This is a genomic window from Phenylobacterium sp. (genome assembly GCF_035539035.1).
In the GTDB taxonomy this organism is placed as follows: Bacteria; Pseudomonadota; Alphaproteobacteria; order Caulobacterales; family Caulobacteraceae; genus Phenylobacterium.
Genome location: NZ_DATLJI010000013.1, coordinates 165,193 through 263,035 on the forward strand (window position 1 = coordinate 165,193; position 97,843 = coordinate 263,035).

A 97,843-nucleotide genomic window follows, 5' to 3' on the forward strand; every position below is an offset into this window, starting at 1 on the left:
GACGCCGAGGCGGTGGCCCGCGCCACGGGGCTCTACGAGGGCGGGGTGAAGCCGGTCTACATCGGCCACTCGTTCGGCGGCGGCCAGGTGTTCTTCGCCGCCGCGCGCAAGCCCGAGCAGATGCGCGCGGCGATCCTCGTGGACACCGGCTTCGGCGGACCGCCGCCGGAGGTGCTGGCCGAGCGGCAGAAGCGGATGGAGCAGGTCCGCAACATCCCCACCGTCGACCGGCCCAGCCGCGTCTATCCGACGATCGAGGCGGCCCTGGCGCGTTTCCGGCTGATGCCGCCGCAGCCGGCCGGCAACGCCTTCGTGGCCGACTTCATCGCCCGCCGCTCGCTGAAGCGCGCGCCGCTGCCGGACGGCTCGGGCGAGGGCTGGAGCTGGCGCTTCGATCCCAGCATGTGGGAGAAGCTCGACCGCACCGGGATGATGCCCGAGCAGGGGCTGCGGATCGTGACCCCGATGGTGCACATCTACGGGGCCCAGTCGGTGATCATCCAGCGCCGCAAGAGTGGCGAGGCCTCGTTCTTTCCCAAGGACATGCTGGAGGTGGAGATCCCCGATTCCCACCATCACATCATGATCGACCAGCCGCTGGCCCTGGTGGCGGCGATCCGCGCCCTGCTGGCGGCCTGGCCCGCGACCAGCCCAGCTTGAGCGGCGCGGCGGTCTCGTGTAGCAACCCGCCCGACTTCCCTTCACGCAAGAGAGACAGCCTTCGATGGCCGACGCCACCACCGACTACCACCGCGGCGCGATGGACATCAGCGAGCAGACGTCGACCTACAACCTGGTGATGGGCATCACCAAGTGGGGCTCGCTCGCCACCGCCGCCCTGGTCCTGTGGCTGACCGTGTGGTTCTGCACGGACGCCGGCTTCCTGGGCGCGGTCATCTCGGCGGTGGTGCTGATCGCCGCCGGGGTCTTCCTCCTGCGCGACAAGAAGGGCGGGGCTCACTAGCTCCGCTTTCAGCAAAGCTGAGGGCGCCGTTCAAACATCTGTTTGACGCGCCTCTCGGCTCGCTGGACAGACCCTGACTCGGCTGCCTATGGTCCCGCCCTACGACGAGGGGGGATGTGTATGGCCGTGATCGCCGTCACCACGGAACGCCGGGCCCAGGAGACCCGCGTGGCCGCGGTTCCCGAGACGGTGAAGAAGCTGATCGCCGCCGGCTTCGAGGTGACCATCGAGTCCGGCGCGGGCGTGGCCGCGGCCTATCCCGACAGCGAGTACCAGGCCGCCGGCGCGACGATCGCCAAGAGCGCAAAGGACGCGCTCGCCAAGGCCGACATCGTCTTCAAGGTGCGCGCTCCGGCCGATGAGGAGGTCGCGGCCCTGAAGAGCGGCGCCATCGTCGCCGCCCTGCTCAACCCCTACCAGGACAAGGCCGTCGTGGACGCCCTGGCGAAGAAGGGCGCGAGCGCCTTCGCCATGGAGTTCGTGCCGCGGATCACGCGCGCCCAGGTGATGGACGCGCTCTCGTCCCAGGCCAACCTGGCCGGCTACCGGGCGGTGATCGAGGCGGCCGAGGCCTACGGCAAGGCCCTGCCGATGATGATGACCGCCGCGGGCACGATCGCCGCCGCCAAGGTCTTCATCATGGGGGTGGGCGTGGCGGGGCTGCAGGCCATCGCCACCGCCCGGCGCCTCGGCGCGGTGGTCACCGCCACCGACGTGCGGCCGGCCACCAAGGAGCAGGTGGAGAGCCTGGGCGCCAAGTTCCTCGCTGTCGAGGACGAGGAGTTCAGGAACGCCCAGACAGCCGGCGGCTACGCCAAGGAGATGAGCAAGGAGTACCAGGCCAAGCAGGCCGAGCTGGTCTCCAGCCACATCGCCAAGCAGGACATCGTCATCACCACCGCCCTCATTCCCGGCCGCCCGGCGCCGAAGCTGGTCAGCGCCGCCCAGGTGGCGTCCATGAAGCCCGGCTCAGTGATCGTCGACCTGGCCGTGGAGCAGGGCGGCAACGTCGAGGGCGTGAAGCTGGGCGAGGTCGCCGAAACCGCCAACGGGGTGAAGATCCTCGGCCGGCCGAACCTGCCCGGCCGCATCGCCACCGACGCCTCGGCGCTCTACGCCCGCAACCTGCTCGCCTTCGCGGGCCTGCTCCTCGACAAGGAGGGCAAGCTCGCCCCCGACTACGAGGACGAGATCCTCAAGGCGGCCCTGGTCACCCAGGGCGGCAAGGTCGTCCACCCGCAACTCGCAAGCTGAGGTCCCATGGAAGCCGTCGATCCCACAGTCTTCCGGCTGGCCATCTTCGTGCTGGCGATCTTCGTGGGCTACTACGTGGTCTGGAGCGTGACCCCGGCCCTGCACACGCCGCTGATGGCCGTCACCAACGCCATCTCCTCGGTGATCATCGTGGGGGCCCTGGTCGCCGCCGCGGCCCGTCCCGAGGCGGGCGAGATCACCCGCAATGTCATGATCTCGAAGGGCGCCGGCGCGGTCGCGGCGGCCTTCGCCGCCGTCAACATCTTCGGCGGCTTCCTGGTCACGCAGCGGATGCTGGCCATGTACAAGAAGAAGGACAAGGCGAAGTGACCCGCGGCTACGAGCGGGAAGCCGAGCTTTCGCGGGCCGCCATACTGGTGGCGGCGGGCGGCGCCTTGGTGGCGGTCAGCCAGCGCGCGCCCGAGCTCTCCTACGGTTTCGTCGGCGACGCCCTTCTGGTGGTCGGCGGCGTGGTCATCGCGGGCGGCCTGATCGCTGCCCTGCGCAGCCTTTTCCGGCGCCGGGGGGGCGCTGATCAATGAACGCCAATCTCGCGGCCATCCTCTACCTCGTCTCGGGCGTCCTCTTCATCCTGGCGCTGCGCGGGCTGTCGTCGCCCACCTCCAGCCAGGCGGGCAACCGCAACGGCATGATCGGCATGGCCATCGCGGTGGTCACCGTGCTGGCGACGCTCGCCGACCAGGGCAAGCTCGACGGCTTCACCCTGGCGCTGATCGTGGGCGGCGTCGCCATCGGGGGCGCGATCGGCGCGGTGATCGCCAAGCGCGTGGCGATGACCTCGATGCCGCAGCTCGTGGCGGCCTTCCACAGCCTGGTCGGCATGGCGGCCTGCCTCGTGGCTGTGGCCGCCATCCACACGCCGGAGGCCTACGGGATCGCCGAGGCGGGCCGCGTCCACCTGACCTCGCTCATCGAGCTCTCCCTGGGCCTCGCCATCGGCGCGATCACCTTCACCGGCTCGGTGATCGCCTTCGCCAAGCTCAACGGCAACATGAGCGGCGCGCCGATCCTGCTGCCCGCCCGCCACCTGCTGAACATCGCCATCGGCCTCGGCATCGTCGCCCTGGTCGTCGTCCTGGTGATGAGCGGCGGCTCGGCGCTGTGGGCCTTCTGGGGCATCTTCGCGCTGGCGCTGCTGATCGGCGTCACCCTCATCATCCCGATCGGCGGGGCCGACATGCCGGTCGTGGTGTCGATGCTGAACAGCTACTCGGGCTGGGCGGCCGCGGCCCTGGGCTTCACGCTCGAGAACACCACCCTGATCATCACCGGGGCCCTGGTGGGCTCGTCGGGCGCGATCCTCAGCTACATCATGTGCAAGGGGATGAACCGCAGCTTCGTCTCGGTGATCCTTGGCGGTTTCGGCGCCGACGACAGCGCCGCAGCGGCCGGCGGCCGGGTCGAGACGCGGCCGGTGAAACAGGGCTCCGCCGACGACGCCGCCTTCATCATGAAGAACGCGTCCAAGGTGATCATCGTCCCCGGCTACGGCATGGCGGTCAGCCAGGCGCAGCACGCGCTGCGCGAGATGGCCGACAAGCTGAAGGAGGAGGGCGTGGAGGTGAAGTACGCCATCCACCCCGTGGCCGGACGGATGCCCGGGCACATGAACGTGCTGCTGGCCGAGGCCAACGTGCCCTACGACGAGGTGTTCGAACTGGAGGACATCAACTCGGAATTCTCCACCGCCGACGTGGCCTTCGTCATCGGGGCCAACGACGTCACAAACCCGGCGGCCAAGACCGACCCGACCTCGGCGATCTACGGCATGCCGATCCTGGACGTGGAGAAGGCGCGCACCGTGCTGTTCGTGAAGCGCGGCATGGCTTCGGGCTATGCGGGCGTGGAGAACGAGCTGTTCTTCCGCGACAACACCATGATGCTGTTCGCGGACGCCAAGAAGATGGTCGAGGGGATCCTGAAGGCCCTCTAGACCCTAGCCGATCTCCCAGGCGCCGATGGACTGGCCGGTGATCACCACCGGCGGCTCGTCCGCCGGGGGCGCCATCTTGGCGGCCGGCCGCAGCTCGCCCACCAGCACATAGCCATCGGCGAGCCCGTCTCCGTCGAGGTCGACCTCCACGCGCTGGCCGGGGCCGAGGCCGGGCAGCAGGGTGTCGGGCCGCGGCGGCGTCTGTTCCGCGCCGAACTCGCCCGTGGTCATCGGAGGCTCGGTCGCCGGCGGGCGGCCCGGGGAGGTCGGCAGGATGGTCACCTGGCCGCCGTCGCGCGCCTGAAGCCGGTCGCCCTGGTCGAAGCGCAGGTCGAGGATCATGCCCAGGAAGGTGTCCGCGTCGCCCATCTGGGCGGGGCCGGCGAGCACGAAGGTGTCGGCGCCTTCGCCCCCCTCCGCAACCGTGTCCGCGGCCACCTCCAGGCGGTCGTTCCCCGCGCCGCCCTGCAGCAGGTCGTAGCCGCCGTGGCCGGCGCCGCCCCCGGACAGGGTGTCATCGCCCGCACCGCCGACCAGCCGGTCGGAGCCCGCACCGCCGGTCAGCACGTCGTCGCCATCGCCGCCCTGCACGAGGTTGAAGGCGTCCGCACCGGCCTGGAGCGCGAGGCGGGCCGGCGGCGGCTCGACGCCCTCGCTCGCGACCGGCATGGGCTGGGGTGTCCCGGCGTCGGCCGCCTGGGACAGGGCGAGGCCGCCGCCGACCGCCGCCGCCGGCTCGGCGCGGACGCTCCAGGCGGTGGCGGGGGCCTCTGGGGCTGGCTCGGAGTTGATCACCGTGGCGTGGGCCGCCACCTCGCGCTTCTGGGTCAGGCCCACGTCGTCGGAGGCCGGCGGCGGCGCAGGAGGATCGCTCTCCAGGGCAAGCTCCTCGACCGGCTCGCCCATGTCCACGGCGGCGCTGGTCTCGTAGAAGAAGGCCGTCGCCACGATCAGCGCCATGAAGGTCTGGGCCTGGCGTCCGGCCAGGCTGAACGGGACCACCACATCGTCGTGGCCCTGTGCGGCCTCGGCCGGCGCAAGCCGCTCGGCCAGCGCGGTGTGCAGGTCCGCGCCCTCGGCCAGGGCGTCATCGACCGCATAGTGGACCACGAAGCGCCCGCCGATCCGGGCCACATGGACGATGATCTCCTCGTTCTGGTCCTTCACCACGCACCAGGGATCGCCGTCCTCGGTGGTGCCGAAGACCACCTCGACGCCCATGCCGGTTTCGGCGAACTGCCGCCCGAGCTCTTCCAGGCGCGCGCGCTCGGCCGCGGTCCAGTCGCCGCTGGCGCGAACCTTCGCGATGAAAGGGAGGACGTCGCCCATGGTGTTCCGGAATTCCTAGGCCTGGGCCGCCTGGCGGCCGGCGTCGTCGTCGAACAGGAGTCGATAAAGCTCAGGTTCGTAGTAGCGCAAGAGGGTCTGAGCGAATTCGCGGGGCTCGAGCCCCAAGGCCACGGCCCAGGCTCGCTGGGTTTCGATGGGCAGCCGGCCCAGCCCGCTCTCCACCTGGCTGACGAAGGTGTAGTAGCGCAGGCCGACCCGCTCGGCGAGTTCGGCCTGGGTCAGGCCCGCCGTCTCCCGCGCCGCCTTCAACCAGCGCCCGGCCTGCTGGCGCAGGACCTTGGTCTGGGCGGCCTTGGCGGGATCGGCTGCGGGTCTAGGCATCGGAGCTCCTCGGGACGCGGGGCTTCCCGCAGAACCATCTTGAAGGCCCGGCGGAAGCCGCGTACAGTTTTTACGAAACAATTACATACGTCACGCGTCGCCGCTTGTCACGACCTGCATGCCAGCCTACTAGAATGGCTCTGCTTTTCGGGGCGCGGGGGCGTCCGAGGGGATCTCCAAGAATGAAGCGTCTGTTCGTGTCCGCGGCCCTCTTGCCGCTGGCCTATGCCGCGTCCGCCGGCGCCGAGACCAAGATCACCACGGCAACGACGACGCCGGTCGCGACGGCCACGGCCGCGAACGGTCAACCTGACGACATCACCGTCGAGTCCAACGGGTCGGTGAAGCCCACCGCGCCGGGCGTGGCGGTGACGCTGAACTCGAACAACGTGGTCAAGAACGCCGGCACCATCGGCTTCGACGGCCAGAGCAACGCCACGGGCGTGCTGATCCTGGGCGGCCGCACGGGCTCGCTCACCAACACCGGCCTGATCGGCCTGCTCGAGGACTACACCGCCACCGACACGGACAGCGACGGGGACCTCGACGGGCCGTTCGCGCAGGGGAGCAACCGCATCGGCGTGCGGGTGACCGGCCCCGACCCGTTCAACGGCGACATCCGCAACGAGCCGGCGGGCGCGATCAACATCGAGGGCAACGATTCGGCCGGGATCCGCGCCGAGACCCGCATCAACGGCCACCTGGCGAACGGCGGCGCCGTCACGGTGACCGGCGACCGCGGGGTCGCCATCTACGCCACGGCCATCGTCGGCAACGCCCAGATCAACGGCACCGTGCAGGTGCAGGGCGAGGGCTCCGTCGGGGTGCAGCTTGGCGACGTCGGCGGGGGCGTGCGCCTGCAGGGCGTGGTCTCGTCCACCGGCTACCGTTCGGCGCAGCGCCTGGCGGACGCCGCGCGCGCCAAGCTCGACGTCGACGACCTGAAGCAGGGCGGCGGCGCCGTCCGGATCACCGGCAACGTGGGCGGCGGGGTGCTGCTGGACGTGCGCCCGGCGGACAACAGCACCACCGACACCGACGAGGACGACGACGGCATCGCCGATGCGCAGGAGGGGAACGGCTCCCTCACCTCCGTGGGCGCGGCCCCGGCGCTCGACATCGGCGCTGCCGACCGCGCCACCACCATCGGCGTCGTGGGTGCGGGCGACAACGCCTACGGCCTGGTGCTCAGGGGCGAGGTCGTGGGCGCTGGCCTGAACGACGGCGTGGCCGCCACCGGCGTCCGCGTCGGCCAGGCCGGCGGCGGCGCAACGACGGTGCAGGGCGGCATCCATGTGCTGGGCGGACGTGTGCAGGCCACCGCCTTCGGCGCGGACGTCACGGCCGAGGGCGGCTCCGCGACCGCCATCCTGCTGAACGCCGGCGCCGTGGCTCCGGCGCTCCGCAACTCCGGCTCCATCGAGGCCCTGCTCACCAACGGGTCGCAGGACGCCCGCGCGGTCGTGGACCTCTCCGGGACCCTGTCGCTCGTGGAGAACACCGGCGTCATCCGCGCGATCTCCACGCCGAAGAGCGGCTCCACCCGGATCGGCCAGGCGATTGCGCTGGACCTGCGGGCCAACACCTCCGGCGCCACCGTGCGCCAGACCAAGGCGACCAGCACCAGCGCCCCCTCGATCACCGGCGACGTGCTGTTCGGCTCGGGCGCCGACCGCCTGGAGATCGCTGGCGGGACGATGACCGGCGCCATGGCCTTCGGGGCCGGCGCCGACAGCCTGGTCGTCGACGCCGGCGGGGTGGTCACCGGCCGGCTGACCGACACGGACGGCCGGCTGACCGTCGCCGTGGGCGAGGGCCGCCTGGCGGTCACCAACACCGAGACCATCCAGCTCAGCGCGCTGTCGCTGGGCGCCAAGAGCGTGCTGGCGGTGACCATCGACGGCCAGGCGGGGACCGCCACCCGGTTCAACGTGGCCGGGGCGACCACCATCGCCTCGGGGGCGCAGTTCGACCTGAACCTCGCGTCGCTGCTGCGGGGCGCGCAGTCCTACGAGATCGTCCGCACGGGCGACCTGCAGGTCACCGGCGGGACCGCCGTGAGCGTCGTGGGCGCACCGTGGCTCTACCGGGCCGAGCTGCGGACAGATACGGCCACCGACACCGTGGCGGTGGACATCCGGCCGAAGACCGCCGCCGAGCTGGGCCTCAACCGCTCCCAGAGCCAGGCCTATGCCGGGGTGTTCGAGGCGCTCGACCGCAACGCCGGCATCGAGGCCGCCTTCCTGGCGCAGAAGGACCAGGCCGGCTTCGAGCGGCTCTACGATCAGCTGCTGCCGGATCACTCGGGCGGGGCGATCATGTCGGCCCAGGCCATCTCCATGGCCATCTCCGCGGCGATCGCGCACCGCAATCCCGACGACGCGGCCGGCGGCAGCGGCCTGTGGGCCCAGGAGATCATCTTCCAGATCGACCGCGACGCGGAGGACGCGCTGGGCTTCGAGTCCGAAGGCTTCGGCCTCGCCGCCGGGTTCGAACTGGTAGGCGTCAACCAGTCGGTCGGGATCAACGGCAGCTTCGTCAGCGCGGACTTCAACGACAAGGTCGCCTCGGCGGGCGAGCGCGTGGCGATGAACTTCGTCGAGGGGGGCCTCTACTGGCGCCTCCAGGCCGGCGGCCTGCAGGCGGACGTCCGGGGCGGCCTGGGCTATGTGTCGTTCGACAGCAAGCGGATCCTGGCGGCCACCGACCTCAACCTGCGCAGCGACGCCGACTGGAACGGCTGGCTGGCCGAGGCCCATGCCGGCGTCTCCTACCAGGCGAGCCTGGGCTGGCTCTACGCCCGGCCCGAGCTCTCCGTGGACTACCTGCGCCTTTCGGAGGACGGCTACACCGAGACCGGCGGCGGCGACGGCTTCGACCTGACGGTGGAGGACCGCAAGGGCGACCTGCTCACCGGCCAGGCCCTGCTCGCCATCGGCGCGCGGTTCGGCGACGAATTCTGGTGGTCGCCCGAGGTGAAGGTCGGCTGGCGGGCGAAGCTCTCCGGCGATCCCGGCCAGACCACCGCCCGCTTCGGGACCGGCACGCCCTTCACCCTCGACGCGGAGGACGTCTATTCGGGCGGCGCCGTGGCGCGGATCGGGGTGCGCGGCGGGACGAACCAGGTGCTCTACGCCATCGATGGCGGCGGCACGTTCGACGACGGCTACAGCGAATACGACCTGCGCGCGGTCGTGCGGTTCCTCTTCTAGGATAGCCCGCTACAGCCAAGCTTGGCGGGCGGGGCTTCGGCCCCGCCCAACAATTGTTGATGACCCACCGCCAAGTTTTTGCCTAGAAGGCCCCCCAGTTAACCAAACGCTTACGGCGGGAATTGCCGACGCCTGGCCGCCCTTGCTCCTGGGCGGCCCATGAACGGCGCGGCGGTGCTGGGAGACTATCGGCCTTGACTGAAGCGAGTTCGGCTTTCGAGGCGCGTGCGCGTCATTGGATCGTGGATGCGGCGGTGGGCGCCGCGGTTGCGCTGGGCGCCATCGGCATGGCCCATGCGGCCCTGCCCGAGCGGAGTGATGGCCCGGCCGACATGCGGATGACCAGCGCCCAGCGCAGCGTCCCGGTCGCCGCCCGCCCCGTCGAACCCACCCATCTGATCGCCTTCCAGCACCCGGTGCTGGGCGAGGAGATCGTTTCCCCGTTCGGGCTGCGCCAGCTGCCCTGGGAGGAGAACGGCCGGCTGCACGAGGGCGTGGACATCGCCGCCGACTTCAACGAGCCGGTGCTGGCCGTCGCCGACGGCGTCGTCAGGCGCGCCGGCCAGAGCTACAGCTACGGCCGCTTCGTGGAGATCGAGCATGCCGAGGGGCTGACGACCCTCTACGCCCACATGGGCGGCGTGGCGGCGCAGATGCGCCCGGGCCTGGCGGTGGCCGCCGGCACGGCGGTGGGCCGGGTGGGTTCGTCCGGCACGTCCACGGGGCCGCATCTGCACTTCGAGATCCGCGACGCCAAGGATCGCCCGCTGAACCCGGCGCTCTTCGTGGGCAAGACCTTCGCCACCGCCCAGGACCTGCCGCTGCGGGACGCCCGGCGTTTCCCGCGGCGCGTGCGCATCGCCTATGTCTCCCGCATACCGGAGAGCAAGAAGGCGCTGATGGAGGCGAAGCTGCAGGCCAAGCTCGACGCCAAGCTGGAACGCGCCGCGCTCTCCGCCGCGGACGCCGGACGGGACGCTTCGGTCACCGTCCGCTACGGCGAGGGCCGGCCACGGGCGACCATCCGCTTCAGCGCCGACCGCAACACCGTCGAGACGGCCCCGGCGCCCGCCCAGGCGGCGCCGCTCGCCCCGCCCACGCCGCCGGCGCCGGCCGCCGCGCCCGCGGAAGAGGCGATCGCCACCGCCGCCGGCTGACGGGCTCGACCTGGCGCCGAAGGTTCTCCATACCTGTGGGGCCCAGGAGATCGCCCGCATGAAGTACAACCAGCTCGGCCGGACCGGCCTCTACGTGTCCGAGATCTGCCTTGGGACGATGACCTTCGGCGGCACGGAGGCCGCGGGCATGTGGCGGGCGATCGGCGCCCTGCAGCAGGGCGAGGTGGACGCCATCGTGGGCCGGGCCCTCGAGGCCGGCGTCAATTTCATCGACACGGCGGACGTCTACTCCTTCGGAGAGTCCGAGCGGCTGACCGGCCAGGCCCTGAGGAACCTCGGCGTGAAGCGCAGCGACGTGGTGATCGCCACCAAGGTCTACGGCGAGATGGGGCCCGGTCCCAACGACCGCGGCGCCTCGCGCGGCCACATCATGGATTCGGTGCAGAAGAGCCTGGAGCGGCTGCAGACCGACCATATCGACCTCTACCAGATCCACGCCAACGACCCGGTGACCCCCATCGACGAGATGCTGCGGGCGCTGGACGACCTCACGCGGCAGGGGCTGGTCCGCTACGTGGGCGTCTCCAACTGGCAGGCCTGGAAGATCGCCAAGGCGCTGGGGATCAGCGAAGCCAAGGGCTACGCCCGGTTCGAGACCCTGCAGGCCTACTACTCCATCGCCGGCCGCGACCTGGAGCGCGAGCTCGTGCCGATGCTCACCTCGGAGAAGCTCGGCCTGATGGTCTGGTCGCCGCTGGCCGGCGGCCTGCTCTCGGGCAAGTTCGGCCCGGGCTCCAACAATCCGGAAGACGCCCGGCGCACCAACTTCGACTTCCCGCCCGTGGACAAGGACCGGGCCTGGAAGTGCGTGGAGGTGATGCGCGAGGTGGGCGAGGCGCACGGGGCCTCGGTCGCCCGCGTGGCGCTCGCCTGGCTGCTCGCCAAGCCGCACGTGATGAGCATCATCATCGGGGCCAAGACGCTGGAGCAGCTCGACGACAACCTGGCCGCCGCCGAGCTGCAGCTCACCGCCGAAGAGGTGTCGCGCCTGGACGAGGTGAGCGAGCTGGCGGCCGAGTACCCGGGCTGGATGCTGGCCCGCCAGGGCGCGGCCCGCGCCCCCAAGCCCTTCCAGAAGGGGTGACTGCGGCCGAGGCCATCGGTGGCGCCGCGGTGCGCGGCGAGCGCATCGATCTGGGCGGTCGATGCCTGCGCGCCGTCCGGGCCGGGCCGCCGGCCGCCAAGCCGCTCGTCCTCCTGGAGCACGGCGCCTTCGGGTGCGCTGCCGACTGGGCGGTGGTGCAGGAGCGGCTGGCGGCCAGGGGCCTGCGGAGCCTCGCCTACGACCGCGCGGGCCTCGGACTCTCGGATCCAGGCCCGCGCCCGCGCGACGGCCGCGCCATCGTCGCCGACGCCGAGCGGCTGCTGGCGCGGCTGGGGGAGGACGGGCCGCTGGTGCTGGTGGGTCACTCCATGGGCGGGCTGATGGTCCGGCTCTTCGCGCTCGTCCGGCCCGAGCGCGTGCTGGGCCTGGTGCTGGTGGACGCCATGACGCCGGACGTCATCCGGCTGCCGGCCGGTCGCGAGGCGATCGGCTCCTTCGCAGGCGTGCTGCGGCTGGCCGGCGTCGGCGCCGACCTCGGCCTGATGCGGCCGGTTTCGCTGATCACCGGCAACCTCATTGGCCTGACCGGCCAGGCGGCGGTGGAGAAGCGGCGCATCCACGCCTCGGCCCCGCACGCGCGTGGCGCGGCTGACGAGGTGGCGAGCTGGGCGTCGACCTCGGAGCAGGCGGGGGCCGCGGACCTGTCGCCCTCCCTGCCGGTCGCGGTGATCACCGCCGGCGGCGAGCGGCGCAGGCCCTGGCTGAAGAAGCTGCAGACGGTCCCGGCGCTGGCCTCGGAGCACGGCTATGTGGAGCACGTGGCCCGCGCCACCCACGCCAGCCTGCTCGGCCCCCGCTTCGCCGACCCCGTGGTCCGCGGCGTGGAGCACGTCCTGGCCCGCCGCTAGACCGGCTCGCGCTCCACCAACCCACAGGCCGCAAACAGCCGGTCCGGGACCAGCGGCCGCATCTCGATCCCCTCCACGCCGGTCAGAGCCGGGCAGACGATCCGGTCGCCCTCAACGACGACGGGCAGGCCCAGGCGAGCCTTGGGCGGCAGCAGGCGGAGCGCGTCCTGCTGCTGAGGCGGCAGGCGGCGCGACACGCCTTCCAGCCGATCCACGTGCAGCCCCGGTTGGGCGGCGGTGAACTCGAAGCGGCCGTCCCAGACCAGCGGGCGGCCGGGCGTCAGGTAGAGGGTGGGCAGGCCGCCGCGGCGGGCCTCGCCCGGCTCCCGCAGGACGCTCACCTCAGCGTCGTCGGCCTCGATCCGCGCGCCGGCCAGGGTGGTGGCGAGGGCCGCCGGGCCCGCCAGGATCTCCCGGACCCGGCGCAGGCGGTCGGTGGCGGGCCGTCGGTCGCCCCCGCCGACGCAGACGGCGGCGACGCCCAGGAAGGCCTGGGCGGCCGCCGGGGCGACGTCCCTGAGGGCCTGGCGCGGCAGGCGGAGCCCGCCGCCGGGATCGAAGCGGCAGCTCTCGCCCAGCGTGGCGAGCGCGCCGGGGTCGGGCGGCGGCGCGCCCGCCTCCGGAGCCGCGGCGCCCGCGGCCCGGACACGCGCCCGGGCCGAGGCCGTGCCGCTGTTGGCCGGATCCTCGATCCAGGTCTCGCCCCGCTCGAGCAGCCAGTGGCGGAGCTCCTCGCGTGAGGCGCCCAGCAGCGGACGCAGCAGGAACACCCCCCGGCCCTCCGGCCAGGCGGGGGAGGGGGCCCACTCACGGGCGTCGGGGACGGTGGAGCCTTCGGCCCGCATGGCCGCGGCCTCGGCCAGGTCACTGGCGGTGTGGCCCATCAGGATCACCCGCGCGCCGGCCTGCCGCGCGGCGTCCGCGAGCAGGCGGTGGCGGGCGGCCCGCGCCGCGGCGGACAGCCCCGAGGCGGGCTTCGGCCCGGTCCAGGCAAGCGCCCGGAAGTCGGCCCCGAGCCGCTCCGCAATGCGGGCGCACGCATGCGCCCAGGCTGCGCTTTGCGGCTGCAGCCGATGGTCGACGTTGAGGATCAGGAGGCGCCGCCCGGCGCCGTTGGCCCAGTCGGCGGCGATGAGGGCCAGTGCGAGACTGTCGCCGCCGCCGGAGAGCGCCACGGCGACCGGCGCGTCGGCGTCTCGCAGCAGGCGGCGGTCAAGGATCTGGCGGACGCGGTCGGCGAGGCTGTCCGCCGGGCCGACGTCTAGGCCGCGCACTTCGCCTGGGTGCGGGTGGCGGCGGCCCGGTTGGTCACCGTGGTCGGGGCCTTGGGATAGCGCTTGGGCAGCTCGGCGAGCGCCTGGCAGGCGTCGGTGGGCTTCTTCAGCGCCACCAGCGAGCGGGCCAGCTCCACCACCGCGTCGGGCGCCCAGCTGGTCTGGGGCCAGCCGCGGATCGCGCCGATGTAGGCCGTCGCGGCCTGGGCGTGGGCGTTGCGCACCGTGAGCGTCTTGCCCCACCAGTAGCGGGCTTCGGCGATCCGCGGCCCCTCGGGGTAGTCCTGGACATAGGCCGCGAAGGCCTGCTCGGCCGCGGCGTAGTCGCCGCTCAGCATGAGCTGGCGGGCGGCCGTGAAGGCCTCCTGCGGGGTGGCGGCGCGGGCGGGTTCCTCCGCGGGCGGCTCCGGGGGTTCGGGCGGGGCCACCGCCTTTTCCGCCACGGCCAGGCGGTCGGTGAGGTCCTTCACCTGGACCTTCAGCGCCTCGTTCTCCCGCTTGGCCAGCTCGAGTTCGTGCCCGGTGGTCTCCAGCGACCCGTTGATACGGGTCAGCGACTGCTCGAGGTCGGAGATCCGCGCGCCCAGCTCGGCCATCCGCGCGTCGGTGTCGGCCGGCTGGACCACCACCGGCGCGCCCGTCCGCTGGGCCTTGAAGACGATGTCGCGCAGCTCGCGCACCACCTTCTCCATCCGGTCGACGCGCCGGGCGTCCCGCGCATCCAGCGGATCCTCCATGGGCGTCTGGGCCACGGCCGGGAGGGCCGTGAGCGCCAGGGCGAGGAGGACGGCTGGAGCGCGGAGACGATGAAGCAGCATGGACCTTGAGCCTGCAGGGACGGGGCGGCGGTTTTGCGGCGGAACCCTAGCGGGCGCCGCTGACGATCGCCGTCTTGGCGTTCCGGTTCTGGGCGTGAGCCTCTTCGGTCGAGCCGGGATCGATCGGCTGCTCCTTGCCGTAGGAGACGGTGGCGATCCGGTCGGCGGTCACGCCGTTGGAGACCAGGAAGTCGCGCACCGCGTTGGCGCGGCGGGCGCCGAGCGCCAGGTTGTACTCGCGGGTGCCCATCTCGTCGGTGTTGCCTTCGATGCGGACGCGGACGCTGGGATAGCGGCGCAGCCACGCGGCCTGGGCCGACAGGATCGGCTGGGCGTCGGCGCGGATGTCGTAGCGGTCGAAGTCGAAGTAGACCCGCTCGCCGACGTTGACGACGAAGTCCTGCTGAGAGCCCGGCACGGCGCCGAGCGGCTGGCCGCTGACCGGCGGCGGCGTGGTTGCGCCGGGCTGGGTCGGCTGGGCGGGCGTCGTGGTCTGCGCGGGATAGGTCGGCTTCGGCCGCGACTGGCAGGCCGTGACCGTCAGGGCGGCGGCCGCGACGAGCGTCAGGCGCCAGGCGCTCTTGCTGCTGATGACCATGTGGTGCGTCTCCTTTTGGATGGGGTGAGCGCCGGAGCGCCGTCAGAGTCTACGGGGTGGCGACTGTATGCAACCCTAGTTCAGGAGGGGGGACCAGGCGGGGTCCGAGCCCGAGGTGGGGTAGGGCACCGGCTGCAGGATCCGGCCCGTGACGTCGACGCTCCAGAGCCTGGGCGCGCCGCCGCGGGTCTCCCGCGAGAACATCAGCACCCGGCCGTTCGGCGCCCAGGTCGGGCCCTCGTCCAGGTAGCCGGAGGTGAGCAGCCGCTCGTCCGAGCCGTCGGCGCGCATGACGCCGATGTGGAACTGGCCGCCGGACTGCTTGGTGAAGGCGATGAACTCGCCCGTGGGGCTCCACACCGGCGTGGTGTAGCGCCCGCCGCCGAAGGTGATCCGGCGCGGGTTCGAGCCGTCGGCGCCCATGACGTAGAGCTGGGGCGAGCCGGACCGGTCGGAGTTGAAGACGATCCGCGAGCCGTCGGGCGAGAACGACGCGGAGGTGTCGATCCCCGGATCGGCCGTGAGCCGCGCGGTCTGGCGGCTGCGCAGGTCCATGACGAAGATGTCGGAGTTGCCGCCGCGCTCGACGGAGAAGGCCACCTTGCCGCCGTCGGCCGAGAAGCGCGGGGCGAACACCATGCCACGGAAGTCGCCCAGGCTCTCGCGCCGGCCGGTCTCCAGGTTGAACAGGTAGATCGACGAGCCCTCGGGCCGCAGCGCCATGTAGGTGATCTCCTGGCTGTTGGAGGAGAACCTCGGCGTCATGACGATGTAGGAGCCGTCGGTCAGGTAGGAGGGGTTGGCGCCGTCCTGGTCCATGATCGCCAGCCGCTTGGTGCGCGCGCCGCGCCCGCCGCTCTCGGCGACGAAGACCACGCGGGTGTCGAAATAGCCCTTCTCCCCGGTCAGCCGCTCGTAGACGGCGTCGGAGATCTTGTGGGCCACGCGCCGCCAGTTTTCCGGGCTGGAGGTGAACTGCAGGCCGAGGAGCTGCTGCTCGGCGAACACGTCCCACAGGCGGAAGTCCACCCGCAGCCGGCCGCCCTCCACCGTCACCTGGCCGTTGACCAGGGCCTGGGCGTTGATCTGCTTCCAGTCGGCGAAGCGGGGCTGCACGGCAGCGGTCAGGTCGCGCTCGATGAAGCTCGCCGGATCCAGCGGCCGGAACAGGCCCGAGCGCTGCAGATTGCCGGAGATGACGCCGGCGATGTCGCCGCCCACCTGGCCGCCGCCGAAGGCGGGGATCGCCACGGGCAGGGGCTGGACGTCGCCGCGGTTGACGTTGACCTCGATCTCCGCGCGCGCGGCCGGGGCGGCGAGCCCCACGCCGAGCGCCGTCACGAGGACCAGCATCAGGGTCTTCAGCGGCATGGATAGGCTCCGGGGGATCATAGCTTGCAGGCCTCGCGGGCGTTGAAGTTCACCGCCACCCGCTGGCCGTAGAACTCGCGGGGCAGGTTGCGGAAGGGCGACGCGGCGTAGACGGCGCGCACCGCGCGGTCGGCGGCGGCCTGGGCCACCGCGTTGCGGGCGCCGCGGATCTCGGCGGCAGGCTCGCCCACCAGCTGGCCGCCGGCGCCGAGGGCGAAGGTGACGCGGACCACCACCTCGCGGCCGCCCTCCACCTCGCAGTTAGGATTCCAGCGGCGCTGCAGCTCGTCGGCGAGGCCGGTCATGGCCTGGGCGGCGGAGAGGCCGGAGCCGAGGTTCGGCCGGGCCTGCTGCGCGGTTTCGGGGCGTGAGGCGCCCTTGGGCGCCGAGGAGGGCTTGGCGGGCGCGCTCTTCGACTTCGGGATGCTGGCCAGCAGGGCGTCGAAGTCGAGGCCCTTCTCGGCGGGCTTGGTCTGCGCCTTCTGAGGCGCGGACTTCTCGGCGGGCTTCGCGGGCGCGGTCTGGGCGACCGGGGCGGGCGTGGGCGGAGCGGGCGTGGGCTCCGGCGGTGCGGACTCCAGGGGCGCATCCGGCACGGGCAGTTCGGTCTGGGCGGTCTGCTCCACCGGCGCCTGCTCGGCGGCGCGCAGGTCGGTCTGCGGGGCGTTGGCCACGATCGTCACGGGCACCACCGCGCCCACCTTCAGGTCCCGGGTCCAGGGCCAGGAGATGAGCAGGGCCGCGGCGACCCCTGCGTGCAGGAGGACGGAGCCCGCGGCGGCCGGTGACAGCTCCCTGCGGATCACGGCGCGGCCGCCTCCTCGGGGCTGGCGCCCGACGACGGGCCGCCGGTGTCGGTGATCAGGTTGATGGAGGTGAAGCCGGAGGTGGAGAGCGAGGCCATCACCTGGGCCACCACCTCATAGGACGCTTGGCCGTCGGCGCGGACGTAGATCGGCTTGGTGGTCGCGGGCCCGGCCATCTCCTTCAGTCGCGGGGCGAGGCGCGAGAAGGCCACCGGGTCCTCGCCCACGAAGATCGAGCCGTTGGCCTGGATGGAGACGGTGATCGGGTCCGACTGGTCCTGCATGGCGCCGGCCTCGGTCTTGGGTAGCTCCACGGGCACGCCGGCGGTCAGCAGCGGCGCGGAGATCATGAAGATGATCAGCAGCACCAGCATCACGTCGACCAGGGGGGTGACGTTGATCTCCGACAGCGTGCCGCGCCGGCCGCGGCCGTAGCGGCGGCGGTTGCGGCGGCCGCCGGCGGCGAAGGCGTCGTTGGCCGAAAGCCCCATCTCAGACCCGCTCCGCCAGGCGCCGCTGGATGGCGGTGGAGAGGTCGTCGGCGAAGCCCTCGAGCCTGGCCGTGTACTTCCCCGCCTTGGTCGAGAAGGCGTTGAAGGCGATGTAGGCCGGGATCGCCGCCACCAGGCCGATGGCGGTGGCGAACAGGGCCTCGGCGATCGATGGCGCGACGACGGCCAGAGACGTGTTCTTCTGGATCGCGATCGACTGGAAGGCGTGCATGATCCCCCAGACGGTGCCGAACAGCCCCACGAAGGGCGAGGCGGTGGCGACGATCGCCAGTGTGCCCAGGCCCTCCTCGATCCGCTGGCTCTCCCGGGCGATGATGGTGTCGAGCACCCGGTCGATGCGCTGGACCAGGAAGGCGGCCTGGCTGTCGGTCTGGCCCTTCTGACGGGCGTCGCGCCATTCCTTCAGCGCGCCCTGCAGCATGCGGGGGAGCGCATGGCGCGGCCGCTCGCCGGCCTCGGCGGCGATCTCCTCGAGGCTGCGGCCGGAGGCGACGGCGTCCTCGAAGCGGTTGGCCTCACGGTTGAGGGCGGCGAAGCGGAACAGCTTGTCGAGGATCACCGTCCACGACCAGAGCGAGGCGGCGGCAAGCCCGATCATCACCAGCTTCACGACCCAGTCGGCGCGCAGGAAGAGGGTGAGGGCGTCGAAGGTCTCGGGGCTGACGGCGGCGGCTGGATCCATGGGCGTTCCGGACGTTGGGCTTGAGTGTGTGGTTTGCGCGGTCCTGAGGCGAACTTAAGGCGCCGCGGGGAACAGCGGCTTCAGCGCGTCGATCAGCCCCGAGGGCGGCTTGCGGGGCCGGCCGGCCAGGTCGATGCAGGCCGCCTCCACCTCGGCCGAGGCGACCAGCTCGTCGCCGCGCATGATCCGCTGGCGGATGAAGAGCCGGGGCCCGCGGACGGACTCGTAGATCGTGCGGACCTGCAGGGCGTCGTCGATCCGCGCCGCGCGCCGGTACTCGATGCAGAGCTTCACCACGGTGAAGGCGGCCGGGTCCGGGCGTTCGAGGAGCGCGGCGTGGCTGATCCCGGCCACCCGCAGGAAGTCGCTCCGGCCGCGCTCGAAAAACCGCGCATAGTTGCCGTGGTACACCACCCCGGTGAAGTCGGTGTCCTCGTAGTAGACGCGCACGGGCAGGACGTGCTCGCGACCTTCGAGCCAGCCGGCGGAGGGTTGATTCGCATCCATCGGGCGGAGTCTAGCGGCTCCTTGCGGCGAGCGGTGAACATGCCGGCGTTATGCCGGGGCACTATTTGTCGAACAGGTCCGGGGGCGCCCCAGCTCCCTTCGGCGCGGCCAGGCCCAGGTGCTCGTAGGCCCGCGCCGTGGCCATCCGCCCGCGCGGCGTGCGCTGCAGGAAACCCTGCTGGAGGAGGAAGGGTTCGATCACGTCCTCCACCGCGTCGCGCGCCTCGGCGATGGCGTAGGCCAGGGTCTCCACGCCCGCCGGGCCGCCGGCGTAGTTCTCGATCAGGGCGCGAAGGTAGCGGCGGTCGAGCGCGTCCAGCCCGTGCTCGTCCACGTCGAGGCGAGCCAGGGCCGAGGCGGCCGCCTTCCGGTCGATCACCGTCGAGCCATCGGCGGCGGCGAAGTCGCGCACCCGGCGAAGCAGCCGGCCGGCCACCCGCGGGGTGCCGCGCGAGCGCCGGGCGATCTCGGCCGCGCCCTCCGGCGCCAGCGATAGGCCCATCTTGGCCGCGGCCCCGGCGAGCACCTGGGAGAGCTCCTCGTGGGTATAGAATTCGAGCCGGAGCGGGATGCCAAAGCGGTCGCGCAGCGGCGTGGCCAGCAGGCCCGCCCGGGTGGTCGCGGCCACGAGCGTGAAGGGCGCGAGGTCGATGCGGATCGAGCGCGCCGAGGGCCCCTCGCCGATCACCAGGTCGAGGACGTGGTCCTCCATGGCCGGGTAGAGGATCTCCTCGACGTTGGCCGCCAGCCGGTGGATCTCGTCGATGAACAGGACGTCGCGCGGCTCGAGGTTGGTCAGGATGGCCGCCAGGTCGCCCGCCTTGGCGAGCACCGGGCCGCTCGTGGCGCGGAAGTTCACGCCGAGCTCGCGGGCGACGATCTGGGCCAGCGTCGTCTTGCCCAGCCCCGGCGGGCCGAACAGCAGCACATGGTCCAGCGCCTCGCCGCGGCCGCGGGCGGCGTCGATGAACACCGAGAGGTTCGCCTTGGCCTGCTTCTGGCCCACGAACTCGGCCAGCGTCTGCGGCCTGAGCGCCCGGTCCTGCCCCTCGAAGGGCTGCGCGTCGCCGGAAACGAGACGGGTCATGTCCAACTGGCTACGCCCGGGTCGCGGCGATGTCCAAGGCTGTTCGGTTCTTCCACCCTACCGCCCCAGCTCCTGGAGGCCAGCCTTGATGAGGGCCTGGACCTCGGCGTCTTCGCCCAGGCGGAGCGAGGCCTGCTCGACCACGCGGCGGGCGGCGGGCTCGGCGACGCCGAGGCCCATCAGGGCGGCCACGGCCTCCCCGGAGGCCGAGGGCTTCACGGGCGCGGGCTGGGCGGCGGTGGCGTGGAAGGCGGCCACGGGGCCGTCGGTGATCGGCTTGCCCTTCAGCTCGAGCACGATGCGCTGGGCGAGCTTCGGGCCGACCCCTTGCGCCCGGGCCACGGCGGCCTTGTCGTCACGGGCGCAGGCGGCGGCGAGTTCGGGGGGCGTCAGCACGTCGAGGACCGCCAGCGCCGCCTTGGGCCCCACCCCCTGGATGGTCTTCAGGATGACGAAGGCCCGGCGCTCCTCGCGGCCGAGGAAGCCGTAGAGGGTCAGGCCGGTCTGCTCGCCCCACTGGCTCTCCACATGGACCACGGTCTCGCCGCCCACCTCCGGCAGGCGCGACAGGGTGCGGGCGCCGCAACGGACCACATAGCCGACCCCGGAGACGTCGATCAGGGCCTCCTCCTCGCCGACCTCGGCGACGATCCCGTGCAGGCGGCCGATCATCTAGGCGACCCTCGTCAGGTGCGCGCGGGCCGTGCGGGCGTGCGCATGGGCGATGGCGACGGCGAGCGCGTCGGCGGCGTCGGCGGTGGTCTTGCCGGCGGCGGGCAGCAGGCGGGTGATCATGAAGCCCACCTGAGCCTTGTCGGCCGAGCCCGTGCCGACCACGGCCTTCTTGACCACGGTTGCAGCGTATTCGGCGACCGGGAGCCCCGCGCGCGCCGGGGCCAGCAAGGCGCAGGCGCGGGCGTGGCCGAGCTTCAGGGCCGAGGCGGCGTTGTTGTTCATGAAGGTCTCCTCCACCGCGGCCTCGTCGGGCGCGTGCAGGGCGATCACCTCGCTGATCGCCTCGAAGAGGACGAGCAGGCGCTCGGCGAAGGGGGCCGCGGTGTCGGGCGTGATCACCCCGTGCGCCACGTGGCTGAGCCGCGCGCCCTCGCACGCCACCACTCCCCAGCCGGTGCGGCGGAGGCCGGGGTCGAGGCCCAGGATCCGGACGGACCCGGGGCCGGAAGAGCGAATCGCGTTCGTCATCTGTTCACCAGGGTGACCGATGCGGCCGACGTGGTGAAGGGGGCGTTAAGAGGGGCGGCCGGCTGCTGCTGGTGGACGGGCCGGCCTAGCGGCGGCGGTTGCGCAGGTAGACCGGCAGCAGGCCGGCGAAGAGGGCCAGGAGGATCGCGGCCCAGCTGGCGGGGGATATGTCGGTCATCGGCGGCGTCCTGGGTTTGCGGCCCCAGGTTGCGGGCTCGCGCGGCGGCGCGCAAGCGGAGCCCGCGCCGCTAGCCCTTCGGCTTGAGGTCCGGGCGGGCGGCGAGGAAGGCGGCGCGTTCGGCTGGGGTGAGGATCTTGGCCTTCTTCTGGCGGGAGACCTTCGGGGTGGGGCGGGCGTAGGCCTCCGGCTCACGGCTCTTGCCTGAGCCGCCCTTCAGGTCGGAGAGGCGGGTGGGGGGCGGTTTCATGGGAGCCTCGCGGGGACGCCGCCATTCCCTATCGATGCGCGGATCCTGACGTCTTCTTGGCAGATTCCCCCGTCGGGGCTCAGCGTTTCCTGAAGCGCGCGGCCTCGGCGGCCAGGTTCGCAGCCCAGGGCGCGGGGGCGTCATCCTCGGGCTGGAAGGGCAACTCGCCGGCGACGCCGCGCAGGGCGAGCCAGAGCTGCTGGTTGAAGTGGCCGAGGATGCGCAGCGGCCGGCGCTTGTCGTCGGTCACGTCCCAGCCGGCGTCCTCGAAGGCGAACACCTGCTTGTTGAGCGGCTGGGTCTCGACGCCGTCCCAGCCGGGTGGCCGGGGCGCCGCCTCGGCCTCGTCTGCGGTGAGGCCGAACAGGGCCCGCGAGCAGTCGTCGAGCTCGGGATGTTCGGAGCGCGCCTCCGGCTCGGCGAATTCACGCTTCATCACCGCCCGGAACTCCAGGTCGGCGACGCCGGGCAGGTCGATCAGGCGGCGGAGAGCGGGGCGGGCGGACATGCGGCAGGCGTAGCGCGAATGGGCCGCCGTGGCGAGCGGCGGAAGCAACTGGAGGCCGCCCAGACCGGACTGAAACTCAAGAAAAATCAGCCCCTCCGGACGGCGTGGCCACCCGGTGACTATGCTGCGCCGCAGAAATCCCTGGCGTCCGGCCACAAAGTGTGAGATAAGAGGACATCGAATATCGTTTTCGGTTCGGTTGCTCTCCACGCTTGTTCTTCGGATCGAGCCCGAGCCTGCCTAGACCCTCTCCGACTTTCTGATCTCGCGCCCTCTCCGGGGCGTGCGACAACGCATAATCTATATGGTGATTTATCATGACGACCGGCACCGTGAAGTGGTTCAACCCCACCAAGGGCTTCGGCTTCATCCAACCCGACGACGGCGGCGCGGACGTGTTCGTCCACATCTCCGCGGTCGAGCGCGCGGGCCTCGGCTCCCTGCATGAGGGCCAGAAGCTCGGCTACGAGATGGAACGCGATCAGCGCAGCGGCAAGATGTCCGCTGGCCAGCTGCAAGCGGCCTAAGACGCGTCCCGTCGCGCGAGCGACGGGACCATGGATGGGCGGCTGGCGGAAGCCGGCCGCCTTTTTCATGTTCGGATGACAATCATGACCCTATCGACGATCGAACGCGCGTACGCCCTGGCCCGTACCGGCCGGTACGCCAACGTGGCGCAGCTCCAGCGCCAGCTGAACGAAGACGGCTGCCGGGCCGTGGAGGCGCTGCTGTCGCCCCGCAACATCAAGAGCCACCTGGAAGCCATCTGCGCGGCCTCCTCGAAGGCGCCGCGCACCAGCTGAGGCCTGCGCCCGGACTGGCCAAAGGCCGGCCGGCGCCCCACATCGGAAGCGGCGCCGCCGACGGGGGCGGGGCCGATCAGCCGATCAGGAGCCGAGCATGAGCGAGACCGCCGTCTACACGCCGCCGAAGGTGTGGACCTGGAACAAGGCCAACGGGGGCCGGTTCGCCAACATCAACCGGCCGGTGGCGGGCCCGACGCACGACAAGGACCTGCCGGTCGGCAAGCATCCCTTCCAGCTCTATTCCCTGGCCACGCCCAACGGGGTGAAGGTGACGGTGATGCTGGAGGAACTCCTGGCGGCCGGCCATTCGGGCGCGGAGTACGACGCCTGGCTGACCGTGATCGGCAACGGGGACCAGTTCTCCTCCGGCTTCGTGGCCGTGAACCCCAACTCCAAGATCCCCGCCCTGATGGACCGGTCCGGGCCCGAGCCCATCCGGGTGTTCGAGAGCGGCGCCATCCTGCTGCACCTGGCGGAGAAGTTCGGGGCCTTCCTCCCGAAGGACGGCGCGACGCGGGCCGAGTGCCTGTCGTGGCTGTTCTGGCAGATGGGCAGCGCGCCCTATGTCGGCGGCGGCTTCGGCCATTTCTATGCCTACGCCCCTGAGAAGTTCGAATACGCCATCGACCGCTTCGCCATGGAGACCAAGCGCCAGCTCGACGTGCTGGATCGCAGGCTGGGCGAGGCCGAGTACCTGGCCGGCGCCGAGTACACCATCGCCGATATCGCGGTCTGGCCCTGGTACGGCGGGCTGGTGAAGGGCGTGATCTATGACGCCGCCGAGTTTCTGTCGGCGCACGAGTACAAGAACCTGATGCGCTGGGCCGACCAGATCGCCGAGCGCCCGGCCGTGCAGCGGGGCCGGATGGTCAACCGCACCTGGGGCGATCCGGCGAGCCAACTGCACGAGCGCCACGACGCCTCCGACTTCGAGACGAAGACCCAGGACAAGGTGGAGGCGGCGGCGAGCGCCTAGGGCCGCTGGCGCTTGGCGTCGGCGGTCGCGGCGGCAAGCTTCCTGATCCGCTGCTCGTAGAGGCCGGCCAGGCGATCCGGATCGTCCACGCCGTTGCGCGCGTCGCGCCAGGCGAGCTGGCGCTGGCGCAGCAGGCCGCGATCGGCGTGGGCGTCGAGGGCCTCGGCGTAGGCCTGGCGGAGTTCCTGCTGCAGGCGCTGCAGCGCCGGGTCGGCGCAGATCGCGCGGTCGGCCGGCGTGGGGGCGGCGGCGCAGGCGTCGGGCTCGGCGGCCGGCGGTTGGGGCGGCTCCGGCGCGCGGGTCGCGGCGTCCTCGCCGGCCTCGGCGGCGTCGGGGGAGGTCAGCACCAGCTGCAACTGGTCGGGCGCTTCCGCGTCGGGAGCGACGGTCTCCACCGGCAGGACCGGCGGCGCGGCGATCTCGGCGACAGCGGGGGCGAGCGCGGCGGGCGGCTGGACCGCGGCGACCTGAACGGGCGCGGCGGCAGGCGTCAGGGCCCGGGACGCGCCGACGCCGGTCCAGATGGCGAGCGCCACGCCGGCGGCGACACCCACCGACGCGCCGGCGGCGAACACCACCAGCCCCGGCGGACCGCGGCGTTCGGGCCGGCGCTTCTTAGGCGCTGCGGGCGGGTGGACCGCCAGGGTCAGGCCCGCAAGCGGGTCGGCGTCGGGGTCCGGCTCGGCGGGCGGCGGGTCGGGCATGGCCAGGAGCTCATCCTCGACCTTGCGGTCCAGCGGGTCCCCAAGGTCGAGGTCGATGATGCGCGGTTCGGCCGGGCGGCGGCGGCCGCGGGGTTTCGGACCGCTCTCGCGGCGCCGGGCCATCTCCTGGAGGATCTGGTAGGACTGCGCGGCCTGGCCGCGGTCGCGGGCGGAGTCCAGCAGGCTGCGGAGCTCCGCGGCGCTGAGGCTCGTAAGGTCAAGCTGCATGAGGCGAGGAATCCCGGGCGCGTGACATCGTTCGCCGGCGCCCGTCTCACCAGCGTGACGATCCTCGCCCGGCCGGAGGCCGTGGGGAACGCGTCATTCCGCCTCAGCGGCGCTTGCCGAGCTCGGCGGCGATGTCCTTGGTCAGCCGGCCGACCTTGCGGTGGGCGGCGGTGAGCTGGTCGCGGGTGACGCCCCAGCGCTTCATCCAGTACTCGACGGCCTTTCGTTCGGAGAGGTCGAGCCGGTCCTTGTCGATGAAGCCGCGCTTGTCCTTCAGGCCCGCCATCTACTTCTTCATCCACGGCTTGGAGGCGCCGGCGGCGACGCGGGCGCTCTGCTCGCGCTGGAAGCGGCCGCCGCGAGGCGGCTTCGGCTGGGCGTCCAGGGCCGCCTTCTTGAGGCGCAGGGCCCGCTGCATCGGGGTCTCGGCCGGGCCGTCGTCGGAAGCATCGCTCATGCTGCAGCCTAGCACATGCGGGGCGGCGGGGGCTAAACCCTCCGCGCGAAGGTCGAGCGGGAGCGTGCGATGAGCGAAGGCGAGTTCGTCTAAGACGAGGCCAGCGGCGAGTGGATCAGCGCGGCCGAGGCCGCGGAGAAGGCGAAGGCCGCGGGCCAGGTGGAGGTCCGCGACTCGGCCGGCAACCTGCTCGCCGACGGCGACGCGGTGACTCTGATCAAGGATCTGAAGGTGAAGGGCGCGGACCAGACGCTGAAGCGCGGCACGGTGATCCGCTCGATCCGTCTGACCGGCGACCCCCAGGAGATCGACTGCCGCCACGAGGGCATCAAGGGCCTGGTGCTGCGCGCGGAGTTCGTGCGCAAGGCCTGACGACGGGATCGGCGGCGGCTCCTCCGTCCCAGGGAGCCGCCGCCGGACCTTAGCTCGCGCGCCCTAGCTCAGGACGACGATCGCCACGCGCCGGTTCTGGGCCCGGCCGTCGGCGTTGTCGTTGGGGGCCACGGGGGCCTCCTCGCCGTAGGAGATGGTCGCCATCCGGTTCAGCGCCACGCCCTGCTGGCTGAGGTACTTGCGCACGGCTTCGGCGCGGGCCTCGCCCAGTTGGTCGTTGTAGGCTTCCGGGCCGGTGGCGTCGGTGTGGCCCTGGATCTCCAGATAGACGTTGCGGTTCTCCGACTTCAGCCGCTGGGCGAATTCCGCCAGGCGGGCCTCGGCCTCGGGCGAGAGCGCGTGGCGGTCGACGGGGAACTTCACGGAGTCGTCGGACAGGACGACCTCGTAGAGGAACTTGCCTTCGGCCAGCTTGTGGGCGGCGTTGGCGCGGGCGAGCGCCTCGCCGGCCGTGCCTTCCACCCGGGTGACGCGGGTGTCGACGACCGCCACCTGGTCGCGGACGAAGCGGTGGCTGGCGCACCCGCTCGCCAGGAGCCCGGCCATCAAGACCGCGCCTGTCACGGCCACCATCCTAGTTCTTGCGTGGGTCAATTTGCGTTTCCTTTCAGCAAAGTCCCCACCCCCAAGGCTCACGCCAATGTGTAGGTGCCGTTCCGCCAGTGGCGGCCTCATGACGTGAGCGTGGCCGGAAGAGGGCAGCTTGACTGTAACGCAACAATCGGGGCCGGCCGGGCCCGTGGGCGCCACGATCCTGACGCGAGCGCATGGTCCTCAATGCCCAGGATGGAGACGCAGAGCCCCAGGCCCGAGACGGACCGGGCGGCGCGCATGCGGCGCGCCCGACGGCGGCGCTGGCTGGCCGGCGGGGCCAGCCTCGCCCTGCACCTGGCGATCCCGCTGGTGTTCCTGGCCACGCGCAGCGACGCGCCGGACGGGCTGGCCGAGCTGCCCGACCCGGTGGTGCTGAGCCTCGTAGAGCCGCCGCCACCGCCGCCTCCGGAGCCGGAGCCCGCCGCGGCCGGGCCCGCCAAGGCCTCGCCCTCGCCGCCGGCCCGTCCGGAGCCGCCGAGGCCCGCCCCGCCGCGCGCCCTGCGTCCTGTTCCCGTGCCCCCCGAGGTGGTCCCGGTGGTCCTCCCGGCCACCCCCGCTCCGCAGCCCATAGCCGGCCTCAGCGAGTCCCAGTTGGTCGGCGCGATCACCGCCGGCGGCGGATCGGGCGCGGGCGGCGGCGGGGCCGGCGCGGCCGGCGAGGGGCAGACGTGCGACATGGTCCGCCGGCTGCAGACGGCGCTGAGGGAGGACCCTGAGGTGCGCGCGGCCGCCGCGGAGGCGCAGCGCTCCGTGGCCGGGGCCGGCAAGGCCGCGGTGCTGGTCTGGGACGGCGACTGGATCCGCAGCGGCGCGCAGGAGGGCAAGGGCCTCGCCGGCGTGCGCCAGGCGATCATCATGGAGGTGGGATTCGCGCCGGAGGCCTGCCGCCGCGAGCCGGTTCAGGGGCGCGTGGTGCTGTCGATGTCGGACGGGCCGGGCTCCCCGCGACTGGTGCTGGGCTCGGGCCGCTGGCGCTGGACCGACCTGCTCGGCCGGCGGATCGCGAGATAATTTGCCTTTGGCATGAAACCGATCACGGTTTCGTGCGCTCAAGCTGCATCGGGGAACCTATCAAAGGAGAAGAATTCCGATGCGCGCCATCACCGCGATCGCCGCCGCCTGTGCGGCCCTGAGCCTCGCCGCCTGCACCAACAGCGAAGCCGACAAGGCCGCCGAGGCCAAGGCCGACGCTCTGGAATCCCAGGCCGCCGCCACTCCCAACGAAGCGCAGGAGAGCGCGCTGAACGCCCAGGCCGACGCGGTCGAGCAACAGGCTGGCAACGCCGACGGCGGCGCCACCACCTCGAACACGCCGAGCACCGACGCGGCCGCCACGGCTCCGGCCACGGACGCGCCGAAGCAGTAAGGAGATCCGCGGCCGCGGAGCGGAGCCGCGGCCGAGGCTATCCCGAGAGCCCCGCCGTCCCCAGGGACGGCGGGGTTTTTCGTGCGCCAGGCGGCGGTTCGCGCCCCGCTTGACCCCCATCAAGGGGCTTCCGCTGGCGCGGGGCTAGGCTCAGGAGGAAGGAGAAAAAGCCATGACCTCCCGCCTTGGCCCCGTTCTCGCCGTCGCCCTCCTCGCCAGCGCCTTCGCTGCCCCGCCCGCGGCCGCCCACTGCGACATGGTGGACGGACCCGTCGCCAAGGCGGCGCTGAAGGCCCTCGACACGGGCAATGTGAACCTGGCGCTGCCCTACGCCCCGGTGGCGGCTGAGGCGGAGATTCGCGCGCGGTTCGACGCGGCCCACAAGGTGCGGAGCCTCGGCCCCGACGCCCGGGCGCTCGCCGACCACGCCTTCATGGAGACCGTGGTGCGCCTGCACCGCCAGGGCGAAGGCGCCGCTTTCCAGGGGCTGAAGCCGGCCGGCCTGGACCACGGGCCGGCGATCCCGGCGGCCGAGGCCGCCGTGAACGACGGCGACCTGACGCGCCTGCGCGCGGTGCTCCGCCACGACATCGACGAGGGGCTCGAGCATCGGCTCCGGCACGTCCGCGAGACGCAGGACGCGCCGGCCGAGGCGCGGACGCCCGAGGACGTGGCCGAGGTTCGGGCGCGCGTTTCCGCCGAACTCGGCTTCGTCACCTATGCCGAGACGCTCCGCCAGGCCGCCATGGGCGAGTTCGACCACCCCGAATAGGCCCGCGGGAACCCCGCCACCTCCGGAGGGCGGCGGGGCAGGGGCGTGGCTCAGTAGGACTTGCGGACCGTCAGACCCACCGTCCGCGGCGGGTTGGTCAGGAAGCCATAGCGGGCGCGCAGGCCGCGCTCGCGGTCCAGCGCCAGGCGGGCCCGCTCGTCGCCCAGGTTGTTCACGAAGGCGGCGGCCTCCCAGTCCGCGCCACGCACGCCGAGCCGCAGGTTGACCACGTCGTAGCGCGGCAGCTCCAGCGGGAAGGCCAGGGTGGAGACCGTGGTCGCGCCGATGTTGGTGAACAGCGGCACGCTGCGCGGATTGTCCTCCTGGTCGGAGATCTGGGTGTAGCGCTTGCCCACGTGCTGCCAGGTGACGTTGGCGAAGGCGTCGAGGCCGGAGGTCACCTCCCGCTCGTAACCGACGCTGAACGAGGCCTGGAACTTCGGCACCGTCGGCAGGCGGTTGCCGTCGCGCAGGCCCTGGATCGGCTGGCCGGCGGCGTCCACCACGCTCGAGGTGAGCTGGGCGTCGTTGTAGGAGGCGGTGGCGGCCACGTCGAAGTTGTCGGTCAGCCGCCAGGCGACCTCGGCGTCGAAGCCGACGGACTTCGCCTTCGGCACGTTGACGATGACCCGCGAGGAGCAGCTTCCCGCGTCGATCGTCGCCTGCAGGTTCTTGATGTCGGCGTAGAAGCCCGCGAGCGTCATGGACCCGCGGCCGCCGCCGAGCCGGGCCTTCATGCCGGCCTCGTAGTTCCACACCGTCTCGTTGCCGAAGCTGGGCTCGGAGAGGGCGCCGAAGGTGGCGAAGTCGGCGGCCGTGCAGAGCGGACGGTTGAGCGGGTCGTTGATCCCGCCCAGCCGGAAGCCCTTGGACGCCTGGGCGTTGAAGGTGACGTCCTCGCTGGCCTCGTAGGCGACGATCACCCGCGGCGCCCAGCTGTCGGCGCTGGTCTTGCCGGGCACGGCGATGGTGCGCTCGGCGAAGATGCCGTCGAAGGTGAGCTCACGCGTCTCCTCGTAGTCGGACCAGCGCAGGCCGGCGGTGACGTCGAGCCGTTCCGTGACCTGGAAGGTCCCTTCGCCGAACACCGCGAACTGCTTCTGCTTGTAGGGCACGGTGGAGAAATAGAGGCTGTCGCGCGGCGCGGCCGGGCCGGCCGTGGGGATCCCCGTGGCCGCCTCGAAGCCGGCCACCTGCAGGTCCTGGGCATAGTCGCGGTCGATGTTGGAGTAGAAGGCCCCGACCACCCACTGCAGCGGGCCCTCGCCGTCGGAGGCCAGCCGAACCTCCTGGGTGAAGGACTTCACGTCTGTGGTGTCGATCAGCGGTGCGTCCAGCAGGTAGACGGCCGGCGGCAGGCCGATGGAGCCGCCGGTGATCGAGCCGGTGAGCGCGGTGGCGTCGCGGTGGACCAGCACCTCGCGGTCGGTGAAGGTGGAGACCGAGGTGAGCGAGAACGCCCCGAGGTCGGCCTCCAGCGTCAGGTCGCCCAGGAGGAACTCGTCCTCGAACTTCTCCTTGAACTGGGTGAACTGCTTCAGGCCCCCCAGGCGCACGGGCGGCCGGCTGGTGGTGAACTCGTTGGCCAGGATGTTGAAGATGTCGACCCGGTTGAAGCCGTCGACGTCGATCTTCTGGTAGAGCAGCCGCGGCGTGATGGTGACGTTTTCCGTGGCCTCCAGGCGGAGCGCCGCGCGCACGCCCCGGCGGTAGCCGTCGTTGACATCCTCGTTCACTCCGCCGCCCGGCTGGACCGCGTCGATGAAGCCCGGGAACTGCGAGGCGTAGCCGGTGACGCGCAGCGCCGCGCGGGGGCTGAGCGGCAGGTTCACCGTGCCCTTCAGGTCGCCGCCGAACTCGCCGCCCTGGACCTTGGAGAGTGTCGCCTCGGCGGTGGCCTCGAAGCCTTCCGGGTCCGGCTGGTTGGTGATGTAGCGGACCGTGCCGGAGAGCGAACCGGAGCCGTAGAGCGTGCCTTGGGGCCCGCGCAGCACTTCCACGCGGTTGAGGTCGAACAGGTCGAGGTCCGGCGTGAACAGCGAGAGCGAGATCACGCTCTCGTCGAGGTAGACGCCGACCTGCTCCTTCACGCCCGGCTGGTCTCGGACGATCTGGCCGGCCGAGATGCCGCGGATCGCCACCTGGCTCTGGCCGGGGCCGAGGTTCTGGACGGTGAAGCTGGCCACGGTGCGCGACAGCTCCTCGACGTTGGTGACGCCTCGGTCGCGCATCTGCTGCTCGCTCTGGGCGTTCACCGAGAACGGCACGTCGATCAGGGCCTCGTCGCGCTTGCGCGCGGTGACCACCAGTTCCTCGATCTCGTTCTGAGCGTGGGCGGCGCCGGGTGCGGCCAGCGCCAATACGAGCGTGCTCGCCGTGGCGGCGAGCCCGGTGCGGGTTTTCAGCATCATCTATCCTCCCGTGGTGCATGGCCTGGAGCCACGCTTCCCGGCGGCAGGTGTAGACCTGTTCCCGGTGGCGACACAGGCGCAGCTTCGCCCGATAGTTGTAATTTGCCGGACTGCGGCGCTGCAGCCACGGCGCGCGTCGGCGCCGGCGGGTGTGCTTGTCGCGGCGGGGGGGCGGCGCCATGCTCGCGCGCCGCTCGGGCGCAGGGGAGACGAAGATGAGCACGCCACTACCGGGTCAGGCCGTCGCCTTCATCCAGGTGTCGGAGCGGGAGCGGGCGCTCGCCTTCTACCGCGACACCCTGGGCATGCCGCTCCACGCCGCCGACGAGCACGGGGATTTCCTGCTGGCGGGCGGGGCGCTCGTTCGGATCACGGTGCTGCCGGACTATGACCCCCATCCCCATCCGGTCTTCGGCTGGAACGTCGAAGACCTGGAGGCGGTGGCCCGCGACCTTCGGGGCCGCGGCGTCGTGTTCACCATCTACGAAGGCATGGGCCAGGACGACCTGGGCATCTGGAGATCGCCCGACGGGCGGACGAAGGTCGCCTGGTTCCCCGATCCCGACGGGAATGTGCTGAGCCTGTCGCAGACGTAAGGGCCCACGAAGAAAGGGCGCCGCTCGCGCGGCGCCCTGTGTCTGGATTGGTTCGACGGCTAGCGGCGGTAGCCGTAGCGGTCGTAGCCGTACCGGTCGTAGTCGTAGCCATAGCGGCTGTTGGTCCGGCCGTAGTAGCGGCTGTCCGACGGATAGCGCGCGCCGTAGTAGGGCTGCGAACTCCGGTAGCGTGAGCTGCGATAGGTCTTGCGGTCGTTGCTCTTGTCGACCGCGTAGCCGAGCGCCGCGCCGGCCACGGCGCCGACCGCCACGGACTCGGTCTTGCCCTTGCCCACGGCCGCACCGGCGACCCCGCCGAGCACGGCGCCGAGGATGGCGCTTTCGGTCTTGGACGTGCCCGCGGCGGCCTGGGTGGCCGGCAGGGCGAGCGCGCCGGCGGCCGTCAGGGCGACCACAGCCTTGGTCATCGTCTTCTTCATGGCTCAACTCCTCTGCCTGCGCCGGCGCTCCCGAGGGGAGACGGCGGCGACGTTGAGGAGGACCCTAACGACCCGGGCCTGAACCCCTCCGGAGCCCACTGTTCATCTGGGGGACAGGTTCAGAGGGGTCAGCCGAGCTGCGCCGCCAGCGCCGTGAGCGCCTCGGCCTGCACCTCGCGCAGGACCGCGTCGGGGTTGCGGTAGATGGCGCTGTTGGCCCCGTGTTCGCGGCACTCGACCTCCGCGATCCAGCAGCGGCCGCCGGTCGCCTCGGCGATCATCGGCCGCGCCGCCTCGAAGGCGAAGCGCGCCAGCATCTCACAGCTCGCGCCGGGCACGACCTGGATCCTGGCCAGCCCGAGTTCCTGCAGCCGGACGAACTCCGGGCGTGCCGGGTCGTCCTCAGCCACCAGCAGGGTATGGTCGAAGGTGGCGTGGAGCCACTGACGGATCTTCCCGAAGCCGCCGGCGCCGAAGTCCACCACCCAGCCGCGGGCGTCGAGCTGCTCGGCGGCGAAGGTGAAGCGGAAGGCCAGCGAATAGCCGTGCAGCAGGGCGCAGTGGCTGTCGGCGGCCCACTGGCGCAGCGCGCAGGTCAGGCCGCGCTCCGCGCCATAGGTCTTGGTGGAGATCCAGGCCATCGGTGGGCTCCGGCGTGACGGTAGGATCAGGCGACGCGGATGAAGTCGATGACCACCCCGGCCGGTGACCGCTGCAGGTATTCGATCTGGAGGGCCTCGCCGAAGCGGGCGTCGAGCTGGGCGAGCAGCGGCAGCGGGTCGTGGTCATTGACGAAGCGCATGGCCTCGCCCGGGCCGAGCGCCTCGAGCGCGCCGAAGATGGCCGCGTGGCGGAAACGCTTGGCGACGCCACGGGCGTCGAAGGGATACGCGGGGATGTCGTGGGTCTCGGCGGTCATGGGGCGCTCCAGTTTCGCGGGACCCTACGGACGACGGGAGGGCGCGACGTTGCGCCAGGACAAGCTCGCGCCGGCGCACGCCTTTTCCCTCCGCCTACAGCGAGGGAAAAGGCGTGCGCTGCTGCCTAGAAGCTGTAGCGGAGGCTGGCCTGGATGTTCCGGGTAGGCGCGTAGAAGGCCTGGTCCCAGTAGAGGCTCGCCAGGTAGGCCTCGTCGGTCACGTTGTTGACGCGCACCGTGGCCTTCACCCGGTCGGTGACCTGCCAGGCGGCCATCAGGTTGAGCGTGGCGTAGCTGTCCTGGCGGATGTCGCCCAGCCAGTTCTCCAGGTGGATGTCGTCCTGCCACTTCAGATTGCCGCCGAGCTCCAGCTTCGGCAGGGCCTGCGGCTCCCAGACGGCGGAGAGGACGACGGTCTTGCGCGGAATGAAGGTGCGCACCTCCTCGCCGCCCGGGCCCTCGATGCCGAGTTGGGTGTAGCCGCCGGAAACCTTCAGGCCGGGGACGACCTCTCCGGCGACCTCGATCTCGAAGCCCTTCGAGCGGGTGTCGACGCCCCGGTAGTAGCTGATGCCCTCGGGCGTGGCTCCGGCGTATTCGGCGTAGTTGTCCTGGCGGGCCTTGAAGACCGTGGCGGCGGCGTAGAGCCGGCCCCCCAGCCACTGGCCCTTCAGCCCGGCCTCGTAGCTGTCGCCCTGGGCGGCGCCGAGCGGTCGGAAGTCCGCGTCGCTCTCGCCCTGCGGCTCGAAGATGTCGCTGTAGCTGGCGTAGAGCGAAAGGCCCGGCGCGAAGGTCCAGGTGACGCCGACGTAGGGGCTGACGGCGTCCTCCTCGCTGGCCATGGACTCCCCGAAGCTGTCGCCCTCCGCCTTCACGTCGATGGCGTTGAACCCGACAATCGCCTTGAGGCTGTCGGCGAGGTCCAGGTGGAGGACGCCGAACACCCGGTTCATCCGGTAGGTCCAGTTGGCCTCCTGGTGCGGCGCGCCCCAGACCGGCTCGGCGATCTCCTCGCCCGTCCAGCCCGGGAAAGCCGGCAGGGCGCCCCAGGCCGGATCGGCGGCCGGCGCGGGATAGGACAGGTAGCCCGACTGCATGTCGGACAGGCTGACGCCCAGCATCGCCTGGTGGCCGCGGCCGAAGGCCTCCAAGGGGCCGGCCAGGCTGGCGTCGAACAGCAGGCGGTTGGAGTTCTGCTCGTAGTTGGCCGGCCAGCCGAACAGGCCGAGGCCCGTCCCGGCGTCGGGGTTGCCGTAGGTGTAGAAGAGCACCGAGCGCTCGTCGAAGTCGTTGTAGGTGACGATCGCCTTGGCCTCCCAGTCCCGCGGCAGGGCGTAGACCAGCTCCACGAAGGCGGTGTTCGACAGCGTGTCCCACTCCGTCCAGTCGATGGAGGTGGTGGTGGAGGGATCGTAGCGCGTCTGGGTTCCGTCGGCGTACTGCATGGGCAGCGCGCCCCAGAGCACGCCGTCGGCCTTGTTGTCCTGGCGGGCGTAGCCGGCGGTGAGGATGGCGTTGTCGCCCACCTGGCCCTCAACCACGCCGTAGACGAAGGTCCGGTCGGAGCCGTAGAGGTCGAGGTGGCTCCCCTTGTCCTCGACCGCGGCCACGAGCCGCCCGGCCCACAGGCCCGAGGCGGTGAACGGCCCGGAGACGTCCGCCTCGCCGCGCACCCGGCCCCAGGAGCCGACGGTCAGCTCGGCGTCGGCGCGCCGGTCGTTGGTCGGGCGCTTGCGGACGTAGTTGATGGTGCCTGACGGATTGCCGGTGCCGGTGAGCAGGCCGTTGGCGCCGCGCACAACCTCGACCTTCTCGTAGCCGGCGGTGTCGAGCGCGCCCACCACGTTCCAGGTGAAGGGCAGGCCGACCCCGTCCACCTGCATGCTTTTGATGTCGAAGCCGCGGGCGTTGTAGTAGGTCCGGTCGGTCTCGACCGCCTCGACGTTGACCCCGGTGACCAGCGACAGGACCTGGTTCACCTCGTCGAGCCCGAAGCTGTCCATGAACTGACGGTCGACGATGGTCACCGCCTGCGGGGTCTCGCTCAGGCTGAGGTCCAGGCCCGTGGCGCCCTTGGACGTGCGGTCGTCCCGGCGGGCCGTCACCAGCACCTCGGCCACCGTTCCGGCGTCGTCCTCGGCGAACGCCGGCAGGGCGGCGGCGAGAGCGCCCGCGAGCACGGTGGCGGAGAGGAGGCGGCGGCGGAGATGCATCGGTGAGACCCTTTGGACAAATATGAGAATGATTCTTAGTTGCGTTCTTGATGCGAATAACTCCTATTTGCAGGAAATCAAGGGAAGCTTGGCCGCGCGGCCGAGGAGAGACGCATGCGGACGTTGTGGGTGGCCGTGCACCGCTGGCTGGGACTGGGGACAGCGGCCTTCCTGTTCATCGCGGGCCTGACGGGCGCGGTGATCTCCTGGGACCATGAGCTGGACGGCGCGCTCAATCCGGGGCTCTACGAGGCGCGAACGGTGGGCGCCGCGAAGCCGACGCTCGCGCTCGCGCAGGCGCTGGAGCGGGACCGGCCGAACCTGCAGGTCACCTGGGTCCCGATCGCACTCGAGCCGGGGGAGGCGGTGCTGTTCGGGGTGGAGGCCAAGCCTGACCCGGTCACCGGCAAGGCCCGGCCGCTGGACTACAACCAGGTCGCCGTGGACCCGGCGACGGGGGAGGTGCAGGGCCAGCGGTTCTGGGGCCAGCCCTCGCTCAGCCGCGAGAACCTGCTGCCGTTCCTCTACAAGCTGCACTACTCCCTGACCCTGCCGTTCGTGAACGGCGTGGACATCGGCGTCTGGCTGATGGGGATCGTCGGGATCGCCTGGACGATCGACTGCCTGGTGGCGCTGTGGATCTCCTTCCCCAAGGCCGCGGCGTGGAGGAAGTCCTTCGCCTTCCGCTGGCGCGAGGGCGGCTACCGGCTGACCTTCGACCTGCACCGCTCGGGCGGTGTGTGGCTATGGGGCCTGCTGCTCGTGGTGGCGGTGACCTCGGTGTCGATGAACCTCGGCCCTCAGGTGACCCGGCCGATCGTGGGCCTGTTCTCGCAGCTCTCGCCGGACCCGTTCTCGACGCGCCAGGCCCGCGCCTTCGACGAGCCCGCCACGCCGGCCGTCCCGCGTGAGCGGGTCGTCGAGATCGCCCGGGCGGAGGCGCAGCGCCGCGGCTGGGACGCCCCGCCCGGCGGGGTGTTCTATTCGCCGATGTACGACGTCTACGGCGTGGGCTTCTACGAGGTCGGGGACGACCACGGCGACGGCGGGCTGGGCAATCCGTGGCTCTATTTCGACGGCTCCACCGGCGCGCCGGTCGGGGCGCTGACACCAGGGCGGGGCACGGCGGGCGACATCTTCATGCAGGCGCAGTTCCCGCTGCACTCGGGCCGCATCCTGGACGTGCCGGGCCGCGTGCTGGTCTCGCTGCTGGGCCTGGCCGTGGCCGGCCTCTCGGCCACCGGCGTGATCATCTGGGCCCGCAAGCGGCGCAGCCGGGTGCGGCGCCGGCGGCCCGTTCCCGGTCCCGGTCCCGCCACCGGCGTGGCGATGGCCCGGGAGAGCGTCGGCTAGCCCTGGCCGTAAAGGATCAGGCCGCTCAGGTCCTCGCCGCGGACGGCGGTGACCGCGCGGTGCGGCCGGGTGTCGGGCCGGTGGACCACCTTGCGGCGGCGGTAGACGACCTGGAAAGCGCGGGGGGTTCTGGTCTTCACGGGCGGGCTCCTTTGTGCGCTCAGGCGCACTGGGACTGGAGGGCGCGCACCCGGACGGGGTCCGGGCGCCACATGGGAAACTGATCGCGTTCCAGGCGCTCGAGCTCGCGGGCGTGCTGGGTCCTGGGGTGCGGGAACAGGAACGGGGCGGACCCGGCCGCGGCGGCGCGACGGTCCCCGTCGAAGACGCGAAGGCGGCGCGCGAGGCCACGCAGGATCCGGGCGGCGCGAGGTTCCGTGGAGTCCATTGGCCGGGTCAAAAGAGTCTCTCCTCGAACTGGGCCGTAAAAAGCGTGGCCGGGCCAGCGGTTCCGCTTGGTCGATCACGGCTGCGTTGGGGAAACGGGTGATCCGTGATCAGGCTGGAGCCGAGGCTGGGCGGTGCGAACGGTCGCACCCCCATTCCCCCAAACTGAGGTCCCGGCGTCTTGCGCGGCCCTGTTGCGCTCTGCACTTGAAACTCGCGTAGTGAGGCAGGGCGAGTCGCGAGAAGCGCGCATGGCGATGGTGGTCATCAGAGTAACCGGTCTGGCGGCGGCCCTGGCCCTGTGCGCGGCTTTTTGGGTGATGGTCGGCCGGGCGCTGGCTGGCGGCGGCTAGGCCTCAGGCGGCGCGGAGCTTCGCCACGCAGGCCCGCAGCAGGGCCGTCCGGTCCGGCGCGAGGCCGGGGTCGGCGAGTTCGGCGAGCGCGCCCTGGAGCGGCTCTCCGAAGTGGCGGACGCCGAGCCGCCAGATCTCAGCGCGCACGGCCTCGGGCGAGACCCCGGCGCGGCCGAGGAAGTCGAACAGACCCATGCGGCTAGCCCTTCTTCCGTTCGGGATTGAGCACCGAGGCCACCTGCACGGCAGGTTTGGCTTTGGGGGCCTTCGGCTTGCGGATCTCGCGGTTGGATTTCTTCTGACCCTTGGCCATGGTCGCCTCCTAGCGGGTGCTGCGGGGATCGTTGAGGAGCGGCCGGCGCGGCGTCGGGCTCGGCGCGCCGGAAGAGCGGGCGTCGACGAGGGTGCGCCGGACGGCCGGCGGCAGGCGGCTGGGGGTGGTCATGTGGTGGCCCTCGTGGGCCGGGGGCCCGGCGCGGAGGAATCCGCGGTTGGGGCTCGGGGCAGGCGCACCCTAGCACGTCCGGCGCGGCGGTGCGCGGGCTCGTTCCGGTTGTCGTTCCGTATACACCGATACTTAAGCGTGAGCGTGGAGACTTGGGAGGAGCCTTTCCAACCGGCGCGCCCCCAGCGCCCAGCCGCCGCGTGAGCCCATGACCCCAGAAGCCATGCCCCGCCTCCTCGTCGTCGACGACACCGAGGACAACCGGATCATCCTGAACCGCCGCTTCACCCGCCTGGGCTACGAGGTGGTCGAGGCCAACGACGGCCTCTCCGCCCTCAACCTGATCGCCCGCGAGCCCTTCGACGTGGTGCTGCTGGACATCATGATGCCGGGCATCGACGGCCTGGAGGTTCTGCGCCGGGTGCGCGAGACGCACACCGAGAACCAGCTGCCGGTGATCATGGTCACCGCCAAGTCCGCCAGCGAGGACGTCGTCGAGGCCCTGCTGATGGGCGCCAACGACTATGTCACCAAGCCGGTGGACATGGAGATCGCCGCCGCCCGCGTGGAGATGCAGCTGCGCCGCAAGCGCGCCGAGGACCACTCCCGCGCCGCCTACCGCGAGCTCGAGCAGACCCTCACCAGCCTGCAGGGCTCCATCGAGCAGGCCCAGAACAAGCAGGCGGCGCTGACCGACCTCGGCCCTGAGGTGCGCGCGCCGCTGGACGGCCTGCTGGGCGCCGCCAAGGTGCTGACCAAGGTCTGCGACACGCCCGACCTGAAGAAGATGATCGCGGTGATCGAGACCGCCGCCCAGTCGCTCGACCGGCTGGTGGCCGAGGCTGTCCTCGACGAGGCGCCGCCGGCCCGCAAGGCCAAGAAGACCAAGGCCGCCCCGGTCCTGCCGCCGCGCAAGGTGAGCGTGCTCTCGGCCGACGCCGACCCGGCCCGCCGCCACGGCGTGCGGCTGGTGTTCGCCGAGGCCGACGTGGACATCGAGCTGTCGGAGGCCCACTCCGGCGCCGAGGCCGCGCAGATCGCCGCCGGCCGGCCGTTCGATCTGATCCTGATGAACGTCGAGATGGGCGATGGCCTGAACGGCATTCGCGTCATCCGTCGCACCGAGGCGGAGGTCGGCCAGCGCCGGACCCCGGTCCTGGCGGTCTCCAAGGACGGCGCGGCGGCGGCCGAGGCCGTGGCCGCCGGCGCCGACCTGCACATGCCCATGCCCATCACGGCGGCGGGCCTGCTGACGGCGCTCGCCCGGGCCCTGTCGCGCGAGAGCGACGACCTCAGCGCGGTGGCCTAGGCCGCGACCCGCCGGGCGGAGACGATCTTCACCGGCTTCACGAGCATCTCGCCCTTCATGGAGCCTTCGCCGCGGTTCGGGTCCACCGGCAGGGCGAGGAGCTTCTTGACCACGTCCATGCCCTCGACCACCCGGCCGAAGGCGGCGAAGCCGGGGTTCTTCGGGTCCTTGGGGTCGGCGTCGAGATAGGGCTGGTCGCCGACGCAGATGAACCAGTCGGCCTGGGCCGTGCCCGGGGCGTGGCGTCCCATGGAGATGGTCCCGTCGGTGTGGGTCAGGCCCGTCTTGATCGTGCTCTCGTGGGCGATCGGCGGCAGCACCTTCTTCGGATCGTTCTGCAGTCCGCCCTGCAGCAGGCCGAAGGTCTTGGGCCCGCCCGGCGGCGTCGAGGCCCGGTAGAAGGCCGCCCCGTCGTAGAGCTTGCGATCCACATACTTCAGGAAGTTGCCGACGGTGACTGGCGCCTTCGCCTGCTCCAGCTCCAGCACGATGACGCCCTCGGCGGTGGTCAGGGCCACCCTGACCGTGGGGGCGGGCTGGGCGAGGGCGGGAGTGGCGGCGAGCGCCACGGCGGCGGCGAGGAGGGTGCGGCGGGTCTGCATCGGCCGACGTTAGACCGCCCGGCCCGCCCGCCCAAGGGCGCTCCGCCAAGCCGGTTTCCGCAAAGCGCGTGTCCGCCCGGTGACTGGCGTCACATCCCGATCGGAAGCTTCGCCTTATCCCTCGCGCCCTTTCGCCGACCCGAGATCCGCCGAGGAGCCGAACTGATGAAGACCAGAACCGCCGCCCAGACCCTTTCGTCCCCGGGCGAGGGCCGGCCGTGCTGACGGGCGGGGCCTGCGTGCAGAACCTGCACTGGAACTTCGCGCCCGGGATGGTCCGGCCGCGAAGATCAAGGCATGCTGGGCCATCGCCGGATTTGGGGCTGGAGGCGTGCGTGGCGTCCCACGGGACGGAAGACTTCGAGCAAGTCCGCTCGGCCCTGGCGGCCAGCGAGGTCCTTCGGCACATCTCGCCGGAGGCCGCCTCGACGCTTGCCCGCCGCGGCGCGCCGGTGGCCCTGGCGGCCGGCGCCCTGCTGGCCCAGGAGGGCGACCCCGGCGACGCGGTCTTCGTGGTGCTCGACGGAGAGGTGGAGGTCCGCTCCACCACCGTCGGCGGCCGCGAGATCCGGCTGACGGCGCTGGGCCGCGGCTCGGTGGTGGGCGAGATGGCGGTGCTCGACGGCGGCCCGCGCTCGGCCGACCTGATCGCCACGCGGCGCACGCGCCTGTGGCGGATCCCCCGGGCGGCCCTGCTCGAGGTGCTGGAATCCGAGCCCAAGGCGGCCGTCGCCCTGGTGGCCGAGCTGAGCCGCCGGCTGCGGGCCACCAACGCCGACCTGGAGGCCCGCTCGGCCCTCGACCTGGGAGGCCGGCTCGCCCGCCTGCTGCTGGCCGAGCAGAACACCCGCGGCCTGATCGCCCTCACCCAGACCGAGATGGCCAGGCGGGTGGGCGTCAGCCGCGAGAAGGTGAACCGCAAGCTGCGCGACTGGATGCTGGAAGGCTGGGTGGAGAAGACCCCGTCCGGCGTGCGCGTGCTCTCGGCAGACCGCCTGCAGGGCGTGGTCAAGGAGCGGCTGAGCGGCTGACAGCAGGCGAATTCCGGCCCATGGTTTTCCCGTTTGGGGCGAATCAACGACGCGACGAGGGGGACGGCCGATGCCGATGCTGCAGACGGTGCTGGGTGAGCTGAACGTTCACATGGGCCGGGAGAAGATCCGCGAACTGGCCAAGCGGAAGGACATGTTCGCGCCGGGGACCGACCCCGACTACGGCTTCCTGATGGAGGCCCACCCGCAGCTCATCTCAGCCTGGCAGGAACTGCTGAAGGGGATGCCGCTCGGCATCCGCACAGGCCTTCGGGCGATCATCCATCACGCGCTGTCGACCAGCCCGCCGACGCAGGTGACCTTCGCCTGGGCGCCGAACTACGACTACGAGATGACCGTCTGGCAAGCGCCGGACACCAAGACGACCAAGGGGGGCATCACGGTGCTGATCAAGAGCCGCTACCCGGACGACGCCCACCCGATCAAGGGCTAGCGGCGTAGGCGGCGGCCTCCCCCGCCAGGCGCACGGCCTCGGCCAGCGCCTCGCGGTCGGCGGGGTTGGCGTAGGGCAGCGGCGCACCCATCCGGGCCCGCAGCCGCCCGCGCAGCTCTGTTGGATAAGCCTTGGCCGCCTCCTCGATCCGGCCCAGCCGGTAGAGGGCGGCCGCCAGGAGCCGGGTGGCGGCGACGTCGTTAAGCCGGATCGCCGCCTCGGCGTGGGTCACCGCCTCCTGGAGGTCGCCCGCGTGGAAGTGGGCGAGCGACAGCATGCGGTGCATCGGGCCTAGCTGCGGATCGTAGGGGCTGTAGCGCAGGCTGCGCTCGATGGGCGCGATCGCCTCGCGGGCCCGGCCGGAATAGACCAGCACCTGACCCAGGCGGAAGTGGCCGAAGGCGAAGTTGGCGTTGAGCGCGATGGTCTTGCGCGCCTCTTCCAACGCCTCGCGGTGCCGGCCGAGGAACAGCGCCGCCCCCGAGGCCGCGAAATGCCCGTAGGCGTCGCGCGGGTCGAGCCGGATTCCGGTGTGGGCGTTGTCGTAGGCGGCGAGCAGGTCTTCCTTCCCGTTGGGCGACCAGCCGTAGACGACGCCGCCGTAGAGCAGCCGGGCCAGGCCGATGTGCGCCAGGGCCAGGTCGGGATCCCGCTCGATCGCCTGGCGGAACAGGGTCATCGCCGCGTGATAGCCCTCCTCCGACACCTGGTTCATGTGCCACATGCCGCGCTGGAAGCAGTCGAAGGCCGTCAGGTCGCCGACGTTCTTCCGCGCGATGCGGACCCCCTCGGAGTGCAGCATGGCCGGCTCGATGGCGCCCACCACCTGCTCGGTGATCTCGTCCTGCAGGCGGAAGATATCGACCATCTCGCGGTCGAAGGTGTCGGCCCACAGGTGGGCGCCGGTGGCCGCCTCCAGGAGCAGGGCGGTCACCCGCACGCGCTGGCCGGACCGCCGGACGCTGCCTTCCAGGATGTAGCGGACCCCCAGCTCCTCGCCGATGCGGCCGGGCTCCACGCCGCGGTCCTTGTAGGTGAAGCTGCTTTCCCGGGAGATCACGAAGAACCAGCGCCAGCGCGACAGCGCCATGACGATGTCCTCACTGATCGCGTCGACGAAGTACTCCTGCTCGGGATCGCCGCTCATGTTGTGGAACGGCATGACGGCGATGGAAGGCTTGGCCGGTAGCGGCAGGCTCCGGCGGCCCTCGCCGTCGCCGTCGGCGCCGTCCTGCCGCACGCGGTAGGCGCGCACCGGGCGGGGGATGTTCTTCAGCCGCTGCTCGCCGAGATCCTCGAAGCCGACCTCGATGCGGCCGTGCGTGTCTTCCTGTACGCGCGCCGAGACACAGATTCCTCCCGGGTCGGCCATGGACTCCAGGCGCGCCGCGACGTTCACCCCGTCGCCGAAGATGTCGCCGGCCTCGATGACCACGTCGGCGGTGTGAATCCCGATCCGGAACTCCAGGCGGATGTCGGGCAGGACAGGGCGGTTGCGCTCGGTGACGCCGTCCTGGATGGCCAGGGCGCAGCGCAGCGCACTGACGGCGCTGGCGAACTCCACGAGCAGGCCGTCGCCGGTGGTCTTGAAGACGCGGCCGCCGTGCTCGTCCACGGCCGGCTCAATCACCTCTCGCAGGTGGCCCGCGAACTGGCGCAGCGTGCCTTCCTCGTCGGCCGAGACGAGCCGGCTGTAGCCGGCCACGTCGGCGGCCAGGATGGCGGCGAGCCTCCGCTCGACCCTTCTGCTCGGCAACTCCGCCTCCAGTCCACTTCCGTCCCTTGACGTGGACGCCCCATGCGGGAAGCGGCGGAGAATGCGTGTTGCGCCGCACAAACGCAAGAATGGGCTGCGCCTGTTCGGCGAACTTCGGGCGGCGGACTGGGCGCCTGCCGCCGTGTGACTCGCGTCACAGGAGAGCGGCCGCCCCGGCGCGATAACCGCCCCGCGCCCGTCCCCCGGGCGCAGGGCTGTTCGGGAGTGGGTGCGATGGTTGTCAGTGGTCGAAGCGACGGTTCCTGGCTCGCGGGCGTGGCGCTCGAGGACGACGAGCGGTGGCGCCGGACGGTGTGGGCGGACTTCGTCGGCGCGCTCGCGCTTTGCGCGCTGATGGGCGGGTTGCTGGCGCTGGCCAGCAGCTGCGCGTGAGGGGCGGGTGCGCCCGCCTGTCCGCTCAGCGCGGACAGCGGTAGAGGGTGTCGGTCCGGCCGCGGGAGAGGATGCGCCCGTCGCTGCGGACGAGCGTCTGGACGCTGTCGGCGCAGGAGAGCCTGACCCGGCCGCCGGTCACGATCCGCGAGACCTTGCGGATGACGACGCGGGCGGTGAGGCCGTCGGGCTGGATATCTATCCGCTGGACCTGTCCGCTCTCGCGGACCTGGGACTGTGAGAAGAACCGCTGCGCCTGGGTGCGGGCCTGGGGAAGCGTGCTGGTCCCGTAGGCCACCATCTCGCGGCCGCTGCGGGCCTGGTCCGTGAAGCGGGCGTCCGGCGTGAAGTGTGCGGCCCAGTCGGCGACATCGCCGGCGTTCCATGCCCGTTCCTGGCGGCTCAAGAAGCTGCGGATGTCCGCGTCGGTCAGGCGCCCGGGGGCCGCAGCGGTCAACAGCACGGCGGCGAGGGCGATGAAGATCCTCATCCGAGCGCCCGCGCGCGGTAGGCGTTCATGGCCGTCTCCCCCAGCCGCTCGGTGAGCCGCCAGTTGACCACCGCGCCGACGGGGGCGCCGATCACCGGGATCATCTGGGCGAGCTTCGCCAGGTCGATGTAGTCGCGGTACTCCTGCTGGAAGCGCCGCCAGTCGAACGCTTCGTAGGACGAGGGATGGGGCCGGGCGTCCCAGTCCTGCATCGCTTCGAAGACGTCGGCGCGGTGGTCGGGGCCGGAAAAAGCCAGCTGGAAGATGTGCAGCAGGAAGAGCCGTTCGGCGAAGTCCTCCCCGGACTTGCCATAGATGGCCGCCAGGTCGAACAACAGCTTGATCTTCAGGGTCAGCAGCGCCGGGAAGTCGGCCATCGCCATCCAGAAGCCGCCGGCCCCGGTGACGCCGCCCTCGACGGCGGCGGCGTTGCGGTAGCCCTCGATGGCCCGCCGGGCGCGCTCGTCCCGCTCGCGCAGGCTGAGGCCGGTCAGCGGCTCCCCGGTGGTCAGGTCCGCGCCGGTCAGCAGGGTCCGGGTCAGCCGCTCGATCACGGCCGTGACCGCCTGGTGCACCCGCTCCGGGATGGCGCGGTTGATCCGCTGCTGCAGCCCCCGGGCGGCGCGGTCGAGGGGGCCGGCGGCCCTCAGCACGCGATCGCGCCAGTGGGCGACCTCGTTGCGGGCCCAGGCTTCGTAGTCGGCGTCGGAGGCGGTGAAGGGCGGCGTGGCGGGCATGGGCTTTCGCCATCTAAATCACATCCGGAGCCGCGCGCCCACGATCGCCGCCCGCCGCCCGTGTCTGTGACCGGGGTCACATCCAGCCGTGCAGGCGTCGGGCCATCATCTTCATCGCCAGCCGAGGAGTGGGTGTGATGACGGGTGGAGAACGGCGCGCGACGCTGCTGGGGGATTGGCTGTGGCGCAGTCTGCCGGTCCTCTGCCTGCTTCTCGCCCTGCTCTTCGGCCTGGTTGCCTTCATGCTTCGGTCCTGACCGGACCTGGCGGCGTCCTCCTCCCCGGATGGCCGCCGAAGCCGGCCGCGCGCGCCGTCCCGTCTCCAGCCCCAAATGGCGTCGGGCGTCGGGTGTGGCGGCTTTCTTCCGGACCAGGCTCCGCCGTGGTCGGGCGCGTCCCCCGGGACGCGCCCGACCACGGGCCTTTTCCGGTCAAGGCTACTTCCGCTGGGCGGCGGTGCGGTCGCGGACCGCCTTGAACTCGGAGCCCGCGCTCCACTGCGGCCAGCGGTTCGACGTCGCCAGCATCCGACCCGCCTCGTAGACCAGGGCCACATCCTGGACGGCCCCGCGCAGATCCCAGTCGGCGCTCCAGGCGTCGCAGGTCTGGTGGTAGCAGCGGGCGGTGTACTCCGCGACCCAGCGGTCGCCGGCGGCCCGGCCGCCCTGCACGAGATCCGGCGCCCCGCCGAGCGCCATCAGCAGCAGCACCGGCACCCCTCGCTTGGCCACCGAGAAGTGATCGGCGCGGTAGAACAGCGCCCGCTCGGGGCGGGCGTCTGGGGTCACCACCCGGCCCTGCCGCGCGGCGGCGTAGGCCAGGTGCTGCTCGAGCTCGTTCTGGCCGGCGCCCACCAGCACCACGTCGCGGGACGGCCCCAGCGGCTGCAGCACGTCGAGGGTGAAGTTGGCGACCGTGGTGGCCAGCGGATAGCTCGGGTGCTCGGCGTAGTACTCCGAGCCCAGCAGGCCGCGCTCCTCCGCGGTCCAGGCGGCGAAGACGATGGTGCGGTCGGGGCGAGGGCCCTGCACGAAGGCGCGCGCGATCTCGATCACCCCGCCCACGCCGATGGCGTCGTCCAGCGCGCCGGGCCGCACGGTCTGCCCCTGGGCGTCGGCCGGGCCCACGCCGTAGCCGTCCCAGTGGGCGGCGTACATGATGCTCTCGGCGCGCCGCGTCTTCCCCGGCAGGGCCGCCAGGATGTTGCGGCTCATCAGCTTCTCGGAGGCGACCGTGAGGTCCACCGAGACGGTGGCGTCCTTCAGGGCCACGGGCGTGAAGGCGGCGGTGCGGGCGCGGGCCTTCTCGGCCTCGAAGTCGAGCCCCGCGCGGCGGAACAGGTCCACGGCCAGGTCGCGCTGGATCCAGCCCTCGAAGGCCAGCTTCTCCTTCGCCGGATCCGGCCGCTGGACGTCGAAGCTCTCGCCGTTCGAGGCGGTGACGGTCGTCCAGCCGTAGGCGGCGCCGGCCGTCTCGTGGACGATCAGGGCCCCCACCGCGCCCCGCCGCACGGCCTCCTCGTACTTGTAGGTCCAGCGCGCGTAGTAGGTGGCCGCCTTGCCGCCGAACTTGCCGGCCACGGGATCGGAGGCCTCGGCCTCGAAGTCGGGGTCGTTGATCAGGAAGACCGCGACCTTGCCCTTCAGGTCCGCGCCCTTGAAGTCGTCCCAGCCGCGCTCGGGCGCGGTGACGCCGTAGCCCACCCAGACCAGCGGCGCGTCCGCCACCTGCACCCGCGGGTCGGGCCGCAGGGCGTGGAGACGGACCTCCTTGTTCTGGGTCAGCGTCTGGGCCCGGCCGCCGACGCTCAGGGTGATCTTCGCGTCGGGCTGCACCTGGGTGCGGATCAGCGGCACCGCCTGGGTCCAGCCGCCGTTGTCGCCGGCGGGCTTCAGGCCCAGCGCCTTGAACTGGCCGACCACGTAGTCGACCGTCGGCTGCTCGCCCGGCCCGCCCGGCGCGCGGCCGTGGAAGTCGGGGCCCGCCAGCACGCGGGTGTGCTCGGAGAGCTTCGCAGGATCGATCGGGGCGGCGGACTGGGCCTGGGCGGCGAAGGGGGCGGCGGCGAGCGCCGCGACGAGGGCAAGGGTGCGCATGGGCGCGAACCTAGCCCTAAATCTCATGGTGGCCAGTCTGCCTGTGGCCCGAAGTCACTCAAGGACGGCCCGGAGGGCCGCCGCGGCGCGGCCGGCCGGAGGCCGGTCCTTGACTGACTTCGGGCCACAGGCTCGCATCTGCCATGAGAATTATGGCGGGGACCCTCCTTTCGGAGCTCACCCCGAGCGAGGGGAAGACCATGCCGGCCACGACCAACCGCAACACCGTCGAGGGCCTGAACCGGGCCAACGTGGGCAAGCTGCCCGGGCACCTGGGGCTGGAGATCACCGAGGTCGCCCACGGCCGCGTCGTGGGGCGGTTCCCGGTGCGCGAGGACCTGGTGGCCCACACCGGCTACCTGCTGGCCGGCGCCGTGCTGTCGGTGGCCGACATCCTCTGCGCCTACGGCGTCTCCACGGTCTGGCCGGAGGGGGCGAGCGGCTTCACCACTGCGGAGGTGAAGTGCAACTTCACCGGCACCCTCCGCTCGGGCGAGGCGGTCTGCACGGCCGAGCTGCTGCACGGCGGGCGCACCACCCAGGTGTGGGACGCGCGGGTCGAGGACGCCGCCACCGGCAAGCTGATGGCCGCCTTCCGCTGCACCCAGATCATCCTCTATCCGCGCACCTAGCCGGCAGCCCCGCTTTGACACAGGCCGACCCGCGGCCGAAGACACCGCGCGCGCCGGCTTCGTCGGGACGGAACAGGCCGCCGCGGCAAGGGTTTGAACAGCGAACCCGAAAAACCCAAGAGTGAAGGAGCCAGGCGATGATCAAGCTGCCGCCGCTGCCCTATGCGTATGAGGCGCTGGAGCCCACCGTGTCCGCGACGACCATGCGGACGCACCACGACAAGCACCATGCGAAGTACGTGGAGGTGACCAACCAGCTCGCCGCCGAGAAGGGGCTGGAGGGCCGGAGCCTCGAGGAGATCATCGCCGAGGCCGGGTCGCGGGGTGAGCGCAAGCTGCTCAACAACGCCGGCCAGGCCTGGAACCACGCCTTCTTCTGGACCTGCATGACGCCGCAGCGGCGCGACCCCGGCGGCGAGCTGACGCGGCTGGTGGGCGAGGGCTTCGGCGACCTCGCCGGCCTGAAGGCCAAGTTCGTGGAGGTGGGGGCCAACCACTTCGCCTCCGGCTGGGTGTGGCTGGTGGTGGACGACGGCAGGCTGGCGGTCGTGGACACCCACGACGGCGACACCCTGGCCAACAAAGGGCAGACGCCGCTGATGGTCTGCGACCTGTGGGAGCACGCCTACTACCTGGACTACAAGCAGGACCGTAAGGGCTTCCTCGAGACGTGGTTCGACACCGTCGCCAACTGGGAGTTCGCGGAAGCGCAGCTCGCGGCGGCCCAGGGCCGCCAGGAGCCCTGGCGCTTCGACCTCGCCGCCTGAGGCCAGGGAGCCCGCAGCCGGGCCGGCGCGTTGGACGGGGCCTGAAGGAGCCTCGTCCATGCTGCGCCCGACCTGCCTCGTCCTTGCGACCCTCCTGCCGCTCTGCGCCTGCAGCACGACGGGCGAAGGCGCCCGCAACTCGCCGGAGAACAAGGCCGTCTCCGCCGTGGTGCTCGACGAGTCCAAGCGCCAGGAGGCGGCCCAGGCGGCCACGGCGACGAAGGACGCGGACGCCGCCATGGACCAGGTGACCGAGGGGCCGAAGAACCAGGCGCCGGTCCCCAACTAGGCGAGGCTGAGCGCGAACAGCGGCTCGTGATCGGGCATGGTGGTCATCTTGCCCACCGGCAGCACGGGCCGGCTGTCTGCTAGGCCCACCTCGTGGCGGGCGAGGAGGGTGGCGAGCACGAGGCTCGCCTCCGCCATGGCGAAGGTCGCTCCGATGCAGATGCGGGGGCCCGCGCCGAAGGGCATGTAGGCGCCGCCGGCCGTCCAGGGCGCGAACTGGCCGGCGAACCGCTCGGGCCGGAAGGCCTCGGGATCCTCCCAGAACCGACGATGGCGGTGCAGCACCCACATGCTGGTCCAGGCGTGCATGCCGGGCGTCAGCCTGTGGCCGAGGATCTCGTCCTCCTCGACCGCCTCGCGCAGGATCATCCCGCCCGGCGGATAGAGCCGGAGCGCCTCCAGCAGGACCATCCGCAGCCTGGGCCAGTTCTGCAGGTCCTCCAGTCCCGAGATCCGGTCCGGCGGGAAAGCCCTGACCTCCGCCCGCAGCCGGTCCTGCTCCAGCGGGTCGAGGGCCAGCAGCCAGGCCGCCCAGAATAGCAGCCGCGCGGTGGTCTCGAAGCCGGCGAACAGCATGGTGGCGGCCTGGTCGCGGACCTCGCCGTCGCCGAGCGCCTCGCCGGTCTCGGCGTCGCGGGTGGCCAGCAGCAGGTCCAGCATGTCGCGCGAGGCCGCGGGCGGCGCCGCGCGGCGCCGCGCGGCCACCAGTCGGTCGACGGCGGCCATCCAGGCGCGGCCGGCGCGCAGCCGCCCGCGCTGGGCGAAGGCGTAGTCGTCGTCGCCCTGGGCCAGGACGTCGAAGGTGTTGGGATTGGCGACGCTCTCGATGTAGCCGCGCACCATGGCCCCGAGCGCCGCCCGCTCGGCGCTGTCGGGCAGGGAGAACAGGGCCCGGAGCACCGCGTCGAGGGCGGCGTCCTGGAAGAGGCCCGAGAGGTCGGCCTTCGCCTTGCCGTCCAGTCTGCGGATCATCGCCTCGGCGGCGTCCTGGAAGTGCGGCACGAGCAGGCCGACGCTGGCCGGCGTGAAGGTCGGGGCAAGCAGCCGCCGCTGCCGCCGCCAGGCCTGGCCCTCGGCGAGGAACACCCCGTCGCCGGTGATCGGCCGGACGATCCGGCGGGCCGGGATGGGGCGCCGGTACTTCGCCTGGGCCGTGGTCAGGTAGTGGCGGATCCCGTCGGGGTCGGAGACCAGCAGAACCTTCATGCCGAGCGCCGGCAGCGGCGTGACGAGGTCGTCGAAGTGCCGATCGGCCCAGACGGCGTGGGTGTTCTTCGTCAGCGCCCAGTTGAACCGCCAGGCGGGCAGGGGGCGCGACAGGCGCTTCGGCGCGGGCGGCGTCAGCGGGCGGGCGAGCACGTCCATCGGGGCCTCCGAGGCTGAGCTAACGCCGTTCTTAATTCATGATGTGGTGAAAAGCCATGGCGAAGCCGCGCCCGCGGTGTGCGCCCGCGGCCCGCCGCGGGTCACTTCGCCTCGGCGATGCCCCTCATGGTCTGCAGCACGCCGGCGAACATCTTCGCCCGGCGCTCGCGGTCGGCGGCCTTGGCCTCGGGCGTCTTCAGCGGCTCGGCGTCGTAGACCAGGGTGTAGATCAGCTTGGACTTGCCCTTGCCCTCCGGCCGGATCTCCACGGTGCCGTGGTAGTCGATCGGGCTCTTGGGCTGGCTGTAGGAGTAGGACCAGGCGGTCTTGGCCACCATCAGCTCGTCGATGCGGTCGGCGATCCGGCGGACGGAGCCCATTTCCTCGCCGCCGGAGGTGATCACGCAGGTGGTCTTCAGCCAGGCGCCGATGTCGCACCAGCCGCCGACCTTCTTCCACGCCACCTCGGGTGGGGCGTCGACCACGGCCTCCTGGGAGATGGTGACGAACTCGGCGGCCTGGGCCGCGCCGGCCCCGACGGACAGGGCGGCCGCGGCGGTCAGGCAGATTCGAAAGATCGGTGTCATTTGGTCCCCCCAGAGTGTTGCGGCCACTTGGACACAGACACGCCGCGCGGCCAAGCCTTGCGACAAAATGGCACAGTCAAGCTTGATCGACCGGGCCCAGTCGTTAGGGTCGCCCCGCTGTTCAAGTGAAGGGCGCGTTTTGGCCTCAGACCAGGAACTCCGTGGGTTCGTGCGCGAGCACGTGCGCTCGGTATGGGCGCTGGAGCTGCTGCTCCTGCTCAAGCGCGACCCGGAGCGATGCTGGGCCGCGGCCGACCTGGTGCGCGAGCTTCGGGCGAGCCAGACCCTGGTCGCGGACAACCTCGGCCGCTTTCAGCGCGGCGGCATCGTGGTGCTCGACGACGCCGGCTGCTACCGCTACGCCCCGGCCAGCCCGGTGCTCGACGCGCTCTGCGGTGACCTCGAGGCGGCCTACCGCGAGCGGCCTGTGGCCATCATCAACCTGATCGCGGCGCCGCCGGACCCGGTGCAGGGCCTCGCAGACGCATTCAAATTCAGGGGAGACGGAAAGTGACCGACTGGGCTCCCATCGCCGTCTACGGCCTTTGCCTGATCACCAGCGTGATCTGCGCGGCCCTGCTGCTCAGGGCCTATCGGGCCAGCCGCAGCAAGCTCCTGCTCTACGCCGCCCTGGGCTTTGGATTCCTGGCGCTGAACAACCTGTTCCTCGTGGGCGACATGGTCGTCTTCCCGGAGGTGAACCTCTGGCCCTTCCGCCAGGCGGCGTCCGTGGCGGCGGTGGCGGTGCTGCTCTACGGCTTCACCTTCGAGGTGGAGTCATGAACCACGATCCCGCCATCGTCGGCTTCATGGGCGGGGCGCTCACGGTGGGCTTCCTCGCCGTCGGCCTCTACTTCCTGAAGTTCTGGCGGCGCACGCGCGACACCCTGTTCCTGGCGTTCGCCGCCGGCTTCGCGCTGCTGGCGGTGAACCAAGCCGTGCCGGTGCTTTTCGGCATCCCCGACGAGAACCTCAGCGGCGTCTACCTGCTGCGGCTGGCGGGCTTCCTGCTGATCATCTGGGCGATCCTGCGCAAGAACATGGGCGGCCGCGGGCGCGGCTGACCGGCTAGTCCTCGCGGGGACGAACGTCGAACTCCACGACGCGCGGATCGGCGCAGAGCCGCTGCGCCAGGGCCTCGGCCGGCCGCCCGCCGGCGCCCCTGAGGGTGGCCGAGAGCTCGATGACCTCACCGCCGTGCAGCAGCTTGTGGCCCATGCCCGACGGGGTCAGCCGCAGCTCATGGACGAGGTCGCGGAATTCCTGGTCGGGGAACCGATCGCCCCGCCGGTAGCGCACGGCCACGTCCAGGACGCTGCGCTTGGGCAGTCGGTCGTCCACTCCGCGCAGGATCACCAGCACGGCGAGCGTCGCGAGGGTCCCGCCGATCGCCAGGCCGTAGAAGCCGACGCCGTAGAGGGTGCCGAGCGCCGAGGTGAGCCAGAGCGAGGCGGCGGTGGTCAGGCCGTGCACCGAGAAGCCGTGACGAAAGATCACGCCGCCGCAGAGGAAGCCGATGCCGGTGAGAATGCCGTGGGCCATCCGAACGGGGTCGATGCGCACCACCTCGGCCGGCGTGTCGGTGAGCCAGCGCATCTGGTGGACGGCGCCCAGCATCAGCAGCGCGGAGGCCAGGCAGACCAGGATGTGGGTGCGCAGGCCCGCCGGCCGGCCGCGGTATTCCCGCTCCAGCCCGATCAGCGCGCCGGCCACGCCCGCGCCCACCACCGGCAGCACGTACTGTACGAGGATCGCCGACCAGTCGCCCATGCGCGGGGATAAACCCCCAGGCACGGCGCCGGTTGCGGCTAGTGGAACAACTGCCCGAAGGACAGCGCCAGGATCACGAACACCACCGCTGCGAGGATCAGGCCCGCCCGGGGCCGAGAGCCCAGGAAGGGCTCGCGGCGGGTCTTCGGCTTGGGCGGCGGGGCTCGGCGCGCGGCCTCGCGGGCCCGGCGGTAGCGGGAGAGGTCGGTGACGCGGGGGTCGTCCTTGCGCACGCTCAGCCCGCCAGCTTTTCCAGTTCCTCGGCGGCGATGTCCTCGTTCGAGTAGACGTTCTGCACGTCGTCGTCGTCCTCGAGGGTCTCGAGCAGCTTCATGAGCGAGCCGGCGGCGTCGCCCTCGATGGGCGTGCGGGCCTTGGGTCGCCAGGCGACAGCGGTGGACTTGGCCGGTCCGAGGCTCGCCTCGAGCGCCGCAGCCACGTCGGAGAGCTGCTCGAAGGCGGTGTAGATGGTGTGGCCGTCCTCATCGGACTCCACGTCGACGGCGCCGGCCTCGATGGCCGCTTCCATGACCTTGTCCTCGGACCCAGCCTCGGGCCCGTAGACGATCTGGCCCACCCGGTCCCACATGAACGACACCGAGCCGGTTTCGCCCAGGTTGCCGCCGTGCTTGGAGAAGGTGGAGCGCACGTTCGACGCCGTGCGGTTGCGGTTGTCGGTCAGCACCTCGACGATCACGCCGACCCCGCCGGGGCCGAAGCCCTCGTAGCGGATCTCCTCGTAGGTCTCGGCCTCGCCGCCGGACGCCTTCTTGATCGCCCGGTCGATGTTGTCCTTGGGCATGGACTCGGCCTTGGCGTTGGCCACGGCCAGGCGCAGGCGCGAGTTCATCGCCGGATCCGGCAGACCCGCCTTTGCGGCCACCGTGATCTCGCGCGAGAGCTTGGAGAACAGCTTGGACCGGGCGCTGTCGGCGCGGCCCTTGCGGTGCATGATGTTCTTGAACTTTGAGTGTCCGGCCATGGTCCGTTGCGGCAGGTCAAGGAATGGGGTCGCGCCGCTTCTACCCTTGAGGACGGGCGCGCGGAACCCCTGCCATGCGCGCGGGTTAGCGCCACGAGTGGGAAGGCGGAGACGATCCCGATGACCGAGCACATGAACGAGGACTACGACGACGTCCTGCCCAGCGAGCCGAACGGCGAGGTGGTGCACTGGATGGCGCCGCGGCCGATGAGCGTGGGCCCGGCCGGGATCTCCATGGCCGCGGCGGGCGCGTTCGCGCTCGGCGCCGTGGCCGCGGTGGCCGTCCTGGCCGTGATGCACTGGCTCGGCCCTGATCGGAAAGTAGAGGCGCCGAGGCTCCGCCGCTGGCGCAGTTCCATCCACTAGCGACCTAGTCGAGCGGCTCGCAGTCGATGCGGCCGATGGTTCCGCCGCTCAGCCGGTAGACGGCGTCCTGCGGCACGTCCTGCTCGACCGTGCGGTCGCGTTCCATGCGGGCGTAGACGCCGCGCAGGACCCGGCCGGCCACGCCGTGGCTGACGGCGATCACGCGCCGCTCCGGTTCCGGCGGCAGGCTCGCCAGCCAGTCGGCCATGCGCGCGCAGACCGCCTCGTAGGTTTCGCCGGTAGGGGCGTCGAAGGCCCAGCCGGAGCGGCCGAAGGCGTCCGGGTGAGCGGCCTCCAGCTCGCTCCGCAGCCGGCCGTCCCACTCTCCCCAGGAGAGCTCGATGAGCCGGGCGTCCTCCTCGACCTCGGCGCTCAGGGCCCTGGCGACGATGGCGGCGGTGTCGCGGGCGCGGCCCAGCGGGCTGGAGATCACCCGCCAGCCGGGCTCGCCGCCGGTCAGGTCGGCGAGCAGGCCGGCGACGGCCCGGGCCTGGCGCAGCCCTAGCTCGGTGAGCGGGGAATCCACATGGCCCTGCAGACGACGTTCCTTGTTGAACGCCGTCTGCCCGTGGCGGACGAGGTAGATCACCGCTTGCGGCGGACGACCGGGTGGGAGGTGGAGAGTCCGCCGTCGACGGCGATGGTCTGGCCGTTGACGTAGGAGCTCTCGTCCGAGGCCAGGAACAGGCCGGCGTAGGCGATCTCGTCCGGCACGCCGTAGCGGGTGAGCGGGTTGAGCTGGCCGATCTTGTCCTCGTTGCCGCGGGCCCGGGCGCCGTCAAAGATGGGTTTGGTCATGCCGGTTTCGATCAGGCCGGGCGCGACCGCGTTGACGCGCACGCCGGTTCCGTAGAGCTCGTTGGCGGCGGTCTGGGCGAGGCTGATGACGCCGGCCTTGGAAGCCGAATACGCCGGGCCGCCGGCGCCGGAGCGGATGCCGGCCACCGACGCCGTGCAGATGATCGAGCCGCGGCCGTTCGGGATCATCCGTTCGGAGGCGTGTTTCACGGCCAGGAAGGCGCCGATCAGGTTCACCCGCAGGATCTCGGCCCAGTAGTCGGCGGTCTGTTCGTGCAGCGGCGCGAAGCCGCCGGAGATGCCGGCGTTGGCCCAGACCACGTCCAGCCCGCCGTGCTCGGCGATGGCGGTGTCCATGCAGCTCTTCACGAAGGCGTCGACGCCGGCGTCGCCCAGGAGCCCGATCGCCTTGCCGCCGGCGTCGGTGATCGCCTTGACGGTGTCGTTCACGCCCTCGGCGCGGTCGGCGCAGACGACGCTCGCGCCTTCACGCGCGAAGAGGATCGAGGCGGCGCGGCCGATGCCGCTGCCCGCGCCGGTGATGACGGCCGAGCGGCCGGAAAGGCGTCCCATGATTGGCTCCTTAGGGGATCAGCAGCACGCGGCCGACAGCCTGGCGGCTTTCGATGTAGCGGTGGGCCTCGGCGGCTTCGGACAGCGGGAACTCGCGGTCGATGACGACCTTCAGCTCGCCCCTGGCGACGTCGCCGATCAGCTTCTGGATGTTGTCGTGCACCCGGTCGGTCGTGATCTCGGCGCCCAGGAAGACGCCCGACAGGCTGCGGTTGCCGCCCATCATCGAGCCCACGTCCACCTTCATCGGCTCGCGGCCGGCCTGGCCGACCATGGAGACCCGGCCGCGGTAGGCCAGCGAGTTGATGGAGGACTGCAGGGTCGGGCCGCCGACCGAATCGACGATCACGTCGGCCATGTGCTTGTCGGTCAGCCGTGCGACTTCCTGCGCCACGTCGTGGGTGCGGTAGTTGATGCCGTGGGTCAGGCCCAGCGGCTTCAGGCGCTCCAGGCGCTCGTCGGAGGAGGCGGTGGCCAGCACCATGGCCGCACCGGCCCGGGCGGCGAGCTGGATGGCGGCCACGCCGACGCCGGAAGCGCCGGCCTGCACCAGCACGATCTCGCCCTTCTTCATCCGGCCGAACTCGAACAGGCAGTCGTCGGCCGTGCCGAACGGCACGGGGATCACCGCGGCCTGCTTCACGGCCATGCCCTCGGGGATCACCCAGGCGGTGCGGGCGGGGACGGCGCGCAGCTCGGCGTGGCTGCCGAAGCCGCCGGTGGTGACCACCTTCTGGCCGACCCGGATGTCGGTGACGTCCTCGCCGACCTGCACCACCTCGCCGGCGGCCTGGTAGCCCACGATGTGCGGCCGGGTGACGAGCGGTCCGCGGAAGCGATTCAGGGTGTCGCCGCCCTCGATGGACACCGCCTCCACCCGGATGACGATCCCCTTGCGGTGGCACTCGGGGTCGGCGACGTCCTCGTACCGGAAGACCTCGGGCCCGCCGTTCTCGTAATAGACCGCAGCCTTCATCCGACCCTCCCGTCAAACATCTGTTTGAGCGCACCAACCACGGCCACGGCGGTGACGCAAGGGGAGCACGCGCGCGCCGCGCGAAGCGGCGTGACATGGTGGCCCGGGTCACCGATGCTCCGGCAAAATCCAAGAACGCTTCGGGGATGACGTCCATGACGACGCGCGCGCTGGTGCTGGGCGGCGGTGGGCCGGTGGGGATCGGCTGGGAGAACGGGCTGGTGGCCGGTTTCGCCCGGGCTGGGGTGGACCTCGGCCAGGCGGACTTCATCCTGGGCACCAGCGCGGGGGCCTTTGTGGGCGCGCGCCTGGCGCTGGGCCTCGACCCGCGCACCTTCGCCGACCCGCCCTCCGATCCGGCCCGCCGGGAGGCCGCAGGCCGCGCCGGCCCCGCGCCGGACCTGCGCCGGCTGACGGAACTGATGGCCGAGGCCCAGGGCGGCAAGCGCAACCCGGCCGAGGTGCGCGCCGAGATCGGGGCGATGGCCCTGGCGGCTGATACCATGAGCGAGGAGGACTTCATCCGCAGCTTCGGCCGCTCGTTCGCGGGCCTGCCGGACACCGCCTGGCCGGAGAAGGCCTTCGCCTGCACGGCCGTGGACGCCGAGGACGGCGGGTTCCGGCTCTGGACGAAGGCGGCCGGCGTGGGCGTCACGCGGGCAGTGGCGTCGAGTTGCAGCGTGCCTGGGGTCTATCCGCCGATCACCATCGAGGGCCGCCGCTACATCGACGGCGGCATGCGCTCCTCCACCAACGCCGACATGGCCGCGGGCTACGACGTGGTGGTGGTCGTGGCGGTGCGGCTGGCCGGCCCGGGCGAGATCGGCGAGCGGGTGCGGGCCAAGCTGGAGGAGGAGGTCCAGACCCTCCAGGACGGCGGCGCCACCGTGGTGGTCATCGGCCCCGACGAGGCGAGCGCTGAGGCTTTCGGCCCGAACCTTCTGGACGCTTCCCGCGTGCCAGGCGCCGTGCAGGCCGGCCTCGCCCAGGCCGCGACCCAGGCGGAGGTCCTGAAGGAGATCTGGGGCTAGCCGTTCTTCTTCACGAAGGCGCGGATGGCGGCGATCACCTGGTCCTGGTCGTCCGACGTCAGGTAGGGGTGCATAGGCAGGCTGATCACCTGGCCCGCCTTGGCCTCGGTGACCGGCAGGCCGCCCGGCGCCGTGGGGTAGCCCGAGTAGACGCCCTGCTTGTGGATCGGGATCGGGTAGTAGACCGCCGAGGGGATCGCCTGCTCGCGCAGGTGGGCGGCGAGGCCGTCGCGGTTCTCTGTCTCGATGGTGTACTGGGCCCAGACGCTGACGCCGCCCTCGATGATGGTGGGGACCTTCACGAGGTCGCCCAAACCCTCCGCGTAGCGGGCCGCCACACGGTTCCGGGCCTCGATCTCGTCGGCGAAGATCTTCAGCTTCTCCAGGAGGACCGCGGCCTGGATGGTGTCCATCCGGCTGTTGGTGCCGACGCGGACGTTCAGGTAGCGCGGGTCGTGCTCGAAGGTCCGGCCCTCCAGGTCCGACTTCACCGCCTGGCCGTGGACCCGGAGACTGACCAGCAGGTCGTGGAAACGGGCGTCCTTCGACAGCACCGCCCCGCCGTCGCCGTAGCAGCCGAGCGGCTTGGCCGGGAAGAAGGAGGTGGTGGCCACGTCCGCCCAGTGGATCGGGTGCTTGCCGGCGAGCGTGCAGCCGAAGCCCTGGGCGGAATCGGCGATCAGCTTGAGCCCGTGGGCGTCGCAGACCTTGCGGATGGCGGGATAGTCGGCGGGCTGGCCGAACAGGTCCACGGCGATCACCGCCCGGGGCGTGAGTTCGCCCTTCGCCTTCACCGCCTGGATGGCGGCCTCGAGGCTGGCGGGGTCGAGGTTGTAGGTGTCGGCGTCGATGTCCACGAACACCGGCGAGGCGCCGACCAGCGGCATGACCTCGGCCGTGGCCGCGAAGGTGAAGGAGGGGCAGAAGACCGCGTCGCCCTGGCCGATCCCGAACGCCATCAGCGGCAGGATCAGGGCGTCGGTGCCCGAGGCGCAGGACAGCACGTGCGGCGCCTGGCCGAACTCGGCCATGGCGGCCTCGAAGGCGGCGACCTCCGGGCCCATGATGTAGGCGCCCGACCGGACCACCTTGAGGATCGCGTCCTCCAGCGGCTGGCCCAGGCGCTGGCGCTGGGCCTGCAGGTCGATGAACGGGATAGGCATGCGGGCGCGGCCCCTGTCTTTCGAAGCGGGCGCCATATGGCACGCGCCGCCGCCGCCCGCCAAAACACGGTTGGTGTCGGTGTGTTGCGGCGGCCGTTAAGGCTTGGCCTGGACGCCGCCCTTCATCACGAAGCTGACGTTCTGCAGGACCGTGACGTCGCTCAGCGGGTCGCCCTTCACGGCGATCACGTCGGCGGCCTTGCCGGGGGTGAGCGCGCCGATTTCGGCGGCGAGGCCCAGGTGGTCGGCGGCGTTGACCGTGGCGGCCTGGACGGCCTCCAGCGGGGTCATGCCGGCCCGGACCAGCAGGGCGAACTCGCCCGCGTTCTGGCCATGGGCCGAGACGCCGGTGTCGGTGCCGAAGGCGATCCTCACGCCGGCCTGGTGGGCGCGGCGGGCCATGTCCAGCATCTTCGGCCCGGCCTCCAGGGCCTTCGCGGTCTGGGCGGGGGTGAAGAAGTTGTTCGGGCCCGAAGCCACCCGGTAGACGAAGTCGCCGGCCATCAGGGTGGGCACCAGATAGCCCTTGTTCTTCTTGAGCAGCGCGATGCCCTCGTTGTCGAGGTAGGTGCCGTGCTCGATGGAATCGCCGCCGGCCTTCAGGAAGCTGACGATGCCGTCGCCGCCGTGGGCGTGGGCGGTGACCTTGCGGCCCATCCGGTGGGCGGCGTCGACGATGGCGTTCAGTTCCTCCTGGGAGAACTGCTGGCCCAGCCCCGCGGCGGTGTTGGACAGCACCCCGCCAGTGGCGGTGATCTTGATGACGTCGGCGCCCTTCCAGACCTGCTCGCGCACGGCGCGGCGGCAGTCGTCGGCCCCGGAGCAGACCGAGCCCGGCCGAAGGACGTGCATGACGTCGTCGCTGAAGCCGTTCACGTCGCCGTGGCCGCCGTGGACCGAGATGGCCGAGCCGGAGGCCACGATCCGCGGGGCTTCGACATCGCCGCGGGCGACCGCGTCGCGCAGGGCGAAGATCGCGTTGTTCTCCGCGCCGAGGTCGGCCACCGTGGTGAAGCCGGCCATCAGTGTGCGGCGGCCGAAGCGCACGCCGTGCATGGCGAGGTCGGCCGAGGAGAGCGTGACCTCCTCCATCAGGCTGTTGCGGTTCTGCTCGCCGGTGATGTGGACGTGGCTGTCGATCAGACCCGGCAGGACAAAGCTGTCCTTCAGGTCGACCACCCGCCCGCCCGGCTCGGCGACATAACCGTCAGCGATCCGGACCACGCGGCCGTTCTGGATCACCAGGGTCTTCTGGGTCTCGACCCGGCCGGAAGCGGGGTCGGCCAAGAGGCGGCCGGCCTGGACGAAGGTGGTCTGGCCAGCCGCCGGGGCCGGAGCCTGAGCGGCGGCCGGCATGGCGAAGGCGGCGGCCATGAGCGCGCCGGCGAGAAGTCGTTTCATAGGATCGGCCCCCGAACTGAGGCGGCGAGATTAAGCAGGGCTGGGGTCCCGCCGCAAACCCCAGTGTCATCCCGGAAGGCGCGCAGCGCCTATCCGGGACCCATGGACGCCAAGGTTCGGCCACGCGCACAAACCGGCCGCGCCGTTTCGCCCGGCGCGGCGCTCATGGATCCCGGCTCGCCGCTGCGCTCCGACCGGGATGGCGCCCTCAGATCTGCCGCTTGCGGCCTTCCCAGTAGGGAGCGCGGACCTTGTTGCGCTGGATCTTGCCGGCTTCGGAGCGGGGGAGGTCGGTGACGAAGTCGATCTTCTTCGGGACCTTGAAGCCCGGCAGGTTGGCGCGGGCGAAGGCGAGGATCTCCTGCTCCAGCTCCTCGGAGGGCTCGTAGCCCGGCTTCAGCATGATCACCGCGCGGACCTGCTCGCCCCACTGCTCGTCGGGCACGCCGACGGTGGAGCTGTCGGCCACGGCGTCATGCTTGATCAGCTCGTTGTCGATCTCCTGCGGGTAGATGTTCACCCCGCCGGAGATGATGGTCTCGGCGTTGCGGCCGGTGAGGAACAGGTAGCCGTCCTCGTCGAAGTAGCCGACGTCGCCCATGGTGAAGTAGTCGCCCACCCGGCTGGCCTGGGTCTTGGCCTCGTCCTTGTAGTAGGTGAAGCCGCCGCCCGGCGGGAGCTGGTGGTAGATGGTCCCCGGCACGCCGGGCGGGCATTCCTCGCCGTTCTCGTCGAGAATCTTGGAGCCGAGCAGCGGCGGCCGCTTGCCCACCGAGCCCGGCTTCTTCAGCCACTCCTCCGAGGAGATGGTGAAGCCCGCCCCGCCCTCGGAGCCGGCGTAGTACTCGGAGAGCACCGGGCCGAACCACTCGATCATGGCGAGCTTGACCTCCGGCGGGCAGGGGGCCGCGCCGTGGACGATGTATTTGACGTGGCTGACGTCGTACTTCGCGCGCACCTCGTCGGGCAGGGCCAGCAGGCGCTGGAACATGATCGGCACGAGGTGGAGGTGGGTGACCTTCCGCTCGGCGATGGTCTTCAGGACCAGCTCGGAATCCCACTTGTCGAGGAAGACCAGCGGACAGCCCGCGCCCATGGCGGCGTTGACGTCGAACGCCAGCGGGGCGGCGTGGTAGGCCGGGCCGGCGCAGAGCTGGACGGAGTGCTCGTCGTAGCCGCGCAGCTGGTAGACGCCCGGCGGCGGGATCACCGGATTGGGCCGGAAGACGCCCTTCGGCCGGCCGGTGGTGCCGGAGGTGTACATCATCTGGTTGCCGAGCACCGGGTCGTCGATGTCTGACGGATCGATGCCGGCCAGCGCCTCGTCGTAGTTCAGGAAGCCCTCGATATCGCCGCCGATCGCGACCTTCACGGCGAGGTTCGGGCACTGGGCCGCCGCGGGTCCGGAGGCCGCCACGCGGGCTTCGGCGAACAGCGCCTTCGCCTCGCAGTCCTGGATGATGTAGGCGATCTCGTCGGTGGTGAGGTGCCAGTTGACCGGGGTGATCCGGAAGCCCGCCCGCTTGGTGGCGGCCAGCACCTCGACGAACTCGTGCCGGTTGGAGCAGACCAGGGCCACGGAGTCGCCCGCCTTCAGCCCCGCGCCGCGCAGCAGGCGGACGATGCGGTTGGCGGCGGCGTTCACCTCGGCGAAGGTCCGCGTGGTCCCGTCCGGGTCGATGACCGCGGCCTTGTCGGGCTGGACCTGCGCCCAGACGGCGGAGGTCATCCCGGTCATCTGCGCAGCCGCCAGCCGCGCATCCAGGTCCATGCGTTCCTTCAAGGCTTCCATCAAAATCCTCCCGCGCCCGATCAGACGGCGCATCCGCAAAATCTCATTGGAGGTCCGGCGCCGCGGATGAATTGATCCGTCCGGCGTAGGCCCGGCCTCGAACCCCAGCAAATCACGGCGGCGGGATGTGCGGAAGAGGGGTGGAGGGGGCGCAGGGGGTTGAAGGGTGCGCCCCCTCCGGCCCGCGGGACCGGCCGCGGGCCCTTGCCCCGCCGATGGACGGGCGGGGAAGAGGGGTCAGCCGGCGAGCCTGGCGGCCCAGCGCCAGGCCAGCACGCCGGCCAGGGCGCCGGCCGTGGTGAGCAGCGTCCCCCAGCCGATGTCGACCACGCTGATGCGGGTGGACCAGGCCTTCAGCGTCGCCTGGTTGGTGAGGTCGTAGGTGGCGTAGGCGAAGGCGCCCAGGAGCGCGCCGGCCAGCGCCACGCGCCCCAGGGTCGCATCCCTGTGCGGCAGCACGGCCAGCAGCACCACACCCAGGACGTAGACCAGGTAGAAGACCACGGCGGCGGTCATGTTCGGCTTGTCGGCCAGCACCGGGTCGAGCGTCGGCCGGTAGAGCCTGGGTCCGACCTGGGTCAGCCAGACGGCGTCCAGGATGGCGATCACGAGGCCGGTCCCGAGGAAGGCCGCGATGTGGGGGATCATGCCTGACGTCCTTTCGGCGGAAGGGGGAAAAAGGCGCTCACCCGCGACCGGTAGGACCGGTAGGCCTCGCCGCGGGAGCGGAGCATGGCCTCTTCCAGCGGGGGGACGCCGGAGACGCGGGTGAGCAGCAGGTACATGACCACCGGCGCCGTCAGGCTGAGCCAGCTGGCGGGGCGGGCGGGGTCGAGGGCGATGGTGGGGTAGGCGAGCCAGCCCAGCCATTCAAAGAAGTAGTTGGGGTGTCGCGACCAGGCCCACAGGCCGCGCTCGCAGACCCGGCCCCGGTTATGGGGATCGGCGCGGAAGCGCTCCATCTGCAGGTCGGCGATCGCCTCGCCCACGAAGGCTGCGAGGAAGATGACCGCCGCCAGGACGTCCCGCGCGCCGAACGGGCCGGGGGCCTGGGCCGCCACGATCACCGAGACGGCGAGCAGGGCGGTGGCAGGGGCCTGGGCGAGGGTGACGCGCAGCATCCGGCGCGGGTGGTCGGCGCCCCACTCCTCCCGGAAGCGGGCGTAGCGCGGATCCTCCGGGCCGTGGGCGACGCGCTGGGCCAGATGCGTGCCGAGCCGGAGCGCCCAGAGGCCGACCAGGCTGGCCACCAGCCAGGCGCGCGGGCCGGGCGCGGCGAGCAGGGCCGCGCCCACGAGCGCGCCGCCGCTGCCGAAGGTCCAGAAGACGTCGGTCCAGCCGCCGTTGCGCGCCTTCAGCCCGAAGGCCCAGGCCGCGGTCATCACCGCGGTCATGAAGACGAGGACGAGGAAGGTCAGGCCGATCAGCATCGCCCAAGGTACGGAAGCTCCGCCGTCCCGGATGCATCCGCCCCGTCGCGAGGCCCGTAGGTGCCGTGAAAGCTCGGCCGTCGGGGCCGGGGACAGACGGCGGAGCATCGATGGAACGGGCGTTCGGACAGCGGCGGCGGATCGCCGTCATCGGCGGAGGGATCAGCGGCCTCTCGGCGGCCTGGCTGCTTTCGCAGGCGCACAGCGTCACCCTGTTCGAGGCCGACGACCGGCTGGGCGGCCACGCCAACACCGCCGAGGCGCCGGGCCATCACGGCCCGGTGCCGGTGGACACCGGCTTCATCGTCTACAACGAGCCCAACTATCCGAACTTCACGGCCCTGCTCGACTGGCTGGGCGTCGCCAGCCGCCCGGCCGACATGGCGCTCAGCGTCAGCCTCGACGACGGGGCGTTCGAGTACTCCAGCTACGGCGCGCTCGGCCTCTTCGCCCAGAAGCGCAACCTGTTCTCCGCCCGCTTCTGGGGAATGCTCCGCGACGTGGGCCGCTTCTACCGGCAGGGGCCGAAGGACCTGGCCGCGCTGGAGGCGCCGCTCACCTCGCTCGAGGCCTACCTGGAGGAGAAGGGTTACTGCCAGGCCTTCCGGGACGACCACCTGCTGCCGCAGGCCGCCGCCATCTGGTCGACGCCGCTGTCGGCGATCCGGGATTATCCGGCCGCCGCCCTGATCCGCTTCTTCCAGAACCACGGCATGATGTCGGTGTTCGGCCGCGGCCTGTGGCGGACGGTGGACGGCGGCAGCCGGGCCTACGTCCAGGCGCTGAGGGCCGCCTTCCACGGCGAGGCGCGGAGCGGCGAGGCGGTGGCCGGGGTCCGGCGAGACCCCAGCGGTGTGACGGTGCAGCTCGCGTCCGGGCGCTTCGAGCGGTTCGACGAGGTGGTGATCGCCACCCATGGCGACACGGCGCTCGGCCTGCTGGAGGACCCGACGGCGCAGGAGCGGCGGCTACTCGCGCCGTTCCGCTATTCGAAGAACCGGGTCGTGCTGCACACCGACCCGGCCCTGATGCCCCGGCGGCGGCGGGCCTGGACGAGCTGGAACCATATCGGCCGCCGCGGCGAGACGGGCGAGGGCTGCGTCACCTACTGGATGAACCGGCTGCAGGGCATCAAGGACGCGCCGGACCTCTTCGTCACCCTAAACCCCACCAGGGAGATCGCGCCGGAGAAGACGATCCGCACGGAGGCCTACGACCACCCGCTGTTCGACGCCGCCGCGATCGCCGCCCAGGCCGAGCTCTGGGACCTGCAGGGCGTGAACCGCACCTGGTTCTGCGGCTCCTATTTCGGCCACGGCTTCCACGAGGACGGCCTGCAGTCCGGCCTGGCGGTGGCCGAGCAGCTCGGCGGCGTGCGGAGGCCGTGGACCGTGGCGGGCGAGTCCGGCCGCATCCACCTGCGCGCGCCTGCGGAGCGGGCCGCGTGAGCTTCGCCTCGGGCCTCTACTCCGGCGTGGTCACCCACGCCCGGACGAAGCCGCGCGCGCACCGGCTGGCCTACCGGGTGTTCTTCCTGCTGCTGGACCTGGACGAGCTGGGCCGGCTGGACTGGAAGCTCGGCCTGTTCTCGCACGGTGGGCTGAACCTCGTCAGCGTGCGGGAAAAGGACCACGGCGACGGGTCGGACACGCCGCTGAAGGCGCAGGTGGAGGCGGAGCTGGCGGCCGCCGGGATCGCCCACGGCGGGCCGGTGCGGATGCTCACCATGCCGCGCGTGCTGGGCCACGGCTTCAACCCGCTCACCGTCTACTTCTGCCACCGCAAGGACGGCACGCTCTCAGCCATCCTCTACGAGGTGACCAACACCTTCGGGGAGCGGCACGCCTACCTGATCCCGGCCGGCGACGAGCCGGTTGTGCGCCAGTGTTGCGCCAAGGACTTCTACGTCTCGCCGTTCATGGACATGGACCTCGCCTACGGCTTCCGCATCCGTCCGCCCGGCGAGACAGTGCGGGTGCAGGTGGAGGCCCACGACGCCGAGGGTCTGGTCCTGGCGGCGAGCTTCCTCGGCCGGCGGACGCCGCTCAGCGACGCGGGCCTGCTCCGCGCCTGGCTGACGCACCCGTGGATGAGCCTGGGCGTGCTCACCGCCATCCACTGGGAGGCGCTCAGGATGTGGCTCAGGGGGGAGAAGCTGCGGCCGAAGCCCGCGCCGCCGGCGCGGCGGGTCACGGTGGTCGACCAGGCCCAGCTGGCGGCCTAGCTGCACCGGACTTCCTGCGCTTCGGCGCCAAAACCGGACTCGCCGAACGGCCCCCGGCGCCTCACACTCCCGGTCCCATAGCAGACGGAAAATCGGATGAGTGATTCGCCCCCTCAGGGGCGAAGCGCGGCGCTGTCTGACGTCCAGACCGTGGACGTGACGGCCATGCCTTCGGTGCTGGCCCGGATCGCCGGGCTGGCCATGCGCTACCCCGGCCGGGTGGCGCTGACCGTGCTTGCATCCCTCGGCGCGGCCGTCGCCAGCCTGACCCTGCCGCGGCTGTTCGGCCGCTCGGTGGACCAGGCCCAGGCCCTCCTGGCCGACGGCGCCGCCCACGCCGACGCGGCGCGCTCGGCGCTGGTGGTCAGCGCGGGCCTGGTCATCGCCGCCACGGTGGCGCGGGGCCTGCTCACCATGTGGTCGGGCTACCTCGGCGAATACCTCAGCCAGAAGGTGGCCAACGACCTTCGCCTGCAGTTCTTCCAGCACCTGCAGAAGCTCTCCTTCGGCTTCCACGACCGCATCCACTCCGGCGACCTGGTCACCCGCGGCATGCTCGACCTGGAGGGCGCGCGGGCCTTCATCAACGGGGCGATGACGCCGGCGCTCAGCCTCGTCCTGCTGGTCGGCTTCGCGGCGGCGATGATGGTCAGCCTGGATCCGGTGCTGGCGCTGGTCGGCCTCTCCTTCGTGCCGGTGGCCGGCTATGCGCTGGCGCGCATGGGCTTCCTCCTGCGGGTCACCTGGCTTCGGGTGCAGGAGCTGATGGGCCAGCTCACCCTGACCATGGAGGAGAACCTGCAGGGCATTCGGGTCGTGCGGGCCTTCGCCGGCCGCGACTTCGAACTCGCCAAGTTCGACCGCGGCTCGCGGGCCGTGATCGTCTTCCAGGACAAGCGGATCACGCTCAGGTTCACCGCCATCGCCTGGATGAACGTGAGCTTCCACATCTCGCTCGGCCTGCTGCTGTGGCTGGGCGGCCGCAAGGTGCTGGCGGGGCATATGACGGTCGGCCGGCTGACGGAGTTCCTGACCTACATGACGCTCCTGCAGGCGCCGATCCGGCAGGTGGCGATGATCTTCAACTCCATGGCCCGGGCGACCTCCTCGGGCTCGCGGCTGTTCGAGGTGCTGGACCTGGAGCCGGAGATCGCCGACGCGCCGGGGGCGAGCACGCTGCAGCCCGGCGAGGGCGTGCTGCGCTTCGAAGGGGTCGGCTTCCGCTACCGCGCGGACGGGCGTCAGGTGCTCCAGGACATCAGCTTCGAGGTGCGGCCGGGGAAAACCGTGGGGATCGTCGGCCCGCCGGGCTCGGGCAAGTCGACGCTCGCCAACCTGATCCCGCGCTTCTACGACGTGACCGAGGGCCGGATCACGATCGACGGCGTGGACATCCGCGAAGTGACGCTCGCGTCGCTGCGCGAGTACGTCGGCCTGGTGCAGCAGGAGGCCTTCCTGTTCGACGCCTCGGTGGGTCACAACGTGGCCTATGCCGATCCCTGGGCGGAGGACGCGCGGATCGAGGCCGCCGCCCGCACCGCGCAGATCCACGAGCACATCGCCAGCCTGCCCGAGGGCTACGAGACCCGGGTCGGCGAGCGCGGCGTGGCGCTGTCCGGCGGTCAGCGGCAGCGGATGAGCATCGCCCGCGGCGTGGTGCCGGGCCCCGGCGTGATGATCTTCGACGACTCCACCGCCGCCATCGACGCGGTCACCGAGCGCAAGGTGCGCGACGGCCTGGCGCGGGCGACGAAGACCAAGGCCACGGTGATCATCGCCCACCGCCTGTCGTCCCTGATGCATGCCGACGAGATCCTGGTGCTGGACGAGGGCCGCATCGTCGAGCGCGGCAGCCATGACGCGCTGGTGGCCCGCGGCGGGACCTACGCCGAGCTCTACGAGCTGCAGAGCCGTTCCGACGCGGCCGCCACCCTCGAGGAGCAGCCGGCATGAGCCTCGAGCCTTCCCCCGGGCCGACGGAGGAGCGGCGGCGCGCGCCGCGCGCCTCGCTGGGCTCGCCCGAGGGCGACGACGTCTTCGGGACCTTCGACCCGCGGGCGGCGCGCCGGTTCTTCGGCTACCTCACGCCCCACCGCCGCGCCTTCCTGGCCGCCCAGTTCGCGGTGCTGGTCGCGGCCGCGGCCAACGTCTCCATCCCGCTGCTGATCGGCAAGGCGGTGGACGGGCTGGTCCGCGGCGACGCGGAGAGCTTCGGCCGCGCGGTCGTGCTGTTCGGCGTCGCGGCGGCGGTGTTCATCGCGACCCTGGTGTTCGGCGAGTGGCAGATCCAGCGCGTGGCGCAGCGGGTGATCTTCGACATCCGCCGGGCGATGTTCGCCCACCTGCAGGACGTCTCCCTCTCGTTCATGGACCGCACCCACGTGGGCCGGATGATGGCCCGCCTGCAGGGCGACGTGGCGGCCCTGCAGGAGCTGCTGGAGAGCACCACCGGCGCGGTCGGCGACCTCGTGGTGCTGGTGGCGATCACCGTCGTCCTGCTCAGCCTCGACCTGCAGCTCGGCCTGCTGACGCTGGCGGTGCTGCCGGCGCTGATCGCCATCCGGGCGGTGTGGCTGCCCTATTCGAAGAAGAGCTTCCGCGAGGCCCGCGACGCCTCGTCCACGGCCAACTCCGCGCTGGCGGAGAACATCAACGGCATCCGCACGGTCCAGGAGACCCGCCGCGAGGCGCTGAACTTCCAGCTCTACCGGAAGATGGCCGACGCCAACTTCAAGGCCCAGACCGGCGCGGCCTGGATGACCCAGATCATGGTGCCCACGGTGGACATCCTGACCGGCGTCGCCATGGCCATAGTCGTCGTGGTGGGCGGCAACGCCGTGCTCGCCGGGCGGCTCGAGGTGGGGGTGATGGTGGCCTTCGTCCTCTATGTGCAGCGGTTCTTCGACCCCGTGCGGATGCTGTCGATGCAGTACACCATCATGCAGCGGGCCATGGCCGCGGCGCACCGCATCTTCGAGGTGCTGGACGTGCCGGTGACCATCAAGGACCGTCCCGGCGCCGTGGCCCTGGAGGACTTCGAGCCCCGCGTCGAGTTCCGGAGCGTGACCTTCGGCTACGACCCCGCCCGGCCGGTGCTGCACGACATCTCCTTCACGGTGCAGCCCAAGGAGGTGGTCGCGCTGGTCGGGCCCACGGGCTCGGGCAAGACCTCGATCATCGCGCTCACCCACCGCTTCTACGACGCCGACCGCGGGCAGGTGCTGGTGGGCGGCCATGACGTGCGCGACGTCACCCTCGACAGCTTGGGACGGCGGATCGCCATGGTGCTGCAGGAGCCCTTCCTGTTCACCGGCACCATCGAGGAGAACATCCGCTACAACACCGAAGGCGCCACGCGCGACGATGTGATCGCCGCGGCCAGGGCGGTGTCGGCCCACGACTTCATCATGCGCCTGCCCGAAGGCTACGACACGCCGCTCGGCCAGCGGGGGCGGAACCTGTCGGTCGGCCAGCGGCAGCTGATCTCCTTCGCCCGCGCGCTGGTGGCCGACCCGCAGATCCTCATCCTCGACGAAGCCACGGCCAACATCGACAGCTTCACCGAACAGGCCATCCAGCAGGCCCTGAAGGTGCTGTTCGCAGGCCGCACCTGCATCGTCATCGCCCACCGGCTGGCGACCATCCGCGACGCCGACCGGATCATCGTCCTGCAGCAGGGGCGCATCCTGGAGCAGGGGAACCACGACGCCCTGATGCGGGCGGGCGGGCTCTACCACCGGCTCTACACCTCCGCGCACGCCAGCTTCGACGACCAGGTCGTGGCGGCCACCGGGGACGCTGAATTCGCCACCCGGACGTGATAGACTTCGCCTCCGGAGACGCGTGATGCGCGAAGACCGCCCAACGGGGTTCGAGACCCGCAGGCCCGGTCCCGGCCGGAAGCCGGTGAACTGGCGCAGCTGCCTGCTGCTGATCAGTTGGCTCGCGCCCCTCGTGCTCTGGGTCGCGGCCCTCACCTTCCTGAAGTTCAACACGGGCCTGGCGAGCAAGGCCATGCTCCTCACCACCGGCTCCCTGGCCGTGTTCACGGCCTTCATCCGCCGCCACAGCCCGGCCAAGGCCTGGCGACGCGGCCGACCGGGCTAGGCCTTCCGGAACACCCGGACCTCACCCACGCCGCCCAGCGGGATCGGCTCGCGATCCTGCAGCAGGCCCGCGGATGCGGCGAGCGGCTCCGGATCGGCCAGGTAGTAGGTCAGCCGCTCGGCGGACCGGCGGACGACGGCGCCCTTCGCATCCCGCTCCACATAGTCAATCACCTGGTCTAGGCGGCCGACACCTTCGCGGAAGGTGCGCTCGAGGACGTGGAGGTTCAGCCGCCCGCCGCCGGGCAGGGGCTGGTCCATGACCACCATCTCCGGCGGCGGGCCGGGCATGCGCATGATCTCCAGCAGCGGCAGGTGGAAGGCGGCCAGCCCGCCGGTCCGGAGATGGCGCGCCGCGGTGGCGAAGGTGTTGCGCCAGGCGGCCCCTGCCGGCACGTGGGCCAGGGTGAAGTAGGGGCAGATGACGAGGTCGAAGGTCCGCTTCAGGTCGAGCGTGGTCATGTCGCCTCGGCGCAGCTCCACCCGGGCGGCGACCTCGGCGGGCAGCGCGGCCAGCCGCGCCTGCGCCTTCTCCAGCATGGCGGGCGCGATATCGATCCCGGTGACGGCGTAGCCGCGCTCGGCCAGGGCGAAGGTGACGCGGCCGGTGCCGGCGCCCAGCTCGAGCACGGACGAACCCGGCGGCGCGAGGCCGGCGTAGACATCCACGTCGCCGGCCAGCCGCGCGTCCGCGGCGGTGACCACGTCGTAGAACGCCGCCGAAAGGCCCCGGTCGGCGTAGTAGGGCCGCGCCTGCGCCATGGATGAGGAACTCCCGACCGGGTCCGGAGCTTCCTGGCTCCGCGGTTCCTGATGCCTGCGCGATTGCGCCGGATCAATGTCGGGGCCACATATGCGGGACACCAAGCTTCAGCTTGGATTTCTTGGGGAGCCCTGAGACACGTGAAGACGCTTCGCAAACGCCTGGCCCTGGCCGCCGTGCTCCTGTTCGCCCCGGTGATGCTCGCCGGCTGCGGCATCAACACCATTCCGACCAAGGAAGAGAACGCCCGCGCCAAGTGGGGCGACGTGCAGAACCAGTACCAGCGGCGGGCCGACCTGATCCCGAACCTGGTCGAGACGGTCCGCGGCTATGCCGCCCAGGAGCGCACGGTGCTGCGCGAGGTGACCGAGGCGCGCGCGTCGGCGACCCAGGTGCAGGTGGACGCCTCCACCCTCACCGATCCGGCCCGCTTCCAGCAGTACCAGCAGGCGCAGGACCGCCTGACCGGGGTGCTCGGCCGGCTGATGATGATCCAGGAGCGCTATCCGGACCTCAAGTCGAACCAGAACTTCCTGGCGCTGCAGAGCCAGCTCGAGGGCACCGAGAACCGGATCGCGGTGTCGCGGCGCGACTACAACGAGGCGGTGCGCGACTACAACACAAGCCTGCGCACCTTCCCGACGATCATCTGGGCCAAGACGATCCACGCGGGCTCCAAGCCCATGCAGCTCTTCCAGGCCTCCGCCTCGGCGCAGAGCGCGCCCACCGTCGACTTCGGCGGGACCCAGCCCGGCGCGCCGGTTCCGGACGGCGCCGCGCCCGGCTCCGCACCGCCGACCTCGGCCGCCCCGCCCGTGGGCCCGGCGCCCAGCGCGACGCCTGCGCCGACCCAGTGATGACCACGCTCGCGGGAGCGCGGGGCCTCGTCCTCGCGCTCCTGGTCCTTGTCGGATCGGCCACGGCGGCGTTCGCCCAGCCGAAGTTCCCGCCGCTCACCGGGCGCGTGGTGGACAACGCCAACATGCTGTCGCCCGCCACGGAGCAGCAGCTCACCGACAAGCTCGCCCAGCTCGAGGCCCAGACCGGGCGGCAGATGGTGGTCGCCACCGTCCCCGACCTGCAGGGCTACGAGATCGAGGAGTACGGCTACCAGCTCGGGCGCACCTGGCAGATCGGCCGCAAGGGCGAGGACGACGGCGTGGTGTTCCTGGTCGCGCCTTCCGAGCGGAAGGTGCGCATCGAGGTCGGCTACGGCCTGGAGGGGATCCTCACCGACGCCCTGTCGAGCGTGATCCTGCAGCAGCGGGTGCTGCCCTACTTCCGCGAGGGCCAGATGGAGCAGGGCGTCGTCTCGGGGACCGAGGCGGTGATCGAGCAGCTCGCCCTGCCGGAGGACGAGGCCAAGGCGCGCGTCGCCCAGGCCGCCGAACGTCCGGCCCAGAGGTCCGAGGGCGGATCGCCGATCCCGCTGATCTTCGTCATCCTGTTCGTCTTCTGGATCCTGGGCGGCATCCTCGGCCTGTTCGGCCGCGGGCGTCGCCGGCGCTCGAGCGGCCTGTGGTGGCTCCTGCCGCTGATCCTCTCGAGCGGCGGCTCGCGCCACCGCGGCGGCGGCTGGGGGGGCGGTGGCGGCGGCTGGGGCGGCGGCGGCTTCTCCGGCGGCGGCGGCTCGTTCGGCGGCGGCGGATCCTCGGGGAGCTGGTGATGGCGAAGGACCTCTTGCTCTCTCCCTCCGACCGGGCCGCCATCGCGGCGGCGGTGCGCGAGGCCGAGACCCGCACGACGGGCGAGATCTACTGCGTGGTCGCGGAGGACAGCTCCGACTACTTCGAGACACCGCTCGCCTGGGCGGCGGGCGTGGCCCTGCTGGGGCCGGCCCTGCTGCTGCTGGGCGGCGTGCACGTGAGCGTGCCGGACCTCGGCGGCGAGTGGACCGCTGCCCAGGTGGCGCAGGCCGCCGACGTCGTCGCCCGCAACACGCTCGTGGGAGCCCTGCTCCTGCAGGCGGCGCTGTTCGTGGTCGCCGCCATCGTGGTCAGCCTGGGGCCGATCCGCCGGCGCCTGACGCCGCGCGGGCTGAAACGCGAACGTGTGCGTCGTGAGGCCCAGGCCCAGTTCCTCGCCAAGAACCTGCACGCCACCCGCGAGCGCACGGGCGTGCTGATCTACGTCTCCATGGCCGAGCACATGGCCGAGCTGGTCGCCGACGACGGCATCGCCAGCCAGGTGGAGCCGGACGTCTGGGAACGCGCCATGGCGGCTCTGACTTCGGGCCTGAAGCGGGGCGAGCCCGCCGCCGGCTTCGCCGCGGCCATCGGTCTTTGCGCGGACATCCTGGCGGAGCGGTTCCCGGCGCGGCCGGGCGACAATCCGAACGAGCTCCCTGACGCGGTGGTGGTCCTGTCGGCCGACTGACGTTTCCGGAGGGACGGCAACCGACTGCAACAATTGGTGTTGTCCCGCCGGGTCGCGACCCGCAGATTGCTGGTTCCTGCACGGAGACCAGCTTGGCGGAGCCATCCGATCGCCCCGACGATGTGGCCCAGCCGTTCGACGTGGTGGCGGAAGCCCTCGCGCTCGGCATGCCCTACCGCATCCGCGTGGAGGCGGACGGCGTCACACGGCGATTCATCCACGTCGGCGCGAGCTGCCTTGCGCTGAACGGCGTGGCCGCCGAGGACGTGTTGGCGGACGGATCGATCCTCTACGACATGATCCTGCCGGAGCACCGCGAGACCTTCACTCAGGCGGAGGCCGAGGCGATGGCCGCCCGGCGGCCGTTCTCGATCGAGATCCAGATGCGCCGCGCCGACGGCGAGGTGCGCTGGTTTCGCGTGGCCTCCTATCCGCGCGTGCTGCCGGACGGCGCTGCGCTGTGGGACGGGCTGCAGGCCGACATCACGGAGACCCGCCGCCTGGCCGAGGAGCTGCGCGACCAGCGCCGGCGGCTGCAGATGGCGGTGGAGGCGACCGGCCTGGGCTTCTGGGAATGGGACCCCCGCGGCGACCGGGTGACGTGGTCCGACCGGAACAAGGCTTTATTCGGCCTGCCCGCCGACGCCGGGCCGCTCGACATCTGCCGCTACATGGAGCTCGTTCACCCCGACGACCTGCCGAAGGTGCAGGCGATCTACCTGGCCACCGTAACCATGGACCATGGCGGGGACTTTTCCGTCGAGCACCGCACGAACGCTCCCGCGAGCGAGATCCGCTGGATCCAGACCCACGGCCGGGTGCTGAAGGACGACGGCGAGGCCCGCCTGGTGGTCGGCACCTCCCTGGACATCACCGAGCGCCGGATGATCGAGGAACGTCGCGCGCTCCTGATGGGCGAGCTGGCGCACCGGGCCAAGAACGGGCTCACGGTGATGATGGCCATCGTCGCCCAGACCGCCCGGTCCGTGCAGACCGTCGAGGATTTCGAACGCGTACTGACCGCCCGGCTCGGGGCCATGGCGAAGTCGCAGGACCTGGTGACCGCGACCAGCGGCGGCCCCGTGCAGCTGTCCGACATGCTGGAGGTGGCCCTGACGCCCTTCGGCCTCGCGCGGTTCGACATCGCCCCGGAGTTCGCGGGCGTGACCATCGCCGGGCAGATGGCCGCTGCCCTGGGCCTGCTGCTGCACGAGATGGCCACCAATGCGGTGAAGTACGGCGCGCTTTCGGCGCGCAACGGCCGGGTGCGGATCGTCAGCGGCGAGGCGCCGGAGGGCCGGGTCGTGCTGCACTGGTGCGAGACGGGCGGTCCCCCCGTGGCCCCGCCGCCCAGACCCGGCTTCGGTTCGCGGGTGCTGGAGACGGCGCTGGCGCCCTTCGGCGGCAAGGTGTCCACGGCCTTCGCCGAGCATGGCTTCGAGGCGCGGGTGGAGTTTCCCCGGGGCGGCTAGGGCTGCCGCTTGCCGCCGCCCCCCTGCGAGCCGTACCATTGGGCGCAAAGGGGAGGAGCGCGGATGGCCTTCAAGCTCAACGTCAACGGCAAGGTCCACACGGCGGACGTGGACCCCGACACCCCGCTCCTGTGGACCCTGCGCGACACGCTGGGGATCCTGGGCCCGAAGTACGGCTGCGGCGTCGCCCAGTGCGGGGCCTGCACCGTGCACATCGACGGCCAGCCGGTGCGCTCCTGCGTGACGCCGGTGTCGGCGGTGCAGGGCAAGGTGACCACCATCGAGGGCGTCGGCTCCTCCGCGGTGGGCAAGAAGGTGCAGGCCGCCTGGAGCGAGCTGGACGTGGCCCAGTGCGGCTACTGTCAGCCGGGCCAGATCATGTCGGCCACGGCGCTGCTCGCCCGCAACCCCAAGCCCACCGACGCCGATATCGACGCGGCGATGAGCGGCAACATCTGCCGCTGCGCCACCTACACGCGCATCCGGGCGGCCATCAAGCGCGCCTCCGGCCAGCGGGAGGCCTGATCCCATGACGCTCGAGCTCACCGGCGCCTCGCGGCGCGAGTTCCTGACCGCGGCCAGCGCCAGCGGCCTGGTCATCTCCTTCACCGTGGCCACCAAGGCCCAGGCGCAGGGCGCGGCCCTGCAGCCGATCAACGCCTATGTGAAGGTCGCGCCCGACGGGATGGTGACCATCACCAACAAGAACCCGGAGTGCGGCCAGGGCATCAAGACCATGCTGCCCATGCTGATCGCCGAGGAACTGGACATCCCCTGGGAGAAGGTCCGCATCGAGCAGGCGGACAACGATCCGCAGACCTACGGCCGCCAGTTCGCGGGCGGCTCCATGGCCACCCCGCTGCACTGGGAAGACCAGCGGCGCGTGGGCGCCGTGGCGCGCGCCATGCTGATCCAGGCCGCGGCCCTGGCGTGGAACTGCCCGGCCGGGGAATGCACCACCCAGGCCGGCCTCGTCCTGCACAAGGCCTCGAACCGCAAGGCGACCTACGGCTCGCTCGCCAGCCAGTGCGCCGGCCTCACGCCGCCGGATCCCAAGAGCCTGACGCTCAAGGATCCCAAGGACTACAAGATCATCGGCCGGGCGACCCCTCAGTACGACACGGCCAAGATCGTCACCGGCCAGCCGCTGTTCGGCATCGACGTGCAGGTCCCGGGGATGCTGTACGCCACCTATGAGAAGGCGCCGGTCTTCGGGGCCAAGGTGGCCTCCGCCGACCTCGCCGCCGCGCAGGGGGTCAAAGGCGTCCGCAAGGCCTTCGTGGTCGACGGCGGCACGAACCTCTCGGGCCTGCTGCCCGGCGTCGCCGTGGTGGCCGACACCTGGTGGGCGGCGAAGAAGGGCCGCGACCAGCTCAAGACCCAGTGGGCCGACCATCCCACGGCGCAGCAGAACAGCGAAGGCTTCGCAAAGCGCGCCGCCGAACTCGCCGCGGGCCCGCCGCAGCGCACCGCCCGCAACGACGGCGACGTGGCCGCGGCGCTGAAGGGCGCGGCCAAGACGGTGGAGGCGGCCTACGCCTATCCGTTCCTGAGCCACGCGACGCTGGAGCCGCAGAACTGCACGGCGGTGGTCAAGGACGGCAAGGTGGAGATCTGGGCCCCGACCCAGAACCCCGAGCCCGGCCGGCAGCTCGTGGCCACCACCCTGGGCATCAAGCCCGAGGACATCACCATCCACATGATCCGCTGCGGCGGCGGCTTCGGCCGGCGCCTCAGCAACGATTACATGGTCGAGGCCGCCTGGATCGCGCGGGAGACTGGGGCTCCGGTGAAGCTCCTCTGGACCCGTGAAGACGACATGCGGCACGACTTCTACCGGCCGGCCGGGTTCCACTTCCTGAAGGGCGGCGTCGACGCCCAGGGCAAGCTGGTCGCCTGGCAGGACCACTTCGTGAGCTTCGGCCCGGGCGGGGAGCAGTTCGCGCCGTCGGCCGGCATGGCGCCCACCGAGTTCCCGGCCCGGTTCGTGCCGAACTGCAAGATCGACGTCTCGACCATGCCGCTGGGCGTGCCCACCGGTCCGTTGCGGGCCCCGGGCTCCAATGCGCTCTCCTTCGTCATGCAGTCGTTCATCGACGAGCTGGCGCACGCCTCCGGCCAGGATCCGGTGGCCTTCCGCTTGAAGCTGCTGGGCGACCAGAAGCTCGTGGGCGAGGGCTCCGGCGCCTACAACGCCGAGCGCATGCGCGGTGTCGTGCAGAAGGTGGCCGAGGTCTCCAAGTGGGGCGAGAAGCTGCCGGCCCGCACGGGCAAGGGGATCGCCTTCCACTACAGCCACCTGGGCTACTTCGCCGAGGTGATCCAGGTGCAGGTCGCCGCCGACGGGACGCCGAAGGTCCAGAAGGCCTGGGTGGCCGGCGACGTGGGCCGCCAGATCATCAACCCGCACGGGGCGGTGAACCAGGTGCAGGGCTCCGTGCTGGACGGCGTCTCCGAGGCGCTGCACCAGAAGATCACCATCGAGAACGGCCGGACGATGGAGGGGAACTTCGACTCCTACCCGCTGATCCGGATGAACGAGGCCTTCCCGGTGGAGGTGCACTGGGTGATGACCGACTACCCGCCCACGGGTCTCGGCGAGCCGGCCCTGCCGCCGGCCATCCCGGCGCTCACCAACGCCATCTTCGCCGCCACCGGCAAGCGCGTCCGCGAGTTGCCGATCGATCGTTCGCTTCTGAAGGCGTAGGCGCGACCTGCTGCCCCTGCGCCGACAGGGCCCGCCATCGGGCGAGGGGGCTCAGATCAGCCTAGGCGGCTGGCCTTTGTTCGGTTGTCTTGCGCTCGGTGCGCTGGCAGTCGCTGCCTTGATGCTTGGAGATATCCCCTCTTCGGCCGCGGTCGTGCGGGAGTGCGGCTTGGTGGCCGACGTCCACCGGGCCACAGGCGGGCCCATCGCTAGCGAGATCGGCCTCTTTGGGGCGGGCCGCAGGGTCGATTGCGCGGAGAGCTTCAAAGCGGCGCAGATGACTATCGCGGCCGGTTCGCCGGCGGACCACGCGCCCGGTTCCGTGGCGGTCTTCTCGCGAGTCCGGTTTTCAGGCCCAGATCAGGCTTATCTGTTTCGGACGACTGACCTTGCCGAAGCCGCCTGCTGCAGCGGTGGTCAACGGCTGGACGTGGAGAGGCGGGGTGGCCGGTGGGTCGTGGTCCGACAAGAGGAGCCACTGCCCAGATCTCCCTGATCCAATCCCCTTGGCCTTCGCGTCGCCATAGGCCCAAATGCGTCCCAACAAGTGTTTGAGGGGACGCGTTCGTGAAGAAGCTGCTGATCGCCAACCGGGGCGAGATCGCCGTCCGCATCGCGCGCACCGCAGCCGAGATGGGCATCGCCACGGCGGCGGTCTTCTCCGAGGACGACGCGGCCTCCCTGCACACCCGGAAGGCTGACGAAACCGTGGCCCTGAAGGGCTCGGGCCCGGCGGCCTATCTCGACATCGGCCAGCTCGTGCAGGCTGCGAAGGACCAGGCGTGCGACGCCGTCCACCCGGGCTACGGCTTCCTCTCGGAGAACGCCGCCTTCGCGCGCGCCTGCGTGGACGCTGGGCTCACCTTCGTGGGGCCCTCGCCGGAGACCCTGGAGCTGTTCGGCGACAAGGGCGCGGCCCGTGCGCTGGCGCAGCGGTGCGGCGTGCCGATCTCCCCGGGGACGGATGGCCCCACCACGCTCGCGGAGGCCGAAGCCTTCCTCGCCACGCACGGCGCGGTGATGGTCAAGGCCGTGGCGGGCGGCGGCGGGCGCGGCATGCGTCCCGTGGACTCCGTCGAGGCGCTGGCGCGGGAGTGGGCGCGATGCGAGTCCGAGGCCAGGGCGGCCTTCGGGAACGGCGACCTCTATGTGGAGCGCTTCCTGCAGCACGCCCGGCACATCGAGGTGCAGGTGGTGGGGGACGGGACCCGCGTCGCGCACCTCTGGGACCGCGAGTGCAGCCTGCAGCGCCAGCGGCAGAAGGTGGTGGAGATCGCGCCCGCCGACATGCTGCCCGCCTGGCAGCGCGAGGCCCTGTTCAGCCATGCCGCGGCCCTGGCGGAAGCCGCCGGCTACCGTGGCCTGGGCACCATGGAGTTCCTGGTCGACGGCGACGACCTGGTGTTCATCGAGGGCAACGCCCGCCTGCAGGTGGAGCACACGGTCACCGAGGAGGTCACCGGGCTGGACCTGGTGCGCATCCAGCTGCAGATCGCCGCCGGCCGGACCCTCACAGAGCTCGAGCTCACCCAGGGCCAGGTCCCGGCCCCCCGCGGGCACGCCGTGCAGGTCCGGGTCAACCTGGAGACCATGGCGGCCGACGGCTCGGCCCGCCCGGCCGGAGGGACGCTGGCGGTCTACGAGCCGCCGTCGGGACCGGGGGTGCGCGTCGACGGCTTCGGCTACGCCGGCTACACGACGAGCGCCCGGTTCGACAGCCTGCTCGCCAAGCTGATCGTCCACTCGGGTTCGGGCGGCCTGTCGCGGGCCGTGGCCAAGGCCTACCGGGCGCTCGCGGAGTTCCGGGTCGAGGGGGCGCAGACCAACATCACCTTCCTGCAGAACCTCCTGGCCCTGCCGGCGGTGGCGGCGGGCGAGGTCCACACCCGCTTCATCGAGGAACACATGGGCGAGCTCGCCCATCCGCCCGAGGCGCACCCCAGACTCTACTTCGACGCCGCTGCCCGCAGCTCGGGCCCGGCGGCGGCGGCGCGCGAGCCGGAGGGCCCGGCGGGCGCGATCCCGCTGCGCGCGCCCCTCCAGGGCACCGTGATCGCCCTGCAGGCCGCCGTCGGCGAAGTGGTGCGCAAGGGCCAGGCGCTGATGGTGCTGGAGGCCATGAAGATGGAGCACGTGGTCGAGGCCCAGGCCTCCGGCGTTGTGCGCCAGATCACGGTGGCGCCCGGCGACACGGTGTTCGAGGGACATCCGCTGGCCTTCCTCGAGGAGACCGGCGCCGATGCGGCCGGGGAGGAGGCGCAGGCGGCCATCAACCTGGACGCCATCCGCCCGGACCTCGCGGAGGTGATCGAGCGCCACCGGATGACGCTGGACGCGGCGCGGCCGGAGGCCGTGGCCCGCCGCCGCCGGACCGGCCAGCGGACCGCGCGGGAGAACCTGGCCGACCTTTTCGACCCCGGCAGCTTCAGCGAGTTCGGGGCCATGGCCGTGGCCGCCCAGCGGCGGCGGCGCAGCCTGGAGGACCTGCGGGCCAACACACCCGCCGACGGGATCGTGGTGGGCGTGGGCGAGGTGAACGGCGAACTCTTCGGCGAGGACAAGGCGCGCTGCGTGGGCCTCGCCTACGACTTCACCGTGCTGGCCGGCACCCAGGGCCACTTCAACCACAAGAAGACCGATCGCATCCTGGAGTTCGCCGAGCACTGGAAGGCGCCGATCGTCTGGTTCACCGAGGGCGGCGGCGGGCGGCCCGGCGACGTGGACGGCGGCCAGCTCTCGGCCTCGTCGCTCGACACCACCAGCTTCACCACCTTCGCCCGGCTCTCGGGCCTGGCCCCGCGGATCGCCATCAACTCCGGCCGCTGCTTCGCCGGCAACGCGGTCTTCTTCGGCTGCGCCGACGTCACCATCGCCACCCGCTATTCCAACATCGGCCTGGGTGGGCCGGCGATGATCGAGGGCGGTGGCCTGGGCGTCTTCACACCCGACGAGATCGGCCCCTCCGACGTGCTCTACGCCAACGGCGCCCTCGACCTGCTGGTGGAGGACGAGGCGGAGGCCACGGCGGCGGCGAAGCAGATCCTGGGCGTCTTCCAGGGGCCGGTGCGCGACTGGTCCTGCGCCGACCAGCGGCGCCTGCGCCACCTGATCCCGGAGAACCGGGTCCGCGCCTACGACGTCCGCGAGGTGATCCGCACCCTCGCCGACGAAGGGACGTGGCTGGAACTGCGCGGTGGCTACGGCCGGGGCATGATCACCGGCTTCCTGCGCGTGGAGGGCCGGCCGCTCGGCCTGATCGCCAACGACCCGCGCCACTTGGGCGGGGCGATCGACTCCGAAGGCGCGGAGAAGGGCGCCCGCTTCCTGCAGCTCTGCGACGCTTTCGACGTGCCGGTGCTCTCGCTCTGCGACACGCCGGGCTTCATGGTCGGCCCCCAGAGCGAGACGACGGCGGCCGTGCGCCGGGGCTCGCGCCTGTTCGTCACCGCCACCAGCCTCACCGTCCCGCTGTTCGCCGTGGTGCTGCGCAAGGGGTACGGCCTGGGCGCCCAGGCCATGGCCGGCGGAGACTTCTCGGCTCCGGCCATGATGGTCGCCTGGCCCACCGCCGAGTTCGGCCCCATGGGTCTCGAGGGCGCCGTGCGGCTGGGCTACCGCAAGGAGCTGGAGGCCGAGACCGACCCCGCCGCCCGCCAGGCCCTGTTCGAGAAGCTGGTCGGCAAGATGTACGAGAACGGCAAGGCGCTCTCCGTCGCCTCGGTGGTGGAGATCGACGCCGTCATCGACCCGGCCGAGACCCGCGCCTGGCTGGTGCGCGGGCTCAAGGCCTGCCCGGTCCCGCCGAAGTCCGCGGGCAAGAAGCGGCCGTTCGTCGACGTCTGGTGAGGTCGCCGGCCGATGCGCGCACGTTCGTGACCTAAGGTCACCATTGCCAGGGGGGCGGTCTCCGATACCGTCGTTCGCAAGGAACGTTCTGGGAGGAACGTCATGGCGGTGGCGGATGGTGTGGCCGGTCTCGCCGGCGCGGAACCTCGAGCGGTCACGGCCAGGCCGTCGGCGGCGATCAAGCTCTCCTACTGCTTCGGCCAGGTGGTCGAGAGCGGCTACCTGACCGTCAACACCTTCGTCTTCTTCTACTACACCGCCGTCCTCGGCCTGTCGGGCGGGCTGGTCGGCGCGGCCGTCGCGATCAGCATGACCCTGGACGCCGCCTTCGACCCGCTGATCGGCTCCTGGTCGGACAGTGTCCGCTCGCGCTTCGGCCGACGACTACCGGTGATGCTGCTGGCCGCGCCCCTGACCATGGTCGCCATGGGCCTGATGTTCAGCCCGCCAGCCGGGCTGACGGTGATGGCGCTGTTCGCCTGGCTGACCCTGACCAAGATGGCCGTGCGGGCCTTCGCCTCAATGTACAACATCCCCTACTTCGCGCTCGGCGGGGAGATGTCGGACGACTATGTGGAGCGCTCGCGGATCGTCGCCTACCGGCTGCTGGCCGGCATCGTAACGAGCGTGGTGGTCACCGCCCTGGCCTATTCGGTGTTCTTCGCCGGCGAGGGCGGGCTGCAGAGGCCGGAGCGCTACCCGCAGTTCGGCTGGACGGTGGCGAGCGTCGTGCTGGTGGTCGGCCTGCTGTGCTGTGCGGGCCTGTGGCGCTACGCGGCGGGCCTGCCACAGCCGGAGGACAAGCCCGCCGCGATGGGGCGGCGGATCGTCGGCGAGATCCTCGAGATCTTCCGCAGCCCGTCGTTTCGCGTGCTGTTCCTGGCCATGCTGCTGTTCTCCAGCGCCGCGGGCATCCACCAGACGCTGAACAACCACGCCTACGTCTTCGTCTGGAAGCTGCGGCCGGAGGTGATCCAGGTCCTCTCCTACGCCTTCCTGTTCGGCATCCTGCTGGGCGTGCCGCTGACGCCGCTGCTGCTGCGCTGGATCGAGAAGCGCACCGCCGCGGCGATCGGCTTCAGCATGGTGATGATCGGCTGGACCGTGCTGCCGTGCCTGCGGGCCGCCGGCGTCGTCGCGCCCGAGGGCCAGGCGGCGCTCGCCTGGCTCGTGCCCATGCAGCTCCTGGTCGGGCTGGGCTCCGGGATCGTGTTCATCGCCTTCCCTGCGATGATGGCCGACGCCGCGGACGAGCACGAACACGCCTTCGGGACGCGCCGGGAGGGCCTCTACTTCTCGGGCCTGGGATTCGCCGGCAAGGCGGCGGCGGGCGTCGGCACCCTGGTCGGCGGGCTCGCCCTCGACCTCATGCGTTTCCCGCGCGAGGCCGGCCGGCAGGTTCATGCGGTGATCGGCGAGGAGGTGCTGGCGGGCCTGGTGCTGAGCTGGGGGCCGCTGGCGGCGCTGTTCTGCGTGGTGGGGGCCGTGGTGTTCATGCCCTACGCCATCACCCGCGCCCGGCAGGAAGCCATCGCCGGCGACATCCGTGAGCGGCGCGCCGCGGCGCTAAGGGGCTAGTGCGGGATGTAGGTCCGCAGCACGTCCTCGATGACCCGCTCAAGGCCTTCCAGCGTGTTGCAGGTCTTGGCCACGTGGCAGTAGCGGGCGTAGCGGTCCATGACGCTGTCGCCCTGGCCCCAGTAGCTCTCGGGCTCGGGGTTCAGCCAGATCACCGCGCGGCTGCGCTGGTGGATCAGGTTCATCAGGTCGAGTCGCGGGTCGGCGAAGTTGGAGCGGCCGTCGCCCAGGAAGATCACCGTGGTGTGGCGATCGAGCCGGTCGAGGTGCTGGTCGCAGAAGTCCTCCAGCGACTTGCCGTAGTCGGTCTGCTGGAAGCCGATGGTCTGCAGGACCTTCAGGATGGCCTGCTCGACGGCATGGTCGTCGAGGATGTCGTCCACCGGGATCAGGCGGCCGGAGAAGGCGAAGGCGTCCAGGCGGTCGACCACCTCGTTCAGGGAATAGAGGAAGGTCAGCAGGAACTGGGCCGCCGCGGCCACGGATTTCGAGACGTCGCAGATCGCCACGATCGACGGCTTGTCGACCTTGTGGCTCTTCCAGACGATGTCGAAGGGCACGCCGCCGTAGCCCATGGAGCGGCGCAGCGTCTTGCGCACGTCCAGGTGGCCGCGCCGGGCGCGGTGGCGGCGGCGCGAGTAGCGGTCGGCCAGGCGCTTGGCCATCTTGCGGACCAGCTGCTGCATGATCGCGAGGTCCACGGGGTCGATCCCGCCCTCGGCGTTCAGCGCCTTGCGGGCCAGCATCTCCTCCCGAAGCTGCCGGCCGGAGCCGGCGGCATAGAGCTCGTGCTGGCGCTCGACGTACTTCTGCGCCTCGGCCATCAGCGCGCGGCGGCCGGCGTCCAGCCGCTCGGCCAGCCCCTGCTGCTCGGGGAAGCGCCGGGCGTTGGCGATGATCTTCTCGATCTCGGCCAAGCCCATCTCGTCCAGCATGCGGCGGGTGAGACGGCTCCGCTGGGTGGAAAGCCGGATTTCGGCGACGCCGGCCCGGCGCGCCGCCTCCTCCATCTGCTGCTGCACGGCCGCCGCGTCCCCCTCCAGGAGGGCCTTGGCGAGCGGCGACTCCGCGGCCTCCGCGGGCTCCGGCGCGCCGTCCGCCTCACCGCCCTTCGGAGGCGGGGGCGGCAGGTCGAGCGCGTGGCGGGCGAAGAAGGTCTCGAAGGTTCGGTCGAAGGCGGCGACCTCCGCCTGCGACTTGGCCAGCGTCGCGCAGAGCGCGTCCTTGAACAGCTCGCGGTCCGCGTAACCCACGGCGTCCACCGTCCGCGCCGCATCGATCGCCTCGGCCGGCGAGACCCGGACGTCGGCGGCGCGCAGGGCGCGGAGGAAGTCCTGCAGGGTGTGCTGCATCACGTCCCGCCCATCACCGCCGGGTCAGGAGCTCCACGATCTGGGGCTCCACCTGGTCGATGTCCTGCTCGAACTTCAGGATGACGTTGAGGGTGTCCTTGACGATGGCCGGGTCGAGGCTGTCGGCGTGCAGCAGGATCAGCGCGCGGGCCCAGTCCACGGTCTCGGAGATCGAGGGCGCCTTGCGCAGGTCGAGCGTGCGCAGCGACTGGACGAAGGCCACCAGGTCGTGGGCCAGCCGGCCCTCGACGCCCGGCACGCGGCTGAGCACGATCCGCTCCTCCAGCGCTGGCTCCGGCAGGGGGATATGCAGGTGCAGGCAGCGGCGCTTCAGCGCGTCGCCCAGGTCGCGGACGTTGTTGGAGGTCAGGAACACCAGCGGCGGGACCTTCGCCTTGATGACGCCGAGTTCGGGCACCGAGACCTGGTAGGCCGAGAGCACTTCCAGCAGGAAGGCCTCGAAGGCCTCGTCCGACTTGTCGATCTCGTCGATCAGCAGCACGCAGCCGGCGTCCTGCTTCAGCGCCTGCATCAGCGGGCGCGGCTCCAGGAACGGCTCGGAGAAGAACAGGTCGCCCATGCCGTGCAGCCGGTCCATGGCCGCGTCCATGGTCGGCGCGTCGGCCAGGCTCTCGCCCATGCGGTCCTTGAGGATCTGGGTGTAGAGCAGCTGCTTGCCGTACTTCCACTCGTAGAGCGCCTTGGACTCGTCCAGGCCCTCGTAGCACTGCATGCGGATCAGTGGGTGGCCGAGCAGGGCGGCGGTGGAGAGCGCCAGCTCCGTCTTGCCGACGCCGGCGGAGCCTTCCACCAGGATCGGCTTCTGCAGGTTCACCGCCATGAACAGGGCGGTGGCGATGCGGCGAGAGGCGATGTAGCCGACCGAGGCCAGCCCCTCCACGAGGGCGTCCACGGACGCGAGGGGGTTGGCGACCGGCTGTTGGGCCGCCACGGGGGAAATCGTCAAAGTTACGGGCTTTCGAAAAGGGGCAGTCGGAAAGTCCCGATTGTGCCCAACCCCCGACCATAGGGCAAACGCCGAGGACGAACAGGGTTTACGGCCGGTTCACAACCTACAGTCAAGCTCGGGCCGTTGGCGACCCTGTGGCTGTGAGCCTCGTCTGGCGATGATCCTGAAGCGGCTGAGCCGGCGGCTGGCGGCGCTGTACGCCGTTCTCTTCGGCGCGGGCCTGTTCCTGGCCGCCGTCGCCCTGTTCACGGCGCACCTGGCGTCGCGTCCGGCGCCCGGCGGCGGCGCGCCGCTGCTCGTGACGGGCGCGTTGCTCTGCATCCTGGGATCGGCGGCCGTGGGCCTCGCCGGCTGGACGACCTTGCGCGCGATCACTCGGCGCGTGGCCGAGCTGGAGGCCGCCGCACGACGGCTCGAACTCGGCGAGGACGCCCGGCTCGCGCCCGTCCGCCACGATGCGCTGGCCGGCCTGACCGAGAGCTTCAACGCCATGGCCACGGCGACCCGCGACAGGGAACGGCGGATCACGCACCTGGCGCTGCACGATGCGGAGACCGGCCTGCCCGCGCGGCCCGTCCTCGAGCGGGCGGTGGACGGACTCGCGGACCGGCCGCACGGCCATGCCTATGTGGCGACCCTGGGCGTGCGCAGGTTTGACCGGCTGCGCGGCGCGGTGGGCTACGGCCTGGCCGCACAGGCGGTGCAGGCGCTGGGCCGGCGGCTGGCCGGGCTCGCGCCGGCCTCGGGCGTCGCGCGGATCGCCCCGGACGTCCTGGGTTTCACCCTGGTGGCGCGGGGGCCGGACGCGGCGCTGGACGACGCCCGCCGGCTGCTGATCGAGCTGGAGCATCCGTTGCGGCTGGCCGGCGGCGAGGCCGTGGAGCTGCCGCTGGACCTTGGTCTGTCGCCTCTGGATCCCACGCTCGACGCGACCGCGAACATCGAGTTGGCCAGCATCGCGCTGGACCAGGTCCGCGGTCTGCGGCGTGGCGTCGCCTTCTTCGACGCCGAGGCCTACGGCGACCCGGCCGCCAACCTGTCGCTGATGTCGGCGCTGGCGAGGGCGCTGGAGGACGGCGGAATGGAGCTGCACTACCAGCCCAAGTTCGACCTGCGACTGCGGCAGGTGACGGCGGTGGAAGCGCTGGCCCGCTGGCGCCATCCGGTGCGCGGCCTGCTGCACGCCGACCGCTTCGTGGCCATGGCCGAGGAGACCGGCCACATCCGCGAGCTCAACATCTGGGCCCTGCGCCGCGCGATCGGCGACCAGAAGGTCCTGGCCGCCGCCGGCCACGCCATCGAGATGGCGCTCAACATCTCCGCCCGGACGCTGGCGGAGCGGGACTTCGCCGACTTCGCCCTCGCCGAAGCGAGCGCCGCCCGCGGCCGGCTGACCTTCGAGGTGACCGAGGCCGCCGTCATCGACAATCCCGAGCTTGCGCCGGCCGCCCTCGAGCGCCTCGCCGCCGCTGGCCTGGGTCTCGCCATCGACGACTTCGGGGCCGGATTGTCGTCGCTCGGCCACCTCAAGGCGGTCCGGGCCCACGAGCTGAAGATCGACAGGTCGATCGTGCGCGGCCTTGGCGAGAGCCGGCGCGACGGCGTGATCGTGCGCTCCGCCATCGAGCTGGCGCACGGCCTGGGCCTGAAGGTGACCGCCCAGGGGGTAGAGACCGAAGCCTGCTTCGCGCGCCTCTCGGCCATGGGCTGCGACCAGGCGCAGGGCTACCTGCTCGGCCGTCCCATGCCGCTGGGGGAGCTGCTGACCTTCCTGGAGGCGCCGTTCAGCGAGGACCGGCGCCGCGCCTGAGGCGCAGCGCCGCGACGGGTCACACGTCGAACGTCACGCCCTGGGCCAGCGGCAGGGTGCGGCCGTAGTTGAGCGTGTTGGTCGCCCGGCGCATGTAGGCCTTCCAGGAATCGGAGCCGGCCTCGCGGCCGCCGCCGGTCTCCTTCTCGCCGCCGAACGCCCCGCCGATCTCGGCGCCCGAGGGGCCGATGTTGACGTTGGCGATGCCGCAGTCCGAGCCCGCGGCCGAGATGAACAGCTCGGCCTCGCGCATGTCGTTGGTGAAGATCGAGGACGACAGGCCCTGGGGCACGTCGTTCTGCAGCCGGATGGCGTCCGCCAGGTCCCTGTACTTCATGACGTAGAGGATCGGCGCGAAGGTCTCGCGGCGGACCACCTCGGCCTGCTCCGGCATCTCCACCAGGGCCGGCCGCACATAGGCGGCGTCCGGGCAGCCGGGGACCTCGACGGCCTCGCCGCCATGGACCTTGCCGCCGGCGGCGATGGCGTCGTTGATGGCCTTGACCATCTGCGAGCGCGAGCCCTGGTCGATCAGCGGGCCCACCAGCGTCCCGGCCTCGCGGGGGTCGCCCACCGGCACGGAGGCGTAGGCCGCCTTCAGCCGGGGCAGGAAGGCGTCGTAGTGGCTCTCGTGGATGAAAAGGCGCCGCAGCGTGGTGCAGCGTTGGCCGGCGGTGCCCATGGCGGCGAAGGCGATCCCGCGAAGCGCCAGGTCCAGGTCGGCGCTCGGCGCCACGATGGCGGCATTGTTGCCGCCGAGCTCGAGCAGGGCGCGGGCGAAGCGGTGCGCCAGCCGCGGGCCGACCGCGCGGCCCATGGCCGTGGAGCCGGTGGCCGAGACCAGCGGCACCTTGCGGTGGTCCACCAGCCGCTCGCCGACCTCGCGGCCGCCGATCACCACGGCCGACAGGTTGGCCGGGGCCTCACCGAACTTCGCCACGGCGCGTTCGAACAGGGCCTGGACGGCGAGCGCCGTCAGCGGGGTCTTCTCCGACGGCTTCCAGACGCAGGCGTCGCCGCAGACCAGCGCCAGCGCCGAGTTCCACGACCACACGGCCACGGGGAAGTTGAACGCCGAGATGATGCCGACGACGCCCAGCGGGTGCCAGGTCTCCATCATCCGGTGGTCCGGGCGCTCGGTGGCGATGGTCAGGCCGAACAGCTGGCGGGAGAGGCCGACCGCGTAGTCGCAGATGTCGATCATCTCCTGCACTTCGCCGTTGGCCTCCGAGACGACCTTGCCGGCCTCCAGGGTCACGAGGCGGGCGAGGTCGGCCTTGGCGGCGCGCAGCTCCTCGCCGAACAGGCGCACGAGTTCGCCGCGGCGCGGCGCGGGGACCACGCGCCAGGCCAGGAAGGCCTCGTGGGCGGCCTCGACGGCGGCGTCCACCTGGGCGGGCGTGTTGTCGTGCACGTGGGCGATGACCTCGCCGGTCACCGGCGAGCGGACGGGGCGGTCGCCGCCCGTGGTGAGCGCGGCGGGGACGCCGAGGCGCTCCAGCACCTGGGCGGCGTCGGCGGCGGCCGACGTGATCTTGGCTTGCAGGGTCATGGGACGCTTACTCGGCGGCGGCGCGGAAGGTGATCTGGTCTTCGGGGGCATAGAACCGGCCGAAGCGGTTGGCCAGGAAGTCGTCCAGCGGGATGTCCTCCTGCCGGATGAAGCCCTGTTGCGGCAGCTTGCCGTCGGCCAGCATGTCGAGCACGGCGCAGATGGCGCCGGCGGTGGTGATCTGAATGGCGCTCTTCAGGTGGCCGCCGACCATGCGGGCGTAGACCTTGTTCACATAGGTCTCCTGCATCAGCCGGCCGTCCTTCATCCCCGAGACGGTGACGAAGACGATGACCACGTCCTGCAGGGTGGCCGGGACGGAGTTCTCCAGGATGTCCTTGAGCACGTCGCGGCGGTTGCGCAGGTTCAGGTCGTTCAGCAGGGCCTTCATGATGGCCGCGTGCCCGGGATAGCGGATGGTCTTGTAGTTGAGGTTGCGGACCCGGCCTTCGAGCGTCGCGCAGAGCGTGCCGAGACCGCCCGACGTGTTGAACGCCTCGTAGGTGACGCCGTCGAGGGCGAACTCCTCGCACTCCTCCATGGCCGGCACTTCGCGCAGCTTGCCGTTCACCACGGCCTCGCAGGGCTCGCAGTACTCGTTGATCACCCCGTCCGTGGACCAGGTGAGGTTGTAGTTCAGCGCATTGGACGGATAGCGCGGCAGGGCGCCGACGCGCAGTCGCACGTCGTGCAGTTCGTCGAAGTGCTTGCAGAGGTCCCAGGCCGCGATGGTGATGAAGCCGGGGGCCAGGCCGCACTGCGGGATGAACGCCGTGCCCGAGGTCTGGGCGAGCTCGCGGGTCACGCGGCTGGACGCCACGTCCTCGGTGAGGTCCAGGTAGTGGGCGCCGGCCGCCGCGGCGGCGCGGGCCACGGTGACGGTCAGGTGGTAGGGCGCGCAGTTGACCACGGCGAAGCGGCCCTTCAGCGCCTGGGCGAGCGCGTCCACGTCGTCGATGGCCATGGCGGCGGTCTCGACGCCGATCCGCGGCTGCAGCGCCTTCAGCGCCTCGCCCGACTGGTCGATCACCAGCACCTCGTAGGCGCCGGAGCCCACCAGCAGGTCGACGACCGTCGAGCCGATCTTGCCCGCGCCGACCACAGCCACCTTGCGCATCGAATGCCTCCCGGAGAATCCAGGCCCAAGGGTCCGCCACGGCTCAGCCGGTATCAATTGACGCTTCGGCGCTTTGTTCAGGTATTGTGGGCGAGTCGACGAACCCCAGCGGCGGAGTGACGATGGACGACCTCGACGAGCACCTCCTGGCGCGGCTGCGGGAGAACGCCCGCGCGCCGGTGGCGGAGCTGGCCCGGGCGCTTGGCCTGTCGCGGACCACGGTGCAGAGCCGGCTGGCCAAGCTCGAGCGGTCCGGCGTGATCGCCGGCTACGCGGTGCGCCTCTCCGAGCGCCACGAGGCGGCGCGGGTCCACGCCTTCATCATGCTCACCGTCGAGCCCAAGCAGGCGGCGGCGGTGACCGCGGCCTTGAAGCGGATGCCTGGCGTGCGCCGCCTGCAGTCGGTGAGCGGGCCCTTCGACATGGTCGCCACCGTCGACGCGCCCAGCGTCGCGGAGATGGACGCCCTGATCGATGAGATCGGCGAGCTGCCCGGCGTGGAGCGCACCAACTCCTCGATCGTGCTCTCCACCAAGTTCGACCGCTAGCGGCCCTCCCGCAGGCGGTTGTGGATGTCGGTGGCCGCGGTCGCCGCCTCGCCCTCCGCCGTGGAGATCTGGTTCAGGCCGCGCACGACGTCGCCGGCGGCGTAGAGGCCGGGGACAGAGGTCTCCTGGTGATCGTTCACGACGAGCCGTCCGCTGTCGTCGAGCTTCGCCCCCGCCTGCACCGCCAGCTGCACGCGCGGCGTCACGCCCAGGGCCGAATAGACCACGTCGAACTTCCTGGGCTCGCCCGCGCCGAAGTCGAAGGCGGTGATCTTCCGCTTCTCGACCACCACCCCCTGGACGGCGCTGTCGATGACCTCGACGCCGGCCTTCTTGAGCTCCCGGCGCAGCGCAGGGTCCGGCGGGTCGTGGCCCACGTGAATGAAGGTGACGTCGTCGGAATAGGTGGCCCGGATGAAGAGGGCCTCGCGCGCGCAGTGGTCGTCGCGGCCGATGACGCCCACTTTCTGGCCGATCACCTCGTAGCCGTCGCAGATCGGACAGATCCGGACGAGGCCCCTGGCCACCCCGTCTTCAAGGCCCGGGATATCGGGGGCGTTGTCGATCACGCCGGTGGCCAGGATGACGGCGCGGGCCTGCAGGGTCTCGGTCTCGGTGGCGACCTCGAAGCCGCCGGTGACCGGCGTGAGCCGCTCCACCCGGCCGGAGCCGATACGGGCCCCGTATTTCTCCGCCTGGCGGCGCATGCGGGACAGCAGGGTCGTGCCGCGCACCCCGTCGGGATAGCCCGGAAGGTTGTGGCTGCGGGGTATCCATCCGGCCCGGCTCGACCCGGACTCGATCACCCGGAAATCCCGCCGGAAGCGGGCCAGGTAGATGGCCGCGGTCAGCCCCGCGGGGCCTGCGCCGATCACCACGCAATCAAGCATCTTGTCGGCCATCTCAGTTGAGGGTCAGCAGGTAGGCGGCGATGTCGCGGGCCTCGGCCTCGCCGATCCCCATGTTGGGCATGGCGCTCTGCGGGTCGATGGCGTGCGGGTCCTGGATCCAGGCGACCAGGTTGGCGGGCGTGTTGCTGGCCCGTCCGCCGATGTAGACGCGGCCTGCGAAGCCGGTGAGCGGCGGGCCCACCTTGCCCCTCGCGCCGGAGACGCCCGGGATCACGTGGCAGCCGCCGCAGGCGCGGCTCTGGATGGCGGCCTCGCCCTGACCAGGCTCGCCGCCGGTCATCACGGCGACGCGCTCGTGCATCTGCCGGCGCGACAGCAGCCGGTCGCCGACCACGCTGCCCCCGATCACGAGCACGGCTGCGGCGCCGGCGAGGCCGGCGATCAGGGCTTTGCTAGGCATCGTGCGCCTCCTTCATCGGCGCGCTCCTGAGGTGCGGGGCGAGGATGGCCACCGCGACGATCGCGTGCAGGAGCCCCCCCGGCACCCACATGAGCAGGCCCGCCAGCTGCTGGTCCTCGGCCGGGGTCAGGCCGAAGGCGGCCAGGCCCAGGGCGGCGTAGGGGCCGTACCAGGGGCTCTCCGACAGGGCCATGAACGCGCCCAGCGCCCCGGTGATCATCGAGGTGGCGAACAGGCAGAAGGCGGCGATCCAGGCGTTGCGGCGCGGGCCCAGCATGGCCGACCAGAACAGGAGCGCGGTGACGAAGAAGGACAGGTGCTGGGCGGCGTGCCAGCCCTCGTGCTTGAGCGCCCGGTCGAACAGCGAGGGCAGGTGCCAGATCCAGATGGCCGCGGCCTGCAGGACGGTGGCGAGCAGGGGATCGGAGAAGAACCGCCAGAGCCCGCCGCCCGCCCGGCTGCGGGGGATGGCGGCCAGCGCCTGGCGCCCGCCGGCGGGGAAGGCCCAGATCATCACGCCCAGCGGCCGCGACCAGACGAACAGCGGCGCGGCCACGAGCATGATCAGCTCGTGCTCGATCATGTGGGCGGTGAAGGAGCGGCCGCTGGCGGCGTGCAGCGGCGACAGCGACGAGACCGCGAGCGTCAGGAGGCCGAGCGTGAAGATCTGCCCGCGCCGGGCCATCTCCGGCCGGCCACTGGCCGATCGTCGCCACAGCCGGAGGAACCCCGCGCCATACAGCCCCGCGGCGAGCAGCCAGGGGAGCGCGATCCAGGGCTCGGGCCCGCTCCAGCCGGGGGCCTCCGGCGCGTGGGCCAGGGCGATCCCCGGGACCATGGCCAGGAGGAGCGCCAGACGGATCACCGGAAGCACCCCGGCACGATGAAGCCCGATATCGTCTGCAGGACGACCGCGAACAGGAAGACGGCGGCGGCGCCGACGCCCAGCCAGCCTGCGAAGTCGCGGCTCTCCGGCCGGTCGGCGCTCGAGGGCGGGGCGGCGCGGGCGCGCCAGGAGATCAGGCCCCCGGCGACCACCAGCGCGGCGCAGGCCAGCCCCGTACCCGCCGTGAGCCACGGCCCGCCCAGCCGGCAGTCCCAGTAGACGGCGTTGGAAGCCGCCTGGTGCTGGGCGAACCAGGCGGCCGCGCCCAGGAAGACGCCTGCCCAGGGGGCGAGGCTGGAGCGTCGCAGCCGAAGGCTCATGGCGCCCACCGCGGGGCCCAGTAGACCAGGGCGTAGGTCGGCAGCCAGAAGAGGGCGATGTAGGCCCAGTAGCCGGCGTTGTCGTCGACGTCGGAGAACCGCTCGGTGTCCACCGGGTGGGTGAACAGGAAGACCGTCAGGAAGGCGGTGTCGAGGAAGTCGGTGATCAGGTGGACGGTATGGATCAGCACAAGGGCAAAGACGATCGAGCCGTAGGCGTCCTGGTCCCAGCGGGTGTTCAGGTGTCCAAACTCGAAGGCGCGGATGACCAGGATGGCGATCCCCAGGAGCGCCATGACCAGCGTCCAGCGGCGGGTCGCGGCCAGGTCGCGCCGGAGCGCTGCCTTGGAGGCGAAGGCGTTCGGCAGCAGGCTGCCCACGAAGACGGCGGCCCCCAGGCTTCCCCAGAAGAGGTCGGGCGCCCGGTCGGTCAGCGGCCACTGCACCGCGCCGTTCATCAGGTAGAGGTAGGCCGCGAAGGCCAGCAGGAAGCCGACGCCCTCGATCAGCATGAAGCCCGCGCCCGCCCAGAACCAGAGGCCGTGCTGGCGGAAGCCGGCGGAGGGCAGCCGGGAGAGGTCGCCGACGATCCGCGCGGTCATGCGAGCGCCCCTGGTGGGACACGCGGCTCGTCAGGCGAGACGGTCTTGGAGTGCGACGGCCGCGGCCAGAACCAGCCGAGGACCGCCAGCACGGCGAACGGGGAGAGCCAGACCAGCGCCCATTCGTTGAAGATCGAGCCCAGGAAGAGGGCGGTGACCGCCACCGCGGTGACGAAGGGCCAGATGCTGGGCGGCGGCGAGCCCTCGCGGACGTCCGGAACGGCGTCGCTCACCGTGGTCAGCAGCACCTCCCGGTGATCGGTGTGCAGGCCGGTCATCACCGGCAGCCTGCCCTTAGCGAGCCACAGCGGCTCGCGGCCCTCGACCACCGGCGTCAGGCCGAAGTTGTAGGGCGGCGGCGGCGAGGTCGTGGCCCACTCCAGCCCGCCGGCCTTCCAGGGGTCGGGGCCCGCCACCGCCCCGCGCCGGGCGCTGACGATCAGGTTGAGCAGATAGACGGCCACGCCGGCGGCCATCAGGTAGGCCCCGCCGGAGGCGATCATGTTGAGCCCGCCCCAGCCCATGTCGTCCGGATAGGTGTAGACGCGCCGGGGCATGCCCCAGAGCCCCAGGATGTGCATCGGGAAGAAGCCGATGTGGAACCCTGAGAAGATCAGCCAGAAGCTCCACTTCCCGGCCTTCTCCGACGGCATCCGGCCGATCGCCTTCGGGAACCAGTAGTGGATGGCGCCCAGCAGCGGGAACACCGCTCCGCCGATCAGGACGTAGTGGAAATGGGCGACCACGAAGTAGGTGTCGTGCACCTGCAGGTCGAGCGGGACCGAGGCCAGCATCACGCCCGTCAGCCCGCCCAGGACAAAGGTGACGATGAAGCCCACCACGAACAGCAGCGGCGTCGCGAACCGGGGCTTGCCGTCCCACATGGTGGCGATCCAGCAGAAGATCTGAACCCCGGAGGGGATGGCGATCGTCATGCTGGCGGCGGTGTAGAAGCTGTTGCCCAGCCTCGGCAGGCCGGTGGCGAACATGTGGTGGACCCACAGGCCGAAGCCCAGGAAGCCGGTGGCGATCAGGGCCAGCACCATCACGGGGTAGCCGAACACGCTGCGCCGGCTGAAGGTGGCCACGATCTCCGAGACGAAGCCCAGGGCGGGCAGGAAGATGATGTAGACCTCTGGGTGGCCGAAGAACCAGAACAGGTGCTGCCACAGCAGCGTCGAGCCGCCTTCGGCGTCGTTGTAGAAGTGGGTGCCGATCAGCCGGTCGGAGATCAGGAAGCTGGTCGACAGCATCACCGCCGGCATGGCGAACACGATCATGAAGGCCGTCACCAGGCTGGACCAGGTGAAGAGCGGCATGCGGCCGAGCGTCATGCCGGGCGCGCGCATCTTCAGGATGGTGACCGCGGTGGCGACGGCGGTGGCCAGGGCGGCGACCTCGGTGAAGGTCACCATCTGGGCCCAGATGTCGGTGCGCTTGCCGGGCGAGAACTGCGGCCCCGCCAGCGGGACATAGGAAAACCAGCCGGTCTCCGGCCCCACGTCGAGGGCGAAGGCCACCCAGATCAGGATCCCGCCGGCGAGGTAGATCCAGTAGCTGAACGCGATCAGGCGCGGGAAGGCGATGGTCCGCGCGCCCACCATCAGGGGCGTCAGGTAGACCGCCATGGCCTCCATGATCGGCACGGCGAAGAGGAACATCATCGTCGTGCCGTGCAGACTGAAGATCTGGTTGTAGCGGTCCGGGTCGATCAGTCCGCTCTCGGGCCGGGAGAGCTGCGCGCGCATGGCGGCGGCGAGCAGGCCGCCCAGCACGAGGAAGACCAGGCCGGTGACGATGTAGCGCCGGCCGATCGCCTTCGGATCGACCGAGGTGAGGAAGCCCCAAAGCCCCGGCCGCTCCGCCCAGGCGCGCTCGAGCCGGTCGTGTTCGGCGGCCTCCACGCCGGTCAGGGAGGCGCTCACCGCAGCGTCTCCAGATAGGCGACGACGGCGTTGAGCTCGCTGGAGCTCAGCTCGACACGGGGCATCTTCGTGCCCGGCTTGATCCCCTGCGGGTCGGCGATCCAGGCCTGCAGGGCCGCGCGGGTGTTGGGCAGGGTGCCGGCGGCGATGTGGCTGCGGCTCATGAGGTGGGTGAGGTCCGGGCCGGTGGACCCGCCCGCGTCCGTTCCCTGCACGCGGTGGCACATGACGCAGGCCTTGGACCCGAACAGCTGCTTGCCGGTGACGGCGGCGGGCGAGACCGGATCGGGGGCGGACGCGATCTGGCGCCTGGTCCAGGCCTCGAAGCCCGTCGCGTCGTCCACCTTCACGTCGAAGGCCATCTTGGCGTGCTGGAAACCGCAGAACTCCGCGCATTGACCGCGGAAGGCGCCGATGCGGCGGGGCGTGACCGCCACATAGTTCGTCCGCCCGGGGATCAGGTCCATCTTCCCGGCCAGGTTCGGGACCCAGAAGGAGTGGATCACGTCGTTGGACTTCAGCTCGATGATCGCCGGCCGGTCCACCGGCAGGTGCAGTTCGTTGGCGGTGAGCACGTTCTCCGACGGCAGGGCGCCTTCGTACTCCACCTGCCACCACCACTGGTTGGCGGTGACCTTCACGCGCAGCGGGTCGGGGCCGGCCTCGGCCAGGCTGCGGTCCACCAGGAAGCTGACGGTGGTGAGCAGGACGAGGCCGGCGGCGATGAGGGCGGCCCAGCCGGCCAGGCCGCGGCGCAGGGCGGGCTCGGCGGCGGTCTCGCCCGTGACCGGCATGTCGGAAGCGGGCGCCCGGCGGGCGCGCCACAGGGCCCACGCCAGGAAGGCCATGACCAGCAGGTACATGATCCCGCAGACCACCAGCATGGTGCGCCAGACCACGTCGATGTCGCGCGCCTGGTCGCCGGCCGGGTCGAGCGTCGTCTGGATCCCGCTGCAGCCGGCCAGGAGGAGCGCCAGGAGGGCCCCCGCCGGCGCCCGCCGTGCGTCCTGGCTCATCCGCCGCCGCCCGTCTTGGCCGCCGGGGAGTCGCCGCTCTGCCCCTGCGGGTCCTGGTTGTTGATCGGGCCGGTGGAGCGCATGCGGTTGTCGGCGCGGCTGGGCGCCGCCAGGCGGTCGGCCTCGCCCGAGAGCGACTTCACATAGGCGGCGATCTGCCAGACCTGCTGCTCGGGAATCTTGTCCTTGAAGGCCGGCATCCCGTTCGGGCGGCCCTGGACGATGGAGGCATAGATCTGCTCGATGTCGCCGCCGTAGATCCACTTGTCGTCCATCAGCGGCGGGCCGATGCCGCCGCCGCCGTTGAAGTGGCAGCCGACGCAGTTGAACCAGGTGTAGTAGGTCTGGCCCTGGCTGATCTGGAAGGCGTTGCCCTCATAGGCGATGGCCCGCGGATCGGTCGGGGTGGGCGAGGGCTGGCCGGGGAAGAGGCCGCTCACCGCCACGCCCTTCGGCCCCGTCTCGGCGCCGGGCGCGGGCTGCAGGGGGCGGTGCTCGCGGTCGCAGGCCGCAAGCGTCGCGGCGAGCGCCGCGGCGGCGCAGGCGCGAACGACGGATGAAACCCCGTGACCCATCCACATCCTCCCTCCGCCTCAACTCGTGAAGCTTGGCTTCGGTTCAGGGCCGGGAGGTCGCGGGCTCCAGATAGATGGGATTGCCGAGCAGCCAGAGGCGTCCGTCGGGGCCGCGGACGTCGATCCGCAGCCAGCCGGAGAGGGGCTGCTCGCCGACCAGGGTGAGGGTGCGGGTCTCGTCGGCCGAGAGCGGCCCGACGCCGGCCTCCCGGATGCGGGCGGCCAGCGGCCCGGCGTAGGCCAGGCGGCCCGTCTCAACACCTTTCAGCCGGACCTCGACGCTGACGCGCTCGCCGGCGGGAATGCGCAGGACGTCGCCCATGCGAGCCGAGGCGCTTCCGGCCCGGGCCGTCACGTCGAGCAGCCGGTCGCGGGAGCCGGCGAGGTCCACGAAGGCATGGCCGGCGCGGAGGGCGTCGAGGATGGCGGCCTGGGAGAGGTTTTCGGCGTGGACGACGGTGGTGGGGACCCCGACCGCCGGCGCGCGAGCGGGATCGAGGGTGGCGTCGTGGTTGTCGGATCCGCCGATGGCGGTGACCCGCCGGCCCTCGTTCAGCCGCGCCTCCCAGAAGGCGAGCCCCACCGCATTTCCCCCGTTGATCGCCTCCACCGCGGCGATGCGCCGATCCCCCGTGGGCGCTGTCCAGCCGCAGCCCATGCAGGCCTCGCCGGAAGGCAGGCCGGGATGGTTGATGGAGACCAGGGCGCCAGCGGCCTCCGCCTGGTCGAGAATCCGGCCGAGCGTCGGGGCGCGCGGGCCGCCCAGCTGGAAGTCGAGCGGGGCGGTGGTCCCGAAGACGTTGGCGTGGCCCTGGAAGGTGGTGATCTCGCGTCCGGGGATCAGCAGCAGCCGGTCGAAGGCGGGCTGCAGCTCGGCCAGGGCCTGGTGATGGGAGGAGGTGTTGTGCTCGGTCACCGCCACGAAATCGAGCCCGCGCGCCGCGGCGGCCTCCAGGGTGCGGTAGAGCGGGCAGGGCGCGCGCTTTCCGCTCTGGGCGGCGCAGGAGCCGTCGGAGTGGGCGGTGTGCAGGTGCAGGTCGCCGCGGTACCAGGCGGGCCCTGTCGTCAGCGGGGCCTCGGCGAACCCCTGGAAGCGGCCGTTCCGCTCGAAGGTGACCTTGGCGGTGTATTCGGCGCGGGCGTCCTTGCGCAGGTTGGGCACGCCGAGGATCAGCCGCCAGGTCCCGGCCGGCAGCGGCCCCGGCAAGTAGGAGGGCGTGGCCCAGGTCTCGGAAACCGTGAACCGCGCCTTGTTGCCCCCGCTCCAGCCCCGGAACCGCTGCGGGTCGCGGAGGCCCAGCTCGATGACGCTCTTCTGCTCGCGGCCGGTGTAGGCGAACTCCACCGTCACCGCCGTGACCCCCGCCGGCACCCGGAACGGGACCTCCCGGTAGGTCTGGTGGTCCGCCCCGATCATGACGCCGGTCAGGGTGAGGTCCTGGGCGGCGGCGGGCGCGGCCAGCAGGGCGAACGCCGCCGCCAGCCCCGCCCGGCGCCTCATCAGGGCGCCTCGTTGGAGAAGATGATCGTGCCCGAGGCGGCGAACATGCCGCCGACGCCGTGGGCGACGCTGATCTTCGCGCCCGGCACCTGGGCGGGGGCGATCCCGCGCATCTGCCGCACGCTCTCCTGCAGGGCGTACATGCCGTACATCCCGGAATGCATGTAGGAGAGCCCGCCGCCGTTGGTGTTCAGCGGCAGCTTGCCGCCCGGCGCGGTGTTCCGTTCCCGGATGAACGCCGCCGCTTCGCCCGGTTTCACGAAGCCGAGGTCCTCCAGGCCGTAGAGCGGCAGGTGGGCGAAGGCGTCGTAGATCATCAGGTGGTCGACGTCGTCGTGGCTGATGCCGGCGGTCTCGAACGCCTTCTTCCCCGAGATCCGGAAGGCGGTGGACGAGGTGAAGTCGTACATCTGCGACACCATCGGCGTCTCGACGCTCTCGCCCGTGCCGAGCACGTAGACCGGCTTCTGCGGGAAGTCCTTCGCCCGCTCGGCCGAGGTCAGGATCAGGGCGCCGCCGCCGTCGGTGACCAGGCAGCACATCAGCTTGGTGAACGGCCAGGCGATCATGTCGGCGTTCATGACGTCGTCGACGGTGATCGGGTCGCGATAGCTGGCGCGCGGGTTCTTCGCCGCCCACTCCCGCTGGATCACGGCGACCGGGGCCATGTCCTCCGGCGTCAGGCCGTAGGTCTTCAGGTAGCGCAGCACCGGCACGGTGAACATGGTCGGCGGACCCACCGGTCCGTAGGGCATCTCGAACTGGCCCATCAGGCTCGACGGCGAACGGCCGAAGCCGCCGGCGCCGACCCGGGATCGGCCGCTCTCGCCGTGGGTGATCAGGATGGTGGTGGCGAGCCCCGCGTTGATCGCCGCCGCCGCGTGGCGGACGTGCAGCATGAAGGAGCAGCCGCCGACGCTGGTGCCGTCGGCGTAGGTCGGCCGGATGCCGAGGTAGTGGGCCAGCTCCACCGGGCTGATGCCGGCGGTTGCGACGCCGTCGATGTCGGACGGCTTCAGGCCGGCGTCGGCCATGGCGTTGAGGGCGGCGTCGGCGTGCAGGCCGATCACCGAGACGTCCGGGATCTTGCCCATCTTCGTGGTC

General features: G+C 71.5%; 106 protein-coding genes (1 of these 106 cut by a window edge). 45 read left to right on the plus strand and 61 right to left on the minus strand.

Annotation, left to right across the window (positions count from 1 at the left end; all coding sequences use genetic code 11):
• The 6 genes from VM685_RS09040 to VM685_RS09065 all read left to right on the plus strand — a co-directional run.
• Positions 1-660 carry the 3' portion of an alpha/beta hydrolase gene (locus VM685_RS09040; RefSeq protein ID WP_325459812.1) on the plus strand. Its footprint begins 405 nt before the window's first position, so the window shows 660 of its 1,065 coding nt (coding positions 406-1,065); its start codon lies off the left edge, out of view; its stop codon occupies positions 658-660.
• Between the two features lie 64 nt (positions 661-724).
• Positions 725-964 carry an aa3-type cytochrome c oxidase subunit IV gene (locus VM685_RS09045; protein ID WP_325459813.1) on the plus strand — a complete coding sequence of 80 codons (240 nt, stop codon included), beginning with the start codon at positions 725-727 and terminating at the stop codon, positions 962-964.
• Positions 965-1,078: 114 nt separating this feature from the next.
• Positions 1,079-2,218, plus strand: a complete 1,140-nt coding sequence (locus VM685_RS09050) for a Re/Si-specific NAD(P)(+) transhydrogenase subunit alpha (RefSeq protein WP_325459814.1) — start codon at positions 1,079-1,081, stop codon at positions 2,216-2,218.
• A 6-nt stretch (positions 2,219-2,224) separates the two neighbouring features.
• Positions 2,225-2,548: an NAD(P) transhydrogenase subunit alpha gene (locus VM685_RS09055; RefSeq protein WP_325459815.1), complete on the plus strand. Its 324-nt coding sequence runs from the start codon at positions 2,225-2,227 to the stop codon at positions 2,546-2,548.
• Positions 2,545-2,760: a hypothetical protein gene (locus VM685_RS09060; protein WP_325459816.1), complete on the plus strand. Its 216-nt coding sequence runs from the start codon at positions 2,545-2,547 to the stop codon at positions 2,758-2,760. The genes VM685_RS09055 and VM685_RS09060 overlap by 4 nt, the downstream gene beginning before the upstream one ends.
• A complete protein-coding gene (locus tag VM685_RS09065; protein ID WP_325459817.1) occupies positions 2,757-4,172 on the plus strand; it encodes an NAD(P)(+) transhydrogenase (Re/Si-specific) subunit beta in 1,416 nt (471 codons plus the stop codon). The genes VM685_RS09060 and VM685_RS09065 overlap by 4 nt, the downstream gene beginning before the upstream one ends.
• Positions 4,173-4,175: 3 nt before the next feature.
• Here VM685_RS09065 and VM685_RS09070 read toward each other — a convergent pair whose 3' ends face one another.
• Positions 4,176-5,501: a calcium-binding protein gene (locus VM685_RS09070; protein WP_325459818.1), complete on the minus strand. Its 1,326-nt coding sequence runs from the start codon at positions 5,499-5,501 to the stop codon at positions 4,176-4,178.
• Between the two features lie 15 nt (positions 5,502-5,516).
• On the minus strand, positions 5,517-5,843 hold the full coding sequence (locus VM685_RS09075; protein WP_325459819.1) for a helix-turn-helix transcriptional regulator: 327 nt from the start codon (positions 5,841-5,843) through the stop codon (positions 5,517-5,519).
• Between the two features lie 182 nt (positions 5,844-6,025).
• Here VM685_RS09075 and VM685_RS09080 point away from each other — a divergent pair, with 182 nt between their 5' ends.
• The 4 genes from VM685_RS09080 to VM685_RS09095 all read left to right on the plus strand — a co-directional run bounded on the left by VM685_RS09080 (position 6,026) and on the right by VM685_RS09095 (position 12,186).
• Entirely contained in the window at positions 6,026-9,055 is a 3,030-nt protein-coding gene (locus VM685_RS09080; protein WP_325459820.1) for an autotransporter outer membrane beta-barrel domain-containing protein, read from the plus strand.
• Between the two features lie 194 nt (positions 9,056-9,249).
• On the plus strand, positions 9,250-10,212 hold the full coding sequence (locus VM685_RS09085) for a M23 family metallopeptidase (protein WP_325459821.1): 963 nt from the start codon (positions 9,250-9,252) through the stop codon (positions 10,210-10,212).
• Between the two features lie 58 nt (positions 10,213-10,270).
• Complete coding sequence (locus VM685_RS09090) at positions 10,271-11,317, plus strand: aldo/keto reductase (protein WP_325459822.1); 1,047 nt, start codon at positions 10,271-10,273, stop codon at positions 11,315-11,317.
• Entirely contained in the window at positions 11,314-12,186 is an 873-nt protein-coding gene (locus VM685_RS09095; RefSeq protein ID WP_325459823.1) for an alpha/beta fold hydrolase, read from the plus strand. Before VM685_RS09090 ends, VM685_RS09095 begins: the two co-directional genes overlap by 4 nt.
• Here VM685_RS09095 and tilS read toward each other — a convergent pair.
• From tilS to VM685_RS09160, 13 genes are all read right to left on the minus strand, one after another.
• Entirely contained in the window at positions 12,183-13,460 is a 1,278-nt protein-coding gene (tilS, locus tag VM685_RS09100; protein WP_325459824.1) for a tRNA lysidine(34) synthetase TilS, read from the minus strand. The genes VM685_RS09095 and tilS overlap by 4 nt on opposite strands.
• The gene (gene ybgF / locus VM685_RS09105; RefSeq protein ID WP_325459825.1) at positions 13,448-14,278 is read right to left on the minus strand and encodes a tol-pal system protein YbgF; all 831 of its coding nucleotides are present in this window, start codon (positions 14,276-14,278) and stop codon (positions 13,448-13,450) included. The genes tilS and ybgF overlap by 13 nt, the downstream gene beginning before the upstream one ends.
• Before the next feature lie 46 nt (positions 14,279-14,324).
• Complete coding sequence (gene pal / locus VM685_RS09110) at positions 14,325-14,876, minus strand: peptidoglycan-associated lipoprotein Pal (RefSeq protein ID WP_325459826.1); 552 nt, start codon at positions 14,874-14,876, stop codon at positions 14,325-14,327.
• 75 nt (positions 14,877-14,951) lie between these two features.
• Positions 14,952-16,247 carry a Tol-Pal system beta propeller repeat protein TolB gene (gene tolB, locus VM685_RS09115; RefSeq protein ID WP_325459827.1) on the minus strand — a complete coding sequence of 432 codons (1,296 nt, stop codon included), beginning with the start codon at positions 16,245-16,247 and terminating at the stop codon, positions 14,952-14,954.
• Between the two features lie 17 nt (positions 16,248-16,264).
• Positions 16,265-17,053 (minus strand): energy transducer TonB, encoded by a 789-nt coding sequence (locus VM685_RS09120; protein ID WP_325459828.1) that lies wholly within the window; start codon positions 17,051-17,053, stop codon positions 16,265-16,267.
• A complete protein-coding gene (locus VM685_RS09125) occupies positions 17,050-17,544 on the minus strand; it encodes a biopolymer transporter ExbD (RefSeq protein WP_325459829.1) in 495 nt (164 codons plus the stop codon). The genes VM685_RS09120 and VM685_RS09125 overlap by 4 nt, the downstream gene beginning before the upstream one ends.
• Before the next feature lies 1 nt (position 17,545).
• Positions 17,546-18,247 (minus strand): protein TolQ, encoded by a 702-nt coding sequence (gene tolQ, locus VM685_RS09130; RefSeq protein WP_325459830.1) that lies wholly within the window; start codon positions 18,245-18,247, stop codon positions 17,546-17,548.
• 54 nt (positions 18,248-18,301) lie between these two features.
• Positions 18,302-18,754: a YbgC/FadM family acyl-CoA thioesterase gene (locus VM685_RS09135; protein ID WP_325459831.1), complete on the minus strand. Its 453-nt coding sequence runs from the start codon at positions 18,752-18,754 to the stop codon at positions 18,302-18,304.
• A 61-nt stretch (positions 18,755-18,815) separates the two neighbouring features.
• Positions 18,816-19,841, minus strand: coding sequence for a Holliday junction branch migration DNA helicase RuvB (ruvB, locus tag VM685_RS09140; protein ID WP_325459832.1), 1,026 nt, complete (start codon positions 19,839-19,841; stop codon positions 18,816-18,818).
• Positions 19,842-19,898: 57 nt separating this feature from the next.
• Positions 19,899-20,513: a Holliday junction branch migration protein RuvA gene (ruvA, locus tag VM685_RS09145; protein WP_325459833.1), complete on the minus strand. Its 615-nt coding sequence runs from the start codon at positions 20,511-20,513 to the stop codon at positions 19,899-19,901.
• Positions 20,514-21,044 carry a crossover junction endodeoxyribonuclease RuvC gene (gene ruvC / locus VM685_RS09150; RefSeq protein WP_325459834.1) on the minus strand — a complete coding sequence of 177 codons (531 nt, stop codon included), beginning with the start codon at positions 21,042-21,044 and terminating at the stop codon, positions 20,514-20,516.
• A gap of 248 nt (positions 21,045-21,292) precedes the next feature.
• Positions 21,293-21,472 carry a hypothetical protein gene (locus VM685_RS09155; RefSeq protein WP_325459835.1) on the minus strand — a complete coding sequence of 60 codons (180 nt, stop codon included), beginning with the start codon at positions 21,470-21,472 and terminating at the stop codon, positions 21,293-21,295.
• A 79-nt stretch (positions 21,473-21,551) separates the two neighbouring features.
• Positions 21,552-21,980, minus strand: a complete 429-nt coding sequence (locus tag VM685_RS09160; protein ID WP_325459836.1) for a hypothetical protein — start codon at positions 21,978-21,980, stop codon at positions 21,552-21,554.
• A 317-nt stretch (positions 21,981-22,297) separates the two neighbouring features.
• Here VM685_RS09160 and VM685_RS09165 point away from each other — a divergent pair, with 317 nt between their 5' ends.
• The 3 genes from VM685_RS09165 (at position 22,298) to yghU (ending at position 23,762) form a co-directional block, all read left to right on the plus strand.
• Complete coding sequence (locus VM685_RS09165; protein WP_325459837.1) at positions 22,298-22,507, plus strand: cold-shock protein; 210 nt, start codon at positions 22,298-22,300, stop codon at positions 22,505-22,507.
• An 84-nt stretch (positions 22,508-22,591) separates the two neighbouring features.
• A complete protein-coding gene (locus tag VM685_RS09170; RefSeq protein WP_325459838.1) occupies positions 22,592-22,783 on the plus strand; it encodes a hypothetical protein in 192 nt (63 codons plus the stop codon).
• A gap of 97 nt (positions 22,784-22,880) precedes the next feature.
• The gene (yghU, locus tag VM685_RS09175) at positions 22,881-23,762 is read left to right on the plus strand and encodes a glutathione-dependent disulfide-bond oxidoreductase (protein ID WP_325459839.1); all 882 of its coding nucleotides are present in this window, start codon (positions 22,881-22,883) and stop codon (positions 23,760-23,762) included.
• On the opposite strand, the gene VM685_RS09180 is transcribed toward yghU, so the two are convergent.
• From VM685_RS09180 to VM685_RS09190, 3 genes are all read right to left on the minus strand, one after another.
• The gene (locus VM685_RS09180) at positions 23,759-24,694 is read right to left on the minus strand and encodes a hypothetical protein (RefSeq protein WP_325459840.1); all 936 of its coding nucleotides are present in this window, start codon (positions 24,692-24,694) and stop codon (positions 23,759-23,761) included. The two genes, yghU and VM685_RS09180, sit on opposite strands and share 4 nt — an antisense overlap.
• A 103-nt stretch (positions 24,695-24,797) precedes the next feature.
• On the minus strand, positions 24,798-24,980 hold the full coding sequence (locus VM685_RS09185) for a DUF3606 domain-containing protein (RefSeq protein ID WP_325459841.1): 183 nt from the start codon (positions 24,978-24,980) through the stop codon (positions 24,798-24,800).
• Positions 24,981-25,151 carry a hypothetical protein gene (locus VM685_RS09190; RefSeq protein WP_325459842.1) on the minus strand — a complete coding sequence of 57 codons (171 nt, stop codon included), beginning with the start codon at positions 25,149-25,151 and terminating at the stop codon, positions 24,981-24,983.
• A gap of 159 nt (positions 25,152-25,310) precedes the next feature.
• On the opposite strand from VM685_RS09190, the gene VM685_RS09195 reads away from it, so the two are divergent.
• Entirely contained in the window at positions 25,311-25,523 is a 213-nt protein-coding gene (locus VM685_RS09195; RefSeq protein ID WP_325459843.1) for an alkylphosphonate utilization protein, read from the plus strand.
• A gap of 63 nt (positions 25,524-25,586) precedes the next feature.
• Here the strand turns inward: VM685_RS09195 and VM685_RS09200 are convergent, their stop codons facing one another.
• On the minus strand, positions 25,587-26,090 hold the full coding sequence (locus tag VM685_RS09200) for an OmpA family protein (RefSeq protein WP_325459844.1): 504 nt from the start codon (positions 26,088-26,090) through the stop codon (positions 25,587-25,589).
• 240 nt (positions 26,091-26,330) lie between these two features.
• Between VM685_RS09200 and VM685_RS09205 the strand changes: the two genes are divergently transcribed.
• The 3 genes from VM685_RS09205 (at position 26,331) to VM685_RS09215 (ending at position 28,276) form a co-directional block, all read left to right on the plus strand.
• Positions 26,331-27,149 (plus strand): hypothetical protein, encoded by an 819-nt coding sequence (locus tag VM685_RS09205; protein ID WP_325459845.1) that lies wholly within the window; start codon positions 26,331-26,333, stop codon positions 27,147-27,149.
• Positions 27,150-27,228: 79 nt separating this feature from the next.
• Positions 27,229-27,504: a hypothetical protein gene (locus VM685_RS09210; RefSeq protein WP_325459846.1), complete on the plus strand. Its 276-nt coding sequence runs from the start codon at positions 27,229-27,231 to the stop codon at positions 27,502-27,504.
• A gap of 172 nt (positions 27,505-27,676) precedes the next feature.
• Positions 27,677-28,276, plus strand: a complete 600-nt coding sequence (locus VM685_RS09215) for a DUF6448 family protein (protein ID WP_325459847.1) — start codon at positions 27,677-27,679, stop codon at positions 28,274-28,276.
• A 50-nt stretch (positions 28,277-28,326) separates the two neighbouring features.
• On the opposite strand, the gene VM685_RS09220 is transcribed toward VM685_RS09215, so the two are convergent.
• A complete protein-coding gene (locus VM685_RS09220) occupies positions 28,327-30,687 on the minus strand; it encodes a TonB-dependent receptor (protein WP_325459848.1) in 2,361 nt (786 codons plus the stop codon).
• 215 nt (positions 30,688-30,902) lie between these two features.
• Here VM685_RS09220 and VM685_RS09225 point away from each other — a divergent pair, with 215 nt between their 5' ends.
• Entirely contained in the window at positions 30,903-31,283 is a 381-nt protein-coding gene (locus VM685_RS09225; RefSeq protein WP_325459849.1) for a VOC family protein, read from the plus strand.
• A gap of 59 nt (positions 31,284-31,342) precedes the next feature.
• Here VM685_RS09225 and VM685_RS09230 read toward each other — a convergent pair whose 3' ends face one another.
• From VM685_RS09230 to VM685_RS09245, 4 genes are all read right to left on the minus strand, one after another.
• Complete coding sequence (locus VM685_RS09230) at positions 31,343-31,723, minus strand: glycine zipper 2TM domain-containing protein (RefSeq protein ID WP_325459850.1); 381 nt, start codon at positions 31,721-31,723, stop codon at positions 31,343-31,345.
• Between the two features lie 128 nt (positions 31,724-31,851).
• Complete coding sequence (locus tag VM685_RS09235; protein ID WP_325459851.1) at positions 31,852-32,364, minus strand: 6-pyruvoyl trahydropterin synthase family protein; 513 nt, start codon at positions 32,362-32,364, stop codon at positions 31,852-31,854.
• Positions 32,365-32,390: 26 nt separating this feature from the next.
• Positions 32,391-32,642 (minus strand): DUF2249 domain-containing protein, encoded by a 252-nt coding sequence (locus VM685_RS09240; RefSeq protein WP_325459852.1) that lies wholly within the window; start codon positions 32,640-32,642, stop codon positions 32,391-32,393.
• Positions 32,643-32,767: 125 nt separating this feature from the next.
• A complete protein-coding gene (locus VM685_RS09245) occupies positions 32,768-34,855 on the minus strand; it encodes a TonB-dependent siderophore receptor (protein WP_325459853.1) in 2,088 nt (695 codons plus the stop codon).
• Between the two features lie 114 nt (positions 34,856-34,969).
• Here VM685_RS09245 and VM685_RS09250 point away from each other — a divergent pair, with 114 nt between their 5' ends.
• Entirely contained in the window at positions 34,970-36,208 is a 1,239-nt protein-coding gene (locus tag VM685_RS09250) for a PepSY-associated TM helix domain-containing protein (RefSeq protein ID WP_325459854.1), read from the plus strand.
• On the opposite strand, the gene VM685_RS09255 is transcribed toward VM685_RS09250, so the two are convergent.
• The 4 genes from VM685_RS09255 to VM685_RS09270 all read right to left on the minus strand — a co-directional run bounded on the left by VM685_RS09255 (position 36,205) and on the right by VM685_RS09270 (position 37,393).
• Positions 36,205-36,348, minus strand: a complete 144-nt coding sequence (locus tag VM685_RS09255; protein WP_325459855.1) for a hypothetical protein — start codon at positions 36,346-36,348, stop codon at positions 36,205-36,207. The two genes, VM685_RS09250 and VM685_RS09255, sit on opposite strands and share 4 nt — an antisense overlap.
• Positions 36,349-36,951: 603 nt before the next feature.
• Complete coding sequence (locus VM685_RS09260) at positions 36,952-37,143, minus strand: hypothetical protein (RefSeq protein ID WP_325459856.1); 192 nt, start codon at positions 37,141-37,143, stop codon at positions 36,952-36,954.
• Between the two features lie 4 nt (positions 37,144-37,147).
• Positions 37,148-37,261: a hypothetical protein gene (locus tag VM685_RS09265; RefSeq protein ID WP_325459857.1), complete on the minus strand. Its 114-nt coding sequence runs from the start codon at positions 37,259-37,261 to the stop codon at positions 37,148-37,150.
• 9 nt (positions 37,262-37,270) lie between these two features.
• Complete coding sequence (locus tag VM685_RS09270) at positions 37,271-37,393, minus strand: hypothetical protein (RefSeq protein WP_325459858.1); 123 nt, start codon at positions 37,391-37,393, stop codon at positions 37,271-37,273.
• A gap of 223 nt (positions 37,394-37,616) precedes the next feature.
• Between VM685_RS09270 and VM685_RS09275 the strand changes: the two genes are divergently transcribed.
• Positions 37,617-38,702: a response regulator gene (locus tag VM685_RS09275; RefSeq protein ID WP_325459859.1), complete on the plus strand. Its 1,086-nt coding sequence runs from the start codon at positions 37,617-37,619 to the stop codon at positions 38,700-38,702.
• Here the strand turns inward: VM685_RS09275 and VM685_RS09280 are convergent.
• The gene (locus tag VM685_RS09280; RefSeq protein ID WP_325459860.1) at positions 38,699-39,304 is read right to left on the minus strand and encodes a peptidylprolyl isomerase; all 606 of its coding nucleotides are present in this window, start codon (positions 39,302-39,304) and stop codon (positions 38,699-38,701) included. The genes VM685_RS09275 and VM685_RS09280 overlap by 4 nt on opposite strands.
• A gap of 335 nt (positions 39,305-39,639) precedes the next feature.
• Here VM685_RS09280 and VM685_RS09285 point away from each other — a divergent pair, with 335 nt between their 5' ends.
• Both VM685_RS09285 and VM685_RS09290 read left to right on the plus strand, forming a co-directional pair.
• Positions 39,640-40,335, plus strand: coding sequence for a Crp/Fnr family transcriptional regulator (locus VM685_RS09285; RefSeq protein WP_325459861.1), 696 nt, complete (start codon positions 39,640-39,642; stop codon positions 40,333-40,335).
• Between the two features lie 70 nt (positions 40,336-40,405).
• Complete coding sequence (locus VM685_RS09290; protein WP_325459862.1) at positions 40,406-40,789, plus strand: hypothetical protein; 384 nt, start codon at positions 40,406-40,408, stop codon at positions 40,787-40,789.
• Here VM685_RS09290 and VM685_RS09295 read toward each other — a convergent pair.
• The 4 genes from VM685_RS09295 to VM685_RS09310 all read right to left on the minus strand — a co-directional run bounded on the left by VM685_RS09295 (position 40,779) and on the right by VM685_RS09310 (position 46,261).
• Entirely contained in the window at positions 40,779-42,545 is a 1,767-nt protein-coding gene (locus VM685_RS09295; RefSeq protein ID WP_325459863.1) for an adenylate/guanylate cyclase domain-containing protein, read from the minus strand. The two genes, VM685_RS09290 and VM685_RS09295, sit on opposite strands and share 11 nt — an antisense overlap.
• 418 nt (positions 42,546-42,963) lie before the next feature.
• Entirely contained in the window at positions 42,964-43,428 is a 465-nt protein-coding gene (locus VM685_RS09300; protein WP_325459864.1) for a nuclear transport factor 2 family protein, read from the minus strand.
• Positions 43,425-44,165, minus strand: a complete 741-nt coding sequence (locus tag VM685_RS09305) for an EcsC family protein (protein WP_325459865.1) — start codon at positions 44,163-44,165, stop codon at positions 43,425-43,427. The genes VM685_RS09300 and VM685_RS09305 overlap by 4 nt, the downstream gene beginning before the upstream one ends.
• A 437-nt stretch (positions 44,166-44,602) precedes the next feature.
• Positions 44,603-46,261 (minus strand): M28 family metallopeptidase, encoded by a 1,659-nt coding sequence (locus VM685_RS09310; protein WP_325459866.1) that lies wholly within the window; start codon positions 46,259-46,261, stop codon positions 44,603-44,605.
• A gap of 152 nt (positions 46,262-46,413) precedes the next feature.
• Here VM685_RS09310 and VM685_RS09315 point away from each other — a divergent pair, with 152 nt between their 5' ends.
• The 3 genes from VM685_RS09315 to VM685_RS09325 all read left to right on the plus strand — a co-directional run bounded on the left by VM685_RS09315 (position 46,414) and on the right by VM685_RS09325 (position 47,949).
• Positions 46,414-46,893: a PaaI family thioesterase gene (locus VM685_RS09315; RefSeq protein WP_325459867.1), complete on the plus strand. Its 480-nt coding sequence runs from the start codon at positions 46,414-46,416 to the stop codon at positions 46,891-46,893.
• Between the two features lie 137 nt (positions 46,894-47,030).
• Positions 47,031-47,660 carry a superoxide dismutase gene (locus VM685_RS09320; protein WP_325459868.1) on the plus strand — a complete coding sequence of 210 codons (630 nt, stop codon included), beginning with the start codon at positions 47,031-47,033 and terminating at the stop codon, positions 47,658-47,660.
• 58 nt (positions 47,661-47,718) lie between these two features.
• Entirely contained in the window at positions 47,719-47,949 is a 231-nt protein-coding gene (locus VM685_RS09325) for a hypothetical protein (RefSeq protein WP_325459869.1), read from the plus strand.
• Here VM685_RS09325 and VM685_RS09330 read toward each other — a convergent pair.
• Positions 47,946-49,313, minus strand: a complete 1,368-nt coding sequence (locus VM685_RS09330) for a cytochrome P450 (protein WP_325459870.1) — start codon at positions 49,311-49,313, stop codon at positions 47,946-47,948. The genes VM685_RS09325 and VM685_RS09330 overlap by 4 nt on opposite strands.
• A 101-nt stretch (positions 49,314-49,414) precedes the next feature.
• Positions 49,415-49,900, minus strand: a complete 486-nt coding sequence (locus VM685_RS09335; RefSeq protein ID WP_325459871.1) for an SRPBCC family protein — start codon at positions 49,898-49,900, stop codon at positions 49,415-49,417.
• Positions 49,901-50,039: 139 nt separating this feature from the next.
• On the opposite strand from VM685_RS09335, the gene VM685_RS09340 reads away from it, so the two are divergent.
• Genes VM685_RS09340 through VM685_RS09350 form a run of 3 tightly spaced genes read left to right on the plus strand, consistent with a single transcriptional unit; the run spans position 50,040 to position 50,964 of the window.
• Complete coding sequence (locus tag VM685_RS09340; RefSeq protein WP_325459872.1) at positions 50,040-50,414, plus strand: hypothetical protein; 375 nt, start codon at positions 50,040-50,042, stop codon at positions 50,412-50,414.
• Positions 50,411-50,683, plus strand: coding sequence for a DUF5985 family protein (locus VM685_RS09345; protein ID WP_325459873.1), 273 nt, complete (start codon positions 50,411-50,413; stop codon positions 50,681-50,683). Before VM685_RS09340 ends, VM685_RS09345 begins: the two co-directional genes overlap by 4 nt.
• Positions 50,680-50,964, plus strand: coding sequence for a DUF5985 family protein (locus VM685_RS09350; protein WP_325459874.1), 285 nt, complete (start codon positions 50,680-50,682; stop codon positions 50,962-50,964). The genes VM685_RS09345 and VM685_RS09350 overlap by 4 nt, the downstream gene beginning before the upstream one ends.
• A 4-nt stretch (positions 50,965-50,968) precedes the next feature.
• On the opposite strand, the gene VM685_RS09355 is transcribed toward VM685_RS09350, so the two are convergent.
• The 3 genes from VM685_RS09355 to VM685_RS09365 are packed head-to-tail and all read right to left on the minus strand — an operon-like array spanning position 50,969 to position 52,652.
• A complete protein-coding gene (locus VM685_RS09355) occupies positions 50,969-51,670 on the minus strand; it encodes an MgtC/SapB family protein (protein ID WP_325459875.1) in 702 nt (233 codons plus the stop codon).
• 38 nt (positions 51,671-51,708) lie between these two features.
• Positions 51,709-51,903, minus strand: a complete 195-nt coding sequence (locus VM685_RS09360) for a hypothetical protein (RefSeq protein WP_325459876.1) — start codon at positions 51,901-51,903, stop codon at positions 51,709-51,711.
• Positions 51,904-51,905: 2 nt separating this feature from the next.
• Positions 51,906-52,652: a YebC/PmpR family DNA-binding transcriptional regulator gene (locus VM685_RS09365; RefSeq protein WP_325459877.1), complete on the minus strand. Its 747-nt coding sequence runs from the start codon at positions 52,650-52,652 to the stop codon at positions 51,906-51,908.
• A gap of 120 nt (positions 52,653-52,772) precedes the next feature.
• On the opposite strand from VM685_RS09365, the gene VM685_RS09370 reads away from it, so the two are divergent.
• Positions 52,773-53,018: a hypothetical protein gene (locus VM685_RS09370; protein ID WP_325459878.1), complete on the plus strand. Its 246-nt coding sequence runs from the start codon at positions 52,773-52,775 to the stop codon at positions 53,016-53,018.
• A gap of 4 nt (positions 53,019-53,022) precedes the next feature.
• Here VM685_RS09370 and VM685_RS09375 read toward each other — a convergent pair whose 3' ends face one another.
• From VM685_RS09375 to VM685_RS09385, 3 genes are read right to left on the minus strand one after another with little or no spacing between them, the layout of a single operon-like run.
• Positions 53,023-53,607: a histidine phosphatase family protein gene (locus VM685_RS09375; protein WP_325459879.1), complete on the minus strand. Its 585-nt coding sequence runs from the start codon at positions 53,605-53,607 to the stop codon at positions 53,023-53,025.
• Positions 53,604-54,389, minus strand: a complete 786-nt coding sequence (locus VM685_RS09380) for an SDR family NAD(P)-dependent oxidoreductase (RefSeq protein ID WP_325459880.1) — start codon at positions 54,387-54,389, stop codon at positions 53,604-53,606. Before VM685_RS09380 ends, VM685_RS09375 begins: the two co-directional genes overlap by 4 nt.
• A gap of 10 nt (positions 54,390-54,399) precedes the next feature.
• Positions 54,400-55,365 carry a zinc-binding alcohol dehydrogenase family protein gene (locus VM685_RS09385; protein ID WP_325459881.1) on the minus strand — a complete coding sequence of 322 codons (966 nt, stop codon included), beginning with the start codon at positions 55,363-55,365 and terminating at the stop codon, positions 54,400-54,402.
• A 155-nt stretch (positions 55,366-55,520) separates the two neighbouring features.
• Here VM685_RS09385 and VM685_RS09390 point away from each other — a divergent pair, with 155 nt between their 5' ends.
• Positions 55,521-56,396: a patatin-like phospholipase family protein gene (locus tag VM685_RS09390; RefSeq protein WP_325459882.1), complete on the plus strand. Its 876-nt coding sequence runs from the start codon at positions 55,521-55,523 to the stop codon at positions 56,394-56,396.
• Here VM685_RS09390 and VM685_RS09395 read toward each other — a convergent pair.
• The 5 genes from VM685_RS09395 to VM685_RS09415 form a co-directional block, all read right to left on the minus strand.
• Positions 56,393-57,559 (minus strand): DegT/DnrJ/EryC1/StrS aminotransferase family protein, encoded by a 1,167-nt coding sequence (locus VM685_RS09395; RefSeq protein WP_325459883.1) that lies wholly within the window; start codon positions 57,557-57,559, stop codon positions 56,393-56,395. The two genes, VM685_RS09390 and VM685_RS09395, sit on opposite strands and share 4 nt — an antisense overlap.
• Positions 57,560-57,655: 96 nt before the next feature.
• The gene (locus VM685_RS09400) at positions 57,656-58,960 is read right to left on the minus strand and encodes a metal-dependent hydrolase family protein (protein WP_414693354.1); all 1,305 of its coding nucleotides are present in this window, start codon (positions 58,958-58,960) and stop codon (positions 57,656-57,658) included.
• 208 nt (positions 58,961-59,168) lie between these two features.
• Entirely contained in the window at positions 59,169-60,752 is a 1,584-nt protein-coding gene (locus VM685_RS09405; RefSeq protein ID WP_325459884.1) for an AMP-binding protein, read from the minus strand.
• A gap of 237 nt (positions 60,753-60,989) precedes the next feature.
• A complete protein-coding gene (locus VM685_RS09410; RefSeq protein ID WP_325459885.1) occupies positions 60,990-61,400 on the minus strand; it encodes a DUF2177 family protein in 411 nt (136 codons plus the stop codon).
• Complete coding sequence (locus tag VM685_RS09415) at positions 61,397-62,182, minus strand: DUF1295 domain-containing protein (protein WP_325459886.1); 786 nt, start codon at positions 62,180-62,182, stop codon at positions 61,397-61,399. The genes VM685_RS09410 and VM685_RS09415 overlap by 4 nt, the downstream gene beginning before the upstream one ends.
• A 110-nt stretch (positions 62,183-62,292) precedes the next feature.
• Here VM685_RS09415 and VM685_RS09420 point away from each other — a divergent pair, with 110 nt between their 5' ends.
• From VM685_RS09420 to VM685_RS09440, 5 genes are all read left to right on the plus strand, one after another.
• Entirely contained in the window at positions 62,293-63,630 is a 1,338-nt protein-coding gene (locus tag VM685_RS09420) for an NAD(P)/FAD-dependent oxidoreductase (RefSeq protein WP_325459887.1), read from the plus strand.
• Positions 63,627-64,406: a DUF1365 domain-containing protein gene (locus VM685_RS09425; RefSeq protein ID WP_325459888.1), complete on the plus strand. Its 780-nt coding sequence runs from the start codon at positions 63,627-63,629 to the stop codon at positions 64,404-64,406. The genes VM685_RS09420 and VM685_RS09425 overlap by 4 nt, the downstream gene beginning before the upstream one ends.
• A gap of 96 nt (positions 64,407-64,502) precedes the next feature.
• A complete protein-coding gene (locus VM685_RS09430) occupies positions 64,503-66,359 on the plus strand; it encodes an ABC transporter ATP-binding protein (protein ID WP_325459889.1) in 1,857 nt (618 codons plus the stop codon).
• Positions 66,356-68,227: an ABC transporter ATP-binding protein gene (locus VM685_RS09435; RefSeq protein WP_325459890.1), complete on the plus strand. Its 1,872-nt coding sequence runs from the start codon at positions 66,356-66,358 to the stop codon at positions 68,225-68,227. The genes VM685_RS09430 and VM685_RS09435 overlap by 4 nt, the downstream gene beginning before the upstream one ends.
• A gap of 25 nt (positions 68,228-68,252) precedes the next feature.
• Positions 68,253-68,513: a hypothetical protein gene (locus VM685_RS09440; RefSeq protein WP_325459891.1), complete on the plus strand. Its 261-nt coding sequence runs from the start codon at positions 68,253-68,255 to the stop codon at positions 68,511-68,513.
• Here the strand turns inward: VM685_RS09440 and VM685_RS09445 are convergent.
• Positions 68,510-69,274, minus strand: a complete 765-nt coding sequence (locus VM685_RS09445; protein ID WP_325459892.1) for a class I SAM-dependent methyltransferase — start codon at positions 69,272-69,274, stop codon at positions 68,510-68,512. The genes VM685_RS09440 and VM685_RS09445 overlap by 4 nt on opposite strands.
• Before the next feature lie 198 nt (positions 69,275-69,472).
• Here VM685_RS09445 and VM685_RS09450 point away from each other — a divergent pair, with 198 nt between their 5' ends.
• The 8 genes from VM685_RS09450 (at position 69,473) to VM685_RS09485 (ending at position 81,254) form a co-directional block, all read left to right on the plus strand.
• Positions 69,473-70,132 carry a LemA family protein gene (locus tag VM685_RS09450; RefSeq protein ID WP_325459920.1) on the plus strand — a complete coding sequence of 220 codons (660 nt, stop codon included), beginning with the start codon at positions 69,473-69,475 and terminating at the stop codon, positions 70,130-70,132.
• Positions 70,132-70,941 (plus strand): TPM domain-containing protein, encoded by an 810-nt coding sequence (locus VM685_RS09455; RefSeq protein WP_325459893.1) that lies wholly within the window; start codon positions 70,132-70,134, stop codon positions 70,939-70,941. Before VM685_RS09450 ends, VM685_RS09455 begins: the two co-directional genes overlap by 1 nt.
• Positions 70,941-71,651 carry a TPM domain-containing protein gene (locus VM685_RS09460; protein WP_325459894.1) on the plus strand — a complete coding sequence of 237 codons (711 nt, stop codon included), beginning with the start codon at positions 70,941-70,943 and terminating at the stop codon, positions 71,649-71,651. Before VM685_RS09455 ends, VM685_RS09460 begins: the two co-directional genes overlap by 1 nt.
• A gap of 92 nt (positions 71,652-71,743) precedes the next feature.
• Entirely contained in the window at positions 71,744-73,123 is a 1,380-nt protein-coding gene (locus VM685_RS09465) for a sensor histidine kinase (protein WP_325459895.1), read from the plus strand.
• Positions 73,124-73,186: 63 nt separating this feature from the next.
• Positions 73,187-73,648 (plus strand): (2Fe-2S)-binding protein, encoded by a 462-nt coding sequence (locus tag VM685_RS09470; protein WP_325459896.1) that lies wholly within the window; start codon positions 73,187-73,189, stop codon positions 73,646-73,648.
• A gap of 4 nt (positions 73,649-73,652) precedes the next feature.
• Positions 73,653-75,830 (plus strand): xanthine dehydrogenase family protein molybdopterin-binding subunit, encoded by a 2,178-nt coding sequence (locus tag VM685_RS09475; RefSeq protein WP_325459897.1) that lies wholly within the window; start codon positions 73,653-73,655, stop codon positions 75,828-75,830.
• Between the two features lie 567 nt (positions 75,831-76,397).
• The gene (locus VM685_RS09480; protein WP_325459898.1) at positions 76,398-79,676 is read left to right on the plus strand and encodes a carboxyl transferase domain-containing protein; all 3,279 of its coding nucleotides are present in this window, start codon (positions 76,398-76,400) and stop codon (positions 79,674-79,676) included.
• Between the two features lie 102 nt (positions 79,677-79,778).
• Positions 79,779-81,254, plus strand: coding sequence for an MFS transporter (locus tag VM685_RS09485; RefSeq protein WP_325459899.1), 1,476 nt, complete (start codon positions 79,779-79,781; stop codon positions 81,252-81,254).
• Here VM685_RS09485 and VM685_RS09490 read toward each other — a convergent pair.
• Both VM685_RS09490 and VM685_RS09495 read right to left on the minus strand, forming a co-directional pair.
• Positions 81,251-82,606 (minus strand): VWA domain-containing protein, encoded by a 1,356-nt coding sequence (locus VM685_RS09490; RefSeq protein ID WP_325459900.1) that lies wholly within the window; start codon positions 82,604-82,606, stop codon positions 81,251-81,253. The two genes, VM685_RS09485 and VM685_RS09490, sit on opposite strands and share 4 nt — an antisense overlap.
• Positions 82,607-82,619: 13 nt before the next feature.
• Entirely contained in the window at positions 82,620-83,573 is a 954-nt protein-coding gene (locus VM685_RS09495; protein ID WP_325459901.1) for a MoxR family ATPase, read from the minus strand.
• Between the two features lie 160 nt (positions 83,574-83,733).
• Here VM685_RS09495 and VM685_RS09500 point away from each other — a divergent pair, with 160 nt between their 5' ends.
• Complete coding sequence (locus VM685_RS09500; protein ID WP_325459902.1) at positions 83,734-85,386, plus strand: EAL domain-containing protein; 1,653 nt, start codon at positions 83,734-83,736, stop codon at positions 85,384-85,386.
• A gap of 19 nt (positions 85,387-85,405) precedes the next feature.
• Here VM685_RS09500 and VM685_RS09505 read toward each other — a convergent pair whose 3' ends face one another.
• Positions 85,406-86,938, minus strand: coding sequence for an aldehyde dehydrogenase family protein (locus tag VM685_RS09505; protein ID WP_325459903.1), 1,533 nt, complete (start codon positions 86,936-86,938; stop codon positions 85,406-85,408).
• Positions 86,939-86,945: 7 nt separating this feature from the next.
• On the minus strand, positions 86,946-88,055 hold the full coding sequence (locus tag VM685_RS09510) for a saccharopine dehydrogenase family protein (protein WP_325459904.1): 1,110 nt from the start codon (positions 88,053-88,055) through the stop codon (positions 86,946-86,948).
• A gap of 122 nt (positions 88,056-88,177) precedes the next feature.
• Here VM685_RS09510 and VM685_RS09515 point away from each other — a divergent pair, with 122 nt between their 5' ends.
• Complete coding sequence (locus VM685_RS09515; RefSeq protein ID WP_325459905.1) at positions 88,178-88,603, plus strand: Lrp/AsnC family transcriptional regulator; 426 nt, start codon at positions 88,178-88,180, stop codon at positions 88,601-88,603.
• Here VM685_RS09515 and VM685_RS09520 read toward each other — a convergent pair.
• The 10 genes from VM685_RS09520 to VM685_RS09565 form a co-directional block, all read right to left on the minus strand.
• Positions 88,600-89,505, minus strand: a complete 906-nt coding sequence (locus tag VM685_RS09520; RefSeq protein WP_325459906.1) for an NAD(P)/FAD-dependent oxidoreductase — start codon at positions 89,503-89,505, stop codon at positions 88,600-88,602. The two genes, VM685_RS09515 and VM685_RS09520, sit on opposite strands and share 4 nt — an antisense overlap.
• A gap of 1 nt (position 89,506) precedes the next feature.
• Positions 89,507-89,914 (minus strand): c-type cytochrome, encoded by a 408-nt coding sequence (locus VM685_RS09525; protein ID WP_325459907.1) that lies wholly within the window; start codon positions 89,912-89,914, stop codon positions 89,507-89,509.
• Positions 89,907-90,788, minus strand: coding sequence for a cytochrome c oxidase assembly protein (locus VM685_RS09530; protein ID WP_325459908.1), 882 nt, complete (start codon positions 90,786-90,788; stop codon positions 89,907-89,909). The genes VM685_RS09525 and VM685_RS09530 overlap by 8 nt, the downstream gene beginning before the upstream one ends.
• On the minus strand, positions 90,776-91,120 hold the full coding sequence (locus VM685_RS09535; protein WP_325459909.1) for a hypothetical protein: 345 nt from the start codon (positions 91,118-91,120) through the stop codon (positions 90,776-90,778). Before VM685_RS09535 ends, VM685_RS09530 begins: the two co-directional genes overlap by 13 nt.
• A complete protein-coding gene (locus VM685_RS09540) occupies positions 91,117-91,722 on the minus strand; it encodes a hypothetical protein (RefSeq protein ID WP_325459910.1) in 606 nt (201 codons plus the stop codon). Before VM685_RS09540 ends, VM685_RS09535 begins: the two co-directional genes overlap by 4 nt.
• Positions 91,719-93,647 carry a cytochrome c oxidase subunit I gene (gene ctaD, locus VM685_RS09545; RefSeq protein ID WP_325459911.1) on the minus strand — a complete coding sequence of 643 codons (1,929 nt, stop codon included), beginning with the start codon at positions 93,645-93,647 and terminating at the stop codon, positions 91,719-91,721. The genes VM685_RS09540 and ctaD overlap by 4 nt, the downstream gene beginning before the upstream one ends.
• On the minus strand, positions 93,644-94,663 hold the full coding sequence (gene coxB / locus VM685_RS09550) for a cytochrome c oxidase subunit II (RefSeq protein ID WP_325459912.1): 1,020 nt from the start codon (positions 94,661-94,663) through the stop codon (positions 93,644-93,646). The genes ctaD and coxB overlap by 4 nt, the downstream gene beginning before the upstream one ends.
• Positions 94,660-95,238, minus strand: coding sequence for a cytochrome c (locus tag VM685_RS09555; RefSeq protein ID WP_325459913.1), 579 nt, complete (start codon positions 95,236-95,238; stop codon positions 94,660-94,662). The genes coxB and VM685_RS09555 overlap by 4 nt, the downstream gene beginning before the upstream one ends.
• Positions 95,239-95,281: 43 nt before the next feature.
• A complete protein-coding gene (locus VM685_RS09560; protein WP_325459914.1) occupies positions 95,282-96,739 on the minus strand; it encodes a CehA/McbA family metallohydrolase in 1,458 nt (485 codons plus the stop codon).
• Positions 96,739-97,843: thiolase C-terminal domain-containing protein (locus VM685_RS09565; protein WP_325459915.1), on the minus strand; the 1,105-nt coding region annotated here is incomplete at its 5' end. The genes VM685_RS09560 and VM685_RS09565, both read right to left, overlap by 1 nt.

Excerpts from the sequence above, each read along its gene's own strand:
- VM685_RS09045 (WP_325459813.1), top strand. The coding sequence starts at position 725 with ATGGCCGACGCCACCACCGACTACCACCGCGGCGCGATGGACATCAGC.
- VM685_RS09050 (WP_325459814.1), top strand. The coding sequence starts at position 1,079 with ATGTGTATGGCCGTGATCGCCGTCACCACGGAACGCCGGGCCCAGGAG.
- VM685_RS09055 (WP_325459815.1), top strand. The coding sequence starts at position 2,225 with ATGGAAGCCGTCGATCCCACAGTCTTCCGGCTGGCCATCTTCGTGCTG.
- VM685_RS09065 (WP_325459817.1), top strand. The coding sequence starts at position 2,757 with ATGAACGCCAATCTCGCGGCCATCCTCTACCTCGTCTCGGGCGTCCTC.
- VM685_RS09070 (WP_325459818.1), bottom strand. The coding sequence starts at position 5,501 with ATGGGCGACGTCCTCCCTTTCATCGCGAAGGTTCGCGCCAGCGGCGAC.
- VM685_RS09075 (WP_325459819.1), bottom strand. The coding sequence starts at position 5,843 with ATGCCTAGACCCGCAGCCGATCCCGCCAAGGCCGCCCAGACCAAGGTC.
- VM685_RS09080 (WP_325459820.1), top strand. The coding sequence starts at position 6,026 with ATGAAGCGTCTGTTCGTGTCCGCGGCCCTCTTGCCGCTGGCCTATGCC.
- VM685_RS09090 (WP_325459822.1), top strand. The coding sequence starts at position 10,271 with ATGAAGTACAACCAGCTCGGCCGGACCGGCCTCTACGTGTCCGAGATC.
- ybgF (WP_325459825.1), bottom strand. The coding sequence starts at position 14,278 with ATGCTGCTTCATCGTCTCCGCGCTCCAGCCGTCCTCCTCGCCCTGGCG.
- pal (WP_325459826.1), bottom strand. The coding sequence starts at position 14,876 with ATGGTCATCAGCAGCAAGAGCGCCTGGCGCCTGACGCTCGTCGCGGCC.
- tolB (WP_325459827.1), bottom strand. The coding sequence starts at position 16,247 with ATGCCGCTGAAGACCCTGATGCTGGTCCTCGTGACGGCGCTCGGCGTG.
- VM685_RS09125 (WP_325459829.1), bottom strand. The coding sequence starts at position 17,544 with ATGGGGCTTTCGGCCAACGACGCCTTCGCCGCCGGCGGCCGCCGCAAC.
- tolQ (WP_325459830.1), bottom strand. The coding sequence starts at position 18,247 with ATGGATCCAGCCGCCGCCGTCAGCCCCGAGACCTTCGACGCCCTCACC.
- VM685_RS09135 (WP_325459831.1), bottom strand. The coding sequence starts at position 18,754 with ATGGATGCGAATCAACCCTCCGCCGGCTGGCTCGAAGGTCGCGAGCAC.
- ruvB (WP_325459832.1), bottom strand. The coding sequence starts at position 19,841 with ATGACCCGTCTCGTTTCCGGCGACGCGCAGCCCTTCGAGGGGCAGGAC.
- ruvA (WP_325459833.1), bottom strand. The coding sequence starts at position 20,513 with ATGATCGGCCGCCTGCACGGGATCGTCGCCGAGGTCGGCGAGGAGGAG.
- ruvC (WP_325459834.1), bottom strand. The coding sequence starts at position 21,044 with ATGACGAACGCGATTCGCTCTTCCGGCCCCGGGTCCGTCCGGATCCTG.
- VM685_RS09155 (WP_325459835.1), bottom strand. The coding sequence starts at position 21,472 with ATGAAACCGCCCCCCACCCGCCTCTCCGACCTGAAGGGCGGCTCAGGC.
- VM685_RS09160 (WP_325459836.1), bottom strand. The coding sequence starts at position 21,980 with ATGTCCGCCCGCCCCGCTCTCCGCCGCCTGATCGACCTGCCCGGCGTC.
- VM685_RS09165 (WP_325459837.1), top strand. The coding sequence starts at position 22,298 with ATGACGACCGGCACCGTGAAGTGGTTCAACCCCACCAAGGGCTTCGGC.
- VM685_RS09170 (WP_325459838.1), top strand. The coding sequence starts at position 22,592 with ATGACCCTATCGACGATCGAACGCGCGTACGCCCTGGCCCGTACCGGC.
- yghU (WP_325459839.1), top strand. The coding sequence starts at position 22,881 with ATGAGCGAGACCGCCGTCTACACGCCGCCGAAGGTGTGGACCTGGAAC.
- VM685_RS09180 (WP_325459840.1), bottom strand. The coding sequence starts at position 24,694 with ATGCAGCTTGACCTTACGAGCCTCAGCGCCGCGGAGCTCCGCAGCCTG.
- VM685_RS09185 (WP_325459841.1), bottom strand. The coding sequence starts at position 24,980 with ATGGCGGGCCTGAAGGACAAGCGCGGCTTCATCGACAAGGACCGGCTC.
- VM685_RS09190 (WP_325459842.1), bottom strand. The coding sequence starts at position 25,151 with ATGAGCGATGCTTCCGACGACGGCCCGGCCGAGACCCCGATGCAGCGG.
- VM685_RS09200 (WP_325459844.1), bottom strand. The coding sequence starts at position 26,090 with ATGGCCGGGCTCCTGGCGAGCGGGTGCGCCAGCCACCGCTTCGTCCGC.
- VM685_RS09205 (WP_325459845.1), top strand. The coding sequence starts at position 26,331 with ATGGAGACGCAGAGCCCCAGGCCCGAGACGGACCGGGCGGCGCGCATG.
- VM685_RS09210 (WP_325459846.1), top strand. The coding sequence starts at position 27,229 with ATGCGCGCCATCACCGCGATCGCCGCCGCCTGTGCGGCCCTGAGCCTC.
- VM685_RS09215 (WP_325459847.1), top strand. The coding sequence starts at position 27,677 with ATGACCTCCCGCCTTGGCCCCGTTCTCGCCGTCGCCCTCCTCGCCAGC.
- VM685_RS09220 (WP_325459848.1), bottom strand. The coding sequence starts at position 30,687 with ATGATGCTGAAAACCCGCACCGGGCTCGCCGCCACGGCGAGCACGCTC.
- VM685_RS09225 (WP_325459849.1), top strand. The coding sequence starts at position 30,903 with ATGAGCACGCCACTACCGGGTCAGGCCGTCGCCTTCATCCAGGTGTCG.
- VM685_RS09230 (WP_325459850.1), bottom strand. The coding sequence starts at position 31,723 with ATGAAGAAGACGATGACCAAGGCTGTGGTCGCCCTGACGGCCGCCGGC.
- VM685_RS09235 (WP_325459851.1), bottom strand. The coding sequence starts at position 32,364 with ATGGCCTGGATCTCCACCAAGACCTATGGCGCGGAGCGCGGCCTGACC.
- VM685_RS09240 (WP_325459852.1), bottom strand. The coding sequence starts at position 32,642 with ATGACCGCCGAGACCCACGACATCCCCGCGTATCCCTTCGACGCCCGT.
- VM685_RS09245 (WP_325459853.1), bottom strand. The coding sequence starts at position 34,855 with ATGCATCTCCGCCGCCGCCTCCTCTCCGCCACCGTGCTCGCGGGCGCT.
- VM685_RS09250 (WP_325459854.1), top strand. The coding sequence starts at position 34,970 with ATGCGGACGTTGTGGGTGGCCGTGCACCGCTGGCTGGGACTGGGGACA.
- VM685_RS09260 (WP_325459856.1), bottom strand. The coding sequence starts at position 37,143 with ATGGGTCTGTTCGACTTCCTCGGCCGCGCCGGGGTCTCGCCCGAGGCC.
- VM685_RS09265 (WP_325459857.1), bottom strand. The coding sequence starts at position 37,261 with ATGGCCAAGGGTCAGAAGAAATCCAACCGCGAGATCCGCAAGCCGAAG.
- VM685_RS09270 (WP_325459858.1), bottom strand. The coding sequence starts at position 37,393 with ATGACCACCCCCAGCCGCCTGCCGCCGGCCGTCCGGCGCACCCTCGTC.
- VM685_RS09275 (WP_325459859.1), top strand. The coding sequence starts at position 37,617 with ATGCCCCGCCTCCTCGTCGTCGACGACACCGAGGACAACCGGATCATC.
- VM685_RS09280 (WP_325459860.1), bottom strand. The coding sequence starts at position 39,304 with ATGCAGACCCGCCGCACCCTCCTCGCCGCCGCCGTGGCGCTCGCCGCC.
- VM685_RS09290 (WP_325459862.1), top strand. The coding sequence starts at position 40,406 with ATGCCGATGCTGCAGACGGTGCTGGGTGAGCTGAACGTTCACATGGGC.
- VM685_RS09300 (WP_325459864.1), bottom strand. The coding sequence starts at position 43,428 with ATGAGGATCTTCATCGCCCTCGCCGCCGTGCTGTTGACCGCTGCGGCC.
- VM685_RS09305 (WP_325459865.1), bottom strand. The coding sequence starts at position 44,165 with ATGCCCGCCACGCCGCCCTTCACCGCCTCCGACGCCGACTACGAAGCC.
- VM685_RS09310 (WP_325459866.1), bottom strand. The coding sequence starts at position 46,261 with ATGCGCACCCTTGCCCTCGTCGCGGCGCTCGCCGCCGCCCCCTTCGCC.
- VM685_RS09315 (WP_325459867.1), top strand. The coding sequence starts at position 46,414 with ATGGCGGGGACCCTCCTTTCGGAGCTCACCCCGAGCGAGGGGAAGACC.
- VM685_RS09320 (WP_325459868.1), top strand. The coding sequence starts at position 47,031 with ATGATCAAGCTGCCGCCGCTGCCCTATGCGTATGAGGCGCTGGAGCCC.
- VM685_RS09325 (WP_325459869.1), top strand. The coding sequence starts at position 47,719 with ATGCTGCGCCCGACCTGCCTCGTCCTTGCGACCCTCCTGCCGCTCTGC.
- VM685_RS09330 (WP_325459870.1), bottom strand. The coding sequence starts at position 49,313 with ATGGACGTGCTCGCCCGCCCGCTGACGCCGCCCGCGCCGAAGCGCCTG.
- VM685_RS09335 (WP_325459871.1), bottom strand. The coding sequence starts at position 49,900 with ATGACACCGATCTTTCGAATCTGCCTGACCGCCGCGGCCGCCCTGTCC.
- VM685_RS09350 (WP_325459874.1), top strand. The coding sequence starts at position 50,680 with ATGAACCACGATCCCGCCATCGTCGGCTTCATGGGCGGGGCGCTCACG.
- VM685_RS09355 (WP_325459875.1), bottom strand. The coding sequence starts at position 51,670 with ATGGGCGACTGGTCGGCGATCCTCGTACAGTACGTGCTGCCGGTGGTG.
- VM685_RS09365 (WP_325459877.1), bottom strand. The coding sequence starts at position 52,652 with ATGGCCGGACACTCAAAGTTCAAGAACATCATGCACCGCAAGGGCCGC.
- VM685_RS09370 (WP_325459878.1), top strand. The coding sequence starts at position 52,773 with ATGACCGAGCACATGAACGAGGACTACGACGACGTCCTGCCCAGCGAG.
- VM685_RS09380 (WP_325459880.1), bottom strand. The coding sequence starts at position 54,389 with ATGGGACGCCTTTCCGGCCGCTCGGCCGTCATCACCGGCGCGGGCAGC.
- VM685_RS09385 (WP_325459881.1), bottom strand. The coding sequence starts at position 55,365 with ATGAAGGCTGCGGTCTATTACGAGAACGGCGGGCCCGAGGTCTTCCGG.
- VM685_RS09390 (WP_325459882.1), top strand. The coding sequence starts at position 55,521 with ATGACGACGCGCGCGCTGGTGCTGGGCGGCGGTGGGCCGGTGGGGATC.
- VM685_RS09395 (WP_325459883.1), bottom strand. The coding sequence starts at position 57,559 with ATGCCTATCCCGTTCATCGACCTGCAGGCCCAGCGCCAGCGCCTGGGC.
- VM685_RS09400 (WP_414693354.1), bottom strand. The coding sequence starts at position 58,960 with ATGAAACGACTTCTCGCCGGCGCGCTCATGGCCGCCGCCTTCGCCATG.
- VM685_RS09405 (WP_325459884.1), bottom strand. The coding sequence starts at position 60,752 with ATGGAAGCCTTGAAGGAACGCATGGACCTGGATGCGCGGCTGGCGGCT.
- VM685_RS09410 (WP_325459885.1), bottom strand. The coding sequence starts at position 61,400 with ATGATCCCCCACATCGCGGCCTTCCTCGGGACCGGCCTCGTGATCGCC.
- VM685_RS09415 (WP_325459886.1), bottom strand. The coding sequence starts at position 62,182 with ATGCTGATCGGCCTGACCTTCCTCGTCCTCGTCTTCATGACCGCGGTG.
- VM685_RS09420 (WP_325459887.1), top strand. The coding sequence starts at position 62,293 with ATGGAACGGGCGTTCGGACAGCGGCGGCGGATCGCCGTCATCGGCGGA.
- VM685_RS09430 (WP_325459889.1), top strand. The coding sequence starts at position 64,503 with ATGAGTGATTCGCCCCCTCAGGGGCGAAGCGCGGCGCTGTCTGACGTC.
- VM685_RS09435 (WP_325459890.1), top strand. The coding sequence starts at position 66,356 with ATGAGCCTCGAGCCTTCCCCCGGGCCGACGGAGGAGCGGCGGCGCGCG.
- VM685_RS09440 (WP_325459891.1), top strand. The coding sequence starts at position 68,253 with ATGCGCGAAGACCGCCCAACGGGGTTCGAGACCCGCAGGCCCGGTCCC.
- VM685_RS09445 (WP_325459892.1), bottom strand. The coding sequence starts at position 69,274 with ATGGCGCAGGCGCGGCCCTACTACGCCGACCGGGGCCTTTCGGCGGCG.
- VM685_RS09450 (WP_325459920.1), top strand. The coding sequence starts at position 69,473 with ATGCTCGCCGGCTGCGGCATCAACACCATTCCGACCAAGGAAGAGAAC.
- VM685_RS09455 (WP_325459893.1), top strand. The coding sequence starts at position 70,132 with ATGACCACGCTCGCGGGAGCGCGGGGCCTCGTCCTCGCGCTCCTGGTC.
- VM685_RS09460 (WP_325459894.1), top strand. The coding sequence starts at position 70,941 with ATGGCGAAGGACCTCTTGCTCTCTCCCTCCGACCGGGCCGCCATCGCG.
- VM685_RS09470 (WP_325459896.1), top strand. The coding sequence starts at position 73,187 with ATGGCCTTCAAGCTCAACGTCAACGGCAAGGTCCACACGGCGGACGTG.
- VM685_RS09475 (WP_325459897.1), top strand. The coding sequence starts at position 73,653 with ATGACGCTCGAGCTCACCGGCGCCTCGCGGCGCGAGTTCCTGACCGCG.
- VM685_RS09485 (WP_325459899.1), top strand. The coding sequence starts at position 79,779 with ATGGCGGTGGCGGATGGTGTGGCCGGTCTCGCCGGCGCGGAACCTCGA.
- VM685_RS09490 (WP_325459900.1), bottom strand. The coding sequence starts at position 82,606 with ATGCAGCACACCCTGCAGGACTTCCTCCGCGCCCTGCGCGCCGCCGAC.
- VM685_RS09500 (WP_325459902.1), top strand. The coding sequence starts at position 83,734 with ATGATCCTGAAGCGGCTGAGCCGGCGGCTGGCGGCGCTGTACGCCGTT.
- VM685_RS09505 (WP_325459903.1), bottom strand. The coding sequence starts at position 86,938 with ATGACCCTGCAAGCCAAGATCACGTCGGCCGCCGCCGACGCCGCCCAG.
- VM685_RS09510 (WP_325459904.1), bottom strand. The coding sequence starts at position 88,055 with ATGCGCAAGGTGGCTGTGGTCGGCGCGGGCAAGATCGGCTCGACGGTC.
- VM685_RS09515 (WP_325459905.1), top strand. The coding sequence starts at position 88,178 with ATGGACGACCTCGACGAGCACCTCCTGGCGCGGCTGCGGGAGAACGCC.
- VM685_RS09520 (WP_325459906.1), bottom strand. The coding sequence starts at position 89,505 with ATGGCCGACAAGATGCTTGATTGCGTGGTGATCGGCGCAGGCCCCGCG.
- VM685_RS09525 (WP_325459907.1), bottom strand. The coding sequence starts at position 89,914 with ATGCCTAGCAAAGCCCTGATCGCCGGCCTCGCCGGCGCCGCAGCCGTG.
- VM685_RS09535 (WP_325459909.1), bottom strand. The coding sequence starts at position 91,120 with ATGAGCCTTCGGCTGCGACGCTCCAGCCTCGCCCCCTGGGCAGGCGTC.
- VM685_RS09540 (WP_325459910.1), bottom strand. The coding sequence starts at position 91,722 with ATGACCGCGCGGATCGTCGGCGACCTCTCCCGGCTGCCCTCCGCCGGC.
- coxB (WP_325459912.1), bottom strand. The coding sequence starts at position 94,663 with ATGAGCCAGGACGCACGGCGGGCGCCGGCGGGGGCCCTCCTGGCGCTC.
- VM685_RS09555 (WP_325459913.1), bottom strand. The coding sequence starts at position 95,238 with ATGGGTCACGGGGTTTCATCCGTCGTTCGCGCCTGCGCCGCCGCGGCG.
- VM685_RS09560 (WP_325459914.1), bottom strand. The coding sequence starts at position 96,739 with ATGAGGCGCCGGGCGGGGCTGGCGGCGGCGTTCGCCCTGCTGGCCGCG.